This window comes from Pseudomonas sp. KH_046_1, assembly GCF_057839025.1.
Genome location: NZ_CM174481.1, coordinates 4,752,529 through 4,865,627 on the forward strand (window position 1 = coordinate 4,752,529; position 113,099 = coordinate 4,865,627).

Consider the following 113,099-nt stretch of genomic DNA (forward strand, 5'->3'; position numbering starts at 1 on the left):
ATTGCTGCGCACGTGCACGTAAGGCGCTGGCTCCTGCGTTACCGGGTCGATGACCACGCGCATCGGATGCCCGGCGCCGGCCTCGGTGGTTTCATCGACGTTGGTGGTAAAGCGCAACACCTGCGCCTGGCCCTCGCCTTCCACGTCCACCGCAATCGCCACGAACGGCGCATCGTCGACCTTGATGCCGACCTTTTCTACCGGAGTGATCAGGAAATAATCATCGCCGTCGCGGCGAATGATGGTGGAGAACAGCTTGACCATCGGCTTGCGCCCGATCGGCGTGCCCAGGTAATACCAGGTGCCGTCGCGGGCGATGCGCATGTCGATGTCGCCGCAGAAATCGGGATTCCACAGGTGCACCGGCGGCAAGCCTTTGGTCTTGGGGATTTGCCCCAGCAGGTCGTTGGCTTTTTGCGGGCCACTCATGGCGTTCTCCTTGAAATTACTGGTCGCTGAGCCCCAGCAGGCTGCGCGCATATTGTTCCAGCGGCGGGCCCATCAGGTCTTCGGGTTTTTTATCGTGGAACGTCAGTAAACCGCCACGACTCTTGATGGTTGCAGTATCAATCAAATACTGGGTGCTGGTCTCGATCAACATGATCTGAATCATACCGCTGTCGATGCCGAGACGATCCAGGGCTTCCTGATCCAGCCACTCGTCCGAGTTACCGATACGGTCGTCAGACTGGGAAAACCGGGTGTAGAGCAGATAGTGCGCACCGGCGGCACGGGCTTCGCCCATGGCCTGGTCGAGGCCTTCCGGCGTACGGGCACGGCGGACCATCGGGAAGTATTCGACGAAGCCCTCGAACGCGACTTCGGCAATCACGTTGGGCCGAGGGTAGACGGCGCTGCCTGGCGGCATGAAAGCACCCTGGGCGATGTAGACGAACGAGTCCGGCTGAATGCGCAGGTTGTTTACGCGATGGCTGTCGCTGTGATCGAGCAATCCCGCATCGTTCATATGGTAACGAGTCCCTTCGGCCATATCGCTGACGTTCATGCAGCCACCAAGTGCCAAAACGGCCAGCAGCGAAACCAGGCTACGCATCCTATCCTCCAGAGGCCGGTGTCGGAAAACCGGCGAATGGCCGTAGGATGCAGCTTCCGCGCCAGCTCCCGCTCACCAACACTCAGATCGCATCGCGAGCAGGCTCGCTCCCACAGAGGGTTGCATTTCAATGTGGGAGCGAGCCTGCTCGCGATGAAGAATGATCAGCCACCGATGATTTTCATCACAGTCGCGCCACCAGAGAACGCCACTTCCTGCTTGTCCCCCAAGGCTTTCACCAGCAACCGCTGCAAGGCCGGTAGTGCTTGATGGCGCGGCTTGTCCAGCAGGTCGCCGATGTAATGGCGATTGCTCGATGACAGGCAGCCATGCAGCCACCCGGTGGAAGATAAACGCAAGCGTGAACAGGTCCGGCAGAAGGGCACGCTCTCATTGGCGATCACGCCGAAATAACCCTGGCCGGGAATTTCATAGCGAACGGCCGTCGCATCGACAGGCGCGTCGGCTTGCAGATATTCGTAGCGCTCGCCGATCAGGCTCAGTAATTGCTGGAGGCTGACGAACTGTTGCAGAAAGGCATTGGAGTCGTTGGCCAGGTGGCCCATGCGCATCAGCTCGATGAAACGCAGTTCATAACCGCGCTCCAGGCAGTAGTCGAGCAGTGGCATCACTTGATCGAGGTTCTGTCCGCGCAGCGGCACCATGTTGACCTTGATCTTCATGCCGGCCGCACTGGCCTCGTTCATGCCGTTGAGCACCGTGGCCAGGTCGCCGCCCCGGGCAATGCCGCGGAACGCGCTGGCGTCAAGGGTATCGAGGGAGACGTTGAGGCGCCGAATGCCGGCGTTCACCAGCAGCGGCAGCTTCTTCGCCAGCAACTGGCCATTGGTGGTCAGGCTGATATCTTCCAGGCCCATCTGCCCGACCGCCGTCATGAACGCTTCGAGTTTCGGGCTGACCAGCGGCTCGCCGCCGGTAATGCGCAGACGCTCGATGCCCGCCGCTTCAATCAGATAAGCCACACCGCGCGCCATGGCTTCGGCCGACAATTCATCCTGCGCAGCCACCAGACGCTTGCCGTTGGGCACGCAGTAGGTACAGGCGTAATTGCAGGCTGAGGTCAGACTGATTCGCAAGTTGCGAAAACGCCTGCCTTGACGGTCAACGATCATGGTCACTCCGGCGGAAGAATATCGGGCCGCTAAAACTTGACTCAGAAATCAAGTTTTAGCAAGTCCTCTACCTGAGTATATTCCTGCGGCACTGCGCCAAGTAGCGAAATCATGGCGCAATAAGGCAACTGAATGGCTCAGCTGCTGGGAGTGTCGGTGTCGCGCTTGCGCTTGTTGCCCATGCGCACGCCGATGTCCATCAGGAACTGGAAGAAACCTTCCTGATCTTCCAGCACATTGCTCCAGAACGGCGAGTGATACAGTGCGACGGCACCGTGTACCAGCGCCCAGGACGCGCAGTAATGGAAGTAAGGTGGCACGTCTTCCAGCTTGCCTTCGCTGATCCGGCCCTTGATCAGCAGGGTCAGGCGTTCGAAGTTCGAGGCACGGATCTTGTGCAGCTCCTCGATCATCTCCGGCACCTGGTTGCCCTTGACCACTTTTTCTTCAAGGCGGTCGAACAGGCGATAACGTTGTGGATCGCGCATGCGGAATTCGAAGTAGGCCCGGGACAGGGCTTCCTTGTCCTTGTCGACATCGGCCGAATGCAACAGCTCGTTCAAATCGCGCTCGTAGTCGAGCATCAGGCGCAGATAGATTTCCGCCTTGGATTTGAAGTGCTTGTAGATCGTGCCTTTACCGATACCGACGGCATCAGCAATCATCTCGACGGTGACACTGTCTTCACCTTGTTCGAGGAACAGCTTGAGCGCGGTATCGAGAATTTCCTGCTCGCGGCGACGGAATTCACGGACCTTACGAGGTTCTTTATGCATAAGAAAAGGTCTGTCGGGGTCAAAATTCGAAGCCGCGTATTATGCCTAACTTGCGCAAAAATGCACGGATCATCCGACCATATCTGCGCTTTCTGGTCATTTCGCGCACGTTTACAGGGTGATGAGAACTCTTCCGAAGCGCACGTATTCCAAATTTGTTTAAAAACCCTGGCCGCCAAACTGGACGAGGCGCAATCCTGATCAATACTTGAACTGTCGGCGGGGCATCTCCCCCAAGTGTCACGCCGATATTGGTACCAACGGACCGCGTGCCATTGTTTTACTCCTAATGGTCTTAACCCGGATTCACCCCCCAGAACCCGGGTTTTTTTTGCCTGCGATTTAACCTTTTACATGCGCCAGCGGGAACAGTCGCTTGAAATTCGCCGTGGTCTGCTCGGCAAACCGCTCGTAGGGTTCACCGCGCAACATTGCCAGAAATTCCGCAACTTCACGCACGTACTGCGGCAGGTTTGGCTTACCGCGATAGGGAATCGGCGCCAGGTACGGCGAGTCGGTTTCCACCAGCAAGCGGTCGGCCGGCACCTTGCTGGCCACATCGCGCAACGCGTCGGCATTGCGGAAAGTGACAATCCCGGACAGAGAAATGTAATAGCCCATGTCCAGCGCGGCCTTCGCCATATCCCAGTCTTCGGTAAAGCAATGCAGCACGCCCGCCTGGGGCAGCGCCGCGTCACGCAGCAAGTCCAGGGTATCGGCGCGGGCGCCACGGGTATGGATGATCACCGGTTTGCCGGTCTGTTGCGCTGCTTGCAGGTGCAGGCGGAACGATTCCTGCTGCAACTCTGCCGCTTCCGGCTCGTAGTGATAGTCCAGGCCTGTTTCGCCAATCGCCACCACGCGCGGGTGATTGAGTTCCTGCAACAGCCAGTCCAGCGCTGGCGCGGCACCCGGCTGCACATCCAGAGGGTGCACACCCACCGAGCAGTCGACATCGTCATAACGTTCGGCCAGGGCCTTGACGTCGGCCGCGTTGTCCACGCTGACACCGATACACAGAAAGTGCCCTACCCCACGCTGCCGGGCAGCCTCCATGGCAGCATCCAGGGAGCCGTCGTGGGCGGTCAGGTCGAGGCGATCAAGGTGACAATGGGAATCTACGAGCATAAAGGGCTGCAACTTGTATCGAATGGGTGGGACGGTCGGATGTTCTGATACTCAGAGTCTAGGCGCAGACAATCATCGTTGGGCAGGCAACGACACCCATTGCACCAGTAATGCCTCCAGCAGCAAGGCCGGGTTGAGGTTGGCTTTGCTCAGGACTTTCTGCCGCTGGGCGAGGATCCAGTCCTGAATATCGAGGACTTTGCCCTGGGCGCTTTTCTGCGCCAGGTATTGCACGACCTTGCGCATGTCGGTCAGGCCAAGGCCGGCTTCGTCCTGGGTCAACTGATAGCGCAGGATCAGGCTCGACCAATCGCAGAACCAGTCGAACAGGCGCAACATCGGAATGTTTTTCCATTCTTCGGCCAGTTGCGTCGGCGACTGCTGTTGCTTGAGGAGTTTCTTCACCCCCTCCACCACTTGTGCGCGCTGTTCACGCACGCCCTGGGCCTGGAGATTGACCGCCGCCAGCGGTGAACCGGCGGCCAGCGTCAGCAGTTCGACGCGCTCGTCTTCGGAACACTCCGGCAACGCCTGGGTCAGCCACTTCAAGCTCATGGCTTCGCCCGGCAGCGGACAGGCCTGCTGCACGCAGCGACTCTTGATGGTTGGCAACAAACGGCTCGGCTGATGGCTGACCAGCAACAGAACGGTATCGCCGGACGGTTCTTCAAGGCTTTTGAGCAAGGCGTTGGCGGCGTTGATGTTCATCGACTCGGCCGGCTCGATCAGCACCACTTTGCGCCCGCCCAACTGCGCGGTCTGCACCACGAAACCGACCAGGTCGCGAACCTGATCGACCTTGATCGCCTTGTCGGCTTCTTCCGGCTCCAGGATGTAGTTATCCGGGTGGCTGCCAGCCTTGAGCAGCAGGCAGGATTTGCATTCTCCGCAGGCTTCCAGCGCGTTCGGGCGCTGGCACAGCAAGCTGGCCATCAAGCGCTCGGCCAGTGCCCGCTTGCCGATTCCCGCCGGGCCATGCAGCAGGTAGGCGTGCGCATGCTGGGCGCGACCGGCCAGTTGCTGCCAGAGGTTTTCCTGCCACGGGTAAGCCTCAGCCACGGCTCAACTCCAGCAGGCGCGGCAGCAAGGCATCCAGCGATTGCTGGACCTTTGCCAACGGTTGGGCAGCATCGACCAGCACATAACGCGCCGGATCCGCCTTGGCGCGCTTGAGGAAGGCACTGCGCACGGCATCGAAAAAGGTCCGGCCTTCGAGCTCGAAGCGATCCAGACGACCACGAGCGCTGGCGCGGGCCAGGCCGACCTCGACAGGCAGATCGAAAATCAGCGTCAGGTCCGGGCGCAGATCGCCCTGGACGAAGGTTTCCAGGGTCGCGATGCGCTCCAGCGACAAGCCGCGACCGCCCCCCTGGTAAGCATATGTCGAATCAGTAAAACGATCACACAGGACCACGGCACCGCGGGCCAGCGCCGGGCGAATCACTTCGGCCAGGTGCTGGGCACGTGCCGCGAACACCAGCAGCAACTCGGTATCCGGGTTCATGACTTCATCGACCGGAGCCAGCAGCACTTCACGGATGCGCTCGGCTAACGGCGTGCCACCCGGCTCGCGGGTCAGCACTACCTCGATGCCGGCGGCGCGCAAGCGCTCGGCCAGGTATTCGCGATTGGTGCTCTTGCCGGCGCCTTCGGGGCCTTCCAGAGTAATAAACAAGCCAGTCACAGGCAGTCCTTAGTCAGAGTCATTGCGGGCTTTTCGGTGCGCTTGCATCGGGTTCGGGCGTTTCAGGGGCTGGCGCAGGATCTTGCGCCGGCACCTGCGGCAGCGCCTCGGGAGCCGTGTTCGGTGAAGCGGCCGGGATCGGTGCCAGCTCCTGCGAAGCCTTGGCCTCCTGCGTACCGTTTTGTTCAGTCTGGGTCGGCGATGTCTCTGGCGTGGCAGTGGGTGCCGGGCTGGAGCGGTAATCGGCGCGACGCTTGAGCTGGAACTCCTTCACGGCATTGTTGTGGGCATCCAGGTCGTCGGAGAACACGTGAGTACCATCGCCACGCGCCACGAAGTAAAGGCTGTTGCCCTCCACCGGATTGAGCGCCGCATGGATGGCTTCGCGACCGACCATGGAAATCGGCGTCGGCGGCAGGCCCGCATTCATGTAGGTGTTATAGGGCGTCGATTCCTTGAGGTGAGCCCGGGTCAGCTTGCCGCTGTAGCGGTCGCCGAGGCCGTAGATCACCGTCGGGTCGGTCTGCAGCAGCATGCCCATCGCCATGCGCCGCACAAACACACCGGCAATCTGCCCGCGCTCCTGTGGCACACCGGTTTCCTTTTCCACCAGCGAAGCCATGATCAGCGCCTGGTAGGGTTCGGTGTACGGCGTATCGGCAGCGCGCTTTTCCCACTCCTTGGCGAGCACTTCATCGAGGCGGTCGTAAGCGGTTTTCAACACCTCGACATCGGACATGCCCCGCACATAACGATAGGTGTCAGGGAAGAAGCGCCCTTCCGGAAAAATCCCGGTGTGGCCGAGCTTGTCCATGACCTGGCTATCGCTCAAACCGTTGAGGCTATGATCGAGCTTCTCTTCCTTGGCCAGCGCTGCACGGACCTGACGAAAATTCCAGCCTTCGACCAGGGTCAGGCTGTACTGAACCATTTCCCCGCGTTTCCACAGGTCAATCAGGCCTTCGACAGTCATGCCAGGTTGAATGCGGTATTCACCACTGTGCAGAGGTTGTTTGGCGAGGTTGAAGCGCCAATACACCCGTAGCCAGAATGCGTCCTTGATGACGCCACTGGCTTCGAGTCGGTATAAGGTGCGGGTCGGTGTGGTGCCCTTGGGCACATCCAGCAATTGTTCCTGGGCAATGTTCAGCGGCTGTACCAGCGCCGAATGAATTTTCCAGGCTGAAGCACCCATCAGCAGCCCTGCCAGAACCACTCCGGTTTCCAGCAGCAGCAAGAGTTTACGTCTCACGTATCAAGCATCCAGTAGCACACGGGCAATGGTTTGGAGTTTACGGGTGAGCGGCCCAACCGGCCAGTGAAGAGCAGCATAGGCGCGCACCGGCCAGATACCATACACGCTGTTGCAGACAAAGACTTCGTCAGCCCATTGCAGCTGTTCGAGGGGGATATCAGTGATTTGCGTGGGGATTCCCAGCGACTTGGCTTGAAACAATATCTCGGCGCGCATCACGCCTGCCACGCCGCAGCGCTTGAGGTCAGCGGTGATGAGCACGCCATCACGCACCAGGAACAAGTTGCTGAACACGCCTTCAATCACGCGCCCGGCCTGATCGAGCATCAAGCCTTCGGCATGCTCGCTGTCCTGCCATTCGGCACGGGCGAGGACTTGCTCAAGACGATTCAGGTGCTTGAGGCCGGCCAGTAATGGCTGCCTGGACAATCGCGTGACGCAGGGAAACAGACGTACACCCTGCTCGCCATGCGCGGCTGGGTAAGCCGCCGGTGGATTGCCTTGCAGAATGCGTCGGGCCTGGGCCGAAGGATCGGGGGCGTAACCGCGCAGACCGTCGCCACGGGTGAGGATGAGCTTTAGCACCCCGTCACCCAGTGCCGCGGCGTAGGCCAGCAGTTCGCTGCGGATCAGCCCATGCTCGGTGGTTATCGCCAGGCGTGAGCAGCCATCCGCCAGACGCGACAGATGCCGGTCCAGCAACACGGGCTGCCCATTGCGCACGGCGATGGTCTCGAACAGACCATCGCCATAAGCCAGGCCGCGATCCTTCAGCGACAAAGCGTCAGCCGGCTGACCGTCGACCCAGCTGTCCATCAGCCTGCGAACCGGCGGAACACCAGCGAGCCGTTGGTGCCGCCAAATCCGAAGGAGTTGGAAACGACCACATCGATATCCATGTTGCGCGCCGTGTGCGGCACGAAATCGAGATCGCAGCCTTCGTCCGGCTCATCGAGGTTGATGGTCGGCGGCGCTACCTGGCCGTTGATTGCCAGCACGCTGAAGATCGCCTCGACCGCGCCCGCCGCACCCAGCAGGTGACCGGTCATGGACTTGGTGGAACTGACGGCCAGCTTGTAGGCGTGATCGCCGAACACCGACTTGATCGCATTGACTTCGGCCAGGTCGCCTGCGGGAGTCGACGTGCCGTGGGCGTTGATGTACTGCACTTGATCGCCATTGATTTTAGCATCGCGCAGCGCATTGGTGATGCAGCGCGCAGCACCCGCGCCATCGGCTGGCGGCGAGGTCATGTGGTAGGCATCGCCACTGGTGCCGAAGCCGATCAGCTCGGCATAGATGGTCGCACCACGGGCCTTGGCGTGCTCGAGCTCTTCCAGCACCAGCGCACCGGCACCGTTGGACAATACAAAGCCATCACGGCCCTTGTCCCATGGGCGGCTGGCGCGGGTCGGCTCGTCGTTGCGGGTCGACAGCGCGCGGGAGGCACCGAAGCCGCCCATGCCCAGACCGCAGGCCGCCATCTCGGCGCCGCCGGCAATCATCACATCGGCTTCGTCGTACATGATGTTGCGGGCCGCCATGCCAATGCAGTGGGTACCGGTGGTACAGGCCGTGGCGATGGCGTAGTTAGGTCCCTGTGCACCGAGGTGGATGGACAGGAAACCGGAAATCATATTGATGATCGAGCCTGGCACGAAGAACGGAGAGATCCGACGTGGGCCAGTCTCGTGCAGCGTGCGGGCGGTTTCTTCGATATTGGTCAGACCGCCAATACCCGAGCCCATGGCCACGCCGATACGCTCACGGTTGGCGTCAGTGACTTCCAGACCGGAATTGCGTACCGCCTGAAAACCTGCGGCCAGACCGTATTGAATGAACAGGTCGAGCTTGCGGGCTTCCTTGACCGACAGGTATTCCTCGACATTGAAGTCCTTTACCGAGCCGCCAAAACGGGTGGAATAGGCAGAAAGGTCGGTGTGTTCGATCAGACCAATGCCACTGCGGCCAGCCAGAATGCCCTGCCAGCTGCTCGGCACATCCGTGCCCAGTGGCGACAACATACCCATACCGGTGACTACGACGCGTCTACGCGACACAGCACTCTCCTTTTTCAAATGACGACTTTGCATCAGGCCTAAAGAAAAAACCGCACGCCGTGATGGCAGTGCGGTTTTTCCATGACAGCGAGCAACGATTACAAACTATTACGCCTGGTGGCTAGTAACGTAGTCGATTGCAGCTTGTACAGTAGTGATCTTCTCGGCTTCTTCGTCAGGGATTTCGGTCTCGAATTCCTCTTCCAGAGCCATCACCAGCTCAACGGTGTCAAGGGAGTCGGCACCCAGGTCTTCAACGAAGGAAGCAGTGTTGACCACTTCTTCTTCTTTAACGCCCAGTTGCTCAGCAACGATTTTCTTGACGCGCTCTTCGATGGTGCTCATACCTTGTTTTCACTCCTAATGGACAAATTCAGGCAGCTGGCCAGTGGGTAAGTGTATAGAAAGGCTTTTCAGTTTTTCAACTGAAAGCTTCACTCCTCAAACCCGGTGACCCTATGCCTATAAAATAGATTGCAGCTTTATAACGGATTTTAGACAGCTCGTATGACATTTTTTTGAAGCAATCCGTCACATTTGAATTACATGTACATCCCGCCGTTCACCGGGATTGTAGCTCCGGTAACGTAAGCCGCACCGTCCGACGCAAGAAAAGCGACCACGGACGCGATCTCTTGAGCCTGTCCCAGACGACCCAGCGGAATCTGCGTCTGCAAGGCTTCACGCTGTGCCTCGGGCAGTTCACGGGTCATATCGGTATCGATGAACCCTGGGGCCACCGAGTTTACCGTAATCGAACGCGAACCGACTTCACGCGCCAGTGCACGGCTGAAACCTTCCAGACCGGCCTTGGCGGCAGCGTAGTTTACTTGGCCTGCGTTGCCCATGGCACCCACAACCGAACCAATACTGATAATTCGGCCCCAACGCGCCTTGGTCATGCCACGCAAAACGCCCTTGGACAGGCGGAACAGACTGTTCAGATTGGTATCGACAACGTCGTGCCACTCGTCGTCTTTCATGCGCATCATCAGGTTATCGCGGGTGATACCGGCATTGTTGACCAGGATCGCCGGCGCACCGAACTGCTCCTGAATGCTCGCCAGGACTGCAGCCACGGACTCGTCGCTGGTGACGTTGAGCTCAAGACCGGTGCCTTGGATGCCGTTTTCTTTCAGGGTGGCGGCAATGCGCTCAGCACCCGACGCGGAGGTCGCGGTACCCACGACGATGGCGCCCTGACGACCCAGTTCCAGGGCGATAGCCTGGCCGATGCCACGACTTGCACCAGTGACCAGTGCAACTTTACCTTGCAGACTCATGCAAGCTTCTCCTGATTCAGGCCAACGCTGCACGGGCGGCAGCGAAAGCGTCTGGGGTATTGAGGTTGGATGTCGACACGCCTTCGGCGCAGCGCTTGTTCAGACCGGCCAGCACTTTGCCCGGACCGCATTCGACCAGTTGGGTCGCGCCCCTGGTGGCCAGCACCTGGACCGATTCAACCCAGCGCACTGGCTTGTAAAGCTGCTCAAGCAGATCGCGCTTGAGGGTTTCAAGATCGGCAGGCACGTCAGCACTGACGTTCTGCACCACAGGAATTTGCGGGACCTGCCAGTCGATCGCGGCGATCGACTCGGCGAAACGCTCGGCCGCCGGACGCATCAGCTCGCAGTGGGACGGCACGCTGACAGGCAACGGCATGGCGCGCTTGGCACCACGCGCCTTGCAGCCTTCGATGGCGCGCTCGACGGCAGCCTTGGCACCGGCGATGACCACCTGGCCCGGCGAGTTGAAATTGACCGCACTGACCACTTCGCCTTGCGCCGCTTCGGCACAGGCTGCCAGTACGTCGGCATCGTCCAGACCGAGGATGGCGGCCATGCCGCCCTGCCCCGCCGGAACGGCTTCCTGCATCAGTTGGCCACGACGCTCGACGAGCTTCACCGCATCGCCCAGGCTCAGACTGCCTGCCGCAACCAGCGCGCTGTATTCACCCAGGCTGTGCCCGGCAACGTAAGCCGGACGCGCACCGCCTTCGGCCAGCCACAGACGCCACAGGGCGATAGAGGCGGTCAGAATGGCCGGTTGGGTTTTATCGGTTTGATTGAGTTGCTCTTCCGGCCCTTGCTGGGTCAGTGCCCACAGGTCGTAACCCAGTGCATCGGAAGCTTCTTTGAATGTTTCAAGGACAACCGGATGTTGCGCGCCCAACTCGGCCAGCATGCCGAGGGACTGCGAACCCTGTCCTGGAAAGACGAATGCGAGGGAAGCAGACATGTAACAAGCCCCTAATGATCTTGTCGTCGGAGAGTTGGCGTCCCGCTTTGGGGACGCAAGAAACTGACAGTTGGATGGCCCATCGAACCAAGCGGTCACATTTAAGCATTGTCCGACGAAAACGCCTAAAGCAACAAATCCTCCAGACGACCGTGCAGGCGCTCGGGAAGATTCTCCTGAATCTCGATCAAGGCGCGCGCAATGGCACTCTGAAACCCCTGGACCCCTGCAGAACCGTGGCTTTTCACCACAATCCCCTGCAAGCCGAGAAAGCTCGCACCGTTGTGTCGGGCAGGCGCCAGTTCAGCCTGCAGACGCTTCATCAACGGCAGCGCCAACGCACCGACCACGCGAGAGGCCACGTTCTTCCTGAACAACGCCTCGATGCGCCCGGCAATCATGGTCGCCAGACCTTCGCTGGATTTGAGCAGGATGTTGCCGACAAAACCGTCGCACACCACCACATCCGCTTCGCCACGGTACAAACCGTCGCCCTCGATAAAGCCGATGTAATTGATGCCCCGGGCGCCTTGCAACAATGTCGCTGCCAGCTTGACCTGCTGATTGCCCTTGATGTCTTCGGTGCCGATGTTCAGCAACGCCACCCGTGGACGCACTATGCCCAGGGTTTCCGCCGCAACCGAGCCCATGACCGCAAACTGCAACAGATGCTCGGCACTGCAATCGACGTTGGCGCCCAGGTCGAGCAATTGGCAGTAACCCTTTTGTGTCGGAATCGCCGCGACCATGGCCGGACGGTCAATGCCCGGCAGGGTCTTGAGCACGAACCGCGACAACGCCATCAGCGCCCCGGTGTTGCCGGCACTGACACAGGCCTGGACCTTTCCGTCACGCAACAACTCAAGCGCAACGCGCATCGATGAGTCAGGTTTGCCGCGCAAGGCCTGGGCGGGTTTTTCGTCCATGGTGATGACTTCGCTCGCCGGTGTAATCGACAGGCGCGCGCGATCCACAGCCGAATGGCCAGCGATCAATTCTTCAAGAAGGGAGGGTTGACCGACGAGGGTCAGGTGCAGCGAGGGTGTAGCAGACAGGCAAGCAAGGCTGGCCTGAACAATGCTGCGGGGACCGAAGTCCCCGCCCATTGCGTCAATCGCGATGACTTGAGCGGACAAGTGATTACTCGTCAGCGCCCTTGTCGATCACTTTACGGCCACGGTATACGCCTTCTGGCGATACGTGGTGACGCAGGTGAACTTCACCGGTGGTTTTTTCTACAGACAGGGTGCTAGCCTCGAGAGCGTCGTGCGAACGGCGCATGTCACGGGCAGAGCGGGATTTTTTGTTCTGCTGAACAGCCATAATTGATTAACTCCTAAACGTTTGGGTCACGCTTTAACTGCGCCAATACACTGAACGGGTTGGACCGCGTTACCTCGTCCTCGCTCGGTTCGGGCTCATCGAGACCCGCCGGCTGCTGGCATTCTTCCGGATGATGAGCAGGCACAATGGGCAAGGCGAGCAGAAGCTCCTCCTCGATCAGTGACTGCAGATCCAAAGGATCTTCGCCCAGTTCCAGCACGTCATAACCTTTCGGCAACGACTGGGTATTCGCACCCTCCTTCACCACGGCGTAACTGCATTCGCTGTGGATCGGCAGGGTGACCAGCTCAAGACAACGCTGGCAAACCATTTTGACTTCAGTGTCGATAAAGCTGTGGATGACCACAGATTTACGTTCATCTCGTTCAAAAACGAATTTAGCCTGCACCGTACCGACATTGTCGGAAAGCGGGTCGCAGAGTCTCTCCAAATCGGCCAGCAGCATTTCACCTTGAAGGGTGGTGCCACGATCAGCCAATTTGCGCGGGTCAACGTGAGGTGGAATCGGGTCATTCAACATAGGCGCAGCATTATAGGGATGCCCCCGCCCATGTCAAAGGAAATTCAGTCCTGTCCGTCACTTGGAAGCCTCGCTAGAATTCGCACACGCCTTATGGAGTTGCGCATGCTGCCTTTATTACTCGCTTCCAGCTCGGCCTATCGCCGGGAATTGCTGACCCGCCTGCAGCTGCCATTCACTTGCAGCTCGCCGGATATCGACGAAAGCCATCGCCCGGGCGAATCCGCCATCGAGCTGGTCAAACGCCTCGCCGAAGAGAAATCCCGCGCCCTGGCCGACAGCCATACCGCTCATCTGATAATCGGCTCCGACCAGGTCGCCGTGCTGGGAGAGCGGATTATCGGCAAGCCCCACACGTTCGAAAAAGCCCGCGAACAACTGCTGGCCGCTAGCGGTGCCAGCGTGACATTTCTGACCGGTCTGGCCCTGCTCAACAGCCAGACCGGGCACTGCCAGGTCGATTGCGTGCCATTCACCGTACACATGCGCACACTCGACGCACCCCGCATCGAACGCTACCTGCACGCCGAGCGACCCTACGACTGCGCAGGCAGCTTTAAGGCCGAAGGCCTGGGGGTCAGCCTGTTTCGCAGCACCGAGGGACCTGACGCCACCAGCCTGATCGGCCTGCCGCTGATTCGCCTGATCGACATGTTGCTGGCCGAAGGCGTGCAAATCCCCTGATAGCAAAAGATCGCAGCCTGCGGCAGCTCCTACACGAATTAGCGTAGGAGCTGCCGCAGGCTGCGATCTTTTGACCTAAGGCCGGATCAGCGCAGCGACGGACCGTTAAAACCCATCCACATCGCCAAATGCTCAGCCACACTAGCACCGAGCTTTTTCGAGAAGCGATCGAATGGCGACTCCTGAACGGTAAAGTCCACCAGTTCTTTCTCGCCGATCACATCCCGCGCAACTGAACTGGCGCTACCCAACCCATCGATCAACCCCAGTGGCAGTGCCTGCTCGCCGGACCAGACCAGGCCGGAGAACAGCTCCGGATGCTCCTTGTCCTTCAGGCGATCGCCACGGCCCTGCTTGACGCTGCTGATGAACTGCTTGTGGGTCGTATCGAGCACGCCCTGCCAGAAGGCGGTTTCTTCCGGCTTCTGTGGCTGGAACGGATCGAGGAACGACTTGTGCTCGCCAGAGGTGTAAGTGCGACGCTCGACGCCCAGCTTCTCCATGGTGCCGACAAAACCATAACCGGCTGCCGTCACACCGATGGAGCCGACCAGGCTCGCCTTGTCGGCGTAGATCTGATCTGCCGCGCTGGCGATGTAGTAAGCGCCGGAAGCCCCCAGATCGGAAATGACCGCATAGAGCTTGATATCCGGGTGCAGGCCGCGCAGACGACGGATCTCGTCATAGACATAACCCGACTGCACCGGACTGCCGCCCGGGCTGTTGATGCGCAGGATGACGCCCTTGACCTTCTTGTCCTCGAAAGCCGCGCGCAGGCTGCCGACGATATTGTCTGCGCTGGCCGGCTCCTTGTCGGCAATCATGCCTGTCACATCGATCAACGCCGTGTAATTGGCACCGAGGGTAGCGGCCTTCTCCATATCCATCAGCGGCGAAAACAGGGCAATTGCGCCGAACAGATACACAAAAGTCAGTGACTTGAAGAATATCCCCCAGCGACGGGAACGGCGCTGCTCCTGCACGCTGGCCAGCAGCGTCTTTTCCAGCAGCTTCCAGCTTTTGTCGTCACCGCTCTCTGCGCTCGCCTTGGCGGGCGCCTTCCATTCGTCGGTCATGCCATCCACCCCAAATACAACCGGTTAAGCCCGCTGACTGAGCCAGGCATGCAATTCTGAAAAACGGTCGATGGCCAGTCGCGGCTCATACAATTTCAACGCATCGATCGATTGGGCGCCATAACTGACGGCCACCGAGCCCATGCCTGCGTTGCGCGCCATTTGCAAATCAAAGGACGAATCACCGACCATCAACGCCTGTTCCGGGCGAACCTCGCAATGGGCCAGGATTTGCTCAAGCATCAGCGGATGGGGCTTGCTGGCGGTCTCGTCGGCAGCGCGGGTGATATCGAAGTAATTCTCCCAGCCATGGGACTTCAGCACCCGATCCAGCCCGCGACGGGCCTTGCCGGTCGCCACTGCCAGATGATAACCCTCGGCACGAAATGCCTCGAGCGACTCGACCACACCCTCGAACAGCGGCGAAGGCACAGCCTCCGACGCAATGTAATGCTCAGCATAGTGCTCACGGAACGCGATCAGCTCGGCATCATCGATTTCGGGGTACAGGGTGCGGATCGCTTCCGGCAAGCCCAGACCGATGATGCCCTTGACGGCCAGATCATCACGCAGCTCAAAACCGGAACGCTGCGAAGCAACGTGCATCGCCTCGACAATCCGGCCAATGGAATCGGCCAGGGTGCCGTCCCAATCAAAGATCAGCAGTTTGTAATCAGATGGGCGCACTCAATCGCTCCACGGTTTTGGCCCACATCTCGTCGACCGGCGCTTGCAGCTTCAGCTCACCGCCATCGGGAAGCGGCACGGTCAGCATGTAGGCGTGCAGGAACAGGCGCTTGCCGCCCAGATCGCGAATTTCCTTACTGAAATCGTCATCGCCGTACTTGGTGTCGCCGGCAATGCAGTGCCCGGCGTGCAACGTGTGGACGCGGATCTGGTGAGTGCGGCCGGTGATCGGCTTGGCTTCAATCAGGGTGGCAAAGTCGCCAAAGCGACGCAGGACCTTGAACACGGTCACAGACTCCTTGCCCTCCTCCTCATCGACCTCGACCATACGCTCACCGGAGCGCAGATTGCTCTTGCCGAGCGACGCTCGAACTTGCTTGATCGAGGATGCCCAGTTACCGCGAACCAGCGCCATATAGCGCTTATCAACGCCATCACCGCGCAAGGCTGTGTGCAAGTGACGCAGCATGCTGCGCTTCTTGGCGATCATCAGCAGGCCGGAGGTGTCACGATCGAGACGATGAACCAGTTCGAGCTCCTTGCAATCGGGACGCAACTGACGAAAGGCTTCGATGACTCCGTAGTTCAAGCCGCTGCCGCCGTGAACGGCGATGCCGCAAGGCTTGTTGATCACGATCAGCGCCTTGTCTTCGAAGACAATCGAGGCCTCGAGCCGCTGCAGCAGGCCTTGTGCCAGTGGTACCGGCTCGTCGCGCTCAGGCACGCGAACCGGCGGCACGCGCACGATGTCGCCCGCCTGCAGCTTGTACTCGGGCTTGATCCGACCTTTGTTCACGCGCACTTCGCCCTTGCGCAAAATGCGGTAAATCAAGGTCTTGGGCACGCCTTTGAGTCGGGCGAGAAGGAAATTATCAATGCGCTGGCCGGCATATTCCGGCGAGACCTCAAGCAGTTGTACGCCTGGAGTCGGGGGGGTAGTCGTCGTCATGGCGCGGATGATAACAATTTTTTATGGAATTGAAGCACTTAATCATTGCTGCTATAGTCGCGAACGTCGCCAAAAGCGGCCTGGACAGCGGACCAACGGTCAAAAACCGGCCCTGACCAACGCAATTCACCAGGACGCGAGGCCGTCCTACGGGGCTTTCGCTACGTAACGGTGGAGTTTGCAGGTGTAACGAGCGCAGGTGACATGAGGCCTGAATCACGCCACAAAGCAGAGTTTTTCACTCGTTTTGCGAGCCATATTCACGGCCAGTTCACAAAGTGCAGTCAGTTGCGAATGACCCCGAGCGAAGGCATCGGAAACAACGCCTAAATTAGCCATGATGCGTGACCTCCCCTATCGGAGCTCACGGTAAATGCCAACCCGCTGCGGATTCTGCGCGCGGCAGCACCCGAATTATCAGGGATACGTGTAGGGTGGAGATGCACAACCGCCGGACTGTGTAGCAACAGGCTTTCTCAAGACGCTTCATCTCGTCCACAGCCGCTGGTTGATTCCTCCTCCTGACTGAGTGCTTAAGTAGCCACAGCAAGCAGGACGCGTACGTCGCGATGAAGGCCCACATTGGCCAGACTTCGCTGGACACGGGAAATGGCCAACCACTCCCGACGCACCTGACACCGACCGTGAGAAGTCGTGTGTGCCGAACGCCGTTTCCGGCAGCCCGGAAACCGACGGTACTACATGAAAAGAATGCTGATTAACGCAACTCAACCCGAAGAGTTGCGTGTTGCACTGGTAGATGGCCAGCGCCTCTACGACCTGGACATCGAATCCGGTGCACGCGAGCAGAAGAAGGCCAACATCTATAAAGGCCGGATTACTCGCATCGAACCAAGCCTCGAGGCTGCCTTTGTCGATTTCGGCTCTGAGCGCCACGGCTTCCTGCCCCTCAAAGAAATCTCCCGCGAATACTTCAAGAAAGCCCCGGAAGGTCGCGTCAACATCAAGGACGTCCTGAGCGAAGGTCAGGAAGTCATCGTTCAGGTCGAAAAAGAAGAACGTGGCAACAAGGGCGCCGCCCTGACCACCTTCATCAGCCTGGCCGGTCGTTACCTGGTGCTGATGCCGAACAACCCGCGTGCCGGCGGTATCTCCCGTCGCATCGAAGGCGAAGAGCGCAATGAACTGCGTGAAGCCCTGAACGGCCTGGTTGCCCCGGCTGACATGGGTCTGATCGTTCGTACTGCCGGCCTGGGCCGCAGCAGCGAAGAAATGCAGTGGGACCTCGACTACCTGCTGCAACTCTGGACCGCGATCAAAGAAGCCTCGCTGGATCGTTCCGCGCCGTTCCTGATCTACCAGGAAAGCAACGTGATCATCCGCGCGATCCGCGACTACCTGCGCCAGGACATCGGCGAAGTGCTGATCGACAGCGTTGAAGCCCAGGACGAAGCCCTGACCTTCATCCGCCAGGTAATGCCGCAGTACGCCAGCAAGATCAAGCTGTACGAAGACAGCGTTCCGCTGTTCAACCGTTTCCAGATCGAAAGCCAGATCGAAACCGCTTTCCAGCGCGTTGTCGAACTGCCTTCCGGCGGCTCCATCGTTATCGATCCGACCGAAGCCCTGGTGTCCATCGACATCAACTCGGCGCGCGCCACCAAAGGCAGCGATATCGAAGAAACCGCACTGCAAACCAACCTTGAAGCGGCCGAAGAAATCGCCCGTCAGTTGCGCCTGCGCGACATCGGCGGCCTGATCGTCATCGACTTCATCGACATGACCCCTGCCAAGAACCAGCGCGCCGTGGAAGAGAAAGTCCGCGAATGCCTGGAAGCCGACCGCGCTCGCGTGCAAGTCGGTCGCATTTCGCGCTTCGGCCTGCTGGAAATGTCCCGTCAGCGCCTGCGTCCATCCCTGGGCGAAAGCAGCGGCATCGTCTGCCCGCGTTGCAACGGCACCGGCATCATCCGCGACGTTGAATCGCTGTCCCTGGCGATCCTGCGCCTGATCGAAGAAGAAGCCCTGAAAGACCGTACCGCCGAAGTTCGTGCACAAGTGCCGATCCCGGTGGCTGCGTTCCTGCTCAACGAAAAACGCAACTCGATCACCAAGATCGAACTGCGCACCCGCGCCCGCATCGTCATCCTGCCGAACGATCACCTCGAAACGCCGCATTTCGAAGTGCAGCGCCTGCGTGATGACAGCCCGGAAGCTGCGACCAACCAGTCCAGCTACGAAATCGCTGCGGCCGCTGCCGAAGTCGAAGAAGTCCAGCCAGCCGCTGCGACCCGCACCCTGGTTCGCCAGGAAGCCGCGGTCAAGACGGCCCCGGCCCGCGCCAACGCTCCGGTGCCGACCGAAGTTGCCGCTCCAGCCCCTGCCCCGGTCGCCGTACCGGAGCCAAGCCTGTTCAAAGGCCTGGTGAAGTCGCTGGTGAGCCTGTTCGCCACCAAGGAAGAGCCTGCCGCACCGGTTGTGGTTGAAAAACCTGCCGCCGAGCGTCCGGCCCGCAACGAAGAGCGTCGTAACGGTCGCCAGCAAAGCCGCAACCGTAACGGTCGCCGCGATGAAGAGCGCAAGCCTCGCGAAGAGCGTGCACCGCGTGAAGAACGCGCACCACGTGAGCCACGTGAAGAGCGTCAGCCACGGGAAGTGCGCGAACCTCGCGAGACCCGCGAAGAAACTCCGGCAGTAGCCCGCGAAGAACGCGCACCACGCGCGCCTCGTGAAGAACGTGCACCGCGCGCTCCGCGTGAAGATCGCAAGCCACGTGGCGAGCGTGAAGAGCGCGTTCGTGAACTGCGCGAACCTCTGGATGCCGCTCCGGCTGCTTCGGCTGCTCCAGCCGCCGTTGCTACCGCTGAAGAGCGTCCAGCTCGCCAGCCACGTGAAGAACGCGCTCCACGCCCACCGCGTGAAGAACGTCAGCCACGTGCCGAACAAGCTGCCGCAGCCGCCACTGAAGAAGAACTGGTCACCAACGAAGAGCAACTGCAGGAAGACGGTCAGGAAGGCGCCGAAGGCGATCGTCCACGCCGCCGCTCCCGTGGTCAGCGTCGTCGCAGCAACCGTCGCGAGCGTCAGCGTGACGCCAACGGCAACGTGATCGAAGGTTCGGAAGAGTCCGAGTCCGGCGAAAACGCTGAAGCACCAAGCGTTGCCGATCTGGCCGCCGGCCTGGCTGTTACCGCAGCCGTTGCCAGCAGCGTGATCAGCGCTCCAGCCGAAGCTGAAGCCAACGTGCAAGCCGAACGCGCCACAGCCGCGACTCTGGAAGCAGCTCCGGTTGAAGCGCCAGTCGTTGAAGCGACCACACCGGTCGAAATCACCGCCTCGCCGGAAATCGAAGTGGCGCCAGCGCCGGAAGCTCAGCCTGCTGTTGAAGCGGCTGCCGAGCCAGCGCCAGTGGTAGAAGCACCAGCTATGGCTGCAGAAGCGGTTGTTGAAACCGTGACTGAAACCGTGCGTGAAGTTCGCGAAGAGCAAACCGCATTCAACTGGGTTGCCGAGCCAGCCGTCGCTGAAGCCGCTGCACCTGCCGCTGAAACCCCAGTGGCTGAAGCCATGGTTTCCGAGCCGGTGGTTGCCGCCGCGGAACCGGCTCCAGCGCCGGTGGTTGAAGCGCCAGTCGTTGAAGCACCGGTCGTTGCCGAAGCACCTGCTCCGGTAGTCGAAACTGCTCCTGTCAGCGCCCTGACGCCAAGTGGCCGTGCGCCTAACGACCCGCGTGAAGTGCGTCGTCGCAAGCGTGAAGCCGAGCGTCTGCAGAAGGAAGCTGAACTGGCTGCCGCTGCGGCTCCAGCTGAAGCGGTTGTCGCTGCCGAGCCTGCACCGGTTGCTGCTGAAGTGGTTGAGGCAGCTCCTGCCCCGGCCGCTGAAGTGGCTGCCGAGCCGGTTGAGTCGGTGATCCACGAAGCACCGCGCTCCGTTCAGGAAGCGGTAGAGCAACACGAGCAAGCCCAGGAAAAAGAACACGAGCCTAAACCTCTCGTCTGATTCCATCGGCCACTAAAAAGCCCCGCCTGGTGATCCCAGGCGGGGCTTTTTTATATCCGGACTTCACAGCAATCCCTTGTAGGAGCGAGCCTGCTCGCGAAAGCGGTGGATCAGATTGCATCTCTGCTGGATGGCAGATCGCTATCGCGAGCAGGCTCGCTCCCACAGGGGGTTCAGGTTGATCTGAAAATCTATGCGGGGCTAAAGATCAATGCCTGCGGCACATCCACATCCCACACAACACCCGGATCATCCACGGTCACTTCAACCACCCGCCCCTGGGCAAACAACGGTTTGGCGCCACGATCCCCCGATAGCGCCATCAACCCCACCGCGAAGTCCCGTCCGAACCCGACCGGATGTCCGTACTCACCGCTCTGCACGGGCACGCTGATACGGTCATCGCCAATACCCGCCACCACTTGCTCGATACTGGATGGCAGGATGAACGGCATATCCCCCAGCACCATCAACCAACCATCGAGTTGCTTGCAGGCAACGACTCCCGCGGCAATGCTGTCGCCCATTCCCGTCGATTCGATCAGTACAATCTCGCAGCCATAGGCCTGAGCCATGCGAATCACTTGCGGGCGGTCAGCAGTGGTCACCAGTACGCGTTTGTCCAGCGCCGCCGGCAGGTTGACCAACGTGTGCTCGATGACGGACCGCACCACGCCGTCACGCCCGGTGCAATCGGCCACCAATTTATCCTTTTCGGCACCCGCCTCCTGGCGAAAGCGGCTGCCCTGCCCTGCCGCCAGTACGACGACGCCAATGGACTCGCTCATACGCTCTCCCGCACGGCTTTCTTCTGCTTCAGTTCGACGCCATTTTTGACCGCCACGATTTCCGCCATGAGCGACAAGGCAATTTCCGCAGGATTATGACTGCCGATGTGCAAACCGATCGGACCATGCAAGCGGTCAATCGCCGATTGCGACAACCCCAGTTGAGCCAGGTTTTCCCGGCGTTTCTGGCTGTTGACTCGCGATCCCAGCGCACCGACGTAAAAAGCCCTGGAATCCAGGGCCGTGAGCAGCGCCATGTCGTCCAGACGCGGATCATGGGTCAAGGCCACGATGGCCGTGCGTTCATCGGTCTGGATGTTCAATACCGCCTCATCCGGCATGCCCGAAACGAATCGTCCGTGCTGCTCCTCCCAGCCATAGACAAACTCGGTACGCGGATCGCAAATCAACACCTCGAAATCCAGCAACCGGGCCATTTCCGCCACATAACGTGACAGCTGCCCCGCGCCGATCAGCAGCAAGCGCCAGCGCGGGCCATAGATCGCCCGCAAGGTCTGTCCGTCGAATGCCAACACGTCAGCTTTACTGGCCGGCAGCAAAAGTACTTTGCCAGTGGCCAGATTCAGTTCGCGCGCAACGATTTCATGGGCCTCGCAACGCGCGAGCAATGGCTCGACCCAATCCCCATCGTCGATACGCTCCTCGGTCAAGCGCAAGGTACCGCCGCAGGGCAAGCCGAAACGTGCGGCTTCCTCGCGGGTCACGCCGTAGGTGATCAATTGCACCGGCGGCCCGTCAAGCGCTAGGCGTCCGTCGTGCAGCCGGGCGATCAAGTCATCTTCGACACACCCGCCGGAAACCGAACCAATCACCATGCCGTCTTCGCGCAAGGCGAGCATGGCGCCGGGTGCCCGGGGCGCAGTGCCCCAGGTTTCGACCACGCTGTACAACACCACCCGCTGACCGGCGCGATGCCATTGCAACACACTGCGCAGGACGTTCAGATCGGCGCTGTCCATCAGGCGCCGGCCTTTTGCCAGCCCGACAGCTGATAACGAACCGGCAGGTTGCGGATGCGTTTGCCGGTGGCAGCAAAGATCGCATTGCACAGTGCCGGCGCAATCGGTGGCACGCCTGGTTCACCCACACCGCCCAAGGGCACGTTGCCCGGCGGCGTCACCAGATGCACCGCCACTTCTTTCGGTGCCAGGGACATGCGCGCCACCTCGTACATGTGGAAGTTATCCTGCTGGACCTTGCCGTCCTTGAAGCTGATTTCCCCCAGCACCGCATTACCCAGGCCCATGACGCAGGCCCCCTCGAATTGCGCGCGAATGCGCTCGGGGTTGATCTGTGGTCCGCAGTCGACGGCGATGTCGGCCTTGTGCACCACCAGTGTGCCATCATCTTTCACCTCCACCTCGATCACCGCCGCCACATACGTCACGAAGCTGTAATGCACCGCCAGTCCCAGGCCGCGCCCCTTGGGCAACTCACGCCCCCAACCGGCGGCTTTGGCGGCGGTCTCCAGTACCGTGCGCAGGCGCGCGGTGTCGATCGGATAACGCTCGGGGGATTCGCCGTAGTTCCACTCTTCACTCAAGGTGCGCGGATCGATCTGACGATCCGGGCCGAGCAATCTGATCTGGTACTTGAGTGGGTCCTGCCCGGCCTTGTGCGCCAGTTCATCGATAAAACTCTGGATCGAGAAGCCATGGGGAATATTCGACACCGAGCGATACCAACCCACCCGGGTATGCACCGTGGCCTCGGGGTTCTCCAGGCGAATGTTGGGGATCGCATAGGCCATGTTGGTGAACCCCATGCCCAGTTCGAACGCCGCCTCATGGTTCATGCCCGGCGCAAACAACGCGGTGATGCTCGGCGCCACCGTACGGTGCAACCAGCCGGACGGCAGGCCATCCTTGTTCAGGCTGGCCTTGAGGTATTCGGCCGACACGGTGTGGAAGTAGGAACAGTGGATGTCGTCTTCGCGGGTCCATTGCACCTGCACCGCTTTGCCTGGGAATTCTTTGGCGAGGATGGCGGCTTCGATGATGAAGTCAGGCTTGGACTTGCGCCCGAATCCGCCCCCCAGCAAGGTCACGTTGAACGTGACCTTGTCGAACGGCAGGCCCAGGCGCTCACCGATCCGTTCCCGAGAGACCTGCGGTGCCTGGCTTGGCCCCCAGGCTTCACACGCACCGTCCTTGAACCGCGCAATGGCGACCATCGGCTCCATCGGCGACTGTGACAGATGCGGCAAATAGTAGGAGGCTTCCAGGGTGCTATCGGCGCTGTCCATGGCCTTTTCGAGGTTGCCGGTATTGCGCACCACCTTGCCGGGCTTGAGCGAGGCGGCTTCGAGTTCCTTGCGATAGGCGATCGAATCGTAGCTGGCGTTGGGGCCGTCGTCCCACTCGATTTTCAGCGCCTCGCGCCCTTTGATCGCCGCCCAGGTATTGCTCGCCACCACGGCGATGCCGCCCAGAGGTTGGAACTCAGAGGGCAACGGACGGCTTTCGATCTGTACCACTTTGACCACGCCGGGGACTTTCATCGCCGCGCTGCCATCGAAGCTTTTGACTTTGCCGCCATACACCGTGGGCCGCGCAATGGTCGCGTACAGCATGCCGTCGAAATGCACGTCGGCGCCGTACACCGCACGACCGTTGACGATGTCTTCACCGTCGATGGCCTTGGTGCCTTCCTTGCCGATGTAACGGAACTCAGAGGGTTGCTTGAGCTTCAGGCTGTCGCGGGCCGGAACCGGCAACGCGCTTGCAGCGGAGGCCAGGGCGCCATATCCGATTTCGCGGCCAGAAGGCTCATGGACAACCTTATGCAATTGCGCGTGACACTCACCGACCGGCACTTTCCATTGTGCGGCCGCAGCCTGTTCGAGCATGGTCCGCGCGGCGGCACCGCAACGGCGCATCGGCTCGTACCAGTGACGCATGCTGCGCGAGCCGTCGGTGTCCTGGTTGCCGAAGCGCACCTCATCGCCGGGGGCCTGCTGCACCTTGACCATCGCCCAGTCGGCTTCCAGTTCATCGGCCACCACCATGGTCAAGCTGGTGCGCACGCCCTGGCCCATCTCCGAGCGGTTGCAAATCACGGTCACCGTGCCATCCGCGGCGATGCTCACATAGACTTTCGGATCGTCGACCCAGCCGTGAGGCATGCCGTCGGCGCCGAACTTCTTCTCTTTCTCGTCGGCAAACGCGTCCTGCCAGCCCCAACTCGCGGCGACCACCAGTGCACCGGTCGCCCCCACGCCCTTGAGAAAACCACGGCGACTGAGGTTGCTCAGGACGAAATCATTCGATAAGCGGCTCATGCCTTGGCCTCCTTCAGGTGAGTGGAGGCCTGGCGGATCGCGGTCTTGATACGGTTATAGGTGCCGCAGCGGCAGATGTTGCCGACCATGGCTTCTTCGATCTGCTCGTCGCTCGGGTTCGGATTGGTCTTGAGCAACGCCGTCGCCGACATGATTTGCCCGCCCTGGCAGAAGCCGCATTGGGCGACCGCCGTGTCGAGCCAGGCTTGCTGCACGACTTTGCCGATCGGGTCGGCGTGCAGGTTGTCGATGGTGCTGACATTCTGCCCGGCGACTGAACCGATGGGCGTGATGCAACTGCGTGCCGGAGCCCCTTCGATATGAATGGTGCAGGCCCCGCACAGGCCCATGCCGCAGCCGAACTTGGTGCCGTTGTAACCGGCCACGTCGCGGATCGCCCAGAGCAGCGGCATGTCCTCGGTGACGTCGAGTTGATGGTCTTGACCATTGAGTTTCAGGGTAATCATGGGCACGCCCGCATAGTTCTTGAGTTATGGGGTCGAGCAATCTGCCGCTGGATCTCGGTGGGTCGCACGCAGATCGACTCAGGCTAATGGGCTCTCTTATGCAGACGCAGACGTCTGCACCGGGCCTTTGGTGGAGCAAGAGTGTGCATCGTTAGCTGACTAAGTTAACCGAGCATTAACAAAAAAGCCCTGCACGATAAACATCGTGCAGGGCTTTTTGATCCGTCCTGAAAGCTTAATACCGGTTCGGCTCCATTTCCAGATCGACATGGAAACGCTCGAAAATGTCTTTCTGGATGCGCTGCGCCAGGTTCAGCAGTTGCAGGCCCGTCGCGCCGCCATAGTTGACCAGCACCAGTGCCTGCAATTTATGCACGCCAGCGTCAGCCTCACGGAAACCCTTCCACCCTGCCCGCTCGATCAACCAACCGGCGGCCAGCTTCATCTGCCCGTTGGGTTGCGCATAGGCCACCAGGTCCGGGTATTCGCCCTTGAGCCGTGCAGCCAGCGCCGCCGGCACCAAAGGGTTCTTGAAGAAGCTGCCGGCATTGCCGAGTACGGCCGGGTCCGGGAGTTTTTCGTTGCGGATGCTGCAAATGGCCTGGCTGACATCGCTGGCGGTCGGATGCTCGATGCCTTGTTCGGTCAGGCGCTGACGCACCGGGCCGTATTCCAGGTGCAGATGCGCGGCGCGGTCGAGGGCGAAACGCACACGCAGGATCAACCAACGCCCCGGCTCCTGCTTGAACAGGCTGTCGCGGTAAGCGAAGTTGCACTCTTGCAATGTGAAGTCGCGCAGTTCGCCGGTCTGGCGATCGAGGGCGGTCAGGCCGGCGAACACGTCCTTGATCTCGACCCCATAGGCGCCGATGTTCTGCATTGGTGCCGCACCGACGGTGCCGGGAATCAGGCTGAGGTTTTCCAGGCCGGACAGTCCCTGGGACAGTGTGTGTTGCACGAAGGGATGCCAGGGCTCACCGGCCTCGGCCTCGATCACCACTTTGCTGCCGTCATCGCTCAGCACGCGAGTCCCGCGGGTGGCCATGCGCAGCACCAGCGAATCGATATCCGCCGTCAGCAGCAGGTTGCTGCCGCCGCCGATCACCAGCACCGGCACCTCGTGTTCCAGCCCGTAGGCCAGGGCTTCGCGCACATCGGCGTCGCTATGGGCCTCGGCAAACAACCGGGCCTGGACATCCACGCCAAAGCTGTTAAACGGCTTGAGCGAAACCTGCGATTGAACCTGCAAACTCATAACCGTCCCTTCAATTCGATCACCAGCAAATCGCTGGCGCGCTCGATCAGGTCCAGCACCTGCTCGAAGCCTTGGTCGCCGTCGTAATACGGGTCCGGCACTTCATCGATTTCCGACTGATAGCGACGCAGGAACAAATCCAGCTCTGCCTTGCCCTTGACCGGTTGCAAGGCCTTGAGGTTGCGCAGATTGCTGTTGTCCATCGCCAGGATCAGATCGTAGGTGGTGAAATCGGCGCGGCTGACTTGCCGGGCGCGCTGGGCGGACAAGTCATAACCGCGCAGCTTCGCCGCGGCCTGACTGCGCTGGTCCGGCGCCTTGCCGACATGCCAGTCGCCAGTACCGGCTGAGGCGACTTCGACCTGGTCGGCCAGCCCCGCTTCACGCAACTTATGCCGCAGCACGCCTTCGGCCGTGGGTGAACGGCAGATGTTGCCCAGGCAGACAAACAGAACCCGCATCACGCCTCCAGCAGGCGACGAACGCGCTCTAGGTCTTCAACGGTATCGACACCGGCTGGCGGCGCGATCAGTGCGTCGGCCACATGGATCCGCACGCCGTGCCACAGGGCACGCAGCTGTTCAAGGCACTCGGTGTTTTCCAGCCAGCATGGACCCCAGCTGACGAAATCCTGCAGGAAACCGGCGCGGTAGGCATAGATGCCGATATGGCGGCGATACGGCACACCTTCGGGCAACTGCTCAGGGTTCACGGCGAACGCATCCCGCGCCCAGGGCAAGGTGGAACGGCTGAACGTCAGCGCCAGGCCATTGAGGTCGCTGACGACCTTGACCACGTTGGGATTGAACAGGGTGTCCGCGTCTTCGATCGGTTCGGCCAGAGTGGCCATGCGCGCTTCGGCGTGGGCCGCCAGGTTGGCGGCGACCTGATCGATCACGCTCGGCGGGATCAGCGGTTCGTCGCCCTGGACGTTGACCACAATGGCGTCGGGCGCCAGGCCCAGCTTCATCGCGACTTCGGCCAGGCGATCGGTGCCGGAATTGTGATCTTCACGGGTCAACACCACTTCGGCACCAAAGCCTTTGCAGGCCTCGACGATGCGCGCGTCGTCGGTGGCCACCACCACCCGCTCGGCGCTGCTTTTGCTCGCCTGTTCCCAGACGTGCTGGATCATCGGCTTGCCGGCGATCAACAGCAGCGGCTTGCCCGGCAGGCGTGTGGAGGCGTAACGCGATGGAATGACGACGGTAAAGGCTGTGGTCATTTATCCAGGCGCTCGTCGGTGGTCAGGGTGCGCGCTTCGGATTCGAGCATCACCGGGATGCCGTCGCGAATCGGGTAGGCCAGGCCTGCACCCTTGCTGATCAGCTCGGTCTTGTCGGCGCTGAGCTTGAGCGGGCCTTTGCAGACCGGGCAAGCGAGGATATCGAGCAATTTGGTGTCCATGAGCATTCCCTGGAAAAAACGGAGTTAAGGCAACAAACGAGCCGGCAGCAGGCGCATCAGCTGTGTATCGAACCAGGCCACGAAGGCCGGCGACGGCACGGCATCGACCGCCAGGTACCACCAATCGGCGGCGGCAAAGGCACGGCATTTCACCGCGTCCTTTTCCGTCATCACCAATGGCAATGACGGCGTGAAATTCAAAGCCTCCACGCTGTATTCGGCGTGGTCGGCAAACGCATGTGGAACCGGCTGCCAGTGTAGCGTTTCGAGGGTCTTGAAGAAACGTTGCGGATTACCGATGCCGGCCACCGCGTGCAGGGCCTGGCCGCTGGGGAAGTGGTCGAGGGGACGCCGTTCGCCGCTGCGCAGGTTGACCAGCGCGGTGGGTTGCAATTGAAAGGCAAATCCATCATCGCGGTCAGCCACGGCACCGTTGTAGAGCACCGCGTCGACGCTTTGCAGGCGCTCGACCGGTTCGCGCAATGGCCCGGCAGGCAGGCATCGACGGTTGCCCAGGCCGCGGGCGGCGTCGATCAGCACCAGCTCGAGGTCACGGGCCAGGCGGTAGTGCTGCATGCCGTCGTCGGACAGGATCAAGTCCAGCGGCTCGCTGGCCAGCAAGGCTTTGACGGCGTTACCGCGATTAGGGTCGATCATCAGCGGCACGCCCGTGCGCTGGACGATCAGCAACGGCTCGTCACCGGCGACGTCAGCACTGTGCTCGGCCTCGACCCGCCACGGCAACTGCGGCGGTTTGGCGCCGTAGCCGCGGCTGACCACGCCGACCCGCAGGCCGCTGCGCTGGCAGTGCTCGATCATCCATAGAATCAGTGGCGTCTTGCCGGTACCACCCACGGTGATATTGCCAACCACGATCAGCGGCACCGGCGGCTGATAGATCTCGCCCTCACCCGCCAGAAAGCGCTTGCGCTTGTTCATGACCACGCGCCGGTACAACCACTCCAGTGGCTGCAACAGCTTCAGGGCCGGATGACCTGCGTACCACGCGGCGAGCAATCGATTGGACATGCTCATCAGGGCGCGGGGGGCGCCGCCTCGATAGTGGTCATGCGCAAATGGCTGAAACCAAGCTTGCCGGCCGCATCCATTGCGGTCACCACGGACTGATGTTGAGTCTTGCCGTCGGCGCTGATGGACAGCGGTCGGTTGGTGTCGCCGTTGGCTGCTTTTTGCAGTGCGTCCATCAGCGAAGCCAGGTCACTTTTCGGCAGGATCTGGTTGTTCACCGAGAACACGCCGTCGGCACTGATGGCGATGTCCAAAGGCTTGCTCTGATCGTCGGCCGGCGTGCCGCTGACGGCTTCCGGCAGATCGACGCGCAACTGGGTTTCACGGGTGAAGGTGGTGGTCACGACAAAAAACAGCAGCAGGATGAACACTACGTCGATCAGCGACGCGAGGTTGATGTCCACCGTTTCCCGTGGTTTGCGGCGGAATTTCACGCTTTACTCCCGGTCAGGTCCACATCGCGATCGCCCTGCACCACTTCGACCAGCTTGATCGCTTCCTGCTCCATGCCCACCACCAGCTCATCGATCCGGCGTTGCAGGAAACGATGGAAGAATACCGCCGGGATACCGACCATCAAACCGGCAGCCGTGGTGATCAGGGCCTTGGAAATACCACCGGCCAGTACCGAGGCGTTGGTGGTCATGCCTGAGCCTGTGAACGCACTGAAAATATCGATCATGCCCAGCACCGTACCCAACAGGCCCAGCAACGGCGCCATGGCGGCGATGGTGCCCAGGGCGGCGACGTAGCGTTCGAGCTCATGGATGACCCGTTGTGCGGCCTCTTCGATGCACTCCTTCATGATCTCGCGACCATGCCTGGAGTTGGCCAGGCCGGCCGCCAGGATCTCGCCCAAAGGCGAATTGGCGCGCAGTTCCTTGAGTTTTTCCTTATTGAGCTGTTTGTCCTTGATCCAGACCCAGACCTGCCCGAGCAAGTGCTCCGGGGTCACGCGGCTGGCTCGCAGGGTCCAGAGGCGTTCGGCGACGATCGCCATGGCCGCGATGGAACTCAGAATGATCGGCAACATCATCCAGCCGCCGGATTTGACCAATTCCCACACAGTGACAGTCCCCTCGAAAAAGTGCGCCACTCTAACATAGGGGGTGCAAGCACCGAAGACCGTGATGTCGCATCCGGTCGGGCTTTGATAACGCTCGGTTATGGGTTGAAGGGCGGCGGATCGCGCCAGAAACGCCGTTCCTGGCGCATTGACCACGGCGGCTCGAAGCGTCCCAGTTGCAGACGAATGGCACCCTGTTCGACGCTGTCGTAGATCGCCATCCCACGTTTTTGATACCGCGCGATGACCGTCGCATGCGGATGGCCAAACGAATTGCCCTGCCCGCGGGAGATCAGCGCACCTTTAGGTTGCAGGACATCCAATAGGGCATTGGATGACGAACTGCGACTGCCGTGGTGTGGCGCCTGCAGCCAATCGGTGGGCAGGGCCAACGGACTGTCCAGCAGGGCTCTCTCGGCGGCGGCATCGATGTCGCCACTCAACAGCAACCGTTCGCCATTGGCCTCGATCAGCAAGACACAGGAGTTCTGGTTGCTGTCGCCGGCCAACGGCCAGTGCCAAAGCTGGAAATCAACTTCATCCCAGGTCCATTGCCGGCCGCTCTCACAGCTCTCGGCCTGCAATTGCGCAGGCAAGTCTGACGGTTCACCACTGACCACCTGTTTCACCGGCAAGCCCCTGGCAATCGCCGGGGCACCGCCGGCATGATCGGCATGGGCGTGGCTGATCAGCATCAGATCGAGCCCCTTCACCCCAAGTTTGCGCAATGCTGGCAGCACCACCCGTTCCCCCTGGTCGAGTTCACCGAAACGCGGTCCGGCGTCATACAGCAACGTGTGATGCCGAGTGCGCACCAGGATTGACAGGCCCTGCCCCACATCCAGTTGCCAGACTTCGGCCATGCCCTCCTGCAACATCGGCCTGGGCGCAAAAACCAGCATCAACAACATGGGCCACCCTAGCGGGCGCATCGGTACGCCTCGCGGCAGCAATAGCAAGAAGGCGCCAATGGCACCGATTACCCAGGCCCATAGCGGGACTGCCGCGGGCACCCACGCGGGAACCTGACCGGAGACGAGCCCCAATCCCCTGAACCACCCGTCGATCAGGCCGCCCGCCAGCCACAGCAATTTCTCACCCACGTAAGGCACCGGCAGCAACAGCGTCCCGAGCAAGGCCGGTGGCAGGACTACCAGACTGATCCAGGGCACCGCGAACAAATTGGCCAGCGGCCCGCTGAGACTGATTGGTAACCCCAGAGCCAGTAACAATGGGCACAGCCCGATTGCAATCAGCCACTGGGCACGGGTCCAGGTCTGCCACCAACGCCAAGGCCCCAAACGTCCGCCGAAGGTCAATATCAAGACTGCCACGGCCGCGAAAGACAGCCAGAACCCAGGTTGAAGACTCGCCAGCGGCTCCAGCAGCAAAATGCCGCTGAGTGCCAACAACAGTGGCCACCATGCACCGAGATGACGGAACCGTAGACGCCACAACAACACCATTGCAATCATCAGGCAGGCCCGTCGTACCGGCACCTCGAAACCGGCCAGCATCCCGTAACCGAGCGCAGCGGCGAATGCCAGGCCACACGCCCAGGGCAACCATGGCAGACGGCTCGGCCATAGCCCCAAGCGGGCCAGGCCGGCGATCAGCAGATACACGACGCCCGCCAGCAATCCGATGTGCTGCCCGGAAATCACCAACAGATGCACCGTGCCGGTGTCCTGCAATACCTGCCAGTCTTCGCGACTCAGCCCGGCGCCGTCCCCGAGCACCAACGCCGTCAACGCGCCGCTTCGCCCTTGGGCATCCACCGCCAGCAAACGCTGACGGATTGCATCACGCCAGGCCCATTGGGCTGGCGCAAGGCGTTCGCCCTGCTTGACCGTTCCGGTCGCGCCGATGCGTTGTGCCAGCAACCAGGCCTGGTAATCGAAGGCCTGCGGATTGAGGAGCCCGACCGGGCGCTTCAACTTGACTGCCAGGCGCCAGCGTTCGCCACTGTTCACCGGCGGCCCGCCATACCAGGCCAGACGCATTTGCCGCGGCAGCCGGGTACGTCGGGACTGGATGTCGGTCAATTCGAAACGCACGACACCGTCGTCATGCCGGGGCAAGCCTGTGACCCGCCCTTCGACCCAACGGGTTTCTCCGTCCAGCGCCGGCGGCAACCGGTCATCCAGCGCCCACTGCGCATTCGCGCAGGCCCAACTCAAACCGAACAGGTAAAACGCCACCGGATAGGTCCTGAACGGCAGCAACATCAAACCCGCCACCGGCATCGCCAGCCACAACCAGACCGGCGGTAATGCCGGTAAAAAACGCAAGGTCAACAGACCCAACGCCAGCGCCATCATCCCTGTGCGCATAAGCCCGTCCTTGAGAGTACCCTTCAATGCTTAGCCCGCCCGTCACATGGGCGTCGTCAATAATTGTCACAAAGTCTGAATGGGCAGTTCATAGAATCCAGACATACTTGCCGCCCTGACCGACCGAGAAGCCTTATGCCCCGGCGCTTATTCAAACGTTACATGCCAGACCCGATGAGCATCAGGGAACACAAATCCTTACGCTTTCTCGGCACGCTGTTGCATGACCCGAACCTGTGGCACCTCAACCGCCACTCCGTTGCCCGCGCCATGGCGGTGGGGCTGTTCGCCGCGTTTCTGCCGATCCCGTTGCAGATGCTGCTGGCGGCCATCCTCGCCATCATCGTGCGCGGCAACATGCCGATTGCCGTGAGCCTGGTCTGGCTGACCAACCCGATCACCATGCCTGCGGTGTTCTTCTGCACCTACCAGGCTGGCGCCTGGCTGATGGACGTTCCCACCCGGCAGTTGCCGGACTCACTGACCTGGGAATGGATCAGGGGCGAAATCTCGACACTGTGGCAACCGTTTCTGTTGGGCTCGGTTGTAACCGGGCTGGCACTCGGTGCACTGGCCTACTTCCTGGTGATGATGTATTGGCGCTGGTGGGTGGCGCGGCAATGGAAGCGGCGCAGGCAAAGTCGAATGTGAGAATGCAAAACGGCCTCCGCTTGGGAGGCCGTTTTTTATGCGGTGTCTGGGCTGACGCCATCGCGAGCAAGCTCGCTCCCACACTCGATCCATGTCGCAAAGTAGATCCCCTGTGGGAGCGAGCTTGCTCGCGATGCAGGCGACGCGGTATCCCTTAAGTCCGCATCCCGCGCCCGCTGACCAGCAACCGTGCACTACCGAGATACAGCACCGCGGTCGCGACCAGCATGAAGGCGATGGCCACGCTGATGCGGATATCCGAAACGCCAAGGATGCCGTAACGGAACGCGTTGACCATGTGCAGCACCGGGTTGGCCAGGGACACGGTCTGCCAGAACGGCGGCAGCAAGGTGATCGAGTAGAAGACCCCGCCCAGGTAAGTCAGTGGCGTCAGCACGAAAGTCGGAATGATCGAAATGTCATCGAAGTTGCGCGCAAACACGGCGTTGATGAAGCCCAGCAGCGAGAAGATCGTCGCGGTCAGCACCACCACCAGGATGGTCACGCCCAGGTGATGCACCTGCAAATGGGTGAAGAACAGCGACAGCAGAGTCACGATGATCCCCACCATCAACCCGCGTAGCACACCGCCCAGGGTGTAGCCGATCAGAATGGTGTGCGGCGACAGCGGCGAGACCATCAGTTCTTCAATGGAACGCTGGAACTTGCTGCCGAAGAAACTCGACACCACGTTGCCGTAGGAGTTGGTGATCACCGACATCATGATCAGCCCCGGCACGATGTACTCCATGTAAGTGAAGCCACCCATGTCGCCGATTTGCCGACCGATCAGATTACCGAAGATCACGAAGTACAGGACCATGGTGATGGCCGGCGGCAGCAAGGTCTGCGGCCAGATCCGGGTGAAACGCCGGACTTCACGGTAAACGATGGTGTTGAGGGCAACGAGGTTGGGGCGCAGCTCGGAACTCATACCGCCACCTTCGACAGATTTTTCTCCACCAGGGACACGAACAACTCCTCAAGCCGATTGGTTTTGTTGCGCAGGCTCAGTACTTCAATGTTCTGCTGCGCCAACTGGGTGAACAGCGCGGTGATGCCCATGGATTTGTCCACCTGGACTTCCAGGGTGTGACTATCGACCAGCCGGGACGGGTAGCCGAGCAACTGCGGCGCCACTTGCAACGTGTTCTTCATATCCAGCAGGAACGTTTCCACATGCAATTGGCTGAGCAACTGCTTCATGCTGGTGTTCTCGACGATGGTGCCGTGGTCGATGATGCCGATGTTGCGGCACAGCTGCTCAGCCTCTTCCAGGTAGTGGGTGGTGAGGATGATGGTGATGCCTTTCTGATTCAGCTCGGTGAGGAAGCTCCACATCGAGCGACGCAGTTCGATGTCCACTCCGGCAGTCGGTTCGTCGAGGATCAGCAGGCGCGGTTCATGAACCAGCGCGCGGGCGATCATCAGGCGACGCTTCATGCCGCCGGACAGCGAGCGCGACGGCACGTCCTTCTTGTCCCACAGGCCGAGCTGGGTCAGGTACTGTTCGGCGCGTTCCTTGGCGATTTTCGCCGGAATGCCGTAGTAGCCGGCCTGGGTCACGACGATGTCGAAGGTCTTTTCGAACTGGTTGAAGTTGAATTCCTGAGGCACCACGCCGATGGAGCGCTTGAGCTGCGCAGGATTCCTGTCCAGGTCGTGACCGAAGATATTCACCGTGCCGCTGGTCTTGTTCACCAGGGTCGAGAGAATGCCGATGGTCGTGGATTTGCCGGCGCCGTTCGGGCCGAGCAAGGCGAAGAAGTCACCTTCGGCGACATCCAGATCGATACCACTCAGGGCCTGGAAACCGTTGCCGTAGGTTTTGGTTAGCTGCCGGATGGACAGAGCGGAACTCATATCTGATTTACGCACCAAGAAGGGAAGAAAGGGATAAGTATGGGCGGCGGCGAACAATACAACCGCAGCGAACTGGCACAATGGTGCTTGTCGCCGCCACACAAGTACAGTCAAGCGTGTCGATAGTGAGTATTAAGTCAACGCGGTCATGACCGCCTTTTGATACGCCGGACGCTGTTTCAACCGTGCGTACCAGGCCTGCAGATTCGGTTGTGGCGCACGCTCGATCGGCATCTCGAACCAGGCATAAATGAAACTGCCCAAGGGAATATCGCCCATGCCGATCTCGTCTCCGGACAGGTAGGGCTTGTTCGCCAACGCCTGATCGGCCATCGCCAGCAGCGTCTCGCATTCCTTGATTGCCGCCTTGATGGCAGGCCAGTCCTGCTGGTCTGCCGGGGTACGCAGCACGCCCCAGAACACGGTGCGGAACGGACCGGCAAAGCTCGAAGTGGTCCAGTCCATCCACTTGTCGGCAGTGGCGCGGGCCTTAAGATTGTTCGGGTACCAGGCCGTGCCGTCGGCATGCAAGGCCATCAGGTAACGCACGATGGCGTTGGATTCCCACAACACAAAACCGTCGTCTTCAATGACAGGCACGCGACCATTGGGATTCATGGCGCGGTATTCGGGCGTATCGACGACACCAAAGGCGCCACCGGCATCGATCGCCTCATAGGCCAGCCCCAGTTCTTCGGCGGCCCACAATGGCTTTCTGACATTCGACGAGTTTTTCCGACCCCAGATCTTCAGCATGACCGCCTCTTTTTCGATAAGTGGGCAGGCAGCATACGCCGGATCAGGCGCGACTCAAATCGCTCTGCATGTCGCCCAACAGCGCTTGCTGTTGCTCGCCGAACAGGTGCGGATAGCATTTTTCCAGGTGTTCGAAAAAGAACGCTTCAGGTACGTCGGCGAACTGGCCGTGATCGACGAGGTACTCCATCAGCTTCGCGCCATCGCGGTTGAAGGGATGAAAAACACTGTCGTTGATCCCGTCGAATTCCAGCGGCGCCACATTGAACAGGTCGCAGAGTTTGCGGTTGAACGCTGGCGTCGCCTTGACCCAGCGATCCTGCAAATAGAACTCGGTGTAGCCGTGCATGGCGAACATGTCGCTCTTGAGCAACTCAAGCAGCCGTGGCGTCGACAAATGATTGCGCACATCCGCCAGGCCGATCCGCGCGGGAATCCCGCAATGCCGCGCTGCACCTGCCAGCAGCGTAGCCTTGGGCACGCAGTAACTCTCCCCGGCCGCCAGCGCATAACTGCCGCGCAGGGTTTGCGGATCGCGACTGAATGTATACGGGTTGTAGCGCACCGCTTCGCGCACGGCGTAATAGAGACTGATCGCCTGCTCCAGCGGATCGCGACTGGCGCCACGGTGTTTTTCGGCGAACTCCACCACGGACGGATGGTCACTATCGATGAAGCGGCCGGGACTCAGATACTCGTGCATGAGAATAATCTCCTGGGGAAGCCCCGAGTCTAGCGAGAGCTTCAGCACAGAGATAACGACATTTCGGCCAAACATGGGCGCTTTGCCGCTTGCTCGATGAACGCGTTTCCCACGATTCCAAACACATCGCTCCAACCAGCCTGTTTCGCGGATGCCGTCTAAGCTCTGTGGGCTGGTTCGCCCTGGTTTCACGGAGGAATGAATATGCTGCTGTTGTGGATACTGGTTCTGCTGGTCGGGATTGCTTATTTGGCCCACCGCCGCATCGCCCCACTGCCCGCCCTGAGTATCGTGGCGGTCTATGTCGTGGCCATGGGCGCTTTCAGCCGCGCGCCGGGCTGGTTATTGCTGGTTTACTGGGTATTGATCGCCGCCGTCGCCGCGCCCTTGCTGCTGCCCGACCTGCGCCGCAAATTGTTCAGCGCGCCGATGTTCAACTGGTTCCAGAAAACCCTGCCGCCGATGTCGCAAACCGAACGTGATGCCATCGACGCCGGTACGGTCTGGTGGGACGGCGAACTGTTCAGTGGCCGTCCGGACTGGAACAAACTGCTGTCCTATCCCAAAGCACAATTGAATGAAGAGGAACAGGCTTTCATCGACGGGCCGACCGAAACACTCTGCGCCATGGTCAGTGAATGGCAGCTCAGTCAAACCATGGACCTGCCACCAGAAGCCTGGACATTCATCAAGGACAACGGCTTTTTCGCCCTGATCATCCCCAAGGAGTTTGGCGGCAAGGGCTTCTCCGCCTATGCCCACTCGCAAGTGGCGATGAAACTGGCGAGCCACAGCGGCGACCTCGCCTCCACCGTGATGGTCCCCAACTCCCTCGGTCCGGCCGAACTGTTGCTGCATTACGGCACCGACGAACAACGCAATCATTACCTGCCACGCCTGGCACGCGGTGACGACATCCCGTGCTTTGCCCTTACCGGTCCCTTGGCCGGCTCCGACGCCGGCGGCATGCCGGACTCCGGGGTGATCTGCAAAGGTGAATGGGAGGGCCAGGAAGTCCTCGGCCTGCGCCTGAACTGGGAAAAGCGCTACATCACCCTCGGACCGGTGGCCACCCTCCTCGGCCTGGCCTTCAAGGCCTACGACCCGGATCACCTGCTGGGCGACAACGAAGACCTGGGCATCAGCCTGGCGCTGATTCCAACCGACATCGCCGGTGTCGAAATCGGGCGCAGGCACCTACCCTTGGGCGCCGCGTTCATGAATGGCCCGAACTCAGGCAAGGACGTGTTCGTCCCGCTGGAGTTCCTCATCGGCGGCCAGGAGATGCTCGGCAAAGGCTGGATGATGCTGATGAATTGCCTGTCGGTCGGGCGTTCGATTTCCCTGCCAGCAGTGGGCACCGGCATGGCCAAGTTCACCAGTCTGGTGACGGGCCAATACGCTCAGGTTCGCGAGCAGTTCAACGTGCCGATTGCCACTTTCGAAGGCATTCAGGAAGCCATGGCGCGCATTGGCGGCAACACCTGGATGATGGACGCCGCCCGCATGCTGACCGCCAACGCGGTCGATCTGGGCGAGAAACCGTCGGTGCTGTCGGCGATTCTCAAGTACCACCTCACAGAGCGCGGCCGCGACTGCATCAGCGATGCCATGGATGTGCACGGCGGCAAGGCGATCATCATGGGGCCGAACAATTACCTCGGCCGCAAATGGAACTGCGCGCCGATTTTCATCACCGTCGAAGGCGCGAACATTCTCTCACGCAACCTGATGATCTTCGGCCAGGGTGCGATTCGCTGCCATCCCTTCGTGCTCAAGGAGATGGCCCTCGCCAGCCGTGAAGACAAGGATCAGGCGCTCAGAGAATTCGATGGCCTGCTGCTCAAGCACATCGGTTTTGCCGTGGGCAACGCCGCCAGCACACTGGTGCTCAATCTCGGTTTCGGACACCTCGAACACACCCCGGGCGACAAGCTCAGCCAGGGTTACTTCCGCGCCCTCAATCGTCAGGCCGCGGCTTTCGCCCTGCTCGCCGACCTCAGCATGATGCTGTTGGGCGGCGCACTGAAACGCCGCGAACGTCTGTCCGCACGGCTGGGTGACGTGCTGAGCAACCTTTACCTGGCCTCGGCCGCACTCAAGCGCTACAGCGATCTCGACTCACCGCAGTACATGGCACCGCTGCTGGCCTGGGCCATGGAAGAAAGCCTGGGCCAGGCGGAACGAGCCATGGATGAGCTGTTGAATAACTTCCCGAACAAAGTCGTCGGCTGCCTGTTGCGGGTGATCGTGTTCCCGTTCGGTCGCCGGCACAAAGGGCCATCGGACAAACTCGGAGCCGAAGTCGCTGGGTTGATTGGCCGCCCCAAGGACGACCCTGCCCTGGAGGAATTGCTCCTGGGTTGCTATCGCCCACAAGCGAGCGACGATCCGGTCGGTGCATTGCAACACGCCTGCAATCTGTTGAGCGCCGCACAGCCGTTGCAGAAAAAACTGCACGTGGCGGTCAAGAGTGGTCAGGTCAAACCCGTGGCCGGCGAGTCGGTGATCGATGCCGCCCTCGAGGCTGGCGTGTTACAGCCGGTGGAAGCCCAAACCCTGCGTGAAGCCGAAGCGGCCCGGCGCAAGGTGATCGATGTCGATGACTTTGACCAAAAGGCTTTGGCACTGGCCAAGGGAAAAGTCCGCTGATCCCTTCAAGCATGTAAAAACGGGCGCAGGCGCTTTATACTCCCGCGCCCGTTTTGCTCTTGAGGACTTATCTCGTGTCCAACATCGTTGCCGATCATCTCGTTTTACTCGACCACCTGCGCAGCATCCTGGTCGCCGTAGGTGAGGCCGAGCAGGTTCCCGACGAAAGTCATGCCTTGTTCCTTGAGCGCTTCGACGAACTGCTTGCATCGCTGCCGATTGACCCGATCGAAAGCCAGTACCTGGGCCAGGACATCCTGTGCCAGGTCATTACGCGCTATCCGCAAATCGCTCACCTGGTCCCGCGCGACCTGCTGTGGTATTTCGCCGGTGACTGCCTGCATTACATGCCCGATGATGAAATCGACCTGTATCAGGCACTGGAAGAGCGCCGCTTCGAAGCCGAACAGAACGACGAGCCTTTCGACTGGAACCAGGAAAAGCAGCTGCTGGCGCTATCGAACCAGGACAGCAAGCACTGATCTTCAATCAGTGATACCAAAAGGCCCGCATGCTTGAGCATGCGGGCCTTTTTTATTGCCTTCAGCGCAACCCATCAATTTCGTCAACCGCACTGTGCTGCGACCTTGCCCACCCGCCTATCTCCAGCCTTTGCACCAATGCTTTTCTTTAAATTCATGGCACTTTGGTTTGATTGAACTACCTTCAAACAATAAGAAGTCATGACGGCTCGATTTTCCACGTCAGCTTCAGTGATCAGACAGCGGATTGGCAAAAGGAGTTACCTCACCATGATCCTGGCAGGCGCTTTTCGGCTCTGTACCTTCATTGCCGATGACTTTCCGGGGGAACCAGGTCGACCCATAGGCACGAGTATCGCTCAGACGGGCAGTCCAGGTAACCGGATCACTAAAAACCGATTCAGCAAAGGTCGCTCGCTGTCCCGCCAGATCTGCGAATTGCGCCCGCTCGTGTGTAGCACGCAAGGAATAACGCCAAGGCCATGGATGAGTGGTCGGGCGCATTGGGGGGGATAGCCCGATCCCCGTGAAGTGATCCGAGACAACTCAGTCCGCCTAAAGACGGTCTATCCAGTGAGGATGTACTTAATGAGCCTTCGTACCGTGCCCGCTTTCAAGCGAATTTTCCATGGCCTGTTCTGGATGGGCCTCAGCGTGGATGCGGCTCAGGCCGCGCCGGCCAATTGCCAGCAACTGGACAGTTGGCCGACAACGTACGAGGTCGGTCAGGGGCTGCAGAATGAACTGCGCAGCCCCGTTCCGGTAACTCAACTGGCGGTGGGCGACCCGAAAATTGCCGATGTGCAGCCCAGCGGCAGCAACGCTTTCATACTCACGGGCATTGCGCCGGGGACCACCAGCCTGATGGTCTGGACCGCCTGTTCGAAAACGCCGCGCCAAAGCATGGTGTTCGTCAAGGGCAAGGCCACGTCGGCGCTGACCAGCGTGCCGTCGGTGCCTTCCGACGACCCGCTGCTGCCGAGCCAGGTGCAGACCGATATCCGCTTCGTTGAAGTCAGCCGGACCAAGCTCAAGGAAGCCTCCGCCTCGATTTTCGGCATCCGTGGCAACTGGCTGTTCGGCTCGCCGAGAACCTTGCCCACCATCGGCGGCATTGTCACGCCGGTGATACCGGTGAACAACGACAATTTCAACCTCACTTTTGCTACCGGCAATACCCTGGTGGCGCTCAACGCGCTGGAGGGCAGCGGCTTCGCTTACACCCTGGCGCGGCCAAGCCTGGTAGCGCTCAGCGGTCAGAGTGCGAGTTTCCTGGCCGGCGGTGAAATACCGATTCCGGTGCCCAGTTCAGGCAGCGATAACGTGTCCATCGAGTACAAGGAATTCGGTATCCGCCTGACGCTGACGCCGACCATCGTCGGGAAAAACCGTATCGCGCTGAAGGTGGCGCCGGAAGTCAGTGAACTGGACTTCACCAACGCCGTGAGCATCGCCGGCACGGTAGTCCCGGCCCTGACCGTGCGCCGTACCGATACCAGCATCTCCCTGGCCGACGGCGAAAGCTTCGTCATCAGCGGTCTGATCAGCTCCCGCAACAATTCCCAGGTGAACAAGTTTCCGGGGCTGGGCGATATCCCGGTTCTGGGCGCGTTTTTCCGCGACAACACCATCAACCGTGAAGAGCGCGAACTGCTGATGATCGTCACTCCGCATCTGGTCCAGCCACTGGCCGCCAATGCACAACTACCGTCATTGCCTGGCGAACAGCTGCGCAATTACGACCCGAACTTCTACCGCATGTTTTTCCTGGAAAATGGCGACTTCGACAGTCGCAGCGGGCTCTCGCAATGAACCGGAGCCTGAACCAGACTTGCCTCGCCCTCACGCGTAACGGTGACTTTGCACGCTTGCCGGGCCAGCCTTATTGCCATTGGCCAGGCGTTCAACGTGTTGCAGCCAGGGGACCTTCGATGAAAGCAGTCATAGCAATAGCGGCGACATTAATGCTCGCAGGTTGTGCCAGCAATGGCCTGTCTTCGCGACCGGCCAGCTGTGCCAAGCCCGATTCGGAGCAAGAACTGGCCCTGAACCTGGCCGACAACATGGCCGACGAAGGCCGTTTGTATGCCAGCCTGGCGAATCTTGAAGGTTTGCCCGATAACCTGGTCCAGGTTCGCCTGCGCAAGGCTCGGGTACTGCGCTTGATGGGGCGTAGCGGCGACGCACAGCCGTTGTACGAAGGTTTGCTCGGCACCTGTCTGGTGGCTGAAGGGGAGCATGGCCTGGGCCAGCTGGCCGCCGCCAAAAATGATAACGCCAGCGCTGCCACTCACCTTGAGCGTGCGGTGAAGATGGCCCCCACCGACGACAGGATGCGCAATGACCTGGGGGTCGTCTACCTCAATCAGCGACGGATCCCTGAAGCACGCTTTGAGTTCATGACCGCCATGGAGCTCAAGCAGGCAAACACACTGGCGGCACTCAATATGGTGACGTTGCTGATCTACCAGGATAACTGGAAGGCGGCCGCCGAACTCGTGACCCGCGCCGACTTGAGCCCCAAGCAAGTCGTAGAGGCTCAAACCCGCGCGGAAAAACTCAAGGCCTCCGCCACAAAAGTGGTGGCTACCGATGGCAATCGCAGGGCTGAGGTAGCCGATGCCTCTACCAGTGCGAACAAGTAGAACGTATGAGGAGTCGAGATGAATACCAAACGACTGTTGATCGTGTGCATGGCTTGCCTGTCCACCACTGCCTGGGCCATTGAGCCGGGCCCCGCTTCGCCGTATCAACAAGGCACCGAACAGTGGTTGCAGCTGCAGATTCGCGGTGTGGTTGCTTCCCCTAAACTGCAAACCGCTTCGGCCACCGAACGTGACCTGGCCATGCAGCGCTGGCTGAATAGCTTCAACTACCCGATTCCGGAATTTTATAACCAGGATGCAGCGGGACAAATGACCATCGGCGACTGAGGCATGTCGATGGGTGATCAGCCTCTGGTGTCGTCCAGAGTAGCCTGGCTGCAAAGCCGGGCTTGATGTCGTGTGCAGGAAAGCAGTGGTATCTACACATTATCCAATCCTTACCAAATTACCCCCGAAGCTGCCGCAGGCTGCGATCTTTTGAATTAAAGGCCCAGGCAACGAATTGCCTGCCAGAAAAATCAAAAGATCGCAACCTGCGGGAGATGTGTAGATCAAGTGCAGATCAGGCTCGGATGGCAAGGCCATCGCGCTCGACAGGCTCCGGCCGTCTTACCTCACCCGAATGCTTTGAGTACCCCAATCATGGCGGGGCCGATAGCGACCAGAAAGAAGCTCGGCCATAGACAGAAAATCAGCGGAAATACCAACTTGGTACCGATTTTCGCCCCCATCTCTTCGGCGGCCTGCATACGCCGGTCACGAAATTCATCGGCATAGATGCGCAAGGTGTCGGCCACGCTGGTACCGAAGCGGATACTTTGTGACAACAGACTGACCAGCCCTTGCACGTCATCCAGGCCAGTGCGTAAGGCCAGTTGCTTGAGCGCCTCGGTACTGGAAATGCCCGCGCGGATTTGCGCATTGACCAAGGCCAGTTCTTCAGCCAGTTCGACCTGACTGACCGACATCTCCTCAGCCACCCGTTCGATGGTCGTGGGCAGGGCCAGGCCCGACTCCACGCACACCACCATCAGATCCAGCGCATCCGGAAACGCAGCACGCAGCCGACCTTGTCGCAACTGCTTGCGCTTGGCGACATATAGTCCCGGCAGCAGCCATCCGATGCCGGCCACCAAGACCACCAACAGCAGCCCCATGATCAAGGAAACCTTGGGAATCATCGGCAACAGCAGCAACGTAATACCGATCAATAACAGCGGCAACATCAAGCGTACCGCCCAGTACATCTGCACCGCCGACGAGGAACGGTATCCCGCATGCATCAACAGGGTCTGGGTGACGGACGTCTGAGCCGATTCGGCCGAGCCAAAGCGCTGGCCGACCCGCTCCAGCAACAGTTGCAAATTACCCGGAGCTTCCTGCCCGCTCGTGTTGCCTAAATGACCACGCTTGATCAGCGCCAGACGACGCTGCACCGGATCCTGAAGCCCCATCATCAGCAAGATCACGGCGACAACCGCAAGCACCGTACTCAAACCGATCACGGCAATGAACAACAGACGCGCCATCTCCTCGTTTGCCGTGACCCGACTGAACAACCCGAGCAAAAAGTCCATGACCTGTACCTCCCGGTAGCGAATACCGCTTAAACCTGAATCCGGATGATTTTGCGTATCCAGAAAATCCCGATCAACATGGCGCAGAACGCCCCGATGATCAGCTTGCGGCCCATGGGATCATTGATCAGCACAGGCATGTAACTGGGGGTGGTGAGTATGATCGCGATCGCCAGCACGAAGGGAATCGCCACCAGCACCCAGGCCGACATGCGCCCTTCCGCCGACAGGGTTTTGACTTTGCGCTGAAAGCGGAAGCGCCCGCGAATCAGCCGACTCAGACGCTCCAGCACCTCGGTCAGATTACCGCCGGTCTCGCGATGGATGAGGATCGAGGTCACCAGCATCATCACCGTCATGCTCGGCATCCTCTCCAGCAGGCCGAGCATGGCCCGACGCACATCGTTGCCATAGTTGATATCGGAGAAAGTCAGGCCGAACTCATGAGCCACCGCTCCCCTGTGCTCCTCGGCCACCAGGCGCAGGGTTTCGTTGAATGGGTGCCCGGCGCGCAGAGCGCGGCACATGGCATCCAGCGCATCCGGCAGGCCCTCCTCGAACTCAGCGAAACGCTTGCCACGGTCGCGAGAGATTTTCAGTATGGGTAACCAGAAGACCGCGAAACCCGCCACCAGCGCCATCCACCAGACTGGCGAAACCATCCAGATCAAGATGCCCGCCCAGACACCCAGCACCAGCCCGAGCAGCAATACCCGATAGGCCCGGTATTCGTGCCCCGACTGCTCAATCATTTGCGTCAATGCTTCCATAAAGGGCAGCTGCTCAAGCCTGGCCTCCAGGGGCGACAAACGCGTCAGGTATTTCTGTCGCAACACTGTCTGCATGTTGGGCTGATTGTTGGCTTTCTCCAGTACATGCAAGCGGCCGCGGATGCGCTTGCGCATCTTGCCGGCCTCACCGAATACCGGCACCGCCACGCTCTGAGACAAGAGGAAGACGGCGATAAACACCATGCCGAGGAACATCAGAATGAATTCACCGGGAATCTGGTTCATGGCTGCCGTGCCTCCATCCACTCAGGCCTGAACATCGTCAGCGGCAACTCGATGCCGCGCTTGGCCAGCACATCGCGGAAGGCGGGGATCATGCCGCTGGGTCGATAATCCCCGAGTACCTCGCCGTTTTCGCCCATGCCATGGCGCGCGAAGGAGAAGATTTCGGTCATGGTGATGATCTCGCCTTCCATGCCGTTGATCTCCTGCACGCTGACCAGGCGGCGCTTGCCGTCCTCCTGGCGTTCCAGCTGGATCACCACATCGATGGCCGATGCGATCTGCTGACGCATGGCCTTGATCGGGAAGGTCGCCCCGGTCATCGACACCATATTCTCGACCCGCCCCAACGCATCGCGCGCGGTGTTGGCGTGGATCGTGGTCAGCGAGCCGTCGTGACCGGTGTTCATCGCTGTCAGCATGTCCAGCGCCTCGACGCCGCGCACTTCGCCGATCACAATGCGGTCCGGACGCATCCGCAGGCTGTTGCGCACCAATTCCCGCTGACTCACCTCGCCGCGCCCCTCGATATTCGAAGGCCGGGTTTCCAGACGCACCACATGGGGCTGCTGCAGTTGCAGTTCGGCCGAGTCTTCGATGGTGACGATCCGCTCGTTGTGCGGAATGAAACTGGACAGGACATTGAGCATGGTGGTCTTGCCACTGCCGGTACCACCGGAAATCAGCACGTTCAAGCGCCCACGGACAATCGCCTTGAGCAGCAGGGCAATGGCCGGAGTCAACGTCCCCACCTGGATCAGGCTGTCGGTATTGAGCAGGTCCACCGCAAAGCGCCGGATCGATATGCTCGGGCCGTCGATGGCCAGCGGCGGGATAATCGCATTGACCCGCGAACCGTCCTTGAGCCGGGCGTCCACCAATGGCGAGGACTCGTCGATACGCCGACCCAGACTGGAAACGATGCGGTCGATGATGTTCAGCAAATGCTGATCATCGCGAAAGCGCACATCGGTGCGTTGCAGTTTGCCAAAGCGCTCGACATAGACCGAGGCATGGCCGTTGACCAGAATGTCGGACACGCTGTGATCGGCCAGCAACGGTTCCAGAGGGCCAAGGCCGAGCACCTCGTCGGTGATCTGCTTGATGATCAACTGGCGGCTGGAAGTACTCACCGGTGCCGAATGCTCATCGAGCAGGCGCTGACAAATATCGCGAATCTGCCGCGTGGCCTCAGCCTGTTCCAGGGAGTCCAGCATGGACAGGTCCATGACCTTGAGCAACTGCTGGTAGATCTTTTCTCGCCACTCGGCTTCTACCGGGGTGACCTGACTTCTGGTTTCGTAAAGAATGTCCGGCGTTGCACGTTCCCACGCCATTATTTCCTCTGCCGGATCCGGCAGGTCGTCACCCGGCTGGCCAGCCTGCGATGTGGCGGGTTTACCGGATTGTTTGCGCAAGCGGTTACGAAAGTCGCTGATCATGGGTCACCCCCCGAAAAAACGGTTGAAGGCGCGTTTGAACACGCCTTTTTTTCCAGCCATCTGGTTCCCGACCAGGTCATCGGCCACGTTGCGCAGGGCAACGGTGATCGCTGCCTTCGGCGCATGCAGCCCCAACGGCACGCCAGTGTTCTGACTCTGGCTGACCAGGTTGAAGTCGTTGGGTAATTTCGACAGGTTCGTGCAGCGCAGCGCCTCGCCGATATCTTTGAGGCTGACCGCTGCCGCCTTGTCATAGCGGTTGACCACTATCTGCAATTGATCCCCACGCACGCCCAGGTCTTCACGAAGGATCCGCACCAAGGCGCTGGCATCGCGCAGATGGCTGACGCTCTGCTGCACCACCACGTACACCCGATCCACCTGTTCCAGCACGGAGCCGGTGAGGTGGTCGATTTGCCGCGGCAGATCGATCACCACCCAGTCATAGCTGGCGCGGGCCAACTGCATCAGGGTATCAAGTTGCTCGGGTTGAGCATCCTGCGGCAGACACAGCTCACCGGCCCGGCCACCCAGCACATGCAAGGTCGGGCTGAAGTGGCTGCAAAAACCGCGTAACGCAACGCTGTCCATGCCGTCGATCTGATGCAACACCTCCAGATGGCTGTGCGCCTGCGCTACATCCAGGTAATGCATCACGCTGCCAAATTGCAGGTCCATGTCCAGCAACAGTGTACTGCCACCCTTCATGCTGAGCTGCTGAGCCAGGTTGCAAGCCAGCATGGTGCCGCCGGATCCGCCCTTGGCGCTGATCACGGCGAGCAATTTCCCTTCTGTCCCACTGCCGGTCCGAACCTCCATGACCAGCCGATTCAAGGCGGCGACCAGTTCCGTCTCGGCGACAGGCTCCGGCAGCACGTCACGGGCGCCGGCCTGCATCGCCAGGCGCATGCCTTCCTGTTCGCTCAGCAGACCGCACACCAACATCGGCGGACGCTCATGGGCCGGGCGCTGCAACAGTGCCGCCAGCTCTTCACGCCACAGGTGGCTGACGCGCAACAGCAACAGATCGGGCATCCGGTCCAGGCCGTAGAGCGGGTCGACATGCCCATTGCTCACCAGCCGAGTACTCACCTCCAGGCTGGGCATGCGTTGGCAGACACTCTGCAGATCACGCAACGACGTGGCATCACGGCTGCTGATCAGCAACCTGAGCCCGGCTTTGCCGGTGGAACTGGCGAGTGGAGTGTCCTTGGTATTCAGCATGGCGTGATCTCCCCGGAATCGGAATGACGCCCGAGACTTTCGCGTGGCAACGTTGCTCTGAATGCAGGCAAGGTAATGGGCACGCCGAACCCGGGAATGAACAGATTGAATACGAAGTTTTGCAGACTCAACCGGACATAGCGGATTGCACGAAAACCATTGACGCTGACCAGATCAGCGGGGTTTGCCACCAGTGCACCGTTTACGTCCAGATAGGTCAACGTCAGGTGGGTGGTGGCCAGATCGCCGATCAGCTGGCTATTACCTGCATCGCCCGCGGCATTGAAGATCGCCCGCCGCAACACCACCGGATCGCTGATATTGCATACCGCCGCCAGGCGCGTACCACGGCGTACGGCTTCATCCAGCGCATTGACCGTGAAGTACAAGCGGCCCATTTCCACTACACCGAACAACAGTGTGAACACCAGCAGACCAACGATGGCGAACTCCACGACATAGGTACCGCGCATGTGTTTTCTATTCATCACAGCGCCCTCATCACGGTAGTGGCGACCAACGGAATGCTCAGTGCAATCGGATTACCAAAAAAACCGGGAAGCGCTCCGGCGCAATTGCCAGCGCCAATCACCGGGCAGAACGTGTAAGTGATGGTGACCCGCACATGGTCGGTGCCCACTGCCGCGACGTCCACGTTGTCAGTCGTCAACCCAGACACCACAGCGGTCCCGGTGTTGGCCGGCACGCCATACACCGCAACGTTTTTCGTCTGGGTCAGTAGCGTATCGCTCAGAGTGACCGCACCCAGCGTCGAGTTCCAGGCCTGGCTGGCGACGAAACGGTCGGCATCGCGGCTGGCCTGCAGCAGCAGGTTGTACTGATAGAGCATGCGGCCGAACTCGCCGAAGGCCAGCATCAGCAACAGCAACACCGGCAGGACGAGGGTGAATTCCACCATGGCCAGGCCTTGCTGGTGCTGCCGATGTTTAAATCCATGAAGTCTCATGACGCCCCCTACGAGTCAGTGCTCGGAGTGCCGCTGCCGTTGAGATAGGTTTTGTAGAGCTGAATGATCTGCGGGCCGGAATCGGTTGACGGCGAGGGGCCGGCCACGTTGTCGCCTTCGCACTCCTTCACGAACTGTCCGAAGATCTCCGCTTCCGCGCCGCCGCCATCCATGGGCTGCACCACGAAATAACAGCCAAAACCGAGGACCGGGATCGAGGTTGAACCATTATTTTTCCCGGCGCAGTCGCCCACCACGATCTTCAGCATCCGGCGCTCGAACACCCCATTGCTCTCACAGCCACTGGCCCCTGCCACACACGCGGCAACGCTCGTACGCCAGTCGTTATAGTCCAGTATCGCGTTGCCGCCCGCCGTGAGGGTGCCATTGCTCGAGGTGACGGTTTGCCCCTGGTACTTCGGGCCTGTGCCGTCGTCAGTGATTGCGGGGTTACTGGACGAGGTCACCAGGTCCGGCGGATAGGCCGAGGCACTGACCGGGCCGTTGTAGATGCCGAAGCGTGTATTCAGGCCTTGAGACGCAGGGCCGACCTTGTTGCCAGGTTCGGTCGCCACGTTGTCTCCCACATTGCGGCAGACCTTGCCGCCTCCGGCCATCTCCTCCCTGATCGCATCGCCGCCCGTGCCAAAATCGAGCAACTGAAAGTTGCCTGGACCAATGGGCGAGTTATTGCCGGCAGCCGTCTTCAATACCTTCAAATCACCAAACTGGAAGCCCCAGAACATACCACCGCCCGGGTTGTATTGAGCCGGGTCGCCACAGACCATCAAAGGCGCGAGATCGCAGGGGCTGGTAGGGCTGGGTCCCGCGGTGGCGATCGCCGCCACTGCCTTGTTCCCCAGGGCGCCTAATGACTGGGCGAAGTTCCAGAAAAAACCCGTCAGGTTATAGCTCGGTACCGATACCCGAACGTATTTGGCATCAGCCGGCCCGGGATAGGAAAACGGGCCATAGACACTGCTTGCCAGTTCCACCACTGCAAATGCACCGGCGTTGCCGCCGACCGCCGTGGCCAATTCGTTGTTGCCCGTGGCATTGGCATTCTGTGTCAGCGTAAAGAGCGCGGCGGTACGCGTCGTGCTGGCACTGTTGATGCCACCCTCCACCTGACTCAGGGTTCTGGCTCCACTCAGGGCGGCGGCGTCCACCGCATTCTGCAGGCGCGTTTTGTTCAGCATCATATGCCCGCCGTCCAAAGCCAACGCCGCCATCATGGCCATCGCCGCCAACGCGATCACCATCAATACACTCACCGATCCTTCCTGGCGCCTTGGCGTCGAAGTGAACGGCTGCTGAATACGAAGATTCATCATCAAGCCCTCGATTGCCGATACTGATCCGGATCGGCTCCGCCAATACCCTGGTGCCCAGGCACCTGTTGCGCCTTGTCAGCGAATTCTGACTTCTTTGGCTTCGGTCCCGCGGATAACGGTGATAGCCGCGCCCTCGCCACTGCTGCGCTGTACCACGCGTTTTGGCTCCGCGACGGCGGCCACAGCCATGGCCGGCGCAACAGGCGCAACAGGCGCATCAGGCGCAACGGCCGCGGTTTTCTTCTCGAGGTTCAGCGGGTTACGCAGCGCCAGTTGCAACTTGCCTTCCGTCTGCGCCGTGACCAGGGCTTCCGCTTCAGCGGCCGACATCTCCAGCGTCACTGCGCGCACCACTACCGGTTGCGTCTTGTCGGTACCCGCAGTCTGATCCACCGCCAACACCCGCAAATTCTCGAGGATGGTCCTGGACGTGGCGCTGTTACTGCCCGAATTGGTGGTTTTGGTCGCCAGCACATCGACCCGGTTACCCGGTAACAGGAATCCGCCGACACCGACCACATCATCCACACGTACCGATATGGCGCGTTTGTCAGGAGCAATCAAAGAGGCCAGGGTGCTGCCCCCCAAGTGCTCGCTCAGACGCGCACCACGCACGATGTCACCCCGCAGAATGTCGAACGTTGCGATCTTGCCCACGGTTTTTTCGCTGGCATCGAAGGCATCGTCCGGGATCGTATCCATGGGCATGCGTACGGTCGTGACCTGCTGGGCCTCGACCATCTGCCCGAATGGAATCTCTACCGTGGCGACTACCACGCTACGAAGGTGGTCATCCGGGGTGGCATTGAGCCGCGCGCTCAGCCAGGAGTCGGCCATCCATGCAGCCCCAAGGCCCATGACCAGGGAAGCGCCTATCAGGGTAAGCGTACGAGAACTCATGTCAGTATCTCCGTATCAAAGAAAGTTGAGCTGGACGAAGTAGTTGTGCCAGGCCCATTCCAACTCTTTCGGTGACAGTGGTCCGGAACCGCCGATATAACGCTGGCGATCGAGCGCCATGTTCAGGAGATCTCGGGGATGGCAGGGCACCAGGGGCATGCCTTCACTTGCATAAAGCCTTTGCAGCACATAACGCACCAATAGCGGGTCATAGGAAATACCCAGACGCTCGCTTTCCATACGCCAGATCTTTTCGTACTCCTCGGGCTTCAGGTAACCGAATTGCAGCTTGTAGCCAATCCGGCGAAGGAAGGCCTCATCGGCCAGTTCCAAGGGATTGAGGTTGGTGGAAAACACCAGAATCAGATCGAACGGCAACTCGCAATGCCGACCGCCGCCCAGGTTGAGGAAATCGCGTTTCTCTTCCATCGGGACGATCCAGCGATTGAACAGCTCGGCGGGTGCCATGCGCTGGCGCCCCATGTCGTCGATGATGAACAGGCCATTGCTGGCCTTGAGCTGCAAGGCGGCCTGGTATTGACGGGTGAAGGGGTCATAGCGAACGTCCAGCTGCTCCATGCTCAACTCACCACCCGTGATGACGATCGGGCGTTTGCAGCGCAGCAGTCGACGGTCGATCCCTTCGTTGAGCATCAGACTGTTCTGTTGAACATTTTCATCGAGCCGCTGATGCACCTGCGGGTCATAGATCTCGATCACCGACTCATTGATGACGATGGCATGAGGGACCCAGATGGCCTCGGCGAACAGACGGATCAGTCGACTGCTGACATAAGTCTTGCCGGTACCCGCGGGGCCATAAATCATGATCGCGCGCCCGGAGTTCATCGCCACACCCAACTGATCGAGCATCTCCTCCGTGAGCACTACGCCAGCAAGGGCATTGTGCATATCGTTGGCGTTGATGCGACCATGGTGAATGGTCTGTAGTTTGATCAGGGACCGGTAAGTACTCACCGGGAAGGGGGCCGCACCGATATAGCCGCTGCGCGACAGAGCATCGCGGGCGACACTGCGACCACGTTCGGTCAGGCCATAACGCAGCATCTGCCCGCCCGTTTGACTCGCCTGGCCCAGCACTTCGACACGGCCATCTTTGCGCAGAAACGCCAGGACCTCTTCAAGTACCGCGCCGGTCAGCGCCAGGCGTTCCACCAGCCGCGACATGTCCAGCACACCGGCATCAAACAAATGCTTGCACACCAATTCGCCGAGAAAACTATCGGTCAGGCCGGTTTCGCGGATAGTGCAGGGCTGAGGAGCCAGGCGTTGCACCGCGTTCCGATCGCTGGGGTAGGCATCACTATCGACGATGACGTGCATGTCTAACCTCCGAATCCACCGGCAACTTGCCAGTAGATGCTGTTTAAAGTGCCGATCAATATTGCAATCGAATATGGGAAAGGCTTGCCGGCTACTTCATCTGAAGTTGGCGCCAGATAAGACTGCGCCCTTAAAATCAGCAAATAGCGTCCCATGGTCTGACGTAATTGACCGCGAAACAGCACGATCATTAAACCGCATACACCACCGGCTATAAGGCTGAACATTGCAGCCCACAACGCGAGCTGGAACGGTAGAAAACTGCCGACCATGGCCATCAACTTGACGTCACCGGCAGCCATGCCACCGAAGGCGTACATCGGCAGAAACAGCGCAAAACAGATCAGGATGCCCAGCAGGCTGTCACCCAATCCGCTGACACCGTCTGAATGCATTTGACCGATCAATCCCAAGGCAAGACCCACCAGGACCAGCATGTTGGGAATACGGTGGCGAAGCAGATCACTCACCACCGCCACGCCCAAAAGTCCTATCAGTAAAACCATCGAGAGCAGTTCCGTGGACATGGCATGTCTCCCTGCGGGTATTAATCGTTAGCACGCAATATTGCAGTTGGCGGCCTGGAACAGCGCAGTGATTGCGCTCCCTACACAAATTGACAAGGACAACGCGAAGTCCATTAAGAAGGTTGCCGGCGCCCTATCAGAAATAGCGGCAACCGGCTGCCCCATGGACATCGACGGTCCTCCCCGGCGGGAATTAAGCTGCTGGGACGCAGGCGGCCCCCTTGAGCGCATCGCACAGTGCCTGAATTTTGGTCTTAACCTCAGTACCAAGAACCGTGAACAATCCGACGACAAGTGCCGTAACCAACCCGCCGGCTACCGCGTATTCCACAACGGTCAGGCCATCTTCGTCCTGGATGAACTTCACTACCGAAGCCTTGATTGTTTGCATGATCATTTTGCCCACCTCACTCGAATGTTGTTTTTTCTGAGGCAGTACTTTCTGTGCTGCCTGATGCAACCCTAGTCAGGGAGCAGGCATTGGCGTTAGGAAGATTTTGCACATCGTTAGGACTTTTTTGCGGGGCGGCCAAATACGGCGTATTGGCCTTTGCAGAAGTAACGGAGGGGGTAAACAAGGCATTGAAACGCAAAGGCAATTGTCATTGATTCACAAGCGACAAGCGGTTAAACGCGGTTTGTCGAAAGCACACCAACAAACACTCGCCCGGGCTGCCTTCCAGGCAACCCATAGAGCGAATAGAACTAAAAACCGTCTTTCCTATCGGGATTAAATCTGCAAGGTGATAGCACATTGGCAATACTAGCGAAGTGAGTCACCAAGAACCCCAGAGTAGAGACATGACGTCCAACTTGACCAAAAGGCCATCGCTCCTGTGGTTCGATCTGACTCATGATCGGTCCACGAAAGAACTCGTCGCGCAGTTCGAGGGTACCTGCGACTGCAAACTGGCGAAAAACTCCGTGTTGCCCATCGCGGAACCGGCAGACATGATCTGCGTCCATTTTGATCGCCCCGACACCCCAGGTTTGAGGCTATTGCTGGAGATCAAACGCACCACCCCCAGCATCCCGATCACCATGTTCACCGTGCAGCACTCGGAGGAACTGGCCGTATGGGCCATGCGCTCCAGCGTATGGGAATACATGGTGCTCCCGCTCTCGACCACCGAGAAGAATCGTTACCTGACGGCGGTGGTGCAGCTCTGCGAGCTGCGCCGAAATGCCAACGGCCGGGGCAAGTCATCGCAGATCGACCACTCCCCGACCCTGCCGGACAGCATCCGTCGGACCTCAGGACACCAAAAACACCAGGCGCTGAGCAATGTCATGCTGTACATCGAACAGCACTTTCGAGACAGCATCGATCAGAGGGAATTGGCGCAGCGCTGCGGCATGACGACATTTCGCTTCAGCCGCCTGTTCAAGGAAGCCAATGGGCTTGGCTTCACGGATTACATCCTGGACAAGCGCATGAACTTCGCCAAAGATCTGCTCGACAATAGCCAGATGCCGATTACCAGCATCGGCTATGAGGCCGGCTTCAAGGATCCTTCCTACTTCGCCCGTGCCTTCAAGCAGTTCGCAAACTGCACGCCCAGCGAATACCGCCTGGCACGCCAAATCAAAGCGGCTGCCGCTACGCAACCGGTGCAGGATGAGAAAACCACTGAAGCGCTCGAAAGCCTGGTCCAAAGCCTCAGCAGTTGATCCGGTTTTTTACGCGCACACAAAAACGCCGCTCAATGAGCGGCGTTTTCGTTAAATATGGAGCGGGAAACGAGACTCGAACTCGCGACCCCGACCTTGGCAAGGTCGTGCTCTACCAACTGAGCTATTCCCGCAAATGGCGTCCCCTAGGGGACTCGAACCCCTGTTACCGCCGTGAAAGGGCGGTGTCCTAGGCCACTAGACGAAGGGGACACGCTACCCGGAACACATGGTGTGTGTTTCGGTGTCCAGAGCCGCATCCGAAGACTTGGTTCTGGTTTCACTCAGCCCTGCCCGAAAGCAACGCTGTTTAAAATTGGAGCGGGAAACGAGACTCGAACTCGCGACCCCGACCTTGGCAAGGTCGTGCTCTACCAACTGAGCTATTCCCGCATTGGCGTCCCCTAGGGGACTCGAACCCCTGTTACCGCCGTGAAAGGGCGGTGTCCTAGGCCACTAGACGAAGGGGACACACATACTACATTCACTCCCTGCTTCGTTTCGCTGTGTGCTTTACGCTGCAAGTGGCGCGCATTCTATGGATGGATTGAGATGTCGTCAACCCCCTGATATAAATTTATTTAAATCAATGACTTCACCCTGCTTTTGGGAGCCGTTGCGGTTTTCCGCTGCCCGGTGTTTGACGCTTATATTCTGGCACCCGCCAAGACGTTATAGTCCACCCAATGATGGCAATTTGTATGTCGAGTGCCATCATTCATAGAAACGGGGCTCCGGCCGATATAAGCACAAGCATGTCCGATCCAACCCGTCGTGCGGGCCTGGTTGCTCAAATGCCAAGCCACCAGACTCGCATGCGTAACCTATAAAGAGGTCTTACCGGTGACGCCACTCATGATCACCCTGCTAGTCGTAGCCGGGATCGCCCTGTTGATCGCCATTGGCTACATGAACCATGTGGTGGAAAACAACAAGCTGGAAAAGGCCCGTACCAAGATCGAGCTCAACGATCGCCTGCGACGCTGCGGCGAAATCACCGAGACGTTCCCCGGCCAGCTGATGACCCCGGCAATCAAGCTACTGTTGGCCCGCCTGGAACTGAACGTCTGCCAGCGCCTGCTTAACCTGGAAAAATCCAGCGCCAACCTCAAGGCACGGATCGCCGAACTGGAGGCCCTTGTCGGCCAGGGTGAATCCATCCCGGTCAACAATCCGCCTGCACCGATCCAGACCGAAGCCAAGGCCAAGGATGTCCGCTTCCTGCTCGAAGCCCTGCACGGCCAGATTACCCGCGCGGCACAGGACGGCTTCTTGCCGCCCAACGAAGCCAAGCGCTGGATTCGTGAGGTGCGCCACATCCTCGTGCTGCTGCACATCGAGTTCTTCAACAACCTTGGCCAGCATTCCCTGCAACAGAACCAGCCCGGACAGGCCCGCCTGGCATTCGAACGCGGCGTGCAATACCTGCGCAAACAGCAGGAACCACAGGTCTACGCCGAGCAACTGGAGTACCTGGAAAAACTCCTGGCCCGCGCCAACGACCAGGTCATGGATCGCATCGCGCCGGTCGAAGGCGAGGTCAACCCGTTGACCGAAGGCCTCAAAGACGTCGAGGCCGATGCGGACTGGAAAAAGAAAGCGATCTACGACTGATCAGCGAAAACACAAAAGCCACCGAGAGGTGGCTTTTGTAGGGCCGGGCCGATGATCATTTCAAAGCCTGAAATGCCCCACCATCCCCTTCAACTCAACCCCCAGTTGCGCCAACTGAATACTGGATGCTGCATTGCCCTGCATCGCCAGCGATGACTGATCGGCACTGGCGCGAATACTGGTGACACTGCGGTTGATCTCCTCGGCCACCGAGCTCTGTTCCTCGGCCGCCGCGGCGATCTGCTGGTTCATCTGCTGGATCAAGGATACCGCCGCCGCAATGCTTCCCAGCGCACTCTCGGTCTGCAAGGCATCGCTGACCGCCAGCTTCACCAACTCGCCACTGCTCTGGATCTGCTGCACCGACGACTGCGCCGCCGAGCGCAAAGCGCTGACCAGGCGTTCGATTTCCTCAGTCGATTGCTGGGTTCGCTTGGCCAACGCACGCACTTCATCGGCCACCACGGCAAAGCCCCTGCCCTGCTCGCCGGCCCGGGCCGCCTCGATCGCCGCGTTCAATGCCAGCAGGTTGGTCTGCTCCGCCACGCTTTTGATCACACTCAACACTGTGCCGATGTTCTGGATTTCCGCACTCAGGCTTTCGATGCTCGAACTGGCCGAGGTGGCCGAATCCGCCAATTGCTCGATCCGCGCCATGCTCTGGCGCACCACCTGCTGACCGCTTTCAACCTTGCCGTCAGCCGTTTGCGCGGCCAGGGCCGCTTCTTCCGCATTGCGCGCGACATCATGCACCGTGGCCGTCATCTGATTCATTGCGGTGGCGACCTGTTCGGTTTCCTCTTTCTGCGTGCTGACTTCGAGGTTGGTCTGTTCAGTCACCGTCGACAGCGATTGGGCGGAAGTCGCCAACTGCTCGATACCCGACTGCAAGCCGCTGACAATATGACTGAGCCCCGCGCCCATTTGCTGCATTGCCTGCATCAGCTGACCGATTTCGTCACGGCGGGTCACGTCAATGGTCGCACTCAAATCCCCCGAGGCAATCTGCTGCGCCACCTGAATCACACGGCGCAGCGGTGCCACGATCAACCGGGTGATGAACCACGCGGCAACCAGCCCGACCAGCAGGGCCAAGGCGGAAGAGCCAATGATCAGCAGCGAGTTCTTTTTCAGTTCAGCCTGCATCGCCTGGTCTTGCGCGACATAAGCCTGATCCACCCGCTCGACCACTTGGGATGCGCGCTGGTGTAATTGTTGATAGACGGTTTTTTCCTGTTCCAGCAGGCCGGTGTACTCGGCGAGCTTGTCACTGAAACTGGCGATATGGCCCGTCACCTCATTGAGGACGGTCTGGTAACCCTCATCCTTGACCGTGGTCTTGAGCTGCTCGGCCTGGGCCAATGCCTGGCTCGCCTGTTCGATCTTGCCCTGCCCGGCGCTGTCGTCGCCTTTGCGACTTTGATCCAGACGCACGCGTGCTTCATTCATGGCTTGCAGCATCAAGCGTGAAACCTGGCTGACCTGGCTGGCCTGCTCGATGAATTGCGCACCGTCCTTGCCTTCGGAATCCTTCAGCGTATAGGCGCCGTCATCGGCGAGTCCGGATTGCAATACATCAAGATTATTGGCCACGCTGGACACCGACCAACTGGCCATTTCCAGCGCCAGGTCCTTGGCCTGGGTGAGCGAGACAAACTCGTCGAAGGCCTTGCGATAGGCCCCCAGGGACTGTTCGACATCATTCATCACCGGCACGTTGGCCGCAGACGCGGCCTTGAGCTGGCCGGCCAGAGCGATCAGGCCATCGACGCCCTCGTGCAGGGCATCGACGGTTTTCGGATTGCCGTGCAAGGCGTACTCCCGCTCCAGTAGCCGCACCTTGAGCAAACCGCTGTTGAGCGATGACATTTGCTTGAGCCCGTCGAAGCGCTGGCTGATGGTTTGCAGGGACCAGACACCAATCCCCGCCACCAGTGCAGTCAACAACAGCACCAGGACAAACCCGACACCCAGTTTTTTCGCCATACCGAGGTTGGCAAAACGTCCTTGCACGGCCGAATTCATTGCACTTAGTCCCCTGCCAAAGTCTGTAGTCGCAGATTCGCAACGGGCCAGTAGCAACACAAGGCTCTGGCGCCTGAATAATGGCAAAAAGCTACATCAACGTCGTTTTCAGAACGCTTGAGGTCGATCCCGGGCGGTGGCCTGAAAGAGCGCACGGGCACGCGGGTCGCAGGCATAGGCCACGTTGATACGCTGCCAGTCACTGGCCTCACCCGAGGGGTTGAAGGCGGTCTTCGACGACAGCAGTACACCCAGACGCCGTGCCTGGGTCCGCACCTTATCGAAGTCAGACATTCGTGATCGCGCCCAGATGAACAGGCCTCCCGTCGGCTTGCCGAAAACCTCCCATTCGGCATCTTCGAGCAATTGCAACACCGCCAGCCGGCCGCTGCTCAAGCGTTGGCGCTGACGCTGCACCAGGTTGCCGTAGGCACCGTTAGCCAACAGGCACGCCAGCACCGACTCGCAAAATCGTGAGGCGCCCATGCCACTGATCATCTTGACCTCGGCCAGACGCGTAATGACTTCGGAACCGGCCACCACGAAACCGACCCGCAAGGAACTGCTGAGGGTCTTGGAATAGCTGCCCACGTAGATCACGTTGTCGTCCAGCGCAGCCAGTCGCATACCGGAACCGCTGTGCAAGTCCGCATAAACGTCGTCTTCGATCACCTGCACGCCAAAGGTCCTGGCCAGTTGCAGCAAGCGGCGCGCCACCACCGGTGCAAGGCTGCTGCCGGTCGGGTTGTGATAGAAGCTATTGATGAACAGCCCTTGAGGCCGGTGTTTGACCAGCACCGATTCGAGCACTTCAACGTTCGGCCCGCGTGGTGTTCGCGGCACCTCGACCATGTGGATGCCGTGCAGCCTGAGCAGATCGAACAGCACCGGATAACCGGGACTCTCCACGACTACACAGTCACCGGCCTTGAACAGTGTCCGCACAACCAGGTCGAGTCCCTGACTGGCCCCCGCCGTGGTCATGATCCGGCTGTCCTGCACCGGGATATCCAGTTGCCTGAGGCGCTTGAGTATCTGTTGTCGCAAGGCTGGCAATCCCAGCGGCGTGCTGTAGTTGAACAGGCTGGCCGTATCGGTACGACTGACTTGCCGAATCGCGTAAATCAGATCGTCGGTCTCGCGCCAGCTTTCAGGCAGCCCGCCACAGCCCAGCCTCAATTCACTCGAAAAAGGCCCGCACTCAGGCTCAGCCCCCTCGAACCACGCAGGCTCATGCTTTGCGCCCGCGGCCAATGCCGGGTCGGCAACCGTATAGCCGGCCCCATGGCCGGACACCAGCATCCCCTGCGTCACCAGGCGTTCACAGGCCTGAGCGACACTTAACTGACTGAGCAAATTGATCCGCGCGATCTGTCGCACCGAAGGCAGGCGCGTACCGGGCAATACCCCGCTGGAATGAAGCCAGCAGGTCAGCGCGTCAACAATTTGCTGTACGACGGGCACCAGCGCCTGTCGGTCGATTCTCAATTCCATGAGCAAGCAAACTCCTGTTGATTTTGCGAGAAGCAGTTAATCACAGGAGTGTTCGAAAACATGTGCGACAACGCCGCCAAAATCCTTTGTTCTAATCATTTGAAACACATTGCATGGCCCTTTAACGGAACCCCAAAAAAAGTGGGAGCGGGCTTGCTCGCGAAAGCAGTGTGTCAGGCAACAGTGATATCGACTGACACGACGCCTTCGCGAGCAAGTCGGATCGCCGCACCGCCGCTCCCACAGGTGCCGTGTGTACTCGTAAATCCGTGTGGCGCTTTTTAGAACGCAGTAACGCCGCCATCCACCGCCAGCGAATGGCCGGTCGTGAACGCCGCCCCATCGCTACACAGGTACAGCACCGCGCTGGCGATCTCTTCGACCTTGCCGATGCGACCGACCGGATGCATGGCGTTGGCGAACTCGCCTTTTTTCGGGTCGGCTTCATAAGCGCGGCGGAACATATCCGTGTCGATCACCGCCGGGCACACTGCGTTGACCCGGATCTTCTTCTTGGCGTATTCAATGGCCGCCGACTTGGTCAGGCCGATCACCGCATGCTTGGAGGCTGCGTAGATGCTCATTTTCGGCGCTGCCCCGAGGCCGGCCACCGATGCCGTATTGACGATCGCGCCGCCCCCTTGCGCCAACAGCAGCGGCAACTGGTATTTCATGCACAGCCAGACGCCTTTGACGTTGACGCCCATGATCGCGTCGAACTCGTCGAGCGTACCTTCGGCCAATTTGCCTTTCTCGATTTCAATGCCGGCATTGTTGAAGGCATAGTCGAGGCGACCGTAAGTATTGATCACCTCCTCCATCAGATTTTTTACATCGCTTTCCAGGGTAACGTTGCAGCGCACGAAGGTCGCTTCACCACCGGCGGTACGAATCAGCGCCACCGTGCCCTCGCCGCCCGCCACGTCCATATCGGCCACCACGACCTTCAGGCCCTCGGCGGCAAATGCCTCGGCGGTCGCGCGGCCAATACCGGCCGCCCCGCCTGTCACCACGACCACCTGGCCGGAAAACGTCATGCTCATTGTTATGTCCTCGAAAAGAAGAATGCGGGGAATCGCGTAGGGCCAGTCTAGCCATGGAGGTCTTGAACACGGCAGCACTATCAAGGCTCCGGTTGGGTGCCCATGAGTTGCAGTGATGGAACTGCCGTACCAACTATCACTGCACTGGATCAACCTGCATTCGCCGCATCAGCCGAACTTGCGACATCGTCGCTGACCGGCTATCAACAAAGCTTCATTCATCTTGAGTGCCTGCCATGACCTCCCAGACCAATCGCCAATTCCTGCTCGCCAAACGTCCGGTTGGCGCGGCGACCCGTGAGACATTCACCTACCAGGAAGTACCGGTCGGCGAGCCGGCGGCGGGTCAGATCCTGGTTCAAAACGAATACCTGTCCCTGGACCCGGCCATGCGCGGCTGGATGAACGAGGGCAAGTCCTACATCCCGCCGGTCGGGCTCAGCGAAGTGATGCGCGCCTTGGGTGTGGGCAAAGTCATTGCCTCGAACAACCCGGGGTTCGCGGTCGGGGATTACGTCAATGGCGCCCTGGGCGTGCAGGATTTTTTCCTCGGCGAGCCGCGAGGCTTCTACAAGGTCGATCCGAAACTGGCACCGCTTCCACGTTACTTGTCCGCACTGGGGATGACCGGGATGACGGCGTACTTCGCCCTGCTCGACGTCGGCGCTCCGAAGGCCGGTGACACCGTGGTGCTGTCGGGCGCGGCTGGCGCCGTGGGCAGCATTGCCGGGCAGATCGCCAAGATCAAAGGCTGCCGGGTGGTCGGCATCGCAGGCGGCGCCGACAAGTGCAAGTTCCTGATCGATGAACTGGGCTTCGATGGCGCTATCGACTACAAGAGCGAAGACGTCCTCGCTGGCCTCAAGCGCGAGTGCCCGAAAGGCGTCGACGTGTATTTCGATAACGTGGGTGGCGATATTCTCGACGCGGTGTTGAGCCGCCTGAACATGAAGGCGCGGGTGGTGATTTGCGGTGCCATCAGCCAGTACAACAACAAGGAAGCGGTCAAGGGGCCGGCCAACTACCTGTCACTACTGGTCAACCGTGCGCGCATGGAAGGATTTGTGGTGATGGACTACGCCGCCCAATACGCCAGCGCCGCCCAGGAAATGGCCGGCTGGATCGCCAAGGGGCAGCTCAAGAGCAAGGAAGACATCGTCGAAGGACTGGAGACTTTCCCGGAGACGTTGATGAAATTGTTCAGCGGCGAGAATTTCGGGAAGTTGGTGTTGAAGGTTTGACTCAACAGTTGAAGTGACCACAAAACCACTGTGGGAGCGAGCTTGCTCGCGATAGCGGAGTGTCAGGCGCCATTGACGTCACTGACCCTCCCTCATCGCGAGCAAGCTCGCTCCCACAGGTTTAGCGGTGTTTAAGCGAGTTCAGCCACAACCGAAGCCAACGCCTTCGCTGGATCCGCCGCCTGGCTGATCGGACGGCCGATCACCAGATAGTCGGAACCTGCATCCAGCGCCTGACGTGGCGTCAGAATGCGGCGCTGATCGTCCTGGGCGCTGCCCGCCGGACGAATCCCCGGGGTCACCAGTTGCAGCGACGGATGCGCCGCTTTCAGCGCCTGGGCTTCCAGGGCCGAGCACACCAGGCCGTCCATCCCGGCTTTTTCCGCCAGGGCGGCCAGGCGCAGAACCTGCTCCTGGGGCTCGATGTCCAGACCGATGCCCGCCAGGTCTTCACGCTCCATGCTGGTCAGCACGGTCACGCCGATCAGCAACGGCTTGGGACCGGTGCGCTGATCCAGCACTTCACGGCACGCAGCCATCATGCGCAGGCCGCCGGAGCAATGCACGTTGACCATCCACACGCCCATTTCCGCAGCCGCCTTGACGGCCATCGCGGTGGTGTTCGGGATGTCGTGGAACTTGAGGTCCAGGAACACTTCGAAACCCTTGTCGCGCAGGGTACCAACGATTTCCGAAGCGCAGCTGGTGAACAGCTCCTTGCCGACTTTGACCCGGCACAGCTTCGGGTCCAACTGATCGGCCAACTTCAGTGCGGCGTCACGGGTAGGGAAATCCAGGGCGACGATGATAGGAGTCTGGCAGGCGGACATGAGTGGGCTCTCAGGCAAGTCGAAATCGGCGCGCATTGTAGCGGAACCAGCGCCGCTGCGGGACCCGATGATCGGTAAATCGTCGCGACGGCTCCGGCAAGACTAGTCCTTGAGGCGATTGTGTCGAATTCCCCAAGCAGAATACAAATCTCAGGGCCGACGATCTTCAACCCGTGCCTGGGTGGTGCTCCAGTCGATCAACAGGCTGTAGGCCACCGCCAGCAATGTCGGGCCAATGAACAGGCCGATGAAACCAAAGGCAATCAACCCGCCAAACACCCCAAGCAGCACGATGACCAACGGCAGATTACCGCCACGGCTGATCAGGTACGGCTTGAGCACGTTGTCGACACCGCTGATGACGAATGTGCCCCAGATCCCGAGGAATATGGCCATCCCGTACTCGCCTTTCCAGGCCAGCCACGCGGTCGCCGGAATCCACACCAGTGGCGGGCCCATCGGGATCAGGCTGAGCATGAACGTCACGATGCCGAGCACCAACGCTCCCGGTACGCCGGCGATCAGGAACCCGATCAGCGCCAGGATCGCCTGGGCCGCCGCGGTGCCGATCACACCGTTCACCACCCGCTGTACCGTGCCCGCCACCAGTTCAATGTAGTAGCCGGCCCGCTGACCGATCAGCCGCTCCAGCAATGTGTGTACAAACGCCGCCAGACGCGGCCCGTCACGATAGAAAAAGAACACGAAGACGATGCTCAGGGTCAGTTCGAGAATACCGCCGCCGATCTGCGCGCTACGCGCCAGCAACCAGTTACCCACCTGCCCCAGATAAGGCTTGAGCGACACCATCATCGCCGCGCCCTGCTCATCGATGCTGTTCCAGATGCCTACCAGCCGCTCGCCCACAAAGGGAATCGAACCCAGCCAGACCGGTGCTTCGGGCAGCCCCTCGACCTGCGCATCCTTGATGAATGCGGTGGCATCGCGCACATGATCGGCGAGGTTGAAACCCAGCCACACCAGCGGTGCCGCTACCAGCACCATCCAGCCCAGCGTCAGCAATGCCGCCGCCAGCGACTCGCGGCCATTGAGCCAACGGGTCAGCAAGCGCATCAGCGGCCAACTGGCAAATGCCAGGACCGCGCCCCAGAACATCGCCGACCAGAACGGCGCCATCACCCAGAAGCTCGCGCCGAACAACACCACGAGCAGGATCTGCACCAACAGGCGATCGTTATTGATCATCAAAAGTCTCGAAAAAGTCAGTCAGCAAAAGAGTAGGCGAACGCAGCTTGCACGCTCGCCCGGTACAGCCTAGCGCAATAGCTCGATGTGCAGACCAGAGCCTTCGGCACTGCCGGTTTCCATCCGCGCGGCACGCACGCCCTGGGCAATCAGTGCCTGACGCCAGGCTTCGGCGTTCGCTCCGGAAATGCTGACCCGCAAGGTGGTGTCCAGATTCAGTCCGCGAGAAATCAGGCGTAGCCAGGTCTCGTCAGGTGCGCTGTTCAACGTGGGAAAATCGAGTTCACCGGTGCTCTTGAGTTCACGCAGCAAGGTCGCGGAGGTCGGCAACAACTCGCCCAGCGGTGACGAAGCGTCGAACTGCTCGACATGCAAGTAGGCTTTGCGATTACCCCGGGTGATGCTGTACAGCGCGACGAGCGTGTTGTCCCGTGGAGCGGCAAGTCGCAGCAGCAAATAGGCTTGTTGATCGTCGGCGCCGTACAGCTTGGCGTTGCCGAAGACTTCATTGGCCCAGAGGCTGCTTTCGCCGCAATCGCGCGCCTGGCACCAAAAGAGCAACCCGGCGCCCTGCTGTTGCAAAGCCTCGCGGGCAGCAGTGAACGCCTGGATGGATGAATGCTCCGGTGGCAACTCGTAGGTCACCGAAGTGACGTTGCCGCGGGCACTGACCTGACCGTCGAAACGTAACTGGCCACTGATTTTACGGATCGAGCCCAACGGGTAGATCCGCTCCAGTTCGGCGGCGGGGCGATAGTCGACAATCTGGGCGTCGACCATGCGCGGCACTATCGGCAGATCCTGACTGCCCGGAACATCGGCGGCGAACAACAAGGGACTGAAACTGCCCAGCACCAGCAAACTGAATGAACGCATGGATAGACTCATCGGATCAGCATGGCCTGGGCGCCCTTGATGACACTGGCTTCATCGGCGCGTTGCGGTACTTGCAGACCACGCTGCACCGCCGGCCGGGCCTCCATGGTCGCCATCCAGCGTTGCAACGCCGTCAAGCCCTCCACCGAGACGCCCGACCACTCGTAGCCGCGCACCCAGGGAAATGTGGCGATGTCGGCAATGCTGTACTGATCGGCGAGGAACTCCACGCTTTGCAACCGCGTGTCGAGCACTTCGTAGAGGCGACGGGTTTCATGCTGATAGCGGTCGATGGCGCCCTGGAGCTTTTCCGGAAAGTAGCGGAAGAACACGTTGGCCTGACCCTGCATCGGGCCGATCCCGCCCATCTGGAACATCAGCCACTGCAATACCAGCGAACGGCCCTTCGGATCGGAAGGCATCAGTTTGCCGGTCTGTTCAGCGAGGTAAATCAAGATGGCGCCGGATTCGAACACGGCGAAATCGCCATTGGCACGATCGACAATCGCCGGAATCCGGCCATTGGGGTTGATCTTGAGGAAGTCCGTGGACTTCTGTTCCTTCTTGTCGAAACTCAGGGCATGCACCGTGTAGGGCAGGCCGAGTTCCTCGAGCACGATAGAGACCTTGTGGCCATTCGGGGTCGCAGCGGTGTAGAGATCTATCATGGTTGTCTCCCATTTCAACCCGCCAAGCCTCGACAGTTGCCCGGCGCAAGTCAAGGAATGGCGAAAAACCGATTGAAACAGTCTGCGACAAGCTCGGCACCGGACTCGTCATTCAGGTGCAAATGGTGGCCGCCTGGCAGCTGTTCCCGGCTAAAGGGTAGACGCTCCAGCAATTCCGGGTGTTTGGCGAGCATGCCGTCGGCGGCAACCACCAGTGTTGCAGGACACTTGATCCGCTGGACGAAGGCCATTGCCTGTTCGGTGGTAAGACGCAGCGGCGATGGCAGCGTGAGGCGATTGTCGGTGCGCCAGGTGTAACCGCCCGGCACCGGCATCAGGCCACGCTGAGCCAGCAGTTCAGCGGCCTCGCGGCTGACCGCCACCAGGCCCTTCATGCGCGCTTCGATGGCACGGTCGAGGGTGTCGTAGACCGGTTTGCGCTTTTCCCGCAAATCCAGTTGCGCCTGCAGGGCCATGCCCATGCGCTCGGCAGCGTTTTCACCTTTGTCTGTAGGAGGAATGATGCCGTCGATCAACGCCAGGTGGGTGACCCGCTCAGGCATTGACCCGGCGATGATCAGCGAAGCGATGGCACCCATCGAATGCCCCATCAACGCAAATTTGCGCAGTCCAAGCTGTTCGGCGACTTGCAGCACATCGTGGGCATAGTCCCACATGGCGTAGCCGGCTCCCGGCGGGCGATGCCCGGAATGACCGTGACCGGCCATGTCCAGCGCGATGATGCGCAAGCCTTTGAGTTTGGGCGCCAGACGGGCAAAGCTGTTGGCGTTGTCCAGCCAGCCATGCAGGGCAATCACCGGCAATCCGTCTTCAGGACCGAACAGGTGCGCCGCCAGTTCGATGTGCGGCAGGTTCAGGCGGACCTCTTCGACGACGTGGTTCATGCGCAATCCTGTTGTCGACGGCCGTCCCAGCGGTAGAACAGGCCTTTGAGCATGTCAGCGGTATCAAGGGGACGTTCGAGCGGAAACATGTGGCCGCCAGGCATGGTCAACGACTCGCCCAGCGGCAGGCGGTCGACCGAACTGGCGTGATGGCGCATCACCACGCGGCTGTTGTGCCCGCGTACCACCGCCAGCGGCACTTGCAACTGCCGGGTGCTGCCCGGGCTGGTGTGCGGCACGCCACGGTAGATGCTGATTTCCGTGGCCGGGTCGAACCGCAGGCGCAGCTTGTCGCCGACCTGGTGCAAGCCATGTTGCAGGTAGGCATCGAAGCATTCCGGGTCGAAGCCGCGGAACAGGGTTTTACCGGCGAAATACTTCCGGGCGCTTTCCAGGTCGGCGAATTCTTCACGGCGACCCAGGGTACGACCGGCCGGGGTCAAGCGGTCGATAAAACCGAAGCGTTTGGCCGCCCGTATGACCCATTGGTCGGTTCGGCTCAGCACTGGCGAGTCGAGCATCACCACCCCGCGATACAACTCGGGGCAGCGCAAGGCCGCATGCAGGTGCAGCACGCCACCGAAGGAGTGACCGACGCCCCACACGGGCTCGGCCTGTTGTTGCAGGTGATGGATCAGTTCATCCACCAGGTTGTACCAGTTGTCGTCCGCCGGGAAACGCGGGTCGTGGGCGTGCTGCTCCAGATGCGTCACCTGAAACTCGGGTGCCAGCGCCGCAAACAACTTGCCGTAGGTCCCCGAAGGAAAACCATTGGCGTGGGCGAAAAAGATCTGTTGCGACATACCTGCAAATCCATGAGCGAAACAAAGGCTGATTGTCCGCAAAGAAACATCTTGCAGCAATGACCGTAACTGCCAGGAATGATGACAGACCCGCCTTGGCTATGACGCCATTGCGGGCGCCACCTGTTATTTCTGACAGTTGACTGCCAACCAGCATCAAGTGGATAAGAAGGGCTGTCCCGCCGAGTCATGGGCAAACTCGCGATGATCCACGCCAACACTCCGGCCATCCAGGTATTTGACCCTCGCGGGCGGAGCGTGCGCGGTGTGGCGTATCACCGGCGTGAGAGCGCGTCGGTACCGGAGCCTTGCATCACCCAGCAAGAATATGACGGCGCCGGTCGCGCTGTTCTGAGTCGTGATCCACGCCTGTTCCGTTTGCAGCAAGACGGCCAGACGGCAGCCAATCAGCAAAACGTTTTCAGTCTGTCGGGCGCTGTCGTGCTTTCGCAAAATAGCGACGCCGGCTGGCGTCTGGGATTGCTCGGGGCGCACGGGCAACGTGTTGAAGGCTGGGATCAGAAGCTCAGCCAGAGCCACGTGGACTATGACCCTCAGTGCCGCCCGGTGGCTGCGTTCGAGCGCACGTGGCAAGGGCCGGAACGCTGCGTCGCACGATTCACTTATGCCGATACCGACGGCGATGTCGGCCATAACCTGCGCGGTCAGGTGATTCGGCACGACGACACCGCCGGCACCCTGCTCTTCACCGGGTTCAGTCTGAACGCTACGCCGTTGCAGCACGGCCGCACCTTCATCGCCGACCCACAATGGCTGGTGGACTGGCCCGAGTCAGAGCCTGAACGCGACGCCTTGCTGGAGAACGGACCAGCCATCACTCGCCTTCATTGCAACGCCGCCAGCGAGCCCGTCAGCCAGACCGATGCATTGGGCAACCGACAGACGTTCATTCATACCTGTGCAGGCGAACTGCGCGAAATCCGCGTGACCCTTACCGGACAGGCCGATGAAACGGCATTGGTCCGGGACATCCAGTACAACGCCTTCGGCCAGATCGAACAACAACGTGCGGGAAACGGCGTTGTTTCATGCGCGACTTATCGGCCCGACGACGGCCGACTGAAACACCTGAAAACCTTTGTGCCAGGGCAACCGGCGTTGCAAGACCTGACCTACGAATACGACGCTGTGGGCAATGTCACCTGCATCACCGACGCCGCTGAAGCGACTCACTTTCACCGCAACCAGCGCATCGAGCCGGTTAATCGCTACCGCTACGACAGCCTCTCCCGCCTGATCGAGGCCAGTGGCCGGCAATTGCGCAACGCGCCGGGTGGGCCACAGTTACCGGATTTCCAGCCCACCCCTGATCCCGGACAACTGGAAAATTACACGCGTTTCTACACCTACGATGAAGCCGGCAACCTGAAGATCATGCAGCATCAGGCTGACAGCACCAGCCGTACCGAACGCACGGCTGTCGCCCGGCTGAGTAATCGAAGCCTGCCCGAAACGCCCGATGGCGAGCTGCCCGACGAAGAGGAAATTGCAGTCGGTTACGACCTGAACGGCAACCGTACCGCGCTACAACCGGGACAAACCCTGCAATGGGATCTGCGCAACCAACTGCGGCAGGTCGACCAGGTGGTTCGTGAAGAGGAACCGGACGATTGCGAGTTTTATGTGTACGACGGCAGTGGCCTGCGTCAGCGAAAAATCCGGCAGACCTACACCGGCACATTGATCCGCACCCACGAAACCCGTTACTTGCCGGGCGTGGAAATGCGCACCTCTGCCGATGAGACCTTGCACGTTGTGACGATCAAGGCAGGACGCAGCACGGTGCAAATCCTGCACTGGCAGACTGAACCGCCAGCCGGCATTTCCCGATACCAGCATCGCTACAGTTTTTCCGATCATTTGGGCTCCAGCGCCCTGGAGCTGGACGAAGCGGCCTTGCTCATCTCCCGGGAAAGTTACTACCCCTACGGCGGAACCTGCTGGTGGGCCGGGCGCAATAAACTCGAAGCCAGCTACAAGACGCTGCGCTATTCAGGCCAGGAACGGGATGCCACCGGGTTGTACTACTACGGGTTGCGCTACTACGTACCCTGGTGCCAACGCTGGCTGAACGCGGACCCGGCGGGAGTTGCCGATGGGTTGAATCTGTTTGCCATGGTGCATGGCAATCCGATGGGACACGTGGACTTTCAGGGGCTGGTCACTGTAGGTGAAGTGTTTAACGCAGCTGGCGCAACGCTTGCGCGTGATGGGCTGAGTGCCTTGGCAGGTGGAACGGTCAAGTATTTTGTGGCACAGGCACTGACGCAATGGGCAACACCGTCTGACGACGCAGACAGTCAAGCCGTAGACCCCGGCGTCAACCTCGCTTTGACCGTAGCAGGCTCAGTGGTGGGTACTTTGGCCGGCGGATCGATGGGGATGGGTGCAGGCAGCAATATCGTCTCCCGCTACAGCAACAACCGTACCGCGCAAAGGATCGGGGCGGGTATTGGCGGATTGTTGGGTGCTGCAGCGGGAGCAGCGGCTCCACTCTATTCATACTTGAGCAATCCTGGGGCATTGAATGCGGTAGCCATCAGCGTCATTAGCAGTGTGCCAGCGGGGCTGACAAGGGAAACCGGGCAACGAGTCTCCGCAGAGCTTGGCCCCAGGCTCACCCTCGCCCCGTCCGGCGTGGCTACTACCCTGCGCGCAGGCGTCTACGGGGTGTTGCTGTTTAGCGGCGGCGCCATTCAAGCAGAGCTCCCGGCTGTGGCCGCTGTAGCCGTCAGTGCGATCGTCGAAGGTCTCGATGGAGCGTCTATCGTCGGCATCAACGCATTGCGTGGAGGTACCTACGCATCAGGTACCAACCAACTATCCATGCCACATTTCTGGGAGCTGATGTATGGCTGGTCTACGCGTACAGCCGGCTCAGGCTTGACCTCCTCACTGAGGCTCATGTTCAACCCGCTGAACAGTGCGATTGAAAACGCCAATGTGCGGATGGGCCTCGTTGCAGTAATGGCAACGCCTACCGAAGCCAGAACGTATCTGGGGCAGCATGTGCAGCGCGGCACTGCCGCGCTGTTCAGATACGACGATGCGAACTTCACCCTGGACCACTTCACCCAACCGAACAGGGAGTGGACGGACATGCCCCCTAGCAACGGCATTCCAATGATAGCGTTCAATCCCCGTGCTTCGAGCCCGCCTTAACGAGCCGGTGGTGCCTCACCCAACGGCACCACCGCCATGGTCAGCCGCGACACGCAACTGGCCTTGCCCTCATCGCTGGTCAGGCGAATGTCCCAGACATGGGTCGTGCGGCCGATGTGGATCGGCTTGGCCACCGCCGTCACCCGTCCGCTGCGCAGGCCGCGCAAATGGTTGGCGTTGATTTCCAGGCCCACGCAATAGAATTTGCTGGCATCGATGCACAGGTAGCTGGCCATCGAGCCGACCGATTCGGCCAGCACCACCGAGGCACCGCCATGCAGCAAGCCGTAAGGCTGGTGGGTGCGGTGATCGATGACCATGCTGGCGGTCAGGGACTCGTCGTCAAAAGCTTCGAAACGGATGTCCAGCAGTTCGCCAATGGTGTTTTTCTGGATTGCGTTCAACTGCTCGATGTTCGGGGTGGTGCGCCACAGGCTCATCGCAGGGTTTCCTTATTGGTTTTGTTCGTGGATCAATCCTGCCACAGCACCGCTTCGCTGCGCTCGCTCCATTCCTCAAAGCGCTCTCCGTAAGCCGCTTCGATCACGTTGCGCTTGATCTTCAGGGTCGGGGTGAGAAAGCCGTTTTCCACGGCCCAACTGTCCTTGACCACCACCAGGCGCCGCAGCTGTTCATGCTTGTCGAGGGCGCCGTTGACCTCTTCCAGCAGTTTTTCCAGGCTCGAATGCAGGCCGGCGCGCGCGGCCCCGCCGGCATCCTGCTGGCCGACCGCCGACAACACGCACAAGCCCAGCGGCGCACTCAAGCCATCGCCCACCACGCAGACCTGCTCGATGCGCGAATGCACGGCCAGGCGATTTTCAATCGGTGCCGGAGCCACGTATTTGCCTTTGCTGGTCTTGAAGATTTCCTTCAGGCGTCCGGTCAGGCGCAGATTGCCTTCGGCGTCTTGCTCGCCCTTGTCGCCGGTACGCAGGAAGCCGTCCTCGGTAATGGTGTCGGCGGTTTTTTCCGGTTCCTTGTAATACCCGAGCATGGTCGCACCACTGCGCACCATGACCTCCCCCGTCTCTGCAATCCGCACTTCGACTTCCGGACACGGCTTGCCGATCCAGCCCGGTTTGTTCTGGCCCGGTATGCCGATGTGGGAGTAGCCGCAACTCTCGGTCATGCCGTAGACCTCCAGCACGTCCAGCCCCAGCTTGCGGTACCACTGCAACAAGGTCTGCGGCACCGGAGCTGCGCCGGACAACGCGATGCGCAACGCATCCAGCCCCAACCCGGCGAGGACTTTATGCCCGACCCGTTTGCCGATGATCGGCAGGCCGAGCAGGAAGTCGAGACGTTTTGCCGGGATCTTGCTGTACACACCCATCTGGAATTTGGTCCAGATGCGCGGCACGCCAAACAGCGCGGTCGGGCGCGCACGTTGCAGATCGGTGAGGAAGGTATCGAGGCTCTCGGCGAAAAACACCGTTTGGCCGGTATAGATCGACGCCAGCTCGACGAACATCCGCTCGGCGACGTGGCACAGCGGCAGGTAGGACAACAACCGGTCCGACTCGTTGAGGCCGAACAACGCAGTGCCGCGTGTGGTAGCGAACCCCAGATTGCCGAAGCTGTGCATCACGCCCTTGGGCATGCCCGTGGTGCCGGACGTGTAAATGATGGTCGCCAGTTGATCGGCGACAGGTTTGGGATTGTCCTGGATTGGCGAGTTGCGTTGCAGGTCGTCCCAGCTGAAATCGAACGTACCCGACGGATGCAGCGGCAGGCTGATGGTCGGCAGGTCGGGGCTGACGCCACGGGACATGCCCGGCCAGTCGTCGAGCTTGCCGATGAATGCCAGCGCCGCCTCCGAATGTTCGAGTACCTGGGCAACGGTCTCGGCGGTGAGGTTGGGGTACAACGGCACCGACACATGCCCGGCCATCCAGATCGCCAGGTCGGCAATGATCCAGTGCGCACAGTTCTTCGAGATCAGGGCGATATGGCTGCCCTGCGGCAGTTCCCGTGCCCGCAACCAATGGGCCGCGCAACGGGCCTGATGACCGACATCCGCCCAGGTCAAGGTCTCGACCTGGCCGCCTCCGACAGGCTGGACCAGAAAGCGCTGGCGGGGATGACGGGCCTCACGCTCGTAGAAGACGTCCAGTGGCAAACGAAAAGCAGCAGACATGCGACTCGCTCCTGTGATTTTGGTCTGGAGCAAGCGTAGTCAACCAAGCAAGTGCTTGGTTGACTATTTCATACAAAATTTTCTACATCTGTGGGAGCGAGCTTGCTCGCGATGGCGGACGAATATTCAACATGGATGTCGACTGACTTGACGCTATCGTCGGATCGCCGCCCGGAGCAAGCTCGCTCCCACAGTGTTCGGCACCCACTTCAAGTCAAGCTGTGCCCTTTGAAACGCGTGGTCAAGGGTGCTTGATGCTGTCGAGTTTCATCGACCCGACCAGCAGCTCATCACCCTTGAGCTCCGCCAGACCAGCAGTGCTGACCTTTTCCGGCAGATGTCCGGCACCATGTTGCAGGTAGCTCAGCAGATTCCCCACCAGCGGGTTGTGACTGACCAGCAACACGTTGCTTACCGCGACCATCTGTTCGGCCACCTTGTCCGGCTCCGTGTCCGGTGTCAGCCACTCGACGGTGCGGATTTCCGGTTCGAATCCCAATGCCTCTCGTACCAGTTGCGCTGTTTGCTGCGCTCGCAGGTACGGGCTGGCGTAAATGCCGGTCAGCGGCTGACCCACCAGCTCTGCGGCGATTTTCAATACTTCCTTGCGACCGTTATCCGTCAGCTCCCGCTCCGAATCGTGGGGGCGGGACCCGTGCGGTACAGCTTCACCATGACGCAATACCCAGAGTTTCATAGCTTGGGTTCCTCATCTCGGGCCGGATGCGGTGCCGGTGCCACGACATGCGGCGCCTCACCTTCCGGTGTACGCGGCGTCGGCCAGTCGGCGAACGGCCAGGGCTTCTGGTCGCTGTGAAAGCTGCCGAAACGACCGATCTGCGCCAGAAACTGGCTCAGGCTGTCGCCGAAATTCATCAAGCTGGCGCTTGGGGCGCCATAGAACAAACGATAGATCAACTGCACCAGCACGACAGCGCCGAGGATGAACTGCGCCACTTGCCACACCAGCACGAAGACGATCATCCACAGCACCCGCAGCAGGATGGACTCGTACTTGGCTTCTACTTTTGGATCGTTCATGCGCAACTCCCTGCTTTTCTGGCAAGCGTGATTAGTTGAAACCACTGGTGGAAATAAAGTCGACGTCGGTTTTCGGCTCGCCACGCATTAACAGGCCGATGACCTGCTCCAGCGTGCGCCCCTCGAACAGGATCGCGTGCAGCCCGGCGACCAGCGGCATGTACACGCCAACCTCCTGGGCCTTGGCCTTGAGCACCTTAAGGGTGTTGACCCCTTCGGCGACTTCGCCCAGGCGCGTGACCGCCTCGTCCAGGCTCAGGCCCTGGCCGAGGGCGAAGCCGACCTGATAGTTGCGGCTCTTGGGCGACGAACAGGTCACGATCAGATCGCCCACGCCCGCCAGCCCCAGGAAGGTCATCGGGTTGGCGCCCTGATTCACCGCAAAGCGGGTCATTTCCGCCAATGCCCGGGTGATCAGCATGCTCTTGGTATTTTCCCCCATGCCCAGCGCCACCGCCATGCCGGCGATGATCGCGTAGACATTTTTCAATGCCCCGCCCAATTCCACGCCGAAACGGTCGGCGCTGGCGTACACACGAAAGGTACGGCCGTGCAGTGCGGCCTGAACCTGCTGACAGAGTTCTTCGTCTTCACTGGCGACCACCGTGGCGGTCAGTGCATGTTCGGCGATTTCACGGGCCAGGTTGGGTCCGGACAGGACGCCGATGCGCGCCTGCGGGGCGATCTCTTCGAGGATCTCGCTCATCAACTTGAACGTGTGGGCTTCGATGCCTTTGGTCAGGCTCACCAGCAACTTGCCGGTCAAGCGTTCGGCGTGCGGCACCAACACCGAGCGCAGCGCGCTGGAGGGCAATGCGACAAAACACAGGTCACAGGCGTCCAGGGTGGCTTGCAGGTCGGTGACCGGCATCACGCCGGGCAGAATCTTGATGCCTTTGAGGTAACGCGGGTTCTCGCGATTGACCCGGATGGCCTCGGCCTGTTCGGGGTCACGCATCCACTGAAGGACCTGATGCCCGTTCTCGGCCAGCAGATTAGCCACGGCGGTTCCAAAACTTCCGCCTCCCAGGACCGCAATCGGGCGCTGTTCAGTCATATGCAATCCGTTAATCCATACCAGTGGCGATGTCGGCATTATACGGGGCAGCCCACCGGCGGCCAGCCCCGACATCAAATACCTGCACCCGCAGGAAGAAGACCAATAAAACCGAGGAAAATGCAGACATCGTGAATGGAAAAGTCATTCGGCTCGGTTAACATGCGCGCCATCAATCACTGACAGGAATGTGTTGTGTCTCCGGGCTCTCCTTCACCGCATTCGCCTCTGGTACTGGCGCTGATATTCAGCTCGCCAGTGCTGGCCGACGACTTGTTCCTGGACAGCGAACCGCTGCCGCAAGTGCTCACCGCCACACGTCTGAAGCAGTCGCCGGCGGCCGTTCCAGGAAGCATGACGGTGATCGACAGCGCCCTGATCCACGCCAGCGGTGCCCGCGACATCAGCGAACTGCTGCGCCTGGTACCGGGGATGATGGTCGGCAACATCAGCGGCAACCAGGCCGCGGTGAACTACCACGGCACCAACGCGACTGAAGCGCGACGCATGCAAGTGCTGATCGACGGGCGCTCGGTGTATCGCGCCGGCCTGGCCACCGTCGACTGGAGCGACATTCCGGTGGCCATGGAAGACATCGAGCGCATCGAAGTCTTCCGTGGGCCGAATACCGTCAGCTACGGCGCCAATGCCCTGATGGCGGTGGTCAACATCATTACCCGGCGGCCGGCCGACAGTCACGGTACGCGCATGAAGGTCACCCGGGGCCAGCGCGGCATCAACGACTTTTACGCCAGCCAGGGCATGGGCTGGGAGGATGGTGACTTGCGCCTGTCCCTGTCCGGCCAGCAAGACGACGGCTTCGACACCGATCGAACCGGCGCGGACTACCATGACAGCCGTCGCCTCGATCGCTTCAATCTCGCCGTCAGCCAGAGCCTCGACGAACGGCAAAGCCTCGATTGGCAATTGAATGCCAAGGACGGCACCAACCAGCGACCCTATACCTACCGCCCGGTGTTCCCGGGGATTACCCGCGCGGGTAACGACTCCGACGTCACCGCCAAGGACTACGCCGGGTCATTGCGCTGGAATCTGGACATCAATCCCGACCACAGCCTTTATATCCAGGGTTCGGCGCAACACTGGGATCGACAGCAAACCTGGCGCGCCTGCGACGCAGAAATTTCGTTCAGCCCGCAACTGACCGAACTCTGGCAATTGAACCCGAACTACACCGAACGCCTGGCCCGCAATATCACGCGTTTCATCGGTCCTGGTGCGCCGGCCGGCACGCCCGCCGAGCAGACGCTGGCCAACCAGGTACTCGATCAATGGCGCAACGGCGCGAGCCAGACCGTTTGCGGCGACATCGACCAGAGCACCCGGGAATCGCGCTACGACCTCGAACTGCAGGACACCCTGAGCCTTGCCGATAACCTGCGGCTGGTCAGCGGGATGAACTATCGTTACGACCGGGCGGATTCCGAGACCTACTTCAATGGCACTCTCGATGACACGATCTGGCGGGCGTTCGGCCAGTTCGAGTGGCGTGCCACCGAACACTGGCTGCTGCAAGGCGGTGCCATGTTCGAGGACAGCCGGTTGACCGGCAGCTCGCTGACACCTCGCATGGCGGTCAACTACCTGATCAACCCGCGCCACGGCTTGCGTGCGGTGTACTCCGAGGCCATCCGTTCGCCGGACATGTTCGAGAACAACGTCAACTGGAGTTATCAGGTCACCAACCTCAGACCCGGTGCCTTTGGCCAGTCCAGCGCCCGCTATTTCGTCAAGACCCGTGGCCCCGGCGACCTCGATCAAGAGCGCATGCGCTCCCGGGAGCTGGGCTACAACGGCTATTTCCCCGGACCGGGGCTGGCGCTCGACGTGAAGCTGTTCCACGACGAAATCACCGGCATGATCAGTGAACCGCTGCGCAACAATCAGTACATCGCCAGCAACGCCAACAAAGCGCGTTTTTCGGGGGTCGAAACCCAGCTCGACTGGCGTGTCGGCAGCCTCGATCGCCTGCGACTGACCTATGCCTACGTCGATGCCGACGCCAGCAACCCGCTGGATGCCAGGCAGACTGCAAGTAACAGTGGTTCGGCCGGATGGCTGCGCGATTGGGGCCAGGGCTGGAACAGTGCGCTTTTCTATTACGGCGATGACGCCCTCAACGGCTACCGCTTCGAACGGGTCGATGCGCGCATCGCCAAACGCATCGCCTTGGGCAAGGCCAGTCTGGAACTGGCCGGGGTGCTCCAGCAACGGCTGGACAATCAGCCAACCACCTTCATCGACAACAATTATGACCAGCGCCACGTGATGTATTTCAGCGCGGAGCTGGAGCTTTAAGATGCCGTATCGTCCGGCCTGGAAAGCGCCGCCCCTGCGCCGGCTGCTGGTCGTGCTTTGTCTATTGTTCAGCAGCATGCTCGGTAGCCTGCCGGGTAACGCGGCCGACATTTTGCTCACGGGGGCCGAAGACAGCCCCGGTGTGCGGGCGTTTACCCACGCCCTGAGCGAGTTGCGGCCGCGCGATAACGTACGATTCCAGACACTGGCCAGTTTGCCGATACCGGACAAACTGCCGGAAAACATCCGCTTGATACTGCTCGACCTGCCCAGCCTCGACTGGCGCCTGCAGGACACCCAGGGCCCGGCGACACTGGTGTTGCGCATCAGCCGCCTGCAAGCCCGGCAACGCTTGAACAACACCCTGCCTGCACGTCTTTCCCTGCTATGGAGCGATCCACCATTGGACCGCCAGTTGCGCTTGACCCGCACCCTGTTGCCCCAAGCCAGACGCATCGGCGTGCTCTACGACAACCACAGTGAATTCCTGTTGAATGAGCTGCGTCAGGCCGCCCTCCCCTTGGGTCTGGAAGTGGTTACCCAGCGCTGGGACAACATTCACAACAGTCGTCCGTTACAGGCCCTGCTGAATAACAGCGATGTGTTGCTGGGCCTGGACGATGCCGACCTGTACAACCCGCAAACCGCAAAGAACCTGCTGCTGAGCAGCTATTCACGGCAAATCGCGCTGATCGGACCCAATGCAGGCTTCGTCAAGGCCGGAAGCCTGGCGAGCACCTACAGCGATCAGAGCGACTGGCTGGCGATCCTCGACGAATTGCTCGACCGGCCACCGGCCACCTGGCCGCGCACGCACTATCCCCATCGATTCAAAGTCGCGAGCAATCCGCAGGTGGCGCGTTCATTGGGTATCGAAGAGATAAACGACGCGTCAGTCGCCACACTGCTGGCTGAAGGAGAACGCCGCCCATGAACTTTCGCCGTCGCTGGGACATCAATACTCGCACCCAACTCATCAGCCTCGGCCCTGCTCTGTTGCTGACGTTGTTGCTGATCAGCTTCTTCACGTTCGTGCGCATCCAGGATCTGCGTCAGGAAATCACCCACACCGGCCAGTTGATCGCCAATCAACTGGCCCCGGCCACCGAGTACGGCGTGATTTCGGGCAACATCGAAGTGCTCGAAACTTTGCTCAAGGCCACACTGGCCACGCCTAACGTGAGCTTTCTGGAAATCCAGGACAGCGCCAGCCGGGTTCTGGTGTACGTCGAACAACCGAGCGAACACTACAATCGCGCGCAACAGCTCGAAGTGTTCCAGGCACCGATACGGCTCCAGCGCATCGCGTTGCACAACGATTTTTTCCAGAGCAGCAAAACCGCCAGCGCGGCCCCCACCGAAGACTATCTCGGCCGGGTGATCGTCGGGCTGTCCAACGATGCCTTCAGCCGGCGCCAGCAGGAAATCGTACTCAAGGCCGCCATTCTGGCCCTGTTTGCCCTGCTGTTTACCTTCTTCCTGGCGCGGCGTCTGGCGGGCAGCCTGTCGCAACCGATCCGTGATATCGGCAATGCGGTCAAGGCGATCCAGGACGGCGACTACAAAACACCGCTGCCGATTGTCGACGACACCGAGCTGGGGGCGCTGTCGCAACACATCAACAACCTCGCCAGCGGTCTCGAGCAGGCCAGCCGCGAACAACATCAGGCCATGGCGCAGTTGATCCAGACCCGCGAAGAAGCGGAAAAGGCCAACAACGCCAAATCCGACTTCCTCGCCATGATGAGCCATGAACTGCGCACGCCAATGAATGGCGTACTGGGCATGCTGCAGTTGCTGGAAACCACCGACATGACCGAGGAACAGGTGGAATACGCGGCGCTGGCCTCGGAATCCACCGAGCACTTGCTCAAGGTCATCAACGACATCCTGGATTTCTCGCGGATCGAACGTTCGGAGCTGGAACTGGAGCACATTGCGTTCAACCTCGTCGAACTGATCGGCAGTTGCGCCCAATCGTTCCAGCACAGCGCCGCGCAACGCGGTCTCGACCTGCAACTGATGATCCCCGATGACATGCGCGGCTTGCAGGTCAAGGGCGACCCGACGCGGATCCGGCAGATACTGGTCAACCTGATCGGCAATGCGCTGAAGTTCACCGAGCAGGGCCGCGTCACCATCGAGGCGCAGTGGCAGTCGCTGGACCACGAGTTGCTGTGGTTCACCTGCACCGTGCGTGACAGCGGCATCGGTATCCCGGCGCAAAGCCTGGAATTGATGTTCAACGCTTTCCAGCAGGCCGACAGCTCCATTTCAAGGCGCTACGGCGGCACGGGGCTGGGCCTGCCGATTGCCCGTACCCTCGCCGAACGCATGGGGGGCACCTTGCGCGCGCAGAGTGAAGAAGGCCGCGGTTCGGTATTCACCCTGGAAATCCCCCTGGCACTGCACCAGCAGACGCAGCCACTGTTGCCCCCGCGCACGCAAACCGGCAACAGCGGCGGCGAAGGGTGCAATGTGCTATTGGTCGAAGACAACCTGGTCAACCAGACGGTCATCGAAGCCATGTTGCGCAGCCTGGGCTTCAAGGTCAGTGTCGCCGCCGACGGCGCTCAGGCGGTACGCAGTGCCGAGAGCCTGATTTTCGAAGCGATCCTGATGGATTGCCGCTTGCCGATCATCGATGGTTATGAAGCCACCCGGCAGATCCGCAAACTACCCGGTTGCACCGACCTGCCGATTATCGCCCTGACCGCCAATGCCTTGCAGGGTGACCGCGAAGCCTGCTTGTCGGCGGGGATGAACGATTACCTGGCCAAGCCGTTCAAACGGACTGATCTGCAGCAAATTCTGCAGCGATGGGTGCAGTAGCACAGGCCTTTCGAGCATCTGCGACTGGCGTGAAAGGCGAAAGTGCGGCAGTCTTAAGCCCCCGAACAGGCCCGAAAAGGGGCTTGAATAATAATTTCAGTGCACAAGTGTACATTCATGTCCTTGGTGCTGTGACTTTCACCACAACGCAATAGTCTATGAGTAGGCTGCCGGTTCGAGGCATGAACGCTTCGATCGGCCGGGAAGATTTGCCCCACCTGCCGCATGGGACTATTGAGGAGCTCGCATGACCAAACAAAACGCCTTTACCCGGGAAGACCTGCTGCGCTGCAGTCGCGGTGAGCTGTTCGGCCCTGGTAACGCGCAACTGCCCGCCCCGAACATGCTGATGGTTGATCGCATCACCCTGATCAGCGAAGAAGGTGGCAAGTACGGCAAAGGTGAATTGGTCGCCGAGCTGGATATCAATCCGGACCTGTGGTTCTTCGCCTGCCACTTCGAAGGCGATCCGGTGATGCCGGGCTGCCTGGGCCTCGACGCCATGTGGCAACTGGTCGGCTTCTTCCTGGGCTGGCAAGGCCTGCCGGGCCGTGGCCGTGCGCTGGGTTCGGGCGAAGTGAAATTCTTCGGCCAGGTCCTGCCGACCGCCAAGAAAGTCACCTATAACATTCATATCAAGCGCGTCCTCAAGGGCAAGCTGAACCTGGCCATTGCCGACGGTTCGGTGACTGTCGACGGTCGCGAAATCTACACCGCCGAAGGCCTCCGGGTCGGCGTGTTCACCTCCACTGACAACTTCTAAGGGTTATCCGCATGCGCCGCGTCGTTATCACTGGTCTGGGCATCGTTTCTTGCCTGGGCAATGACAAAGAGACCGTCTCCGCTAACCTGCGTGCAAGCCGCCCTGGCATCCGGTTCAACCCGGAATATGCCGAAATGGGTCTGCGTAGCCAGGTTTCCGGCTCCATTGACCTCAACCTTGAAGAACTGATCGATCGCAAGATCTATCGCTTCGTCGGCCACGCGGCAGCTTATGCCTACCTGGCCATGAAAGACGCCATCACCGACTCCGGCCTGACCGAAGAGCAGGTGTCCAACCCGCGTACCGGCCTGATCGCCGGTTCCGGTGGCGCATCGACCCTGAACCAGATGGAAGCGCTGGACATCCTGCGCGAGAAAGGCGTCAAGCGCGTCGGCCCATACCGCGTAACGCGGACCATGAGCAGCACCGTTTCCGCTTGCCTGGCCACTCCGTTCAAGATCAAGGGCCTGAACTACTCCATCGCTTCTGCCTGCGCCACCAGTGCTCACTGCATCGGTACCGCCATGGAACAGATCCAGATGGGCAAGCAGGACATCGTCTTCGCCGGCGGCGGTGAAGAAGAGCACTGGAGCCAGTCGTTCCTGTTCGACGCCATGGGCGCCCTGTCCAGCAAGCGCAACGACACCCCGGAAAAGGCCTCCCGTGCCTACGACGCCGACCGTGACGGTTTCGTCATCGCTGGCGGTGGCGGCATGGTCGTGGTTGAAGAGCTGGAACACGCTCTGGCCCGCGGCGCGAAGATCTACGCGGAAATCGTCGGCTACGGCGCGACCTCCGACGGCTACGACATGGTTGCCCCGAGCGGCGAAGGCGCGATCCGCTGCATGCAGCAAGCGTTGTCCACCGTCGACACCCCGATCGACTACCTGAACACCCACGGCACCTCGACTCCGGTCGGCGATGTCGCGGAAATGAAAGGTGTGCGTGAAGTGTTCGGCGACAAGGCTCCGGCCATCAGCTCCACCAAGAGCCTGTCGGGTCACTCCCTGGGCGCCGCCGGTGTTCACGAAGCGATCTACTGCATGCTGATGATGGAAGGCAACTTCATTGCCGGCTCCGCCAACATCGACGAGCTGGACCCTGAAGTGGCCGACCTGCCGGTGCTGACCAAGACCCGCGAAAACGCCACCATCAACACCGTGATGAGCAACAGCTTCGGTTTCGGTGGCACCAACGCCACCCTGGTACTGAAGCGCTGGCAGGGTAAGTAATACCCCGCCATAACGCCGCACAAGAAAACGCCCCGACTGGTTCGGGGCGTTTTTTTTGCCTGCAAAAAATGGAAAACGCCGCAATCCTTGTGGGAGCGGGCTTGCCCGCGAAGGCGTCGTGTCCGTTGATACCTGCATTGACTGATACACCGCATTCGCGGGCAAGCCCGCTCCCACAGGTTCGGTGCTAGACCCGCGATTTCCTTCCTCGCAAACATGAAACCTTTGTCATAAAACTCAAGGCCCTGCGACTGAATGTCACGTATTCCGGGGGCTGCAGGACTTTCTCAAGATTTGCAAAAGTCTGTTTCCAAATCGAAGAGTTTACTTAGCAAGCTACCAAACTCTATAAAAGAGGCCTGCACATGCCTTGCTGCAGATAACAGAGATTGGAGCTAGCAGATGACTGTAAAAGTAACTGAACGCGACGATTCACATAAATCCCACGAAGGTGTAGCCGCAGGCATCCGGATCTGGGATGTCCATCAACAAGACCTGTTGGTGGGGATGTTCCACTCCGAAAGCGATGCGCAGAACTACAAGGCCGAACTGGAAACTCTTGAGCAACGGCGCGAGCCACGCTCAGCGTAATCACAGCATTGAGAACGACAAACCCCGCCATGAGCGGGGTTTGTCGTGTTTGCAGTCTTTAACGGCTTACCACATCAGATCATCAGGGATCTGATACGCCGCGTACGGATCGTCCTCGGCAGCGACCTCTTCGGTCTGCACATTCAATTGCACGATGCGCTGCGGGTCGCGCTCCTGAATCTTCAGCGCCGCCTCGCGCGGAATAACTTCGTAGCCACCAGCGTGATGCACGATGGCCAGCGAACCGCTGCTGAGCTTGTTGCGCATCAGGGTGTTGACGGAAATGCGCTTGACCTTCTTGTCGTCGACGAAGTTGTAGTAATCCTCGGTCGTCAATTTCGGCAGGCGCGAGACTTCGATCAATTGCTTGACCTGCGCGGCACGGGCCTTGGCCTCAGCCTTTTCCTGCTGCTGGCGGTTGAGCTCCTGGTCGCGCTTGACCTTCTCGGCCATGGCTTCCTGCGCCGCGCGCTGCTGGGAGTCATCCAGCTCGATCTGGCCTTTGTGGGCCAGGCGCTGCTGTTTCTGCTTGTCTTTGCTGACCTGCTTGGCCTGCTTCTGGTTGACCAGCCCTGCTTTGAGCAACTGGTCGCGAAGGGAAATGCTCATGGTGCTTATTACTCACTTAGGCCACTGCTCAACCGCAGCTGGGCAAATTCTTTTCCTGACGTTTGGCTTCGCCCCACAAGGCGTCCAACTCTTCGAGGGTGCAATCTTCCATGGGACGGCGTGTGTCGCGCAATGCCTGTTCGATAAAACGAAAGCGTCTTTCAAACTTGCCGTTGGCGCCACGCAGTGCGGTTTCCGGATCAACCTTGAGATGCCGCGCCAGATTGACCACGGAAAACAGTAAGTCACCGATCTCGTCGGCCACGGCCTCGGGATCATTTTCCGACATGGCTTCGAGGACTTCATCGAGCTCTTCACGCACTTTATCGAGCACCGGCAAGGCGTCCGGCCAGTCGAAACCGACCTGCCCTGCGCGCTTTTGCAATTTTGCCGAGCGTGACAACGCCGGTAATGCAGCAGGGACGTCATCAAGCAACGACAGCTGTTCGGGGGCTGAAGATTTCTCCGCGCGCTCCTCGGCCTTGATCTCTTCCCAACGCTGCTTGACCTGCTCTTCGCTCAGGCGCGGGACATCCAGCGGTGCATAGAGATCGCCCGTAGGGAACACGTGGGGATGACGACGGATCAGCTTGCGGGTGATGCTGTCGACCACGCCATCAAACTCGAAGCGCCCTTCTTCCCGGGCCAACTGGCTGTAATAAACCACCTGGAACAACAAATCGCCGAGTTCACCCTGCAGATGATCGAAGTCCCCTCGCTCGATGGCATCGGCGACTTCGTAGGCTTCTTCAAGGGTGTGCGGGACGATAGTGGCGTAGGTTTGCTTGATGTCCCACGGGCAACCGTACTGCGGGTCGCGCAGGCGGTTCATCAGGTGCAGTAAATCTTCAAGTGAATACATTTATCAAACTCTGCGAGAACCTGTGGGAGCGAGCTTGCTCGCGATAGCGTCGTCACATTCAACATCAATGTGTCCTTCAGGCCGCCATCGCGAGCAAGCTCGCTCCCACAGTAGATCGGTGCCAGACATGAACACCATCAAGGCGTACGGTTACGCCGGGTTTCGATGATGTTCGGCAACTGGGAAATCCGCCCCAGCAACCGCCCCAATGCATCCAGCCCCGGAATCTCGATGGTCAGGGACATCAGCGCGGTATTGTCCTCCTTGTTCGAGCGGGTGTTGACCGCCAGTACGTTGATCCGCTCGTTGAGCAGCACCTGCGAGACGTCACGCAGCAACCCGGAACGGTCGTAGGCGCGGATGACGATGTCCACCGGATAGGTGAGCACCGGCACCGGACCCCAGCTGACCTGGATGATTCGCTCTGGCTCGCGCCCGGCCAGTTGCAACACCGAGGCGCAGTCCTGGCGGTGAATGCTCACGCCGCGCCCCACGGTGATGTAACCGACGATTGCATCGCCCGGCAACGGCTGGCAGCAGCCGGCCATTTGGGTCATCAGGTTGCCGACGCCCTGAATCTGAATATCGCCGCGCTTGCCCGGTTTGTAGCCGGTGGCCTTGCGCGGTATGAGTTCAAGCTGTTCGTTGCCACGCTCCGGTTCAACCAGTTGCTGCGCCAGGTTGACCAGTTGCGCCAGGCGCAGATCCCCGGCACCGAGGGCGGCGAACAGGTCTTCGGCGGTTTTCATGTTGGCCTTATCGGCCAGCTTGTCGAAATCCACCGCCGGCAGACCGAGGCGATTGAGCTCGCGCTCAAGGAGGGTTTTACCGGCGGCGACGTTCTGGTCGCGAGCCTGCAACTTGAACCAGTGAACGATCTTCGCCCGTGCCCGCGACGTGGTGACGTAGCCCAGGTTCGGGTTCAGCCAGTCGCGGCTCGGGGTGCCGTGCTTGCTGGTGATGATCTCGACCTGTTCACCGGTTTGCAGGCTGTAGTTGAGCGGCACGATGCGCCCGTTGATCTTGGCGCCGCGGCAATTGTGGCCGATTTCGGTGTGGACGCGGTAGGCGAAGTCCAGCGGCGTCGCGCCCTTCGGCAAGTCGATGGCGTGACCGTCCGGGGTGAAGATGTAGACCCGGTCCGGTTCGATATCAACTCGCAGCTGTTCCGCCAGGCCACCGATATCACCCAGCTCTTCATGCCACTCGAGCACCTGACGCAGCCAGGAGATTTTCTCTTCGTAGTGATTGGAGCCGGATTTAACGTCGGTGCCTTTGTACTTCCAGTGCGCGCAAACCCCCAGCTCAGCCTCTTCGTGCATGGCGTGGGTGCGGATCTGCACTTCCAGCACCTTGCCCTCAGGCCCGATCACCGCGGTGTGCAGCGAGCGGTAGCCGTTTTCTTTCGGGTTGGCGATGTAGTCGTCGAACTCTTTCGGGATGTGCCGCCACAGGGTGTGGACGATACCGAGCGCGGTGTAGCAGTCGCGCATTTCCGGCACCAGCACGCGCACGGCACGCACGTCGTAGATCTGGCTGAACTCCAGACCCTTGCGCTGCATTTTGCGCCAGATCGAATAGATGTGTTTGGCCCGGCCGCTGATGTCGGCATCGACGCCGGTGGCCTGCAATTCGTTTTTCAGCTGGCTCATCACGTCGCTGATGAAACGCTCGCGATCCAGTCGCCGCTCATGGAGCAACTTGGCGATCTGCTTGTACTGGTCCGGCTCCAGGTAACGGAAGGACAAGTCTTCCAGTTCCCACTTGATGTGACCGATACCCAGGCGATGGGCCAGCGGTGCGTAGATGTCGAAGACTTCACGGGCCACACGGTTGCGCTTTTCGTCGTCGGCGGTTTTCACCGCACGGATCGCGCACGTGCGTTCGGCCAGTTTGATCAGGGCGACGCGAACGTCGTCGACCATGGCCACCAGCATCTTGCGCAGGTTTTCCACCTGGCCCTGGGTGCCCAGCACCAGGGATTTGCGCGGGCTCAGGCTGTCGCTGATCGCGGCCATGCGCTGCACGCCGTCGATGAGCTTGGACACCACCGGACCGAAGCGCTGGCTGACGGCCGGCAACTTGATCTGATTTTCGCGCACGCCTCGATACAGGATCGCGGCGACCAAAGAGTCCTGGTCGAGTTTGAGGTCGGCGAGGATCTCGGCGATCTCAAGCCCGGTACGGAAAGTCGAGTTACCTTCCGACCACAGATTCTGTGCCGCATTGGCTTGTTGTTCGGCCTCGCGAGCGTACTCGCAGGCCTCTTTCAAGGCTTCGCGATCCAGTGCCAGATCGACACTGACCGCATGATCGAGCCAAGCCTCGAGATTGATACTGCCGTCGGTGTTGATCGGCTGGTGTGCTCTCACCTGTACCATCTTGCTTACCTTCCCTACGACGCAGATTCAATGCGTCAAATCGCTGACCTTCGTTACCCGTGCGCCCACGTCGGGCTGGGTGCGCGGCTGCACGGGCGGGCCAGTCGGACCAGACGAGCATCCTAGCTCGCTTCAAATAACGCCATGGCCTCGACATGTGCCGTTTGAGGAAACATATCGAGAATCCCGGCACGTTTTAACCGGTAGCCCTGCTTGATCAATTCGACCGTGTCGCGCGCCAGCGTTGCCGGGTTGCACGACACATACACCAATCGTTCGGCGCCCAGGCTCTTGAGCTTGCGCACAACCTCGAAAGCACCGTCACGCGGTGGGTCCAAGAGTACCGCACAAAAGCCTTCGGCGGCCCATTCGGCGTCCGTCAAAGGCTGGGATAAATCGGCCTGAAAAAACTTCGCGTTATGCAGATTGTTGCTAGCCGCATTCGCCGCGGCCCGATCGACCATCACCTGCACGCCTTCGACCGCCACCACTTCACGAGCGGCCTTGGCCAGCGGCAAGGCAAAGTTGCCCAGGCCACAGAACAGGTCGAGTACGCGCTCATCCGCTGTCGGCTTCAGCCAGTCCAGCGCCTGGGCGACCATCGCTTCGTTGACTGCCGCGTTGACCTGAATGAAATCCCCTGGACGATACGCCAGCTCCAGGTCCCAATGTTCCAGGCGATAACCCAACGACTGATCGGCCTCGACCGGTTGCGGTTCGCCGTCGCCATGCAGCCACAACTGGGCTTCATGGAACGCGCAGAAATCCTTGAGGATCGTCAGGTCGGCGTCGGACAACGGCGCCATGTGCCGCAGCAACACGGCCAGCGTCGAGCCGCTGAACAACTCCACATGCCCGAGTGCCTGGGGCTTGCTCAAGCGCCGCAGCATCTCCGGCAAGCGACTCATGATCGGTTGCAAAGGCTGTACCAGCACCGGGCAGTCATCGATACCCACGATGTCCTGGCTGCCGGCGGCACGGAAACCGACTTCGAGTTTTTTCGCCTTCATGTCCCAGCGCACCGCCACGCGGGCGCGACGCCGGTAAGCGAATTCCGTACCGCTCAATGGCGCCGCCCACTCTTCGGGCTCGACACCCGCGACCCTCGACAATTGCTCGGCGAGCATGCGCTGTTTCAGGGCAAGCTGTTCGTTGTGGGGCAGATGCTGCACGCTGCAACCGCCGCAGCGGCCGGCATGGGCGCACGGTGCCGGGCGGCGCAATTCGCTGGCCTTGAATACCCGTTCGGTGCGCGCCTCGACCACTTTACCGTGGGCACCGAGGACGCGCGCCTCGATCTCTTCACCGGCCAATGCGCCGATGACGAACCAGGTGCGGCCTTCGAAAAACGCGATACCGCGACCGTCATTGGCCAGGCGCTCGATGGTCAGGCGCTGTTTTTTGCCGGTCGGGACTTGCGGGGCCTTGCTGCCGCCGGTGGGCTGGAAGCGCAGGCCTCTTTCATGTTTGGCCATCAGTTGGGCGCGTCGAAAATGCCGGTCGACAGGTAACGGTCGCCACGGTCGCAGATGATCGCAACGATCACCGCGTTTTCAACTTCTTTGGACAGGCGCAGCATTGCCGCCACGGCACCGCCCGAGGACACGCCACAGAAAATGCCTTCTTCGCGGGCCAGACGACGGGTCACGTCTTCGGCTTCGCTTTGGGCCATGTCGACGATGCGGTCCACGCGGTCGGCCTGGTAGATCTTCGGCAGGTATTCCTGAGGCCAGCGGCGGATACCCGGGATCGCCGAGCCTTCCATCGGTTGCAGGCCGATGATCTGCACGTTGTCGTTCTGCTCTTTCAAGTAGCGCGACACGCCCATGATGGTGCCGGTGGTGCCCATGGAGCTGACGAAGTGGGTGATGGTGCCCTGGGTCTGGCGCCAGATCTCCGGGCCGGTGGTGGTGTAGTGCGCCTCGGGGTTGTCACCGTTGGCGAACTGATCCAGCACCTTGCCGCAGCCTTCGGCTTCCATTTTCTGCGCGAGGTCACGGGCGCCTTCCATGCCCTGTTCCTGGCTAACCAGAATCAGCTCGGCGCCATAGGCGGTCATGGCCGCCTTGCGCTCGGCGCTGGAGTTGTCCGGCATGATCAGGATCATCTTGTAACCCTTGATCGCAGCGGCCATGGCCAAGGCGATCCCGGTGTTGCCCGAGGTCGCCTCGATCAGCGTATCGCCAGCGTGGATCTGCCCGCGCAGTTCGGCGCGGGTGATCATCGACAGCGCCGGACGGTCCTTGACCGAACCCGCCGGGTTGTTCCCTTCGAGCTTGAGCAATAGGGTATTGCTGGTGGCGCCGGGCAGGCGCTGCAAACGGACCAGCGGAGTGTTGCCGACGCAATCGGCGATGGTTGGGTACTGCAAGGTCATGACGTATTCGCAATCCAGACTGCGGGGGCACCTATCATACCGGCAAACGTTCGCAGGCCATATCACGCAAAGTGTGGTGCTTATGGTTTATGGGAATAAGCCCGGATTTATCGGTGTGTGGAAGGGCCTCATCGCGAGCAGGCTCGCTCCCACAGAGGGCTGAGGTGATCACACAATTTGCGGTTGAAACACGGTCAATGTGGGAGCGGGCTTGCTCGCGAAGGCGTCGGCACTGGCGCTATTAACATCCGCCAACAAGCGCATATTCAGGCGCAACCCGGTCCCGGTGTTCTGCGCCCACAGCTGTCCGCCCTGACGCTGCACCGCATTCAGGGCGATGCTCAAGCCCAGGCCGAATCCACCATCCCCCGGCCGCGAACCGTCGAGGCGGGTGAACGGCAGGAAGATCCGCTCCAGATCAGCTTCTGCCACACCGCCGCCCTGATCCTCCAGCCACAGGTGCCAGAAATCGCCATCACGCTGGCCGCCCAACTGGACAACGCCTCCCACCGGCGAATGACGAATGGCATTGCGCAGGATGTTTTCCAATGCCTGGGCCAGGGTGTTGAGATGACCGCGAACCCAGCAGGATGAGTCCACCGTGCATTGCAACTGCGTATCGGGCCAGCCACTTTCATAGCAGGCGTTCTCCGTGAGCATTTCCCACAGGGCCTGGATCTGGATCGCTTCGTCGGGCAATCGGGTGCGCTCGGTATCGAGCCACGCCAGTTGCAGCGTGTCTTCCACCAGGCGCTGCATGCCATCGACCTCACGGCCGATGCGTTCGCGCAATGGCTCCAGCCCCTGCTCGCTTTCACTGGCCACCCGCAGGCGGCTCAAAGGTGTACGCAATTCGTGGGACAGGTCGCGCAGCAGTTGCTGCTGCAAGGCCACAGTGCTTTGCAGGCGCTCGGACATGTGATCGAACGCCCTGCCCAACTCGCCCAGTTCATCCGAACGATTGGTGGTGCGGCTCGATAGGCGCACATTCAGTTGGTCGGCACGCCAGGCGTTGGCCTGCTCACGCAAGTGGTTGAGTGGCACCACCAGCAAACGATAGAGCCCGACGCACAGCAGCAACGTGAACAGCCCCGGAATCACGCCGTTGGTGATCACCCGCCAGAACACCCGGTATTGCCCAGGCAGAAAGCGTTCGGGCAACTCGATCACCAGGCTGCCGGCGGACGGGTCACCGGGAAAGGGTATGCGCATCCACGGCCGGCCTTTCTTGTGGATGGGCCAATCGAGGCCGCGCAAAAAAGTCAGGCGCTCGACTTCCTTGTCCGTCAGCGACTGGTTGCTCAGGGACTGCAAATCACCGCCGATGACACCGACCCAGCCTTTTTCCCGCTGATGCATGCTCTGCAGCCAGTCATCGATGCCGGCGCTCTGGCGCTGCTGCCAGGCCAGTTCGGCTTCGGCGGCGTAGCGCGTCAGGGTGCCGCGGGCCTCATCGGAGAGGAACTGGTTGCGCTGCTCCATGTAACGACCCCAGGACCAACTCAACCAGATCATCAGCAGACAGAAAGCGACCAATAGACAGGCCAGTTTCCAGAACAGCGAATGCCTGCCCGGCAAGTTACATTTCATCGGCGGCGCTCAGGATGTAACCCTTGCCCCATACCGTACGCACTTCGCGATCGGTGTAGCCAATGGCCTTGAGCTTGCGGCGGATCTGGCTGATGTGCATGTCCAGGCTGCGGTCATGGGCCGCGTAACCGCGTTGCAGCACCTGTTGATAAAGGAAGGCTTTGCTCAGTACTTCGTCGGCGCTGCGGTGCAGCGTCTCCAGCAACCGATACTCGCTGCGGGTCAGGCCACCGGCCTGTTCCCCGTAAAAGACCTCGAAGCTTTCATCGTCGAAACGCAGGCAGTCCATCGACGGGGCTGGCACTGCGGGTGCGGGCCGGCGGTCGAGTGCCACCCGCCGCAGAATGGCTTCGATGCGCACCCGCAACTCCACCATGCTGAAGGGCTTTGGCAGGTAATCATCGGCCCCCAGGCGAAAGCCGCTGATGCGATCGGCCTCGGCACCAAGGGCCGACATCAGCAACACCGGGGTGGAATGGCTCTGGCGCAATTGAGTCAGTACCGCCAGGCCGTCCATGCCCGGCAGCAGGATATCCATCAATACCACGTCGAAAGGCTGACGGCGGGCAATGTCCAGGCCTTCCTGGCCGTTCTGGCACCAGGTCACCTGGAAGCCGCTGCGGTCCAGATGCTCATGAACGTAGGCTCCGAGCACAAGGTCGTCTTCGATGGACAGGATTCGCGGGAGGCCAGCAGTGATGGGAGTCATGACTATCTGCAAATAATTCTCAGTTGAGCGATTATTCAAGATTGCCTCGCCAGGGGCAACCCACCGTTTGTCCGTATTGCCATTGAGTCGTCCGGGCCGACGAATGACGGCACCATTTTTACGAGGATTGCCCGCGAGCAAATCGCTACACTGCGCAAGTGGTGCATGGCGGATGCATGTGCAGGCCTATAAATAGCGGGATGCAGGAGAGATGCGTGCTCAAGAAACTGGGAATCAAAGGCCGCGTGTTGTTGCTGACCCTGTTGCCAACCAGCCTGATGGCATTGGTGCTGGGGGGTTATTTTACCTGGATGCAACAGGCTGACCTGCAAACCCAACTCATGCAGCGCGGCGAAATGATCGCCGAGCAGCTGGCTCCACTGGTGGCGCCAGCCATGGGCCATCAGGACAACGAACTGCTCGAACGCATCGCCACCCAGGCCCTGGAACAAACCGACGTACGGGCCGTGACCTTCCTGGCTCCCGACCGCACGTCGCTGGCCCACGCCGGCCCGACCATGCTCAATCAGACGCCCTCCGGCGGTGGCACGCAAATGCTGCGCCGCAGTGGTAGCGATGCGACCCGCTATCTGCTGCCGGTGTTCGGCAAACACCGCAACCTGGCCGGGGACGTGATCCCCGAAGAAGCCGACCGCCTGCTGGGCTGGGTCGAGCTTGAACTGTCCCATAACGGCATGCTGTTGCGCGGTTACCGCAGCCTGTTCGCCAGCCTGATGCTGATCGCTGCGGGACTGACGGGTGCGGCACTGCTGGCCGTACGCATGGGCCGCACGATCAATCGGCCGTTGAGCCAGATCAAGCAGGCCGTGGCCCAACTCAAGGACGGCCACCTGGAGACCCGCCTGCCGCCCCTCGGCAGCCAGGAACTGGATGAACTGGCTTCCGGCATCAACCGCATGGCCGGCACCCTGCAAAATGCCCAGGAAGAATTGCAGCACAGCATCGACCAGGCCACCGAAGACGTGCGCCAGAATCTGGAAACCATCGAGATCCAGAACATCGAGCTGGACCTTGCGCGCAAGGAGGCCCTGGAAGCGAGCCGGATCAAGTCCGAATTCCTGGCCAACATGAGCCATGAAATCCGCACGCCGCTCAATGGCATTCTCGGCTTCACCCACCTGTTGCAAAAAAGCGAGCTCACCCCACGCCAGCTCGACTACCTGGGCACTATCGAAAAATCTGCCGACAGCCTGCTGGGGATCATCAACGAGATTCTCGACTTCTCGAAAATCGAAGCCGGCAAGCTGGTGCTCGACCATATTCCGTTCAACCTGCGCGACCTGCTCCAGGACACCCTGACCATCCTCGCCCCGGCCGCCCACGCCAAACAGCTGGAACTGGTGAGCCTGGTGTATCGGGACACGCCGCTGTCACTGGTGGGCGACCCGCTGCGGCTCAAGCAGATCCTGACGAACCTGGTGAGCAATGCGATCAAGTTCACCCGCGAAGGCACTGTCGTCGCCCGTGCCATGCTCGAAGAAGAACACGAAGACACCGTGCAGCTGCGCATCAGCATTCAGGACACCGGCATCGGCCTGTCGAACCAGGACGTACGCGCCCTGTTCCAGGCCTTCAGCCAGGCCGACAACTCGCTGTCGCGGCAACCCGGCGGCACTGGCCTGGGCCTGGTGATTTCCAAACGCCTGATCGAACAGATGGGCGGCGAGATTGGCGTCGACAGCACGCCGGGGGAAGGGTCGGAATTCTGGATCAGCCTGAGCCTGCCGAAAGCCCGCGACGATGCCGAAGACCTGCCTTCCGCGCCGCTGCTCGGGCGCCGGGTGGCGGTGCTGGAAAACCATGAACTGGCCCGACAGGCGTTGCAGCACCAGCTGGAAGACTGCGGCCTCAGCACCACACCGTTCAACACCTTGGAAAGCCTGACCAATGGCGTCACCGCCGCCCACCAGACCGATCAGGCCATCGACCTTGCAGTGCTCGGCATCACCAGCAACGACATGCCGCCGGAACGCCTCAACCAGCACATCTGGGACCTCGAGCATCTTGGCTGCAAAGTGCTGGTGCTGTGCCCGACCACGGAACAGACGCTGTTCCATCTTTCCGTGCCCAACCCCCACAGCCAGCTCCAGGCGAAACCGGCCTGCACCCGCAAGCTGCGACGCTCCCTGTCTGACCTGGTCAACCCGCGTCCGATGCGCAGCGAGCCGGGCGAACCGGTGTCCAGCCGTGCCCCGAAGGTGCTTTGCGTCGACGACAATCCGGCCAACCTGATGCTGGTGCAGACCCTGCTCGAAGACATGGGCGCCAAGGTGCTCGCGGTGGAAAGCGGTTATGCCGCCATCAAGGCGGTGCAGAACGAGACATTCGATCTGGTATTGATGGACGTGCAGATGCCCGGCATGGACGGTCGCCAGAGCACCGAGGCGATCCGCCAGTGGGAAAGCGAACGTCATTGCACGCCGCTGCCGATCGTGGCCCTCACTGCTCACGCCATGGCCAACGAAAAACGCGCGCTGCTGCAAAGCGGCATGGACGACTACCTGACCAAACCGATCAGCGAACGGCAATTGGCGCAGGTGGTGCTGAAATGGAGCGGCCTGGCGCTGCGCAATCACAGCCCGGAGCGCTCCGGTGATGGGCATGCTGGCGCCCATGACCTGTTGGTACTCGACCACGACGAAGGATTGCGCCTGGCCGCCGGCAAGGCTGACTTGGCGGCGGACATGCTGGCGATGCTGCTGGCGTCCCTGGAGGCTGACCGCGAAGCCATCCGCCTCGCCCAGCAAGGCAACGACCACAACGCCCTGATCGAGCGGGTCCATCGCCTGCATGGCGCGACACGTTACTGCGGCGTACCGCAATTGCGTGCGGCCTGCCAGCGCAGCGAAACCCTGCTCAAGCAACAGGACCCGAAAGCCAGCGTGGCACTGGATGAGCTCGACCGGGCAATCAATCGCCTGGCAGCCCAGGCGCGCATGAATGCTTGATGCAGCGCAATCGCGAAGGGTTGCCGGCGAGCTAACCTGACGACTGTCGAATGCCGGCTTGCTCAACGGCGCAGGCCACCTTCAAGGAGCACCGCATGCGTACGATTCTTTTCAGCAGCCAGAACTACGACCGCGACAGTTTTCTCGCTGCCGAACAACCGGCCGGCATCGAGCTGCAATTTCAGCCTGCGCGCCTGAGCCTCGACACAGTGGCGCTCGCCCAGGGGTATGAAGCGGTCTGCGCGTTCATCAATGATGACCTCGGCGCGGCGGTACTCGAACGCCTGGCCGCTGGCGGAACACGTCTGATCGCCCTGCGCTCGGCCGGTTACAACCATGTCGACTTGCCGACTGCAAAACGTCTGGGACTGGCCATCGTGCGCGTCCCGGCCTATTCGCCCCACGCGGTGGCCGAACATGCAGTGGCGCTGATCCTCGCACTCAACCGCCGCTTGCCCCGAGCCTGTAACCGCACCCGCGATGGGGATTTCAGGCTGCAGGGGCTGACCGGTTTCGATCTGGTGGGCAAGACCGTCGGTGTGGTCGGCACCGGTCAGATTGGCGCCACCTTCGCCAAAATCATGAACGGTTTCGGCTGCAGGCTACTGGCCTACGACCCCTGCCCCAACCCGCAGGTCGAAGCCCTCGGCGCGCGCTACCTGAGCCTGCCACAGCTGCTGGCCGAATCGCAGATCATCAGCCTGCACTGCCCGCTCAACGAGCAGAGCAAGCACTTGATCAACCGCCAATCCCTGGCGCACATGCAACCGGGCGCGATGCTGATCAATACCGGGCGTGGCGGCCTTGTGGACACCCCGGCGCTGATCGATGCCTTGAAAGACGGTCGCCTGGGTTACCTGGGGCTGGATGTGTATGAGGAAGAGGCACAGTTGTTCTTCGAAGACCGCTCCGACCTGCCGCTACAAGACGATGTGCTGGCACGGCTGCTGACCTTCCCCAATGTGATCGTCACCGCGCACCAGGCCTTCCTGACCCGCGAAGCGCTGGACGCGATTGCCGCCACCACATTGCGCAACATTGCAGCCTGGACGGCGGGCACACCGGAAAACCAGGTGACGGGAGACTGAAACGGATCGAAGGTCATCTGCCTGCACGATGCGGCGTTCAAGCCCGTGATAGCATATCGCGCATATTTGGAGGACCCATGGTCGAACACGATTTCCGCTACAGCCTGATGAACCCGCAACACACCCTCACCGAATGCCGCGCCCTGGTGCCGGGGCGCTATCAAGTCACCGGCAACGGTGGTTCGATTCGCAACAATGACGTGCTGGTCGTGACCCTCAAGGGTGCCAAGGACTTGTCCATGCGCCTGACCGTCGAAACGGTTCGCCACCTGATCAACCCGCCCGGCCAATGGGTCGCGGTGGCCAGTGGCCCGGTGTTCGGTGAACTGGCCATCCACACCTGGCAAGTGAACTGTGACAGCTGCGCCAAAGAGCTGAGCTTCGAGTTCGCCGTCGATGCCAAACTGGGCAACAAGGCCGAAAAACCTGCCGCCACCGCGCAGATTGCCGAATTGGGCTGGACCACCGTTGGCGAGAAACACCTGTGCCCGAAATGCCAGGAGCCTGCGTGATGAAACGCCTCGCTCTGAGCGCCATGGTCGGCGCCAGCCTGCTGGGCTGCGCCGCCGAGCCGGTGCAACTGCAACAGAACCGCAGCTACATTCTGGAGTGGATCGGCGAGCGGCCGTTGATGGACTACAGCCACCTGACCATCACCCTCGGCGAAGACGGCCGGGCCTACGGCAATGGCGGCTGCAACCACTGGTTCGCGCCGTACGCCCTCGAAGGCCACAAGCTGACCTTCGGCAAAATCGGCAGCACCCGCAAACTGTGTGCGCCGGCGCTGATGGAACAGGAAAAACGCTTCCTCCAGGCGCTGGAAAATGTCCAGCGCTGGGACGTCTCCCCGATCGAGCAGATGCGCTTCTGGCCAGCCGAAGGCAAGCCGCTGCGTTGGTGGCTTGAGGAGGGTTGATCCCCTAAAAGATCGCAGCCGGCGGCAGCTCCTACATGGATTGTCGTACACCCTGTAGGAGCTGCCGCAGGCTGCGATCTTTTTGTTTTAATTTTTAGCTTGCAACGCCTCAAGCTTCGCCATCACCCCCGCCGCCGTCTGTTCCCCCATCAACTGCTCACGCACCTTGCCCTTGTTATCGATGATGTACGTCACCGGCAACGCCTCACTGCGCGGCAGCTCGAACAGCTCGGAAGGGTCCTGTGCCAGCACGGTGAACCTGATCCCCAGTTTCTCGCTCGCGCCCTTCAGCTCTTGCCCCTGGACATTATCGAAGTTGACTCCGAACACACCGATTTTCTTGTCCTTGAGCTGCTCGGCCAGGGTGTTCAATTCCGGGATCTCGGTACGGCAAGGCCCGCACCATTCTGCCCAGTAGTTGAGCACCAGCCATTTGCCGTCCAGGCGGTCAGAGGCGATTTTATGACCGTCCTGGTCGATGCCATAGTCATTACCGCAGCCCCCCAGCATCAACGCTCCGATGATCGTCAATGCTGCTGCCAGTCGCCTTGTCATGTCGTGTTCCTTGTGAAAAATTGAATGCGCCTGCGACCCATCGCCTCTCACGGTTCTGGATTGCGCGCTGCACAGTTAGAATAGCCGCCACCTTACGCAAGATGCGACCCGCTCATGACCGATCTGACGCTTTATCACAACCCGCGCTGCTCGAAATCCCGCGGTGCGCTCGAACTGCTTGAAGCCCGTGGCCTGACCCCGACCGTGGTCCGTTACCTGGAAACCCCGCTGGACGCCGCGCAGATCCAGAGCCTGCTGGGCAAACTCGGGATCAACGCCCGGCAATTGCTGCGCACCAGCGAGGACGAGTACAAGACCCTCGACCTGGCCGACAGCAGCCTGAGCGAAGCGCAATTGATCGCCGCCATCGCCACCCACCCGAAACTGATGGAACGACCGATTCTCGAAGTCGGCGACAAGGCCATCATCGGCCGTCCACCGGAGCAGATCCTGGAACTGTTGCCATGAGTGCACCCTACATTCTGGTTCTGTACTACAGCCGCAGCGGCTCGACCAACGAAATGGCCCGGCAGATTGCCCGTGGCGTCGAACAGGCCGGGCTTGAGGCCCGCCTGCGCACGGTGCCGGCGATTTCCAGCGAGTGCGAAGCCGTTTCGCCGGAGATTCCCGACGAAGGTGCGCTGTATGCCAGCCTCGACGATCTGAAGAACTGCGCCGGCCTGGCACTCGGCAGCCCGACCCGCTTCGGCAATATGGCGGCACCACTGAAGTATTTCCTCGACGGTACCAGCAACCTGTGGCTGACCGGCGCCCTGGTGGGCAAACCGGCGGGCGTGTTCACCTCCACCGCGAGCCTGCACGGCGGCCAGGAAACCACGCTGCTGTCGATGATGCTGCCGTTGCTGCACCACGGCATGCTGATCACCGGCCTGCCCTACAGCGAGTCGGCACTGCTGGAAACCCAGGGTGGCGGCACGCCTTACGGCGCCAGCCACCACGCCGGTGCCGACGGAAAAAGCGGTCTGGATGCCCATGAAGTGGCGCTGTGCCGCGCGCTGGGTATGCGCCTGGCCAAGACCGCACAGAAACTGGAGAGCTGAGGTGGCCAAGAAGCCGAAGATCCTGCCCGCCCTCGAATGGCTCGAACCACGCGCCAAGGCGATGCGCGCCATCAGCCTGCTGTGCTTTTTCGGCCTGGTGGGTTTGCTGTGTGTTTACTACCTGGCGATTGCCGACCTGCATGGGGCACGCCCCTGGGTGATCCTGTTGATCGAACTGGTGCCACTGCTGATTCTGGCGCCGGGGATGATCATCGGCAGCCCTCGCGGGCATTCGTGGATGTGCTTTGTGGTGAACCTGTACTTCATCAAGGGCGCATTGGCTGCCTATGACCCGAACCGGCAAATCTTCGGTTTGCTGGAGATGGGCGCGAGTTTGGCGGTGTTTTGCTCGGCGCTGTTGTATGTGCGGTGGCGGTATCAGCTGAACCGTAAGTTGGCTGGCGAGGGCGAAGTTTCCGTCGCCTGATAGACCGCCATCGCGGGCAAGCCCGCTCCCACAGGATCTCTGTTGAAACACAAATGTGTGATCGACGCAAAAACCTGTGGGAGCGGGCTTGCCCGCGATTGGAGCGACCCGGTCTTAATGATTGACGGTGTAAGCCAGCATCATCGAAATCTGGCTCATCGGCCGCCCGCCACTTTCCTCATGCCACTGGTTGAACACGTCCTGCACCAACGCCAGGTCGCGCAGACTGCTCGGCACCTTGTCGATGACGTCCTGCGCATTCAGCGCCGCCACCACGTCATAGCTCGGTACAAAGGTGTCCTTGCCGATCATGCGCAGGAAGCGCGGGGCTGACAGCCCGCCCAACTGATGTCCGCGTTTTTTCAGGAAAGTCCAAAGCCCGACGATATCGGTCACCGGCCAATCGGCGATCAGCGCACCGAAGCTGCCCTTTTCATGAGCCACGTCCAGTATGAACTGCGCATTGCGCGGCACACTCTTGAGCTTGCCCAGGTGACGGATGATCCGCGTGTCCTGCATCAGGCGCTCCAGGTGCTCGGCGCTCATCAGCACGACTTTTTCCGGGTCGAACTGGAAGAACACTTCTTCGAAGGCCGGCCACTTGGCATCCACCAGGCTGTGCTTGAGCCCGGCGCGGAATACCCGTAGCGCCATCATCGAGAGGTAGCGATCGTCGCTGATCTTGCGCAGTTGCGCCGGGGTCTTGGGAACGGGCAGATGGGCTTCCAGTTCAGCTGCCGAACCGAAGCGGTTCAAGCAATACTCGTTCAGCCACTTGTAATCGCGCATGCCCTCTCCTGAGGATTGAAACGAAAACCAACTGTGGGAGCGAGCCTGCTCGCGAATGCGGTATGTCATTCAACATTGATGTCGACTGGCACTACGTTTTCGCAAGCAGGCTCGCTCCCACATGATTAAAGGTTGACCACGTTGACGAACCGCGAGGCCGCTGATTCGTCGATCTTCAGGCTGGTGAAGTCAAACAGATTGCGATCCGCCAGTTGCGACGGGATCACGTTCTGCAGGCTGCGGAAAATGCTCTCGGTACGGCCCGGGGTCTTGCGCTCCCAGTCCAGCAGCATTTCCTTGACCACCTGACGCTGCAGATTCTCCTGGGAACCACAGAGGTTGCACGGGATGATCGGAAATTGCTTGAAGTCCGAATAGGCCTGAATGTCTTTTTCATTGCAGTAGGCCAGCGGGCGGATCACCACGTTGCGACCATCGTCGGCGCGCAGCTTCGGGGGCATGGCCTTGAGCGAACCGTTGAAGAACATGTTCAGGAAGAACGTTTCGACGATGTCGTCGCGATGGTGACCGAGGGCCATCTTGGTCGCGCCGATTTCATCGGCGAAGGTGTAGAGCGTGCCGCGACGCAGGCGCGAGCACAGCGAGCAGGTGGTCTTGCCTTCCGGAATCAGTTCCTTGACCACCGAGTAAGTGTCTTTCTCGACGATGTGGTACTCGATCCCCAGTTCCTTGAGGTAGGCCGGCAGCACGTGCTCCGGGAAACCCGGTTGCTTCTGGTCCATGTTCACGGCCACGATCTCGAACTTGATCGGCGCGACCTTCTGCAAGTGCATCAGCACATCGAGCATGGTGTAGCTGTCCTTGCCACCGGACAGGCAGACCATGACCTTGTCGCCGTCTTCAATCATGTTGAAATCGGCAACCGCCTCACCGGCCAGTCGGCGAAGGCGCTTTTGCAGTTTGTTCTGGTTGACCGTGAGAGTGCCCATGACGCGAAATCCGTGAGGTGTGACGAAAGGCCGGCATTTTACGCAAATTCTTTGCACTTGTGGCGAGGGGGCAACATCTCCAGTTCACCTACAGACCCTGCAGCGATTAGCAACCAGGTTTACAGCGCGATTTGCTCTAAAGCCCCTACTTCCTCTGGGGAAACTCCTCCCTATACTGCGACATAAGGTCACATACAAATTCAGACCTATGACTTACTTGGCCGCATTGGCCCGTAGGCGCTCCACTGGGGGGCGACGGTAAAACAAGAGGAGTGACTGGCATGATCCATCACGTAGTGGGGCTCTTCACCCACCCTGACCAAGAATGGAAAGAAATCCGTGGCGACCAGGAGGAAAGCATCAGCCACATGTACCTCACCCATACACTGATCCTGGCGGCGATCCCCGCCGTGTCTGCCTTTATTGGCACCACACAGGTCGGCTGGGTCATCGGCAATCGGGCTCCCGTGATGCTGACCGTAGAAAGCGCGATATGGATGACGGTCATGTCCTACCTGGCGATGCTCGGTGGTGTCGCGGTAATGGGCGCATTCATCCACTGGATGGCCCGCACCTATGACGCCAACCCAAGCCTCGCCCGCTGCATTGCGTTTGCCACCTACACCGCTACACCGCTGTTCATCGGCGGCCTCGCCGCCTTGTACCCGCACTTGTGGCTGGGGATGATCGTCGGCACCGCCGCCATCTGCTACACGGTGTATTTGCTGTACGTGGGCTTACCGACATTCATGAACATTCCATCTGACGAGGGCTTCCTGTTTTCAAGTTCGGTGCTCGCCGTAGGCCTGGTGGTGCTGGTCGCCATCATGGCATTCACTGTCATTGTCTGGGGACTCGGCGTGGGCCCGGTCTACACCAGTTAACCGCTCATCACTGAAAATCAGAACTGCCGACAAAGGCCGCCGCAAGGCGGCCTTTTCATTCTTCAGCAACGAAAACGCACACGACCATTCGGCAACCTGGCGATTCGCAAGGTCCGAGGGTTGCGGCATACTCGAGCGCTCTGGAGATCCATCAAGCATGCCTGAGCAACTCAATACCCGCGTCGAAGACTGCTTCCAACTAGCCGAATCCTTTTTCAAACGACCTTTCAAGCGCCCCGTGGTGAGCCTCAAGCTGCGCGGGCAAAAAGCCGGTGTCGCGCATTTGCACGAGAACCTGCTGCGCTTCAACCCGCAGCTGTACCGGGAAAACACCGAAGATTTCCTCAAGCAGACCGTGGCCCATGAAGTCGCGCACCTGATCGCCCACCAGCTGTTCGGCGACCGCATCCAGCCCCATGGTGAAGAGTGGCAATTGATCATGCGCGGCGTGTACGAACTGCCGCCCAACCGCTGCCACACCTATGACGTCAAACGCCGCAGCGTGACCCGCTACATCTACAAGTGCCCGTGCGCCGACAGCGACTTCCCGTTCTCGGCGCAGCGCCACGGCCTGGTTCGGCAGGGACGGCGGTATTTGTGCCGGCGGTGTCGCAATACCCTGGTGTTCAGTGGGGAGATGCGGGTCGAGTAGTTGGATTTCCGGTGTATGTGCTGCCGCCATCGCGAGCAAGCTCGCTCCCACAGGGGATCTGTGGCGTGACACAAAACCAGTGTGGGAGCGGGCTTGCCCGCGAAGAGGCTGGTGCTGACGCTAGAGAATTACCTTGGCGAACCGCAATTGAGCAATCCGCTCAGCACTCAACCCCAACTCCCCCAACACCTGATCCGTATGCTGCCCCAGCGCCACGCCAATATGCCGAGGCTCAGGCAAACCTTGCGAAAACTTCAGCGGGCACGCCATCTGCGCCTGACTTGAACCATCGCCACGGGGCACGTCGGTCACCAACTCCCGCGCCTGCAACTGCGGATGACACAGCGCTTCTCCCAGGCTCAACACCGGCTCGACACACGCATCCAGTTCGGCGAACAGCGCGCGCAAATCGGCGAAGTCATGCTTTTCGAATTCGACCCTCAGCGCGTCTTTAAGCTGTTTCTGATGCGCCGGATGCGGTGACAGGCCGAGGCTGGCCAATTCCTCCAGCCCCAACGCCGTACACAACTGTTTCATGAAGGCCGGTTCCAGGCTGCCCACCGACAGCCAGCGCCCATCCCGGGAGCGGTAGTAATCGTAGAAGCTACCGCCGTTGAGCACCTGGTTTTCCGGACCCGGCTCGACGCCACAGGCCAGATACCCGGCACCCGCCATCGCATTCAGGCTGAACGCACAGTCGGTCATGCTGACATCCAGGTGCTGGCCCTGCCCGGTTTGCTGCCGGGCAATGACTGCCGCCAGCAAGCCAATCACTCCGTGCAGCGAACCACCCGCGACATCTGCCACCTGCATGCCCAATGGCAGCGGCCCACTGTCGGTCCGGCCGGTGTAACTCGCCAGCCCGGACAGAGCCAGGTAGTTGATGTCATGGCCGGCGCGGTCCTTGTAAGGACCGGTCTGGCCGTAGCCGGTGATCGACACATAAATCAATTTCGGATTGATCGCCTTCAGGGCTTCGTAACCCAGGCCCAGACGTTCCATGACGCCCGGGCGGAACTGCTCAAGCACGATGTCGTAGTCCTGCAGCAACGACCTGATCACCTCCAGCGCCTCAGGCTGCTTGAGATCCAGGGCGAGGCTGCGCTTGTTGCGGTTGAGGTAGGCATGACTGGCTGACACGCCTTGATCGTGGGGCGGCAACACCCGCAGCAGATCCATGCGCGTCGGTGATTCGATGCGCAGCACCTCGGCGCCCATGTCCGCCAGCAGCAACGAGGCGAACGGCCCCGGCAGCAGTGTCGAGAAATCCAGAACCTTGAGTGATGCCAGTGGACCGAGCATAAGTGTTCTCCAGTGCGATCCTCCAAGCCTAGGCAGCCGAGAACATCGTAGCAATCACCTGATGCGTCACTGGCGGTGACCGTTGCGCTCAAATCGCAGGCATGAAAAACCCGCCGAAGCGGGTTTTTCATTGCAGGCCGAGTTTCTGTGGAGCGTTTACTTGACGCTGGCCGGGGCTGGGCCTTCGGCCACGCCCAAGTCGTCTACTTCACGCTCGTCGGAGATACCGCGACCGCCGGAAGCCAGTTCGACTTGCAGCGTGTCTTCGTCCAGCTCTTTCACCCACTTGGCCACGACCAGGGTCGCAACAGCGTTACCCACCAGGTTGGTCAGGGCACGGGCTTCGGACATGAAGCGGTCTATACCGAGGATCAGCGCCAGGCCGGCCACCGGCAGGGAGCCAACGGCGGACAGGGTGGCAGCCAACACGATGAAGCCACTACCGGTCACACCGGCGGCGCCCTTGGAGGACAACAGCAGCACCAGCAGCAAGGTGATCTGGGCAGTGAGGTCCATTGGGGTGTCTGTCGCCTGAGCGATGAACACAGCGGCCATGGTCAGGTAGATCGACGTACCGTCGAGGTTGAACGAGTAACCAGTCGGGATCACCAGACCCACAACGGATTTCTGTGCACCCAGGCGTTCCATTTTGATCAGCATGCGTGGCAGAGCGGATTCCGAAGAGGAAGTGCCCAGCACGATCAGCAGTTCTTCACGGATGTAGCGAATCAATTTGATGACGCTGAAACCGTGCGCGCGGCAGATGGCACCCAGTACCAGGAGCACGAACAGGATGCAGGTGATGTAGAAGCAGATCATCAACTGGCCCAGTTGCACCAGCGAACCGACGCCATAGGCACCGATGGTGAAAGCCATCGCACCGAACGCACCGACTGGAGCGAGCTTCATGATCATGTTGATGATGTTGAACATCACGTGAGCAAAGCGATCGATGAAGTCCAGCACCGGCTTGCCGTAGGCACCTAGGCGATGCAGGGCGAAACCGAAGATCACCGAGAACATCAGCACTTGCAGGATGTCGCCGTTGGCGAACGCGCCGACGATGGTGTTCGGGATCACGTTGAGGACAAAGGCAATGATGCTTTGGTCTTTACCAGCCGAGATGAAGCCAGCGATTTTGCTGGTATCCAGGGTCGATACGTCGATGTGCATGCCGACACCCGGTTGCACGACGTTGACCACGACCAGGCCGATCAGCAAGGCAATGCTGGACACGATTTCGAAGTACAGCAGCGCATAGCCGCCGGTCTTGCCGACCGATTTCATGTTCTGCATGCCGGCGATTCCACTGACGACGGTACAGAAGATGATCGGCGCGATGACCATTTTGATCAGTTTGATGAACCCGTCACCCAGCGGTTTGAGGGCTACACCGGTCTGCGGGTAGAAGTGACCGAGCAAAATGCCGATAGCGATGGCAACGATCACCTGGAAGTACAGGGATTTATACAGTGGCTGACGAGTCGTCATTGCAAAGTTCCTCAAGAGTGCCTCAGTAACAACATCCATCTGTTGTCCCTGACACCTCATTTGCGAACCCTCCTGCACTGGAGGGATTTGTTTTTTCGAGCTGCGCAACGGCAGGCATCTGCTCGTTGTATCGCAAGGCCCGTGCCACCTTCCGTAAAATCCCTGCGTGCCTTTTTATATCTGGGGTTGCAGCCAATTCCCTGTCACCGAACGACTACAAGCATGTGGCGGATTTCCGCCCTTCCATTAAAAGTCGTCCTGCTATTTGGCGGATATCCGCCCTGTTCATGCCCGCGGTGCGCAGCTAACATCCGTCGATCAACGGTCGGATCTGCTGCCATGCGCGAACGCACCATCGCCAGTCATTTCGCCCGCGCCGCCCTGGGTGGTGCGCGTCGGCACGGCTACGACTATTCGGGCCTGCTACAGCAACTGGGAATCAGCCCCGAGTTGCTGGACGAGCCCCGGGCACGTATCGCTCCGGAGCAATTCACCCAACTGATCCAGGCGTTATGGCTGGCACTGGACGACGAGTACCTGGGGTTCGGGCAAGCCCCAAGCAGACCGGGCAGCTTCGCGATGATGTGCCATGCCGTAATTCACTGTCGCAGCCTGGATAAGGCACTCAATCGCGGCTTATTGTTTTACAGCCTATTCCCCGGGGCTCCGCGTTTGACCCTGAGCCGCGAAGATGAATGGGTGCGCCTGAGCCTGGACGACTCGCAACTCTGGGACCCGGATCATTTCCTCAGCGAAAGCCTGCTGGTGATCTGGCACCGTTTCGGCAGTTGGTTGATCGGCCAGCGCATTCGCCTGGAACAGGCCACGTTCAGCTACCCCCGGCCCGAACACGGCGCCGAGTACGACCTGCTGTTTTCCTGTCCGCTTGAGTTTTCCAGGCCCCAGAGCAGCTTGTTGTTTCACAGCCGCTACCTGACCATGCCGCTGTTGCAGGATGAACGCACCCTCAAGCATTTCCTCGAGCGCTCCCCCGCCGACCTGCTCTCGCGCCCGGACGATGGCGACAGTTTGAGCAGCCGCCTGCGGCGCTTGCTCAGTCGCGACAGCTCTCGCTGGCCCGACCTGGAAGCCGTGGCCGCCCACCTGCACATCAGCCCGCAAACCTTGCGCCGGCATTTGCGGGAAGAGGGTTCGAGCTTTCAGGAATTGAAGGACCAGTTGCGCCGGGACATCGCGATTTATCACCTGAGTCGCGCTGACCTGTCGTTGCAACAGATCGCCGAGCAGCTGGGGTTTTCCGAGCCGTCGGCGTTTCACCGGGCGTTCAAGAAGTGGACGGGGCTGACGCCGGGGGCTTATCGGGCGCAGGAGAGCTGAGTTTCAGCACCCACGTTGCGCAGTGATCACTGCCGCCCTTGCAAACACACTCGAAAATACCCCGTCCAGGTTTTGCGAACGCTTACTCTAAAGGCGGGATGATCAGTGACAAGCCAGGGTAAATTTTATCCGGATGATCCAGCACCGACCTGTTTGCATTAAAGATCAGTGGGTACTTGGCAGCATCACCATAAAACTCTCTGGCAACTTTGGACAGTGTATCGCCCCTTACAACCACATACATGTTCAACTGACTGACCGGCGGAATCGCCAGTGTGGCCGGTGATTCGAAATCCACATCGCCCAGCAGGTTTATCTGTTCGATGAACCGGCCAAGATTATTGGCCGTGGTCGCGTGTATGTCATGCATCAGCACAATGGAGTTCTTTCTTTTCCTTATTTGCTCAACACCATGGGATACCCAGCCTCCCGGTTGGTAGTTGCTGTTCCAGTCCAGGGTATCCACACTCCAGAGAACCTGCCGGTACCCCAATTCGGCGACAGTGCGATCGACCAGCGCATCGTGAGCACCATAAGGCGGCCTCATGATCAGGTCCGGCTGCTGGTAGGGAGCCAGTGCCTGCTCCGTCATTTTGATCTGATCGATGATCGTGTCTTTGTCCTGGCCGACCAGTCTTAGATGATCGTAAGTGTGATTGCCGATCCGGTGCCCTTCGCACAGGATGCGCTTGATACGCTCGCCATGTCTGGCAACCAGATTGCCAACAATAAAAAACGTTGCCTTGATATCAAACTGCGCCAGTGTTTCGAGCACGGTTTCGGTCTGGGTTTGCCGAGGACCGTCGTCAAACGTCAGCCAAACTTTCTTCCTTTCCATTTTTATCTCCTTTGGTGGCTTGTAACGCTTCAGCCCCTATCCACTCATGCAACCAACACAGGCTCTGCGTGTGCATGTCGTCAATATGGCGAGGCTTATTACCTGCCAGCAAACGGCTGAACGCCAACAAAACATTGTTGCCGGTCGTTTAACGCTTGATGCCTGTAGCGGCCCGAAAAGACCGCTATCAAATACCGGTTCAAAGCGCCGGAAAATGAATCCGGAACGCCGCCCCGCCCATCGGTGAATCGCCCAGGGTCAGCTTGGCGCTGTAGCTCTCGATGATGTCCTTGACCACCGCCAGGCCGATGCCCTGCCCCGGGTGCTGGCGGTCCAGGCGCTCTCCGCGCTCGAGAATCCGTGAGCGCTGATCCTGTGGTACGCCGGGGCCGTCGTCCTCGACACACAACTCGGTGCCGCTGAGGGTTTCACGCACACTGATGCGTATTTCGCCCAGGCACAGGCGATAGGCGTTTTCCAGCAGGTTGCCCATCATCTCCAACAGAGCGCCCTGTTCGATCGGTACGTAGCACGGGTCGGGCAGGTCGAACGCGACGTGCACGCGCTTGTCGCGATAGACCTTGTCCAGCGTATCGCACAGGCTTTTCAGCACCGGCCGCAAGTGCACCTGATGACGTACCAGGCCGCTTTTTCGCAGGCTGGCGCGCTGCAACTGGTAGCTGATCTGCTGGCTCATGCGTTCGATCTGGGTTTGCAGCACCCAGGCCTGATCGCGATCCTCGGGACGCTGGGCCAGGTCTTCACTGACGCCTTGCAACACCGCCAGGGGTGTTTTCAGACTATGGGCCAGGTCATCAAGGGAATCGCGGTAGCGACTGCGCTGCTCACGCTCACTGTGCAGCAAACGGTTGAGAGAGCCGGTCAGGCGCAGCAATTCCCGGGGATGTTCCTCACTGAGGCTTTCGCGGGTGCCACCTTCGATCTGGTCCAGTTCCTGGCTCAAGCGCCGCAATGCCTGCAAGCCCCAGGTCAAGCCGATCCACAGCAACGCCAGCAGCACCAGCAGTGCTGCGCCAAAACCCAGATAGAGATTTTCCCGCAGGCCTTCGAGGGTCACCTCGTACTCGCGAACCGGCTGCAACGCCACGATGCTGAAGGCTGCGCTTTTGCCGCCGAGCAACTTGACCTCGACGTCGTAGACGAAGAACTCCTGGCCATTGGCTTCGCGGATCCGCGCAAACTCGTTGCCACGCCCGTCGTAGCGCGGCTTGTAATTGATGCGTTCTTCCTGGGTCGCCTTCGAACGCCAGACCAGATGCCCTTCACGGTCATAGATGTAGCCGAGCAATCGGCTATCGGTAAGGTTGAAGCGTTCGTCGGGCAATTGCGCCGGCATCTGCAGGCTGTTGTTCTCCACCCGGGCGGCAGAGATCAGCGTGGTCACGTCGGATGCCAGACGCTGCTCGATGGAGTCCTGCAGCGCCAGGCTGAAGGCACCCTGCATCGCCGGCAGCAACGCCAGCATGAACAACACCGCCAACAGCGTGGCGGCGAGCATCAAGCGAATGCGCAGCGAACGGATCAAGTGCAACGCTCATTGAACAGGTAGCCCAGGCCGCGCACGGTGTCGATCGGCTTGAACCCGCCCGGCCCCTCCAGTTTGCGACGCAGACGTCCGACCAGCACCTCGATCACATTCGGATCACGCTCGTCGTCATCCGGGTAGAGCTGTTCCATCAAGCGGTCCTTGGGTACCACTTGCTGATGGTGACGCATCAGGTATTCGAGAATGCGGTACTCATACGCGGTCAGCGCCAGCGGTTGTTCGTCGAGGGACGCCTGCTTGCGATTCAGATCCAGCAGCAAGGGACCGGCAACGATGGTCGACTGGGTGAAACCACTGGAGCGGCGCAGCAAGGCATTCAGGCGGGCCTCCAGCTCTTCGAACTGGAATGGCTTGACCACGTAATCGTCGGCACCGGCGGCCAGGCCTTCGACCTTGTCCTGCCAGTTGCCGCGCGCGGTGAGGATCAGGATCGGGAAGCTCTTGCCACTCGAACGCAACTGGCGAATCAGGTCGAGCCCGCTCATGCCCGGCAGACCGAGGTCGATCACCGCCAGGTCAAAGTTGAACTGCGCGGTCTGGTACAGCGCCTCCTCGGCGTTGGCCACGGACTCGACCACGTGGCCGCTCTCCGTCAGGCGGGTTTGCAGGTGATGACGCAGCAGCGCTTCATCTTCGACGACCAGCAGTTTCATAACGCTCTCCCGGGCAAATCAACATCTCCAGAGGCACAACGTCGCACCTCAATAGCTAACATGGCAACGCCGGATCAGTCACTCGGGCTGATCCGGCTCAGGCCGCTCACGAAACGCTTGTCAGAAAGCGTAGTTGGCAGACAGGTAAGTCTGGGCGCTGCTGCTCAGGTCCAGCGAACCCTGCTTGCTGCCTCCGCGCTCACTCATCTCGGTGCTGGCGTTGCTGCGCAGGTAACGGTAACCCAGTTCAACCGAGGTGTTCTGCGAAACCTGTTGCAGCACACCCACCTGGCCACCGATGGCGTAGCCGATATCGCTGTCGCGGCTGAAGCCTGGCGACTCCTGAGTCATTTTGGTCAGGCCGGCCGTGGCGCCACCGAACAGCCTGGTGCTGCCGCCTACCGGGAAGAACAGATCGTAGCTGCCCAGGAGGTTTTCCTGACGCAGTTTAATGCCGTTGTGCGAGCCCGACACATTGTCGTAAGTGGCGTAGTAGCGGCCCTTGGTGTTTTGCTGGCCCAGGCGAACACCCCAGGTAGTGTCCTTGCCGATCACGCTATCGGCGTTCGGGTGATTGAGGTTGTCGTTCAAGGCGTGGGATTTTTTGACCTTGTCGCTGGTCTGTCCAAGAGTAAGGCTGGCGAAGTTTTCGTCGGACGCGAAAGCCGCAGTGCTTGCGCCCAGAATCGTGAATGCCAGAAGCAGTTTTTTGAATCCAGTCATTGGGGAGTTTCCTCATTTGCCGTTTGTTTTTTGGGTACGGGGCAAGGTTACGCACCGCGCCCTGAACTCCCCCTGAACACACTCTGAACCTGGGCTGAACCGACCCGCCCTGAATATTTCGACACGTTTCAACAGGAAATCCGACCATGCAATGGACAAGGCCGGCGCCGGCTACCCATTCGTCAGAAGCTTTGCACTACCCAGCCTCAAGCCAACCCGGCAAAATGCCAGATATGAATCCAACCCCCGCCCTGCCCGTCTGCTGCACGCCCCTCGATGACCATTGGCCGCTGCCGTTTGTGCTGCCCGATACGGTCCTGCTGAGCACTCATTTCGATAGCGCCCGACTGGCCAGCGATGACTTTCAGCGCAGCGCTGTCGAAGCGCCGGCGAGCATTCAACGCTCTGTCGCCAAACGGCAGGCGGAGTTTCTCGCCGGGCGAGTGTGTGCCCGGGCCGCGTTACAGCGGCTCGAAGGATTGAGCGTCATTCCGGCCATTGGTGAAGACCGGGCACCGGTCTGGCCTGCTCATATCGCTGGCTCGATCACCCACAGCACTGGCCGGGCCGCGGCGATCGTGGCGAACAAAAGCCATTGGCGCGGCCTGGGCATGGACCTGGAAAACCTGCTCAATGCCGAACGGGCCGAACGCCTGGCCGGGGAAATCCTCAATCCGCCGGAACTCCAGCGCATGGCGGCCGGTGATCACGATCAACGGGCGTTGCTGGTCACCCTGACGTTCTCGGTCAAGGAAAGCCTGTTCAAGGCCCTCTATCCGATCGTTCGGCGCCGTTTTTATTTCGAACACGCCGAAGTGCTGGAATGGAGTGAGTCGGGTGAGGTGCGGTTGCGATTGCTTACTGATTTGTCCAGGGAATGGCGCAATGGCACCAAGCTGGATGCGCAGTTTGGGGTCAAGGATGGGCAGTTGTTGAGCCTGGTCAGCATCAAGGCCTGAAGTCTTTGGCGCCTGTCAGGCCGCCATCGCGAGCAGGCTCGCTCCCACACTGGATCTATGCCACACCACAAATCCCTGTGGGAGCGAGCCTGCTCGCGATGGGGCCATATCAGACTACACGAGGGCTCAACGCTTCTCCTGATTGCGCGGCCAGCTCAGACTGAAGCACGCCCCGCCCAGGCTCTTGCTCTTGCCGATCAACGCGCGCCCGCCATGCCAATGGATGATGCGGCGCACAATGGACAGGCCTAACCCATGGCCTCCAGACGCGCGGGTACGGCTGTCGTCGAGACGCAGGAACGGCGTAAAGATCTTCTCCCACGCTGACTCCGGCACGCCCGGCCCGTCATCCTCGATATCCACCCGGCATCGCTGCTGCCCCACCTGATAGCTGATGGTCACCCGTGATTGCGCATGGCGCATGGCATTAGTCACCAGGTTCTGGATCGCCCGATGCAGATAGCGCGGTTCAGCCTCGACCCAGGCGTCGTCGTTATCGGCGGCCGACAGACACAATCCCCGTTGCACCGTGACGTCGGCGCGCAACGGCGCCAGTTCTTCGATCACCTGATCGACCAAGGCATCCAGATCGATCCGCTGAAAGTTCAGCGCCGGCGACCCCTGTTCGAGCCGCGCGTAGGTCAGCATCTCGTCAACCAGCCGGTCGAGGTCCTCGATGTCGTGGTCCATGCCCTGGCAGTATTTTTCCAGGGCTTGCGGCGTGGTGGCCGAGCCGATCATTTCCAGGCCAAAGCGCAGGCGCGCCACCGGCGTACGCAATTCGTGAGACACCGCGCGCACCAGTTCACGCTGGATCGCCAGCAACTGCTGCAAGTGTTCGGCCATGCCGTTGAACGCCGAGGCCAGCCGCCCCACCGAGTCCGCACCGCGCGCCGGCACGCGGGTTTCCAGGCTGCCCTTGGCAATGCGCGTGGCGGCGGCCTCCAGGCCACGCAAGCGTCGCTCGAGCTGACGCACCAGCAGATAGACGATCAAACCGATCAGCGTCAGGCCCAGCGCGGCGATCAGCACCAGCCATTCCGGCGGATAAGGATTCATCTGATACAACGGGCCGATTTCCAGGACCCACGGCGTGCCGACCATGCCGGCAAATACCCGGATCGAGTCGCCCCCCTTGCCCAGCGCCATCACGGTGTCACCCTCGGACACCCGGCGGCGCTGGTCTTCGTCCATGTCCGCCTGGTCGACAGTGACCAGGCGCAGGTCGAAGCCGAAGCCCTTGCTTTCCTTCAATTGCGCCAGGCGCAAGGGCTGGTCGGCGACCGGGGTGCGCACCAGTTCATCGGTCAACAGGTAGATGGTCGCCCGGGCCAGTTGCTCGCTGATCTGCTGCACTTCCCCGGTGAGCATCAACTGTTCCTTGTCGCTGACCAGCTTGTAGACCTTCGCCGCGTGCGGCCCGGTCTGTTCCACCAATGCCTGGCCGCGCAACACGCGAGTGCGTTGGGTAAGGTCGAGGTCAGTCTCGGCAAAGGTTTTCAGCGCCAGCGGAATCCCCAGCAGCCGCTCCCACACCAGCAAGGCCCGGTGGCGCTCGGTCTGGTTCATCGGTTGCAGGTTATCGGCCATCAACGAAAACGTGCCGTGGGCCAGGCGCTCGCGGTATTGCTCGCTGCGCACCTCATTGAGCAGGTGCAACGCCAGCACACCGAGCACCGCCACCAGAATCAGCGCGGCGCACATGCCGCCATAGATACGCAGGAAGATCGAGTTCACAGGGACGGGTCTACGCAAGCCTCGGGAACGAACAGATAGCCCTTGCTGCGCACGGTCTTGATCAGCCGTGGATGCTCCGGGTCATCGCCGATCTTCGGGCGGATGCGCGAGATGCGCACATCGATGGAGCGGTCCTGACCGTCATAGCCGATGCCCCGCAGCGCGGTGAAGATCTCCTCCCGGGAGAGGATGCGCCCGGCATTGGCCACCAATAGCCAGAGCAGGTCGAATTCGGCGCTGGTCAGCTCGATGCCGTTGCCCTGCAACCAGGCTTCGCGCAAGGCGTTGTCGACGATCAGCGGGCCGAACTGCAGGCGCCGCTGTTTTTCCGGAGCGACTTCAGGCGTTTCACTGCGACGCAACAAGGCCTGTATGCGCGCCAGCAGCAGGCGCGGGCGCACCGGTTTGCACACATAGTCGTCAGCACCCAGGTCCAGGCCGAGAATCTGGTCAGTGTCATCGGTGCGGGCGGTGAGCATCAGGATCGGGCCGTCATAGCGGGCACGGACCTTGCGGCAAATGCTCAGGCCATCTTCACCGGGGAGCATCAGGTCGAGGATGACCAGGTCCGGCTGTTCCTTGATGATGCGATTCGCCGCGAGCGCACCATTGCCTTCGATCGATACACGCAGGCCATTGGCTTCCAGGTAATCGCGGGTCAGTTCGGCCAGTCGCTGGTCGTCCTCCACAATCAATACCTGCCAGGCTTCTTGCTCCACGGGTGACCTCTGCTTGCCAAAAACACTCATAAGGAAGGATCCGCCCGTCTTTTTGTAATGATTCGGGGGGATAAAAATGTATACACGCTGGGCCGATTGTATAAACGTCGCCCGTCGAGAACACAAGCGGGTAAATGCGTTCGGACAACAGGGTTTTTTGTGATAGGGTTCGCGCCCTTAAAAATCCGCCCGGCCGTTTTCGTTCGTTGAAAATCGCTGAAAAAAGGTCCGGTCCAGCAAGGTCGCGGCCTACACGCCGGTTCCCTCTTTCACACACAATTTACGCACAGGTTTATCCACAGGCAGTACGTTGCAATCGCCCCCCAAAACGCATTATCTTGTAGCCCGGCGCTAAAAAAACCCTAGATGTAGGGTTTTGCGCAAAAAACCAAACACAAACCAGACACCAATTTCAAGCGCTTTTATTGCCTCTGTCCGGTTGAACCATACGTATTTTCGAAAGACCAAACCGCGCATGCGGATGGCTACTGTATTTCGGCCCCGAGTGGTGAAAACGGTACGGGTGTTGCAGTCCCAACTGTCACCTGCAAAGGACCAAGGTTTCAGGCCCAAGGCGTGAGACCAAAGACTTCGGCATGGAAGCGGCGCTCGATAAAGCCCCCTTCCTACTGTCCCGAAGTTGTTATGCCCGGCGCTCGCCGGTTGTAGTGCTTCAGGACGGAACGGTGGGCACCGTGATGGTGCCCAAACAAACATAGAGAATGTGGAGACACTCCCCCATGCAAACCGACACAACTCGCGAGAACCCGCAGGGCACCTTGCCGCAGGCCGCTGATTCGAATTCGGATCTGTCCGCCACCGCGCCTGGCCAACTGCGCGTGATCAAGCGTAACGGCACTGTCGTTCCCTACACCGATGACAAAATCACCGTCGCCATCACCAAAGCGTTCCTCGCAGTTGAAGGCGGCACCGCTGCTGCCTCGTCGCGAATCCACGACACCGTTGCCCGCCTGACCGAACAGGTCACCGCGACCTTCAAGCGTCGCATGCCATCGGGCGGCACCATCCACATCGAAGAAATCCAGGACCAGGTCGAACTGGCCCTGATGCGTGCCGGCGAGCAAAAAGTCGCTCGCGACTACGTGATCTACCGTGACGGTCGTTCGAAAGAACGCGCCGCCCACGCACCGGCCGAAGAAGCGGTCAATGCTCACCCGTCGATC

Annotated in this window: 108 protein-coding genes, 4 tRNA genes and 1 pseudogene (2 of these 113 only partly in view); 30 read left to right on the top strand and 83 right to left on the bottom strand. The window is 60.4% G+C overall.

Features of this window, described 5'->3' with window-relative positions; all coding sequences use genetic code 11:
• The 16 genes from AC3IT9_RS21705 to AC3IT9_RS21780 form a co-directional block, all read right to left on the bottom strand.
• Positions 1-429, bottom strand: the 5' portion of a protein-coding gene (locus AC3IT9_RS21705) for a DUF1285 domain-containing protein (RefSeq protein WP_353741407.1). The gene continues 132 nt to the left of window position 1, outside the view; the window shows 429 of its 561 coding nt (coding positions 1-429); its start codon is at positions 427-429; the stop codon falls past the left edge of the window.
• Positions 430-445: 16 nt separating this feature from the next.
• Positions 446-1,054: a DUF4823 domain-containing protein gene (locus tag AC3IT9_RS21710; RefSeq protein ID WP_489270996.1), complete on the bottom strand. Its 609-nt coding sequence runs from the start codon at positions 1,052-1,054 to the stop codon at positions 446-448.
• A 164-nt stretch (positions 1,055-1,218) separates the two neighbouring features.
• The gene (locus AC3IT9_RS21715; protein WP_126046963.1) at positions 1,219-2,187 is read right to left on the bottom strand and encodes a GTP 3',8-cyclase MoaA; all 969 of its coding nucleotides are present in this window, start codon (positions 2,185-2,187) and stop codon (positions 1,219-1,221) included.
• Positions 2,188-2,324: 137 nt separating this feature from the next.
• The gene (locus AC3IT9_RS21720) at positions 2,325-2,963 is read right to left on the bottom strand and encodes a TetR/AcrR family transcriptional regulator (protein WP_034149949.1); all 639 of its coding nucleotides are present in this window, start codon (positions 2,961-2,963) and stop codon (positions 2,325-2,327) included.
• 342 nt (positions 2,964-3,305) lie between these two features.
• On the bottom strand, positions 3,306-4,091 hold the full coding sequence (locus AC3IT9_RS21725) for a TatD family hydrolase (RefSeq protein WP_489270997.1): 786 nt from the start codon (positions 4,089-4,091) through the stop codon (positions 3,306-3,308).
• Positions 4,092-4,163: 72 nt separating this feature from the next.
• Positions 4,164-5,150: a DNA polymerase III subunit delta' gene (locus tag AC3IT9_RS21730; RefSeq protein WP_150758278.1), complete on the bottom strand. Its 987-nt coding sequence runs from the start codon at positions 5,148-5,150 to the stop codon at positions 4,164-4,166.
• The gene (tmk, locus tag AC3IT9_RS21735; protein WP_353741411.1) at positions 5,143-5,775 is read right to left on the bottom strand and encodes a dTMP kinase; all 633 of its coding nucleotides are present in this window, start codon (positions 5,773-5,775) and stop codon (positions 5,143-5,145) included. The genes AC3IT9_RS21730 and tmk overlap by 8 nt, the downstream gene beginning before the upstream one ends.
• 19 nt (positions 5,776-5,794) lie before the next feature.
• Complete coding sequence (mltG, locus tag AC3IT9_RS21740) at positions 5,795-7,027, bottom strand: endolytic transglycosylase MltG (RefSeq protein ID WP_150726194.1); 1,233 nt, start codon at positions 7,025-7,027, stop codon at positions 5,795-5,797.
• 3 nt (positions 7,028-7,030) lie between these two features.
• Positions 7,031-7,846 (bottom strand): aminodeoxychorismate lyase, encoded by an 816-nt coding sequence (gene pabC, locus AC3IT9_RS21745; protein ID WP_151214583.1) that lies wholly within the window; start codon positions 7,844-7,846, stop codon positions 7,031-7,033.
• On the bottom strand, positions 7,846-9,090 hold the full coding sequence (gene fabF, locus AC3IT9_RS21750) for a beta-ketoacyl-ACP synthase II (protein ID WP_150726192.1): 1,245 nt from the start codon (positions 9,088-9,090) through the stop codon (positions 7,846-7,848). The genes pabC and fabF overlap by 1 nt, the downstream gene beginning before the upstream one ends.
• A gap of 108 nt (positions 9,091-9,198) precedes the next feature.
• Entirely contained in the window at positions 9,199-9,435 is a 237-nt protein-coding gene (gene acpP / locus AC3IT9_RS21755) for an acyl carrier protein (RefSeq protein WP_003175607.1), read from the bottom strand.
• Between the two features lie 197 nt (positions 9,436-9,632).
• A complete protein-coding gene (gene fabG, locus AC3IT9_RS21760; RefSeq protein ID WP_007997043.1) occupies positions 9,633-10,373 on the bottom strand; it encodes a 3-oxoacyl-ACP reductase FabG in 741 nt (246 codons plus the stop codon).
• A gap of 16 nt (positions 10,374-10,389) precedes the next feature.
• The gene (gene fabD / locus AC3IT9_RS21765) at positions 10,390-11,328 is read right to left on the bottom strand and encodes an ACP S-malonyltransferase (protein WP_150726191.1); all 939 of its coding nucleotides are present in this window, start codon (positions 11,326-11,328) and stop codon (positions 10,390-10,392) included.
• A gap of 125 nt (positions 11,329-11,453) precedes the next feature.
• The gene (gene plsX / locus AC3IT9_RS21770; protein WP_150758361.1) at positions 11,454-12,464 is read right to left on the bottom strand and encodes a phosphate acyltransferase PlsX; all 1,011 of its coding nucleotides are present in this window, start codon (positions 12,462-12,464) and stop codon (positions 11,454-11,456) included.
• A gap of 4 nt (positions 12,465-12,468) precedes the next feature.
• Positions 12,469-12,651 (bottom strand): 50S ribosomal protein L32, encoded by a 183-nt coding sequence (gene rpmF, locus AC3IT9_RS21775; protein ID WP_003179396.1) that lies wholly within the window; start codon positions 12,649-12,651, stop codon positions 12,469-12,471.
• 13 nt (positions 12,652-12,664) lie between these two features.
• The gene (locus tag AC3IT9_RS21780; RefSeq protein ID WP_008050439.1) at positions 12,665-13,192 is read right to left on the bottom strand and encodes a YceD family protein; all 528 of its coding nucleotides are present in this window, start codon (positions 13,190-13,192) and stop codon (positions 12,665-12,667) included.
• 105 nt (positions 13,193-13,297) lie between these two features.
• Between AC3IT9_RS21780 and AC3IT9_RS21785 the strand changes: the two genes are divergently transcribed.
• On the top strand, positions 13,298-13,876 hold the full coding sequence (locus tag AC3IT9_RS21785; protein ID WP_489270998.1) for a Maf family protein: 579 nt from the start codon (positions 13,298-13,300) through the stop codon (positions 13,874-13,876).
• Between the two features lie 86 nt (positions 13,877-13,962).
• Here the strand turns inward: AC3IT9_RS21785 and AC3IT9_RS21790 are convergent, their stop codons facing one another.
• The 3 genes from AC3IT9_RS21790 to rluC are packed head-to-tail and all read right to left on the bottom strand — an operon-like array spanning position 13,963 to position 16,588.
• Positions 13,963-14,952, bottom strand: coding sequence for a S49 family peptidase (locus AC3IT9_RS21790; protein WP_489270999.1), 990 nt, complete (start codon positions 14,950-14,952; stop codon positions 13,963-13,965).
• A gap of 24 nt (positions 14,953-14,976) precedes the next feature.
• Positions 14,977-15,639, bottom strand: a complete 663-nt coding sequence (locus AC3IT9_RS21795) for an HAD-IA family hydrolase (RefSeq protein ID WP_150758364.1) — start codon at positions 15,637-15,639, stop codon at positions 14,977-14,979.
• Entirely contained in the window at positions 15,626-16,588 is a 963-nt protein-coding gene (rluC, locus tag AC3IT9_RS21800; protein WP_151214580.1) for a 23S rRNA pseudouridine(955/2504/2580) synthase RluC, read from the bottom strand. The genes AC3IT9_RS21795 and rluC overlap by 14 nt, the downstream gene beginning before the upstream one ends.
• 702 nt (positions 16,589-17,290) lie before the next feature.
• Here rluC and rne point away from each other — a divergent pair.
• Positions 17,291-20,548 (top strand): ribonuclease E, encoded by a 3,258-nt coding sequence (rne, locus tag AC3IT9_RS21805; RefSeq protein ID WP_489271000.1) that lies wholly within the window; start codon positions 17,291-17,293, stop codon positions 20,546-20,548.
• 191 nt (positions 20,549-20,739) lie between these two features.
• Here the strand turns inward: rne and AC3IT9_RS21810 are convergent, their stop codons facing one another.
• From AC3IT9_RS21810 to AC3IT9_RS21865, 12 genes are all read right to left on the bottom strand, one after another.
• Complete coding sequence (locus tag AC3IT9_RS21810) at positions 20,740-21,336, bottom strand: nucleotidyltransferase family protein (protein WP_489271001.1); 597 nt, start codon at positions 21,334-21,336, stop codon at positions 20,740-20,742.
• On the bottom strand, positions 21,333-22,316 hold the full coding sequence (locus AC3IT9_RS21815; RefSeq protein ID WP_150726183.1) for an XdhC family protein: 984 nt from the start codon (positions 22,314-22,316) through the stop codon (positions 21,333-21,335). The genes AC3IT9_RS21810 and AC3IT9_RS21815 overlap by 4 nt, the downstream gene beginning before the upstream one ends.
• Positions 22,316-24,637: a xanthine dehydrogenase family protein molybdopterin-binding subunit gene (locus AC3IT9_RS21820; protein ID WP_489271002.1), complete on the bottom strand. Its 2,322-nt coding sequence runs from the start codon at positions 24,635-24,637 to the stop codon at positions 22,316-22,318. The genes AC3IT9_RS21815 and AC3IT9_RS21820 overlap by 1 nt, the downstream gene beginning before the upstream one ends.
• Positions 24,634-25,104 carry a (2Fe-2S)-binding protein gene (locus tag AC3IT9_RS21825; RefSeq protein WP_150753999.1) on the bottom strand — a complete coding sequence of 157 codons (471 nt, stop codon included), beginning with the start codon at positions 25,102-25,104 and terminating at the stop codon, positions 24,634-24,636. Before AC3IT9_RS21825 ends, AC3IT9_RS21820 begins: the two co-directional genes overlap by 4 nt.
• Positions 25,105-25,339: 235 nt before the next feature.
• On the bottom strand, positions 25,340-26,359 hold the full coding sequence (murB, locus tag AC3IT9_RS21830) for a UDP-N-acetylmuramate dehydrogenase (RefSeq protein WP_151214576.1): 1,020 nt from the start codon (positions 26,357-26,359) through the stop codon (positions 25,340-25,342).
• The gene (locus tag AC3IT9_RS21835; RefSeq protein ID WP_151214575.1) at positions 26,356-26,820 is read right to left on the bottom strand and encodes a low molecular weight protein-tyrosine-phosphatase; all 465 of its coding nucleotides are present in this window, start codon (positions 26,818-26,820) and stop codon (positions 26,356-26,358) included. The genes murB and AC3IT9_RS21835 overlap by 4 nt, the downstream gene beginning before the upstream one ends.
• Entirely contained in the window at positions 26,820-27,584 is a 765-nt protein-coding gene (kdsB, locus tag AC3IT9_RS21840) for a 3-deoxy-manno-octulosonate cytidylyltransferase (RefSeq protein ID WP_150726179.1), read from the bottom strand. The genes AC3IT9_RS21835 and kdsB overlap by 1 nt, the downstream gene beginning before the upstream one ends.
• Complete coding sequence (locus tag AC3IT9_RS21845; protein WP_003179363.1) at positions 27,581-27,766, bottom strand: Trm112 family protein; 186 nt, start codon at positions 27,764-27,766, stop codon at positions 27,581-27,583. The genes kdsB and AC3IT9_RS21845 overlap by 4 nt, the downstream gene beginning before the upstream one ends.
• 24 nt (positions 27,767-27,790) lie before the next feature.
• Positions 27,791-28,801 (bottom strand): tetraacyldisaccharide 4'-kinase, encoded by a 1,011-nt coding sequence (lpxK, locus tag AC3IT9_RS21850; protein ID WP_489271003.1) that lies wholly within the window; start codon positions 28,799-28,801, stop codon positions 27,791-27,793.
• Positions 28,801-29,229: an ExbD/TolR family protein gene (locus AC3IT9_RS21855; protein ID WP_150726177.1), complete on the bottom strand. Its 429-nt coding sequence runs from the start codon at positions 29,227-29,229 to the stop codon at positions 28,801-28,803. The genes lpxK and AC3IT9_RS21855 overlap by 1 nt, the downstream gene beginning before the upstream one ends.
• A complete protein-coding gene (locus AC3IT9_RS21860) occupies positions 29,226-29,861 on the bottom strand; it encodes a MotA/TolQ/ExbB proton channel family protein (protein WP_150758372.1) in 636 nt (211 codons plus the stop codon). Before AC3IT9_RS21860 ends, AC3IT9_RS21855 begins: the two co-directional genes overlap by 4 nt.
• Before the next feature lie 98 nt (positions 29,862-29,959).
• Positions 29,960-32,194 carry a DNA internalization-related competence protein ComEC/Rec2 gene (locus AC3IT9_RS21865; RefSeq protein ID WP_489271004.1) on the bottom strand — a complete coding sequence of 745 codons (2,235 nt, stop codon included), beginning with the start codon at positions 32,192-32,194 and terminating at the stop codon, positions 29,960-29,962.
• A 135-nt stretch (positions 32,195-32,329) separates the two neighbouring features.
• On the opposite strand from AC3IT9_RS21865, the gene AC3IT9_RS21870 reads away from it, so the two are divergent.
• Positions 32,330-32,845: a DUF2062 domain-containing protein gene (locus AC3IT9_RS21870; protein ID WP_150726174.1), complete on the top strand. Its 516-nt coding sequence runs from the start codon at positions 32,330-32,332 to the stop codon at positions 32,843-32,845.
• 154 nt (positions 32,846-32,999) lie between these two features.
• Here AC3IT9_RS21870 and AC3IT9_RS21875 read toward each other — a convergent pair whose 3' ends face one another.
• From AC3IT9_RS21875 to AC3IT9_RS21890, 4 genes are all read right to left on the bottom strand, one after another.
• The gene (locus AC3IT9_RS21875; RefSeq protein ID WP_046037490.1) at positions 33,000-33,779 is read right to left on the bottom strand and encodes an ABC transporter permease; all 780 of its coding nucleotides are present in this window, start codon (positions 33,777-33,779) and stop codon (positions 33,000-33,002) included.
• Positions 33,776-34,708 (bottom strand): ABC transporter ATP-binding protein, encoded by a 933-nt coding sequence (locus AC3IT9_RS21880; protein WP_150754009.1) that lies wholly within the window; start codon positions 34,706-34,708, stop codon positions 33,776-33,778. The genes AC3IT9_RS21875 and AC3IT9_RS21880 overlap by 4 nt, the downstream gene beginning before the upstream one ends.
• 132 nt (positions 34,709-34,840) lie before the next feature.
• Positions 34,841-35,464, bottom strand: coding sequence for a glutathione S-transferase family protein (locus AC3IT9_RS21885; protein WP_489271005.1), 624 nt, complete (start codon positions 35,462-35,464; stop codon positions 34,841-34,843).
• A gap of 43 nt (positions 35,465-35,507) precedes the next feature.
• Entirely contained in the window at positions 35,508-36,167 is a 660-nt protein-coding gene (locus tag AC3IT9_RS21890) for a transglutaminase-like domain-containing protein (RefSeq protein ID WP_489271006.1), read from the bottom strand.
• 204 nt (positions 36,168-36,371) lie between these two features.
• Between AC3IT9_RS21890 and AC3IT9_RS21895 the strand changes: the two genes are divergently transcribed.
• From AC3IT9_RS21895 to AC3IT9_RS21915, 5 genes are all read left to right on the top strand, one after another.
• Positions 36,372-38,819 carry an acyl-CoA dehydrogenase gene (locus AC3IT9_RS21895; RefSeq protein WP_489271007.1) on the top strand — a complete coding sequence of 816 codons (2,448 nt, stop codon included), beginning with the start codon at positions 36,372-36,374 and terminating at the stop codon, positions 38,817-38,819.
• A 74-nt stretch (positions 38,820-38,893) separates the two neighbouring features.
• Positions 38,894-39,301, top strand: a complete 408-nt coding sequence (locus AC3IT9_RS21900; RefSeq protein WP_150754013.1) for a PA2817 family protein — start codon at positions 38,894-38,896, stop codon at positions 39,299-39,301.
• Positions 39,302-39,889: 588 nt separating this feature from the next.
• Positions 39,890-41,113 carry a type II and III secretion system protein family protein gene (locus AC3IT9_RS21905; protein ID WP_150726168.1) on the top strand — a complete coding sequence of 408 codons (1,224 nt, stop codon included), beginning with the start codon at positions 39,890-39,892 and terminating at the stop codon, positions 41,111-41,113.
• A gap of 119 nt (positions 41,114-41,232) precedes the next feature.
• Positions 41,233-41,946, top strand: coding sequence for a tetratricopeptide repeat protein (locus tag AC3IT9_RS21910; protein WP_489271009.1), 714 nt, complete (start codon positions 41,233-41,235; stop codon positions 41,944-41,946).
• 18 nt (positions 41,947-41,964) lie between these two features.
• Positions 41,965-42,234 carry a DUF3613 domain-containing protein gene (locus AC3IT9_RS21915; protein ID WP_489271010.1) on the top strand — a complete coding sequence of 90 codons (270 nt, stop codon included), beginning with the start codon at positions 41,965-41,967 and terminating at the stop codon, positions 42,232-42,234.
• A gap of 287 nt (positions 42,235-42,521) precedes the next feature.
• Here the strand turns inward: AC3IT9_RS21915 and AC3IT9_RS21920 are convergent, their stop codons facing one another.
• The 11 genes from AC3IT9_RS21920 to AC3IT9_RS21970 all read right to left on the bottom strand — a co-directional run bounded on the left by AC3IT9_RS21920 (position 42,522) and on the right by AC3IT9_RS21970 (position 52,632).
• On the bottom strand, positions 42,522-43,484 hold the full coding sequence (locus AC3IT9_RS21920) for a type II secretion system F family protein (protein WP_489271011.1): 963 nt from the start codon (positions 43,482-43,484) through the stop codon (positions 42,522-42,524).
• Positions 43,485-43,513: 29 nt separating this feature from the next.
• A complete protein-coding gene (locus AC3IT9_RS21925; protein WP_489271012.1) occupies positions 43,514-44,500 on the bottom strand; it encodes a type II secretion system F family protein in 987 nt (328 codons plus the stop codon).
• Positions 44,497-45,939 (bottom strand): TadA family conjugal transfer-associated ATPase, encoded by a 1,443-nt coding sequence (locus AC3IT9_RS21930; RefSeq protein ID WP_489271013.1) that lies wholly within the window; start codon positions 45,937-45,939, stop codon positions 44,497-44,499. Before AC3IT9_RS21930 ends, AC3IT9_RS21925 begins: the two co-directional genes overlap by 4 nt.
• Positions 45,940-45,942: 3 nt before the next feature.
• Positions 45,943-47,163 carry an AAA family ATPase gene (locus AC3IT9_RS21935; RefSeq protein ID WP_489271014.1) on the bottom strand — a complete coding sequence of 407 codons (1,221 nt, stop codon included), beginning with the start codon at positions 47,161-47,163 and terminating at the stop codon, positions 45,943-45,945.
• Positions 47,157-47,651: a TadE/TadG family type IV pilus assembly protein gene (locus AC3IT9_RS21940; protein ID WP_489271015.1), complete on the bottom strand. Its 495-nt coding sequence runs from the start codon at positions 47,649-47,651 to the stop codon at positions 47,157-47,159. The genes AC3IT9_RS21935 and AC3IT9_RS21940 overlap by 7 nt, the downstream gene beginning before the upstream one ends.
• Entirely contained in the window at positions 47,651-48,130 is a 480-nt protein-coding gene (locus AC3IT9_RS21945; protein WP_489271016.1) for a TadE/TadG family type IV pilus assembly protein, read from the bottom strand. The genes AC3IT9_RS21940 and AC3IT9_RS21945 overlap by 1 nt, the downstream gene beginning before the upstream one ends.
• A gap of 8 nt (positions 48,131-48,138) precedes the next feature.
• Positions 48,139-49,464: a TadE/TadG family type IV pilus assembly protein gene (locus AC3IT9_RS21950; RefSeq protein WP_489271017.1), complete on the bottom strand. Its 1,326-nt coding sequence runs from the start codon at positions 49,462-49,464 to the stop codon at positions 48,139-48,141.
• Positions 49,465-49,539: 75 nt separating this feature from the next.
• Positions 49,540-50,364 carry a Flp pilus assembly protein CpaB gene (cpaB, locus tag AC3IT9_RS21955; protein ID WP_489271018.1) on the bottom strand — a complete coding sequence of 275 codons (825 nt, stop codon included), beginning with the start codon at positions 50,362-50,364 and terminating at the stop codon, positions 49,540-49,542.
• Positions 50,365-50,379: 15 nt separating this feature from the next.
• On the bottom strand, positions 50,380-51,708 hold the full coding sequence (locus AC3IT9_RS21960) for an ATP-binding protein (RefSeq protein WP_489271019.1): 1,329 nt from the start codon (positions 51,706-51,708) through the stop codon (positions 50,380-50,382).
• Between the two features lie 2 nt (positions 51,709-51,710).
• Positions 51,711-52,235, bottom strand: a complete 525-nt coding sequence (locus AC3IT9_RS21965) for an A24 family peptidase (protein ID WP_489271020.1) — start codon at positions 52,233-52,235, stop codon at positions 51,711-51,713.
• A gap of 193 nt (positions 52,236-52,428) precedes the next feature.
• On the bottom strand, positions 52,429-52,632 hold the full coding sequence (locus AC3IT9_RS21970; RefSeq protein ID WP_008003669.1) for a Flp family type IVb pilin: 204 nt from the start codon (positions 52,630-52,632) through the stop codon (positions 52,429-52,431).
• Between the two features lie 404 nt (positions 52,633-53,036).
• Between AC3IT9_RS21970 and AC3IT9_RS21975 the strand changes: the two genes are divergently transcribed.
• Entirely contained in the window at positions 53,037-53,906 is an 870-nt protein-coding gene (locus AC3IT9_RS21975) for an AraC family transcriptional regulator (protein WP_151214641.1), read from the top strand.
• A 58-nt stretch (positions 53,907-53,964) separates the two neighbouring features.
• Here AC3IT9_RS21975 and AC3IT9_RS21980 read toward each other — a convergent pair.
• From AC3IT9_RS21980 to AC3IT9_RS21995, 4 genes are all read right to left on the bottom strand, one after another.
• Positions 53,965-54,040 (bottom strand) — tRNA-Gly (locus AC3IT9_RS21980).
• Positions 54,041-54,043: 3 nt separating this feature from the next.
• Positions 54,044-54,119, bottom strand: a tRNA-Glu gene (locus AC3IT9_RS21985).
• Between the two features lie 104 nt (positions 54,120-54,223).
• Positions 54,224-54,299 (bottom strand) — tRNA-Gly (locus tag AC3IT9_RS21990).
• Between the two features lie 2 nt (positions 54,300-54,301).
• Positions 54,302-54,377: transfer RNA gene (locus tag AC3IT9_RS21995), tRNA-Glu, on the bottom strand.
• A 384-nt stretch (positions 54,378-54,761) separates the two neighbouring features.
• On the opposite strand from AC3IT9_RS21995, the gene AC3IT9_RS22000 reads away from it, so the two are divergent.
• Complete coding sequence (locus AC3IT9_RS22000) at positions 54,762-55,520, top strand: hypothetical protein (protein WP_191629447.1); 759 nt, start codon at positions 54,762-54,764, stop codon at positions 55,518-55,520.
• Between the two features lie 60 nt (positions 55,521-55,580).
• On the opposite strand, the gene AC3IT9_RS22005 is transcribed toward AC3IT9_RS22000, so the two are convergent.
• The 4 genes and pseudogenes from AC3IT9_RS22005 to AC3IT9_RS22020 all read right to left on the bottom strand — a co-directional run bounded on the left by AC3IT9_RS22005 (position 55,581) and on the right by AC3IT9_RS22020 (position 60,082).
• On the bottom strand, positions 55,581-56,462 hold the full coding sequence (locus tag AC3IT9_RS22005) for a methyl-accepting chemotaxis protein (RefSeq protein ID WP_412070973.1): 882 nt from the start codon (positions 56,460-56,462) through the stop codon (positions 55,581-55,583).
• Positions 56,442-57,545: pseudogene (locus tag AC3IT9_RS22010) on the bottom strand (HAMP domain-containing protein); the annotation flags it as partial. The gene AC3IT9_RS22005 and the pseudogene AC3IT9_RS22010, both read right to left, overlap by 21 nt.
• 108 nt (positions 57,546-57,653) lie before the next feature.
• Positions 57,654-59,039 (bottom strand): aminotransferase-like domain-containing protein, encoded by a 1,386-nt coding sequence (locus AC3IT9_RS22015; RefSeq protein WP_489271021.1) that lies wholly within the window; start codon positions 59,037-59,039, stop codon positions 57,654-57,656.
• A 281-nt stretch (positions 59,040-59,320) separates the two neighbouring features.
• Positions 59,321-60,082, bottom strand: a complete 762-nt coding sequence (locus tag AC3IT9_RS22020; RefSeq protein ID WP_353741444.1) for an SDR family oxidoreductase — start codon at positions 60,080-60,082, stop codon at positions 59,321-59,323.
• 236 nt (positions 60,083-60,318) lie between these two features.
• Here AC3IT9_RS22020 and AC3IT9_RS22025 point away from each other — a divergent pair, with 236 nt between their 5' ends.
• Positions 60,319-61,323 (top strand): NADP-dependent oxidoreductase, encoded by a 1,005-nt coding sequence (locus AC3IT9_RS22025; RefSeq protein ID WP_489271022.1) that lies wholly within the window; start codon positions 60,319-60,321, stop codon positions 61,321-61,323.
• A 131-nt stretch (positions 61,324-61,454) separates the two neighbouring features.
• Here AC3IT9_RS22025 and pyrF read toward each other — a convergent pair whose 3' ends face one another.
• From pyrF to AC3IT9_RS22055, 6 genes are all read right to left on the bottom strand, one after another.
• Positions 61,455-62,153 carry an orotidine-5'-phosphate decarboxylase gene (gene pyrF / locus AC3IT9_RS22030; RefSeq protein WP_008016546.1) on the bottom strand — a complete coding sequence of 233 codons (699 nt, stop codon included), beginning with the start codon at positions 62,151-62,153 and terminating at the stop codon, positions 61,455-61,457.
• Between the two features lie 150 nt (positions 62,154-62,303).
• On the bottom strand, positions 62,304-63,359 hold the full coding sequence (locus AC3IT9_RS22035; protein WP_489271023.1) for an AI-2E family transporter: 1,056 nt from the start codon (positions 63,357-63,359) through the stop codon (positions 62,304-62,306).
• Positions 63,360-63,428: 69 nt separating this feature from the next.
• A complete protein-coding gene (locus AC3IT9_RS22040; RefSeq protein WP_489271024.1) occupies positions 63,429-64,235 on the bottom strand; it encodes a DUF4892 domain-containing protein in 807 nt (268 codons plus the stop codon).
• 8 nt (positions 64,236-64,243) lie between these two features.
• Positions 64,244-64,903: a glutathione S-transferase family protein gene (locus tag AC3IT9_RS22045; RefSeq protein WP_423504096.1), complete on the bottom strand. Its 660-nt coding sequence runs from the start codon at positions 64,901-64,903 to the stop codon at positions 64,244-64,246.
• 50 nt (positions 64,904-64,953) lie between these two features.
• Positions 64,954-65,808 carry an alpha/beta hydrolase gene (locus AC3IT9_RS22050; RefSeq protein ID WP_489271025.1) on the bottom strand — a complete coding sequence of 285 codons (855 nt, stop codon included), beginning with the start codon at positions 65,806-65,808 and terminating at the stop codon, positions 64,954-64,956.
• Positions 65,805-66,611, bottom strand: coding sequence for an alpha/beta fold hydrolase (locus tag AC3IT9_RS22055; protein ID WP_489271026.1), 807 nt, complete (start codon positions 66,609-66,611; stop codon positions 65,805-65,807). Before AC3IT9_RS22055 ends, AC3IT9_RS22050 begins: the two co-directional genes overlap by 4 nt.
• Before the next feature lie 189 nt (positions 66,612-66,800).
• Here AC3IT9_RS22055 and AC3IT9_RS22060 point away from each other — a divergent pair, with 189 nt between their 5' ends.
• On the top strand, positions 66,801-69,794 hold the full coding sequence (locus AC3IT9_RS22060) for an RHS repeat domain-containing protein (protein WP_489271027.1): 2,994 nt from the start codon (positions 66,801-66,803) through the stop codon (positions 69,792-69,794).
• Here AC3IT9_RS22060 and AC3IT9_RS22065 read toward each other — a convergent pair.
• The 5 genes from AC3IT9_RS22065 to AC3IT9_RS22085 all read right to left on the bottom strand — a co-directional run bounded on the left by AC3IT9_RS22065 (position 69,791) and on the right by AC3IT9_RS22085 (position 74,032).
• Positions 69,791-70,234 (bottom strand): hotdog fold thioesterase, encoded by a 444-nt coding sequence (locus AC3IT9_RS22065; RefSeq protein ID WP_489271028.1) that lies wholly within the window; start codon positions 70,232-70,234, stop codon positions 69,791-69,793. The genes AC3IT9_RS22060 and AC3IT9_RS22065 overlap by 4 nt on opposite strands.
• A 32-nt stretch (positions 70,235-70,266) precedes the next feature.
• Positions 70,267-71,934, bottom strand: coding sequence for an AMP-binding protein (locus AC3IT9_RS22070; protein WP_489271030.1), 1,668 nt, complete (start codon positions 71,932-71,934; stop codon positions 70,267-70,269).
• Positions 71,935-72,175: 241 nt separating this feature from the next.
• Positions 72,176-72,631 (bottom strand): phosphohistidine phosphatase SixA, encoded by a 456-nt coding sequence (gene sixA / locus AC3IT9_RS22075; protein WP_353741452.1) that lies wholly within the window; start codon positions 72,629-72,631, stop codon positions 72,176-72,178.
• On the bottom strand, positions 72,628-72,975 hold the full coding sequence (locus tag AC3IT9_RS22080) for a DUF4389 domain-containing protein (RefSeq protein ID WP_007974561.1): 348 nt from the start codon (positions 72,973-72,975) through the stop codon (positions 72,628-72,630). Before AC3IT9_RS22080 ends, sixA begins: the two co-directional genes overlap by 4 nt.
• A 31-nt stretch (positions 72,976-73,006) precedes the next feature.
• Entirely contained in the window at positions 73,007-74,032 is a 1,026-nt protein-coding gene (locus AC3IT9_RS22085) for an NAD(P)H-dependent glycerol-3-phosphate dehydrogenase (protein ID WP_150726134.1), read from the bottom strand.
• A gap of 195 nt (positions 74,033-74,227) precedes the next feature.
• Here AC3IT9_RS22085 and AC3IT9_RS22090 point away from each other — a divergent pair, with 195 nt between their 5' ends.
• The 6 genes from AC3IT9_RS22090 to AC3IT9_RS22115 all read left to right on the top strand — a co-directional run bounded on the left by AC3IT9_RS22090 (position 74,228) and on the right by AC3IT9_RS22115 (position 81,769).
• Positions 74,228-76,351, top strand: coding sequence for a TonB-dependent receptor plug domain-containing protein (locus AC3IT9_RS22090; protein WP_489271031.1), 2,124 nt, complete (start codon positions 74,228-74,230; stop codon positions 76,349-76,351).
• Position 76,352: 1 nt separating this feature from the next.
• Entirely contained in the window at positions 76,353-77,285 is a 933-nt protein-coding gene (locus tag AC3IT9_RS22095; RefSeq protein ID WP_151214541.1) for an ABC transporter substrate-binding protein, read from the top strand.
• The gene (locus AC3IT9_RS22100; RefSeq protein ID WP_150726131.1) at positions 77,282-79,183 is read left to right on the top strand and encodes an ATP-binding protein; all 1,902 of its coding nucleotides are present in this window, start codon (positions 77,282-77,284) and stop codon (positions 79,181-79,183) included. Before AC3IT9_RS22095 ends, AC3IT9_RS22100 begins: the two co-directional genes overlap by 4 nt.
• A 247-nt stretch (positions 79,184-79,430) precedes the next feature.
• Entirely contained in the window at positions 79,431-79,946 is a 516-nt protein-coding gene (gene fabA / locus AC3IT9_RS22105; RefSeq protein ID WP_003227150.1) for a 3-hydroxyacyl-[acyl-carrier-protein] dehydratase FabA, read from the top strand.
• 11 nt (positions 79,947-79,957) lie between these two features.
• Positions 79,958-81,178 (top strand): beta-ketoacyl-ACP synthase I, encoded by a 1,221-nt coding sequence (gene fabB / locus AC3IT9_RS22110; RefSeq protein WP_046042997.1) that lies wholly within the window; start codon positions 79,958-79,960, stop codon positions 81,176-81,178.
• Between the two features lie 402 nt (positions 81,179-81,580).
• Positions 81,581-81,769 carry a hypothetical protein gene (locus tag AC3IT9_RS22115; RefSeq protein WP_150757832.1) on the top strand — a complete coding sequence of 63 codons (189 nt, stop codon included), beginning with the start codon at positions 81,581-81,583 and terminating at the stop codon, positions 81,767-81,769.
• A gap of 66 nt (positions 81,770-81,835) precedes the next feature.
• Here AC3IT9_RS22115 and AC3IT9_RS22120 read toward each other — a convergent pair whose 3' ends face one another.
• The 7 genes from AC3IT9_RS22120 to AC3IT9_RS22150 all read right to left on the bottom strand — a co-directional run bounded on the left by AC3IT9_RS22120 (position 81,836) and on the right by AC3IT9_RS22150 (position 90,297).
• On the bottom strand, positions 81,836-82,378 hold the full coding sequence (locus tag AC3IT9_RS22120) for a DUF2058 domain-containing protein (RefSeq protein WP_150726129.1): 543 nt from the start codon (positions 82,376-82,378) through the stop codon (positions 81,836-81,838).
• Positions 82,379-82,406: 28 nt separating this feature from the next.
• Positions 82,407-83,240 (bottom strand): nucleoside triphosphate pyrophosphohydrolase, encoded by an 834-nt coding sequence (mazG, locus tag AC3IT9_RS22125; RefSeq protein ID WP_150726368.1) that lies wholly within the window; start codon positions 83,238-83,240, stop codon positions 82,407-82,409.
• Positions 83,241-83,377: 137 nt separating this feature from the next.
• Positions 83,378-85,621, bottom strand: a complete 2,244-nt coding sequence (gene relA / locus AC3IT9_RS22130) for a GTP diphosphokinase (RefSeq protein ID WP_150726128.1) — start codon at positions 85,619-85,621, stop codon at positions 83,378-83,380.
• A 122-nt stretch (positions 85,622-85,743) separates the two neighbouring features.
• A complete protein-coding gene (gene rlmD, locus AC3IT9_RS22135; RefSeq protein WP_489271032.1) occupies positions 85,744-87,096 on the bottom strand; it encodes a 23S rRNA (uracil(1939)-C(5))-methyltransferase RlmD in 1,353 nt (450 codons plus the stop codon).
• On the bottom strand, positions 87,096-87,998 hold the full coding sequence (gene cysM, locus AC3IT9_RS22140; protein WP_007997169.1) for a cysteine synthase CysM: 903 nt from the start codon (positions 87,996-87,998) through the stop codon (positions 87,096-87,098). The genes rlmD and cysM overlap by 1 nt, the downstream gene beginning before the upstream one ends.
• Before the next feature lie 168 nt (positions 87,999-88,166).
• A complete protein-coding gene (locus tag AC3IT9_RS22145) occupies positions 88,167-89,588 on the bottom strand; it encodes a histidine kinase sensor domain-containing protein (RefSeq protein WP_489271033.1) in 1,422 nt (473 codons plus the stop codon).
• The gene (locus tag AC3IT9_RS22150; protein WP_150726125.1) at positions 89,578-90,297 is read right to left on the bottom strand and encodes a response regulator transcription factor; all 720 of its coding nucleotides are present in this window, start codon (positions 90,295-90,297) and stop codon (positions 89,578-89,580) included. Before AC3IT9_RS22150 ends, AC3IT9_RS22145 begins: the two co-directional genes overlap by 11 nt.
• A 215-nt stretch (positions 90,298-90,512) precedes the next feature.
• Here AC3IT9_RS22150 and AC3IT9_RS22155 point away from each other — a divergent pair, with 215 nt between their 5' ends.
• From AC3IT9_RS22155 to AC3IT9_RS22170, 4 genes are all read left to right on the top strand, one after another.
• Entirely contained in the window at positions 90,513-93,266 is a 2,754-nt protein-coding gene (locus tag AC3IT9_RS22155; protein WP_489271034.1) for a response regulator, read from the top strand.
• Positions 93,267-93,361: 95 nt separating this feature from the next.
• Positions 93,362-94,354 (top strand): 2-hydroxyacid dehydrogenase, encoded by a 993-nt coding sequence (locus tag AC3IT9_RS22160; protein WP_150754056.1) that lies wholly within the window; start codon positions 93,362-93,364, stop codon positions 94,352-94,354.
• Positions 94,355-94,431: 77 nt separating this feature from the next.
• Positions 94,432-94,866 (top strand): hypothetical protein, encoded by a 435-nt coding sequence (locus AC3IT9_RS22165; protein ID WP_489271035.1) that lies wholly within the window; start codon positions 94,432-94,434, stop codon positions 94,864-94,866.
• Complete coding sequence (locus AC3IT9_RS22170) at positions 94,866-95,270, top strand: META domain-containing protein (RefSeq protein ID WP_150726122.1); 405 nt, start codon at positions 94,866-94,868, stop codon at positions 95,268-95,270. Before AC3IT9_RS22165 ends, AC3IT9_RS22170 begins: the two co-directional genes overlap by 1 nt.
• A gap of 87 nt (positions 95,271-95,357) precedes the next feature.
• Here the strand turns inward: AC3IT9_RS22170 and AC3IT9_RS22175 are convergent, their stop codons facing one another.
• Positions 95,358-95,825: a TlpA disulfide reductase family protein gene (locus tag AC3IT9_RS22175; protein ID WP_150726121.1), complete on the bottom strand. Its 468-nt coding sequence runs from the start codon at positions 95,823-95,825 to the stop codon at positions 95,358-95,360.
• Positions 95,826-95,939: 114 nt separating this feature from the next.
• On the opposite strand from AC3IT9_RS22175, the gene arsC reads away from it, so the two are divergent.
• From arsC to AC3IT9_RS22190, 3 genes are read left to right on the top strand one after another with little or no spacing between them, the layout of a single operon-like run.
• The gene (arsC, locus tag AC3IT9_RS22180) at positions 95,940-96,293 is read left to right on the top strand and encodes an arsenate reductase (glutaredoxin) (protein WP_150726120.1); all 354 of its coding nucleotides are present in this window, start codon (positions 95,940-95,942) and stop codon (positions 96,291-96,293) included.
• Positions 96,290-96,886: an NAD(P)H:quinone oxidoreductase gene (gene wrbA, locus AC3IT9_RS22185; RefSeq protein ID WP_095942677.1), complete on the top strand. Its 597-nt coding sequence runs from the start codon at positions 96,290-96,292 to the stop codon at positions 96,884-96,886. Before arsC ends, wrbA begins: the two co-directional genes overlap by 4 nt.
• 1 nt (position 96,887) lies before the next feature.
• On the top strand, positions 96,888-97,313 hold the full coding sequence (locus AC3IT9_RS22190; protein WP_489271037.1) for a DUF2069 domain-containing protein: 426 nt from the start codon (positions 96,888-96,890) through the stop codon (positions 97,311-97,313).
• Positions 97,314-97,427: 114 nt separating this feature from the next.
• Here AC3IT9_RS22190 and AC3IT9_RS22195 read toward each other — a convergent pair whose 3' ends face one another.
• Positions 97,428-98,102: a DNA-3-methyladenine glycosylase I gene (locus tag AC3IT9_RS22195; RefSeq protein WP_151214536.1), complete on the bottom strand. Its 675-nt coding sequence runs from the start codon at positions 98,100-98,102 to the stop codon at positions 97,428-97,430.
• A 125-nt stretch (positions 98,103-98,227) separates the two neighbouring features.
• A complete protein-coding gene (gene ttcA, locus AC3IT9_RS22200; RefSeq protein ID WP_008051493.1) occupies positions 98,228-99,052 on the bottom strand; it encodes a tRNA 2-thiocytidine(32) synthetase TtcA in 825 nt (274 codons plus the stop codon).
• 281 nt (positions 99,053-99,333) lie between these two features.
• Between ttcA and AC3IT9_RS22205 the strand changes: the two genes are divergently transcribed.
• Positions 99,334-99,936, top strand: coding sequence for a Yip1 family protein (locus AC3IT9_RS22205; RefSeq protein ID WP_150726117.1), 603 nt, complete (start codon positions 99,334-99,336; stop codon positions 99,934-99,936).
• 157 nt (positions 99,937-100,093) lie between these two features.
• Positions 100,094-100,588 (top strand): SprT family zinc-dependent metalloprotease, encoded by a 495-nt coding sequence (locus AC3IT9_RS22210; RefSeq protein ID WP_150726116.1) that lies wholly within the window; start codon positions 100,094-100,096, stop codon positions 100,586-100,588.
• A gap of 120 nt (positions 100,589-100,708) precedes the next feature.
• On the opposite strand, the gene AC3IT9_RS22215 is transcribed toward AC3IT9_RS22210, so the two are convergent.
• Together AC3IT9_RS22215 and AC3IT9_RS22220 are read right to left on the bottom strand one after the other, a co-directional pair.
• Entirely contained in the window at positions 100,709-101,890 is a 1,182-nt protein-coding gene (locus AC3IT9_RS22215; protein WP_489271040.1) for a CaiB/BaiF CoA transferase family protein, read from the bottom strand.
• Between the two features lie 156 nt (positions 101,891-102,046).
• A complete protein-coding gene (locus AC3IT9_RS22220) occupies positions 102,047-103,381 on the bottom strand; it encodes a dicarboxylate/amino acid:cation symporter (protein ID WP_150726114.1) in 1,335 nt (444 codons plus the stop codon).
• 339 nt (positions 103,382-103,720) lie between these two features.
• Between AC3IT9_RS22220 and AC3IT9_RS22225 the strand changes: the two genes are divergently transcribed.
• Complete coding sequence (locus AC3IT9_RS22225) at positions 103,721-104,719, top strand: AraC family transcriptional regulator (protein WP_150726113.1); 999 nt, start codon at positions 103,721-103,723, stop codon at positions 104,717-104,719.
• Between the two features lie 82 nt (positions 104,720-104,801).
• Here AC3IT9_RS22225 and AC3IT9_RS22230 read toward each other — a convergent pair whose 3' ends face one another.
• The 4 genes from AC3IT9_RS22230 to AC3IT9_RS22245 all read right to left on the bottom strand — a co-directional run bounded on the left by AC3IT9_RS22230 (position 104,802) and on the right by AC3IT9_RS22245 (position 108,500).
• A complete protein-coding gene (locus AC3IT9_RS22230) occupies positions 104,802-105,557 on the bottom strand; it encodes a polysaccharide deacetylase family protein (protein ID WP_489271041.1) in 756 nt (251 codons plus the stop codon).
• A gap of 199 nt (positions 105,558-105,756) precedes the next feature.
• Entirely contained in the window at positions 105,757-107,103 is a 1,347-nt protein-coding gene (locus tag AC3IT9_RS22235; protein ID WP_150726111.1) for an ATP-binding protein, read from the bottom strand.
• Positions 107,100-107,777 carry a response regulator transcription factor gene (locus AC3IT9_RS22240; RefSeq protein ID WP_150726110.1) on the bottom strand — a complete coding sequence of 226 codons (678 nt, stop codon included), beginning with the start codon at positions 107,775-107,777 and terminating at the stop codon, positions 107,100-107,102. Before AC3IT9_RS22240 ends, AC3IT9_RS22235 begins: the two co-directional genes overlap by 4 nt.
• Before the next feature lie 120 nt (positions 107,778-107,897).
• Positions 107,898-108,500 (bottom strand): hypothetical protein, encoded by a 603-nt coding sequence (locus AC3IT9_RS22245; RefSeq protein ID WP_489271043.1) that lies wholly within the window; start codon positions 108,498-108,500, stop codon positions 107,898-107,900.
• Between the two features lie 233 nt (positions 108,501-108,733).
• Here AC3IT9_RS22245 and AC3IT9_RS22250 point away from each other — a divergent pair, with 233 nt between their 5' ends.
• Positions 108,734-109,459 (top strand): 4'-phosphopantetheinyl transferase family protein, encoded by a 726-nt coding sequence (locus AC3IT9_RS22250; protein WP_489271044.1) that lies wholly within the window; start codon positions 108,734-108,736, stop codon positions 109,457-109,459.
• 126 nt (positions 109,460-109,585) lie between these two features.
• On the opposite strand, the gene AC3IT9_RS22255 is transcribed toward AC3IT9_RS22250, so the two are convergent.
• The gene (locus AC3IT9_RS22255) at positions 109,586-111,196 is read right to left on the bottom strand and encodes an ATP-binding protein (protein WP_150754068.1); all 1,611 of its coding nucleotides are present in this window, start codon (positions 111,194-111,196) and stop codon (positions 109,586-109,588) included.
• Positions 111,193-111,915: a response regulator gene (locus AC3IT9_RS22260; protein WP_008051517.1), complete on the bottom strand. Its 723-nt coding sequence runs from the start codon at positions 111,913-111,915 to the stop codon at positions 111,193-111,195. The genes AC3IT9_RS22255 and AC3IT9_RS22260 overlap by 4 nt, the downstream gene beginning before the upstream one ends.
• A gap of 740 nt (positions 111,916-112,655) precedes the next feature.
• On the opposite strand from AC3IT9_RS22260, the gene AC3IT9_RS22265 reads away from it, so the two are divergent.
• Positions 112,656-113,099, top strand: partial view of a ribonucleoside-diphosphate reductase subunit alpha gene (locus tag AC3IT9_RS22265; protein ID WP_353741460.1) — the beginning only. It continues 2,451 nt past the right edge of the window; the window shows 444 of its 2,895 coding nt (coding positions 1-444); the start codon lies at positions 112,656-112,658; the stop codon falls past the right edge of the window.

What these genes read in the sequence shown, in the direction of transcription:
- AC3IT9_RS21710 (WP_489270996.1), bottom strand. Translation starts at nt 1,054, where the DNA reads ATGCGTAGCCTGGTTTCGCTGCTGGCCGTTTTGGCACTTGGTGGCTGC.
- AC3IT9_RS21715 (WP_126046963.1), bottom strand. Translation starts at nt 2,187, where the DNA reads ATGATCGTTGACCGTCAAGGCAGGCGTTTTCGCAACTTGCGAATCAGT.
- AC3IT9_RS21720 (WP_034149949.1), bottom strand. Translation starts at nt 2,963, where the DNA reads ATGCATAAAGAACCTCGTAAGGTCCGTGAATTCCGTCGCCGCGAGCAG.
- AC3IT9_RS21725 (WP_489270997.1), bottom strand. Translation starts at nt 4,091, where the DNA reads ATGCTCGTAGATTCCCATTGTCACCTTGATCGCCTCGACCTGACCGCC.
- pabC (WP_151214583.1), bottom strand. Translation starts at nt 7,846, where the DNA reads ATGGACAGCTGGGTCGACGGTCAGCCGGCTGACGCTTTGTCGCTGAAG.
- acpP (WP_003175607.1), bottom strand. Translation starts at nt 9,435, where the DNA reads ATGAGCACCATCGAAGAGCGCGTCAAGAAAATCGTTGCTGAGCAACTG.
- fabG (WP_007997043.1), bottom strand. Translation starts at nt 10,373, where the DNA reads ATGAGTCTGCAAGGTAAAGTTGCACTGGTCACTGGTGCAAGTCGTGGC.
- fabD (WP_150726191.1), bottom strand. Translation starts at nt 11,328, where the DNA reads ATGTCTGCTTCCCTCGCATTCGTCTTTCCAGGACAGGGTTCGCAGTCC.
- rpmF (WP_003179396.1), bottom strand. Translation starts at nt 12,651, where the DNA reads ATGGCTGTTCAGCAGAACAAAAAATCCCGCTCTGCCCGTGACATGCGC.
- AC3IT9_RS21780 (WP_008050439.1), bottom strand. Translation starts at nt 13,192, where the DNA reads ATGTTGAATGACCCGATTCCACCTCACGTTGACCCGCGCAAATTGGCT.
- AC3IT9_RS21785 (WP_489270998.1), top strand. Translation starts at nt 13,298, where the DNA reads ATGCTGCCTTTATTACTCGCTTCCAGCTCGGCCTATCGCCGGGAATTG.
- AC3IT9_RS21790 (WP_489270999.1), bottom strand. Translation starts at nt 14,952, where the DNA reads ATGACCGACGAATGGAAGGCGCCCGCCAAGGCGAGCGCAGAGAGCGGT.
- rluC (WP_151214580.1), bottom strand. Translation starts at nt 16,588, where the DNA reads ATGACGACGACTACCCCCCCGACTCCAGGCGTACAACTGCTTGAGGTC.
- rne (WP_489271000.1), top strand. Translation starts at nt 17,291, where the DNA reads ATGAAAAGAATGCTGATTAACGCAACTCAACCCGAAGAGTTGCGTGTT.
- AC3IT9_RS21810 (WP_489271001.1), bottom strand. Translation starts at nt 21,336, where the DNA reads ATGAGCGAGTCCATTGGCGTCGTCGTACTGGCGGCAGGGCAGGGCAGC.
- AC3IT9_RS21815 (WP_150726183.1), bottom strand. Translation starts at nt 22,316, where the DNA reads ATGGACAGCGCCGATCTGAACGTCCTGCGCAGTGTGTTGCAATGGCAT.
- AC3IT9_RS21820 (WP_489271002.1), bottom strand. Translation starts at nt 24,637, where the DNA reads ATGAGCCGCTTATCGAATGATTTCGTCCTGAGCAACCTCAGTCGCCGT.
- AC3IT9_RS21825 (WP_150753999.1), bottom strand. Translation starts at nt 25,104, where the DNA reads ATGATTACCCTGAAACTCAATGGTCAAGACCATCAACTCGACGTCACC.
- murB (WP_151214576.1), bottom strand. Translation starts at nt 26,359, where the DNA reads ATGAGTTTGCAGGTTCAATCGCAGGTTTCGCTCAAGCCGTTTAACAGC.
- AC3IT9_RS21835 (WP_151214575.1), bottom strand. Translation starts at nt 26,820, where the DNA reads ATGCGGGTTCTGTTTGTCTGCCTGGGCAACATCTGCCGTTCACCCACG.
- kdsB (WP_150726179.1), bottom strand. Translation starts at nt 27,584, where the DNA reads ATGACCACAGCCTTTACCGTCGTCATTCCATCGCGTTACGCCTCCACA.
- AC3IT9_RS21845 (WP_003179363.1), bottom strand. Translation starts at nt 27,766, where the DNA reads ATGGACACCAAATTGCTCGATATCCTCGCTTGCCCGGTCTGCAAAGGC.
- lpxK (WP_489271003.1), bottom strand. Translation starts at nt 28,801, where the DNA reads ATGAGCATGTCCAATCGATTGCTCGCCGCGTGGTACGCAGGTCATCCG.
- AC3IT9_RS21865 (WP_489271004.1), bottom strand. Translation starts at nt 32,194, where the DNA reads ATGCGCACAGGGATGATGGCGCTGGCGTTGGGTCTGTTGACCTTGCGT.
- AC3IT9_RS21870 (WP_150726174.1), top strand. Translation starts at nt 32,330, where the DNA reads ATGCCCCGGCGCTTATTCAAACGTTACATGCCAGACCCGATGAGCATC.
- AC3IT9_RS21875 (WP_046037490.1), bottom strand. Translation starts at nt 33,779, where the DNA reads ATGAGTTCCGAGCTGCGCCCCAACCTCGTTGCCCTCAACACCATCGTT.
- AC3IT9_RS21880 (WP_150754009.1), bottom strand. Translation starts at nt 34,708, where the DNA reads ATGAGTTCCGCTCTGTCCATCCGGCAGCTAACCAAAACCTACGGCAAC.
- AC3IT9_RS21885 (WP_489271005.1), bottom strand. Translation starts at nt 35,464, where the DNA reads ATGCTGAAGATCTGGGGTCGGAAAAACTCGTCGAATGTCAGAAAGCCA.
- AC3IT9_RS21890 (WP_489271006.1), bottom strand. Translation starts at nt 36,167, where the DNA reads ATGCACGAGTATCTGAGTCCCGGCCGCTTCATCGATAGTGACCATCCG.
- AC3IT9_RS21895 (WP_489271007.1), top strand. Translation starts at nt 36,372, where the DNA reads ATGCTGCTGTTGTGGATACTGGTTCTGCTGGTCGGGATTGCTTATTTG.
- AC3IT9_RS21905 (WP_150726168.1), top strand. Translation starts at nt 39,890, where the DNA reads ATGAGCCTTCGTACCGTGCCCGCTTTCAAGCGAATTTTCCATGGCCTG.
- AC3IT9_RS21910 (WP_489271009.1), top strand. Translation starts at nt 41,233, where the DNA reads ATGAAAGCAGTCATAGCAATAGCGGCGACATTAATGCTCGCAGGTTGT.
- AC3IT9_RS21915 (WP_489271010.1), top strand. Translation starts at nt 41,965, where the DNA reads ATGAATACCAAACGACTGTTGATCGTGTGCATGGCTTGCCTGTCCACC.
- AC3IT9_RS21920 (WP_489271011.1), bottom strand. Translation starts at nt 43,484, where the DNA reads ATGGACTTTTTGCTCGGGTTGTTCAGTCGGGTCACGGCAAACGAGGAG.
- AC3IT9_RS21925 (WP_489271012.1), bottom strand. Translation starts at nt 44,500, where the DNA reads ATGAACCAGATTCCCGGTGAATTCATTCTGATGTTCCTCGGCATGGTG.
- AC3IT9_RS21930 (WP_489271013.1), bottom strand. Translation starts at nt 45,939, where the DNA reads ATGATCAGCGACTTTCGTAACCGCTTGCGCAAACAATCCGGTAAACCC.
- AC3IT9_RS21935 (WP_489271014.1), bottom strand. Translation starts at nt 47,163, where the DNA reads ATGCTGAATACCAAGGACACTCCACTCGCCAGTTCCACCGGCAAAGCC.
- AC3IT9_RS21940 (WP_489271015.1), bottom strand. Translation starts at nt 47,651, where the DNA reads ATGAATAGAAAACACATGCGCGGTACCTATGTCGTGGAGTTCGCCATC.
- AC3IT9_RS21945 (WP_489271016.1), bottom strand. Translation starts at nt 48,130, where the DNA reads ATGAGACTTCATGGATTTAAACATCGGCAGCACCAGCAAGGCCTGGCC.
- AC3IT9_RS21950 (WP_489271017.1), bottom strand. Translation starts at nt 49,464, where the DNA reads ATGATGAATCTTCGTATTCAGCAGCCGTTCACTTCGACGCCAAGGCGC.
- cpaB (WP_489271018.1), bottom strand. Translation starts at nt 50,364, where the DNA reads ATGAGTTCTCGTACGCTTACCCTGATAGGCGCTTCCCTGGTCATGGGC.
- AC3IT9_RS21960 (WP_489271019.1), bottom strand. Translation starts at nt 51,708, where the DNA reads ATGCACGTCATCGTCGATAGTGATGCCTACCCCAGCGATCGGAACGCG.
- AC3IT9_RS21965 (WP_489271020.1), bottom strand. Translation starts at nt 52,235, where the DNA reads ATGTCCACGGAACTGCTCTCGATGGTTTTACTGATAGGACTTTTGGGC.
- AC3IT9_RS21970 (WP_008003669.1), bottom strand. Translation starts at nt 52,632, where the DNA reads ATGATCATGCAAACAATCAAGGCTTCGGTAGTGAAGTTCATCCAGGAC.
- AC3IT9_RS21975 (WP_151214641.1), top strand. Translation starts at nt 53,037, where the DNA reads ATGACGTCCAACTTGACCAAAAGGCCATCGCTCCTGTGGTTCGATCTG.
- AC3IT9_RS22000 (WP_191629447.1), top strand. Translation starts at nt 54,762, where the DNA reads ATGATCACCCTGCTAGTCGTAGCCGGGATCGCCCTGTTGATCGCCATT.
- AC3IT9_RS22005 (WP_412070973.1), bottom strand. Translation starts at nt 56,462, where the DNA reads ATGCAGGCAATGCAGCAAATGGGCGCGGGGCTCAGTCATATTGTCAGC.
- AC3IT9_RS22015 (WP_489271021.1), bottom strand. Translation starts at nt 59,039, where the DNA reads ATGGAATTGAGAATCGACCGACAGGCGCTGGTGCCCGTCGTACAGCAA.
- AC3IT9_RS22020 (WP_353741444.1), bottom strand. Translation starts at nt 60,082, where the DNA reads ATGAGCATGACGTTTTCCGGCCAGGTGGTCGTGGTGACAGGCGGGGCG.
- AC3IT9_RS22025 (WP_489271022.1), top strand. Translation starts at nt 60,319, where the DNA reads ATGACCTCCCAGACCAATCGCCAATTCCTGCTCGCCAAACGTCCGGTT.
- pyrF (WP_008016546.1), bottom strand. Translation starts at nt 62,153, where the DNA reads ATGTCCGCCTGCCAGACTCCTATCATCGTCGCCCTGGATTTCCCTACC.
- AC3IT9_RS22035 (WP_489271023.1), bottom strand. Translation starts at nt 63,359, where the DNA reads ATGATCAATAACGATCGCCTGTTGGTGCAGATCCTGCTCGTGGTGTTG.
- AC3IT9_RS22040 (WP_489271024.1), bottom strand. Translation starts at nt 64,235, where the DNA reads ATGCGTTCATTCAGTTTGCTGGTGCTGGGCAGTTTCAGTCCCTTGTTG.
- AC3IT9_RS22045 (WP_423504096.1), bottom strand. Translation starts at nt 64,903, where the DNA reads ATGATAGATCTCTACACCGCTGCGACCCCGAATGGCCACAAGGTCTCT.
- AC3IT9_RS22050 (WP_489271025.1), bottom strand. Translation starts at nt 65,808, where the DNA reads ATGAACCACGTCGTCGAAGAGGTCCGCCTGAACCTGCCGCACATCGAA.
- AC3IT9_RS22055 (WP_489271026.1), bottom strand. Translation starts at nt 66,611, where the DNA reads ATGTCGCAACAGATCTTTTTCGCCCACGCCAATGGTTTTCCTTCGGGG.
- AC3IT9_RS22060 (WP_489271027.1), top strand. Translation starts at nt 66,801, where the DNA reads ATGGGCAAACTCGCGATGATCCACGCCAACACTCCGGCCATCCAGGTA.
- AC3IT9_RS22065 (WP_489271028.1), bottom strand. Translation starts at nt 70,234, where the DNA reads ATGAGCCTGTGGCGCACCACCCCGAACATCGAGCAGTTGAACGCAATC.
- AC3IT9_RS22070 (WP_489271030.1), bottom strand. Translation starts at nt 71,934, where the DNA reads ATGTCTGCTGCTTTTCGTTTGCCACTGGACGTCTTCTACGAGCGTGAG.
- sixA (WP_353741452.1), bottom strand. Translation starts at nt 72,631, where the DNA reads ATGAAACTCTGGGTATTGCGTCATGGTGAAGCTGTACCGCACGGGTCC.
- AC3IT9_RS22080 (WP_007974561.1), bottom strand. Translation starts at nt 72,975, where the DNA reads ATGAACGATCCAAAAGTAGAAGCCAAGTACGAGTCCATCCTGCTGCGG.
- AC3IT9_RS22085 (WP_150726134.1), bottom strand. Translation starts at nt 74,032, where the DNA reads ATGACTGAACAGCGCCCGATTGCGGTCCTGGGAGGCGGAAGTTTTGGA.
- AC3IT9_RS22095 (WP_151214541.1), top strand. Translation starts at nt 76,353, where the DNA reads ATGCCGTATCGTCCGGCCTGGAAAGCGCCGCCCCTGCGCCGGCTGCTG.
- AC3IT9_RS22100 (WP_150726131.1), top strand. Translation starts at nt 77,282, where the DNA reads ATGAACTTTCGCCGTCGCTGGGACATCAATACTCGCACCCAACTCATC.
- fabA (WP_003227150.1), top strand. Translation starts at nt 79,431, where the DNA reads ATGACCAAACAAAACGCCTTTACCCGGGAAGACCTGCTGCGCTGCAGT.
- fabB (WP_046042997.1), top strand. Translation starts at nt 79,958, where the DNA reads ATGCGCCGCGTCGTTATCACTGGTCTGGGCATCGTTTCTTGCCTGGGC.
- AC3IT9_RS22115 (WP_150757832.1), top strand. Translation starts at nt 81,581, where the DNA reads ATGACTGTAAAAGTAACTGAACGCGACGATTCACATAAATCCCACGAA.
- AC3IT9_RS22120 (WP_150726129.1), bottom strand. Translation starts at nt 82,378, where the DNA reads ATGAGCATTTCCCTTCGCGACCAGTTGCTCAAAGCAGGGCTGGTCAAC.
- mazG (WP_150726368.1), bottom strand. Translation starts at nt 83,240, where the DNA reads ATGTATTCACTTGAAGATTTACTGCACCTGATGAACCGCCTGCGCGAC.
- relA (WP_150726128.1), bottom strand. Translation starts at nt 85,621, where the DNA reads ATGGTACAGGTGAGAGCACACCAGCCGATCAACACCGACGGCAGTATC.
- rlmD (WP_489271032.1), bottom strand. Translation starts at nt 87,096, where the DNA reads ATGGCCAAACATGAAAGAGGCCTGCGCTTCCAGCCCACCGGCGGCAGC.
- cysM (WP_007997169.1), bottom strand. Translation starts at nt 87,998, where the DNA reads ATGACCTTGCAGTACCCAACCATCGCCGATTGCGTCGGCAACACTCCG.
- AC3IT9_RS22145 (WP_489271033.1), bottom strand. Translation starts at nt 89,588, where the DNA reads ATGAAATGTAACTTGCCGGGCAGGCATTCGCTGTTCTGGAAACTGGCC.
- AC3IT9_RS22150 (WP_150726125.1), bottom strand. Translation starts at nt 90,297, where the DNA reads ATGACTCCCATCACTGCTGGCCTCCCGCGAATCCTGTCCATCGAAGAC.
- AC3IT9_RS22160 (WP_150754056.1), top strand. Translation starts at nt 93,362, where the DNA reads ATGCGTACGATTCTTTTCAGCAGCCAGAACTACGACCGCGACAGTTTT.
- AC3IT9_RS22165 (WP_489271035.1), top strand. Translation starts at nt 94,432, where the DNA reads ATGGTCGAACACGATTTCCGCTACAGCCTGATGAACCCGCAACACACC.
- AC3IT9_RS22170 (WP_150726122.1), top strand. Translation starts at nt 94,866, where the DNA reads ATGAAACGCCTCGCTCTGAGCGCCATGGTCGGCGCCAGCCTGCTGGGC.
- AC3IT9_RS22175 (WP_150726121.1), bottom strand. Translation starts at nt 95,825, where the DNA reads ATGACAAGGCGACTGGCAGCAGCATTGACGATCATCGGAGCGTTGATG.
- arsC (WP_150726120.1), top strand. Translation starts at nt 95,940, where the DNA reads ATGACCGATCTGACGCTTTATCACAACCCGCGCTGCTCGAAATCCCGC.
- wrbA (WP_095942677.1), top strand. Translation starts at nt 96,290, where the DNA reads ATGAGTGCACCCTACATTCTGGTTCTGTACTACAGCCGCAGCGGCTCG.
- AC3IT9_RS22195 (WP_151214536.1), bottom strand. Translation starts at nt 98,102, where the DNA reads ATGCGCGATTACAAGTGGCTGAACGAGTATTGCTTGAACCGCTTCGGT.
- ttcA (WP_008051493.1), bottom strand. Translation starts at nt 99,052, where the DNA reads ATGGGCACTCTCACGGTCAACCAGAACAAACTGCAAAAGCGCCTTCGC.
- AC3IT9_RS22205 (WP_150726117.1), top strand. Translation starts at nt 99,334, where the DNA reads ATGATCCATCACGTAGTGGGGCTCTTCACCCACCCTGACCAAGAATGG.
- AC3IT9_RS22210 (WP_150726116.1), top strand. Translation starts at nt 100,094, where the DNA reads ATGCCTGAGCAACTCAATACCCGCGTCGAAGACTGCTTCCAACTAGCC.
- AC3IT9_RS22215 (WP_489271040.1), bottom strand. Translation starts at nt 101,890, where the DNA reads ATGCTCGGTCCACTGGCATCACTCAAGGTTCTGGATTTCTCGACACTG.
- AC3IT9_RS22220 (WP_150726114.1), bottom strand. Translation starts at nt 103,381, where the DNA reads ATGACGACTCGTCAGCCACTGTATAAATCCCTGTACTTCCAGGTGATC.
- AC3IT9_RS22225 (WP_150726113.1), top strand. Translation starts at nt 103,721, where the DNA reads ATGCGCGAACGCACCATCGCCAGTCATTTCGCCCGCGCCGCCCTGGGT.
- AC3IT9_RS22230 (WP_489271041.1), bottom strand. Translation starts at nt 105,557, where the DNA reads ATGGAAAGGAAGAAAGTTTGGCTGACGTTTGACGACGGTCCTCGGCAA.
- AC3IT9_RS22240 (WP_150726110.1), bottom strand. Translation starts at nt 107,777, where the DNA reads ATGAAACTGCTGGTCGTCGAAGATGAAGCGCTGCTGCGTCATCACCTG.
- AC3IT9_RS22245 (WP_489271043.1), bottom strand. Translation starts at nt 108,500, where the DNA reads ATGACTGGATTCAAAAAACTGCTTCTGGCATTCACGATTCTGGGCGCA.
- AC3IT9_RS22250 (WP_489271044.1), top strand. Translation starts at nt 108,734, where the DNA reads ATGAATCCAACCCCCGCCCTGCCCGTCTGCTGCACGCCCCTCGATGAC.